Source organism: Gluconobacter potus, from assembly GCF_015244705.1.
Classification (GTDB): domain Bacteria; phylum Pseudomonadota; class Alphaproteobacteria; order Acetobacterales; family Acetobacteraceae; genus Gluconobacter; species Gluconobacter potus.
Window position 1 is genome coordinate 1 of sequence record NZ_JABCQF010000008.1, and the last position, 106064, is coordinate 106064.

A 106064-nucleotide genomic window follows, 5' to 3' on the forward strand; every position below is an offset into this window, starting at 1 on the left:
ATCCGTCAGATCCCCTCGTGCCATCCCCGCTTCACCTTATCGCCTTCGTAGAAGCAACCAGTGAATCAGATCTCAGGATGATCGTATAGACCTTTTGTCAACACGACCTAGACAAGTGGGTCGATGATAAGGTGGGGATTACGCGATATATTAACCCGCTTGATGCTCTGTGTGGCATAACCCGCTAGAGGCTCTCTCCCATTCTTTCATCATCTGCCGCCGCTTTTCGAACAGATCGCCCCGCCGATAAGCGGCTTCTACCTTGTCCCCAATGGCGTGGGCTAAAGCCATTTCGGCAACCTCACGCGGGTAGTGTGTTTCCTCTGCGGCCCAATCCCTGAATGTCGAGCGTAAGCCGTGGACCGTGACACCTTTTGTCCCTGCCGCATGATGCAAGGCTTTGGATAGCGCCACGTCCGAGAGTGGTTTGCCCGCCTTCTGACCGGGGAATACCAGATCACCATTTTCAGGGTCGCGTAGGGTTGTGACGGCTTCTAAGATCGCCAGTGCGCTATCGGTAAGGGGAACACGGTGTTCCCTTCCCGCCTTCATACGCTCGGCGGGAATGGTCCAGACCTTCGATTGCAGGTCGATTTCATTCCATGTTGCGGCCCTCACTTCGCCGGAGCGTGTTGCCGTGAGACAGACAAAACGGACTGCCTTGGCTGCGAGTCCATCGGATGCCGCAAGAGAAGCCATTACCTTGCCGATATCCTTGCGCTCAACCGCCGCATGATGCTCGACCTTCGCCACTTTGCTCGGCGGTGGGAGAATAGCATCCAGATGCCCGCGCCATCGGGCGGCGTTTTCGCCCTCGCACCAGCCATGAGCCTTGGCGTACCCTAAGATACGTTCAACGCGGGACCGAAGCCGTGAGGCTGTTTCTGTCTTGCTATCCCATATTGGACGTAGGGCGTTCAGCACGTCCTCTGTGGATACCCTGCTCACCGGCCTGTCACCGAAAACTGGGAACACATGCTGCTCGAGAGAACGCCGCCATATCGGTTCGGCCTTCTTGTCTTTCCAACCTGATGCTTGTTCCGTGATGAAGCGCCGGGCGACCTGTTCGAACGTCAGGGTTAACGCCTGTTCCAGCTTACGGGCCTTGTCGATTTCCTGTTTGCGGTCGAGTGGGTCTATCTTCTCTGCAAGCAACAAGCGGGCCTCACTGGCGCGTTGCCTCGCTGTCGCAAGAGGAACGTCATAGGCAGAACCTAGGCCCATCTCTCTACGCTTGCCGGTTACGGGGCTTGTGAACCGGAATGTCCAGCCGCGTGATGTGGGGGTTGCAATCAGCCACAGGCCCCCACCATCGCAAAGGTTGCCAGACTTCCATGTCTCGACCCTGCGAGCCGTCAGTTGATTAGGGGCTAGTCTGCTCATAGTGCTCTTATACCCGCCTTTAAACCCCTCTTAAAACATGGGCTCAAGCGGGTCAATCTGACACATTCAGGGATAGGTCCTATAATAATTCCATATTATACAGTTACTTACGGGTTTTGAGGATACAGTCTGAACCTGTGGTTAGGCGGACATCCCCTCCGCCAGCGCGATTCCAAAGAAAATATGAAATTCAGGTTCTCGGGCAGTTGTCCGTTCACCCATTGAATGGGTCTGTCTTATCAGGCTTTCTTCATGGTCGGAGACCGTGTAGAGGCTTGGATCTATGTCAGAAAATCTTGTTCCAGTTTATCTGGCGGGCGATCTGGTGTTCCGTCCGGAAGCCCTCACCCTTTTCGCACAACTTAAATCGATCTGTGCAGAGTATGGCCTGGATGGCGTTGCGCCCTTTGACGGTCAGGCCGAGGCGCGCCTCCTGCCGCCTGGTCGCGAAACCATTCTTGCGTTTGTTCGTGCAGATCGTGATCTGATGGATCGCTGTGCTGCCGGTCTGTTTTGTATCGACCCGTTCCGCCGTTCCCCGGAGATGGATCCGGGAACGGCTGTAGAAATCGGCTATATGATGGGCCTGGGCAAGCCGATGGAAGCCTACACCGTGGACGGGCGTCTTTATTCCGAAAAGGTCGAGGCGTACTGGCGCGATGTCCTGAAACAGGATCTGCGCACGCGGGAGGAAAGTGATGCGCCTTCCTCAGGCAGCATGGAAGATCCTGACGGCATGCTGGTTCATTCCGAAGGTCTGCTTCAGAATGGAATGGTGGAAGGCTTTATTGGCATGGCCGGTGGCCAGGTTTCCATCCACCGGCATTTCTTTCAGGCATTCCGGAAGGCGGCTGAGCGCCTTTCCTTGCGGTTGCACACAAGGGTTTAGGCGGCTTTATCAGTTTTTCGTATAAATGCCCTGACGGCAGCGTGGCGCCAGACCACAGACATTGCAGACGACGGTCATGGAAGGATCGTCGTTGAATGAACAGCTTGATGGACGTTCCAGAGCGTACCCCAGTGACGGAGGTTTTGTCTGGAATGCCGTTACGACCCGCGTCATCCAGTTCTGAAGCTGCTGGGGCAGTTCCTCGTGATGGTGAGCCCACCACAGGATGTCATCGGTTGTACGCCCAATCTGCTGTGCAAGCTGGTCAGGAGACCATTGGGTCACTTGCAGAAAATCAGTCAACGTCACACTAGGCACGTTACAGCCTTCCGAAAGTGTAAAACAGGAACAGATGCGTAAAAGACTTCTGTTTTTTCGTCAATAAATCATTAAACTCTTTTTTTTTCGATAAAACCTGTGGTGTTTTTGATTTGTTAACGACACGCATTCTTTGATTGCGGTATTTGTCTAATGGTAACGTTTATCCCAAAAATGATCGAGCGAAGTCTATACTTCTGCTTCGGACCGAATCAGTGGCGGGCTATTCTTTGTGTGCGACGAAAGAAGCGGCGGCTTTCTGTTTCAGGAAACGTCGCAAACCGATTTGTCCGACTTTTTCGAGAAGTGGCGTCGTGATGTGCAGCAGCCACGGCATGATCAGACAGGCATGGGCAAAAATGCCGTCTATCCTGGGTAGGAAGATTTCACGTCCTGCCCCTTTGCTGGTCCGGATAATCATTCTGGCCACATATTGGGCCGACAGGGGTTGATTGACGAAATTCAGGACAGATCCTCCGTCTTGTGTTTCCTGCTCAAGCATCCGGGTATCAACAGCCGCAAGAAAGATTGAGGAAACCCTCAGTGTCCTGGGGCGGAATTCAAGAGCCAGCGAACGGGCAAAGCCTCTGAGACCAAATTTCGTAGCACTATATACCGAGCTTCCCTGCAAGGGCATCACACCGGCAATGGAGTTGATGAACATGATATGTCCATTGGGAGATAATGCGGGGAGCAGTTGACTGGTCATGAGGATTGGTGACGTCAGATTAATGGCCATCTGTTCTTCAAGACTATGCTGCGTGATATCCTTGGTTGCTTCAGGCTGTATTTTCCCTGCGCAATGAATTAGAAGCCCGATGGGCCGATTTCTGTCCCGGATTGCAGTGCCGACAGACTGAAGATTCGATGGTTCTGTCAAATCACAGAAAACAGCTTCAAATTGCCCTTTGCTGCTGGAAATCTGTTCTTCCGCCTTGCGGGGCTGGCGCGTTAGCAGAAGGACATCCCACCCCTGCTCCAGCAGGAGTCCTGCGATTTCACACCCAATTCCACCCGTTCCACCTGTCATGACGGCAAATGAAGGCACTGTTATCCTTTTTCTGGGGGAAAAGGGATTCATGTAGTGTGCGGGAAGGTCAGAGTTGAGGGCGTCAGGAAATGCATGATCAACTTTCTGAAAAAGGCGGTTGCATCTTCATAACGCGATAACTGTATGCGTCCTATGGTTTTCTGGTGTCGTGACAAGGGCACGCAAAGCGTGTGCAGGCATTCTTTTCATTTCATGGACGAATGGCGCTTGCAGGACCGTGATGGTGGGCGCGACAGGGATTGAATCTGTGACTGCTACCGCGTGAGGACGGTGCCGGAATTATATGGCAATAATGTGCCTTATCTCCCCATTCTTCTGACGGGCCCTGATCTGGCAGGCGAAGGTCGCGTCAGCCTATGCGTGTATGCCAGTGGATGGCCGCTCTCCGGGTAGTTCCGATCGAAGGTGCGCTTTTCTGTGGGTGATCCTGTTGACGTCCAGATGCGTTTGCGTTCCCGTCCCAACAGTTCAGCACGCTTGCAGACAGAGGTTCAGGCATTCCTGCTGGGGCGCCATCATTGCATTCCGTGTCGTCGTGATCGATTTCTGCGATCTGCTTTCGATATGGTCTGAACACTCTTCCCTGACTTTTATGCCTTCGGCCGCGAGTATTGCGCTTGCAACAAATCCCTGGCCAAAGGTGAAATCAGGCATAACGGGAAGGCAGCGTGCCAGTTCACTGAGACATTAGAGGCCATATTGGCGCTCTCATGGACTGCGGCGTGGATGATCCCGATGTCAGAAAATGTATCACTCAGGACCTAAGAGGTTTCCTCTTAACTCCGGTCTTCTACATTTTTAGATTGCGAACCATTTCTCGATAAAAACCAATAAAATCTCGAATTGTTAATATTATTTCTGTATAAAATTGTTTTATGTCTTTAATTCTCATTAATAACAGAGAAGAAATCAAATGTATATTATTGTAACTTCTATATGGCAGTTATGCAACAGCATTTTTTGATACTATTAACCATGCTTGTTTTCGGATGGACAAGGTTCCGCATGGAAAACTACTTCTGAGGAGCTTAAAAATATCGTCTGACAGTGAGCCCATTATGATTCCTTATCGACGCAGGGAACTGCTTTTGTGCGCTTCCATCCTCGCAACAGGGCTGGGAATCTCTGCGAAAGCAGAAGCCCAGACTGCGACCAGTACGCATCATCGTGCGTCCTCACACGGTGCGTCTGTTCTTAAAAAGAGCGCGACTAAAACTGCCAGCAAAACTGAAGCCGGACCGTCTGTAACGGCTGCTACAACAGCTCCTTCTACCGTGGCAGCGAGGGCACCTGCCCCCGCCTTTACAGCTCAGAACCGTCATAATCGCGCTCTTGACTCCATTGAAACCGGGCGTGCGGAAACGGTGGTTGTGACGGGATCTGCACTGAGCACCTCCAACAACCAGAACGCCAATCCGGTGCAGATCATAAGCAGCAAGCAGATCGAACAGACAGGAGCCACCACGCTTGGTGACTATCTGCAACGTCTGCCTTCGATCGGCTCGCAAGGAACGACGAACAGTCAGACCAACGGTACGGATGGTGTCAGTTGCACGGATATTCGTAATCTGGGTTACCAGCGTGTTCTGGTGCTGGTTGATGGCAAGCGTGCTGCCATTAACGGTGAGTCCAGCTGTTTCGACATGAACACCATCAATATCCATCAGGTGGCCAGTGTTGAAATCCTGAAGGATGGTGGCTCTGAACTGTATGGTGCCGATGCTGTTTCCGGCGTCATCAACATCAAGCTGAAGCATAACCTGAGCGACGGTAACATTACGGTCCGTGGTGGCATCACTGATGTGGGTGACGGCCAGACCGGCATGATCTCCGGCTACAAGGGCTGGAATTTTGATCATGGCAAGGGCAATGTTACGGTTTCCGGCTCTTACATGACACAGAGCGGCATCAAGCAGAAAAATCGCTCCTGGGCGACGCCTGTCCAGCAGAATGACTCCTCCGATGCTTCTGCCCTTACCTATGGCTCAGGTTATCCGACGGCAGGCCGTTTCATCGGTGCGACCAGCGGCAACGACATGATCGCGAACAGCAACGGGACGCTAAGTCCATTTACGAGCGCGGATCGCTACAACTACGGCAACGACCAGTCCCTGACGAACTCCCTTCAGGACGCGACGCTGTCATTCGATGCGCATTATGACATCAACAGTCATTTTACGCCGTACCTGAACTTCAATTATAGTCACCGTAATTCGTCGACCACGATGGCGCCGGAGCCAGTATCGGGCAGTATCTATCCGTCCACATTGCCTACAACGCTTTATATTCCGGCAAACGACCCGTACAATACGTCTGGTGAAGACCAGTACATGTACAAGCGCATGGGCGAGTGGGGTGACCGCCGCACTGAAACTGCCTCTGATACCTATACTGGCATTGCCGGTGTCAAGGGTGAAATCACCCACGGCTGGAACTACGACCTGTCCTACACCTATGGCTGGAACCAGGTTTCAAACCAGGTCGAGGGCGTAGGAAATTACACCAAGCTTCTGGAAACATACGGCCTGCGTCAGGTTACGCCAGGTGATTCCAGCAGTGCGCTTGTCTACGATCCGTCTGTCTGCAATGCATCCGCGGGATGTGTGCTGTCCAACCCGTATGAGAAGCTTTCTTCGGCAGCTGCGGCCTATTCCAACTACACCACGCATGAGAACTACTACTACCAGATGCGTGACCTGAACCTGCGTATTAACAACAACCATGTTGTTCACATGCCGTGGGCGAATGGTGGCGATCTCGGTATCGCGCTGGGTATGGAACACCGTGGCGAACAACTCGCCTATCATCCGGATCCGCTGGTCGAAGCCGGTGAGACGCTGACCAACTCCGCCTCCTACACGGGTGGCGGGTTCAACGTCACGGAAGGGTATCTCGAAGGCAAGGCTACGCTGCTGCATAATGCGTTCCTCGCGAAGGATCTGACGATTGACGGTCAGGGCCGGTATTCGTCCTACAACACGTTCGGCGGCACAAAGAACTGGAAGGTCTCCATCAACTGGGCGCCGATTCAGGACATCCGCTTCCGTGCAACACTTGGCACATCCTACCGTCAGCCGAATGTGTATGAACTGTATGGTGGCCAGTCTCTCGGCTATGCATCAGCGACGGATCCCTGTGACTCCGTGCAGGCGGCCACCTATGGCGCCAAGGCTGCGACCGTAGCCGCAAACTGTGCCAAGCAGGGCATCAACACGTCCACATTCAGTTCCACCTATTCCGGCCAGACCCCGACCATTTATGGTGGTAGCAGCACCCTCAAACCTGAGACGGGTCGGACCTATACCTTTGGTACGGTGATTACCCCGCGCTGGATTCCGGGTCTCTCGGCATCTGTCGAATACTGGCACTACACGCTCAAGAACATGATCTCATACCTGCCTACGCAGTACATCATGGATGAGTGCTACACGGGAGCTGATACATCGTATTGCAGTGATATCACGCGCAATTCGAGCACGGGTCAGCTCAACTCCGTTTCGGCGTTGTACCAGAATATCGGCGGCCTGAAGACAAGCGGTATCGACTTCGACCTCGATTACCGTATCCGCATCACATCTCATGACGTGCTGACGCTGTCCAACAACTTCCAGCAGCTCGTCAGCTATCTTCAGCAGTATGAGCCCGGTGGTTCATGGTACAACTATGCCGGACGCATGCTTTATCAATCCGGTTACGGTATGCCGCGTGTCCGTGACTATGCCACGGTTGGCTGGCAGCATGGCGCTATCGGCTTCACCTACATGATGAACTATATCGGTGGCATGCGCTGGAACGACGGCACCGAGGATCTGACACGTGCCAACGGCTACGGTCGTACCAGCACCCCGGGGATCTTCTCCCACGATGTGACGGTAACGTATCGTTGGAACCGCTGGAACTTCCAGGGTGGCGTGAACAATCTCCTCGACAAGAAGCCACCTTTCGTTGCCAGCGCAACGGATAACAGCGCTTCTGCGCTGTATGGTAGTCTTTATATGGGGCGTTACGTCTTCCTGCAGGCTGGCGTGAATTTCTGAGATCATTTTCTGGCCAGAACAAAAAAGGGCAGCTCGTAAGAGCTGCCCTTTTTTAGGCTCCGTTGCCAAAAATTTTTCAGCTTGGCGATTCTTTGGCTGCGACCTGTTTGATGAGTGGAGATGGCCGTCATCGGTCTGGCATGGTAGATTTTACCAATTACTGACACTATCGTCGTTGAGGCTGACGTTCAGGAGCGCAGATGAGATGAAGCAGGATGCTGGCGATATTATTGGTTTCCATCACGTCGCTATAATCGCATCTGATTATCAGCGCTCCCGAGCGTTTTATGTTGATGTGCTGGGCTTCAAGGTCATCGCTGAAAATTTTCGGGCCGAGCGTAATTCATGGAAGTGCGATCTTCAGGTCGGTGACGCCCAGATTGAGCTCTTTTCTTTTCCGCAGGCTCCCCCTCGGGTTTCGCGACCAGAAGCCTGCGGACTGCGCCATCTCGCATTCCGTGTTCAGGACATTGTCAGGGTCGTGCAACGTTTAGAGCGGCATGGGATTGTTTCGGAGCCAATTCGCACAGACCCCTATACGGGCCGCCTGTTCACATTTTTCGCTGATCCGGATGATCTTCCGCTCGAACTCTACGAAATATGAGCGATCCCTGATTGCGGCGGCCACGGTAAGGCAGCCCTTGGGTTGATCTGGCCCGTGTCGACGCCATGCTTTGAAGCGTGTGAATTAATTATCCAGACTGAAATTTACCGTTGTCTGGTGATGATGCTCCACCACGGGAACGCCTTTTACGGTCGCTGGGGCATATCGCTGTCGCCGACAGTGATCGAGTGCACTTGCGTTGAATTCAGGGTTTGTACTGGAAACCACCTGACAGTTCACCGTATGCCCGGTTTTATCAATATCAAACATCATCTTGACCTGGCCTGTGGCATTTTCCCTGACCAGTTTTTCCGGATACACAGGTCCGTTTTTCATAACCTGCGGAGGATTGGATTTCGTTTCTTGGCCGCAGGCTACGCCTGGCGCTGCCAATACAGCTATCAACAATAGAAAATGCTTCAAATTCGCCTCCTGCGCATCGTTCTTTATTCAGGATGATACATTTCCATCGTTTGTGATAGCTATGGTTACAATTTCTGGCTTGAGTAGACGTCATCCTGTCTCAGTGGCGCGTCCATGGCGGAAGAAACCTGCCCAGAGGCCGAATGCGATATTGGTGGACCTTTCCTCGCCGAGAAGGCGGATTCAGCGGGCGCTTTTCGTCATTCCGGGGATCATTCGCGTCGTATGGTTCTGGATCGCGACGCTCTGAAGGCGGAATGGGCTTCGTGCTGCGCTCATCAACTGGAATGGACATGATCTGCCCTCCTGCAAAACGATTCAAGCGTTCTGCAAGCTCGGGGTTCATCTGAGACAAAAAGAAACCCGGCTTGCACCGGGCTCCTTTCAGTTCATCCGATTGGGAGGTTCCGGCATGGGTGGAGGATCTTCACCCGGTGGCGGATATGGATTGGGCTTTGGCGGGTCAGGTGGCATTGGTGGCGTGGGATTAGGCAACTCACTGGCACTTTGAGGGCAGAGCATCATCATCTCCATTGCAGGGGTGACAATGCTTCAAAGCTGTTTTGGAACGGCGGTTTGCTCGCAGCAAAAAGAAAGCCGGCCGGCTGCCCTGTTTTGGACGCTCAAGTCCCTTTCGCGGGATCATAGTCCTTTTCAACCTCCTCATCTTCTTCCGGAGGCTCGTCTATGATCGGGCTCTTGTCGGGATAGGGATCGAAAGGCTCTCTTTCGCTCGGAGAACCGGGAGCTTTTGTCGGATTGATGGGCGTGTTGCCGGATTGAGCGAACATGGTCGCCTCCTGTTGTCCAGCGATTCAAATCCCTACCCAGTGGCTGGTTCGATATACACAAAAAGAAACCCAATCAGCGTCGGGCTGTCAGTCAGCCGAACTGGTACGAAGATGTTCCTCTTCAAGGATCAGTCTTTCGATTCTTCTGCGCACATGAATCGCTTCTGCATCCGTCACGAAGTTGGGCTCATCGCAGGCTCGTGTCTGATCGAGGCAGGGTTCAATGACATTGAGAACACGTACGTCCTCGGCAATCACCTCCCTGTTCCGGCTGGCATACTGTTCCGAAATGTCTTCGGAACTCATGGCAAAATCACGTAGGATGGCGAAATGATAATGCGTGGTTGTATCCGTTTCCGGAGTAATTCCATGAAGGAACGCCAGTTGACCCGTACTGTTCTGCACATGCCCCTCTTCGTCACAGGAAACGATTTCAGATCCGGCTGCCACGACCAGTGAAACTCCAAACAGTTCTGCCCGGCTCCTGATCCCCATGGTGCTTCCAAGCTTGGGAAAGAAGGCGGTCATGGCATCTGGCGTGGGAAAAGCTTTCAGGGGATGGTGAAAACAGAGGCGCGTTGGTTCTTCGATCATCGAACAGGCCTTTGCCGGACCATCCTCACAGCTCCGAATGCCCAGGCTTGCAGGGTGCGTGAAGCTGATATGCGACTGGTCGAACAGGTTCTCCAGCACGATCTGGGACCGCGCCTCAACATGGCAGGTGCCTGTTCCGAACAGGAGTTTCTCTGTGCCATGCGAAAAAAGGGAAGCCGTGTCCGGCAGGCGGTTCATGTCTGCGGGTGTTTCCAGATCCGCCCAGATCCAGACGAACGGTTTCTGTTCGACGACAGGGAAAGACTTCAGATCCATGGCTTTGGGAATATGCTTCTGAAAGGGGAGACTGACGCACTGGCCTGATGTCTCAAAAACCGCCCCATGATAGGGGCAGATCAGGTGTTCCCCGTCCTGATGCTCTGCGCATAGTGGCATCTGACGGTGTGGGCACAGGGCTTTCAATGCCTGCACGTCCCCGCCTGAAGTCCGCAGCAACAGAATATCCTGCCCAAGCAACCGTCGTCTCAGAGGGCTACTGGTGATCTCCGAACTCCAGCCGGCAATGTACCACTGCTGGCACGGATAGGGCTGTGTAACGGCGGAAAATGGATAGACCGGCATCATGAGTGGAAACGTCTCCCGAGAATTCTTCCCGGATACCGGAGCGATATGAATAGAGAGTAAAATCAGGACGTTTTTCCGGTCCTGATTTAAAATTTGAATGGAAGCACTCTACGATCATTCCCCAGTCACTGACACCTTGAGCAGTAGTAAAGTGTCGCAGGAAAGCTGGACATCCTGTTCCCCAGGTTCCACTCTTTTCACGCAAAGGAGAGCGCAACATGCGACACGATCATAACGATGATGAAAACGTCATCGACTCGGAAATCCAGGAACTGATGTCCGAGCTGCAGAATGATGCAGAACGTCTGAGCACGGCGACCGAAAAATCAGGTGCACCAGATGAGATCAAGCACATGGTTGCGGCGCTGGCCGACAAGATTGATGGGCTGGCTTCACTGGTTCGATAAGGAATGCAGGCTTCCTTCACAGCGCTTCGATTGCTTCCCCCTCGGTATCGTGTCGGTATTTATTGTGCCAATGACTGATGCGAACGAATGAAATCGATGAACGCGCGCAGCGGCGGTGGCAGTTGGCGGCGGCCGGAATAATAAAGCATGGGTCCCGAAAAAGGTGTGGCCCAGTCGTCCAGCACAACCTCAAGCGCGCCGCTGCGGATGTGAGGAGCCAGCCAGTCTTCAAACAGACAGACGATACCCAGACCTGACAGAGCAGTTTCAACCAGCAGATCGCAGGCCGATCCGGGTTGGACCAGTAAGGGCCCTGGAGGATCGAGGCGAATAACCTCGCCGTTCTTTTCGAACTCCCACATGGCTGGCGCTCCACCGGCGAAACGAAGACGCAGACAGGCGTCTTCCAGCAACTCGCTTGGGTGTTGAGGACGTCCCTTCGCAGACAGATAAGATGGTGCGGCCGCAGTAAGAACGCGCTGAGTGGCAGGCCCGATGGGGATCGCGATCATGTCCTGTTCCAGACGTTCTTCATAACGGATGCCTGCGTCCGCGCCAGAAGCAAGAATATCGACAAAACTGTCCTCTACCGTCACGTCCACGCGGATTTGTGGATGAGCGATCAGGAAAGGCGACAGAATACCCGGCAGCACAGTCCGGGCGACATTGGCCGGCACGTTGAGGCGCATGGTGCCCGCAGGCTGGTCGGTTTGTGCGTGGACCGTATCGAGTGCGGCGCTGATCTCGGCCAGAGCTGGTGAAAGCCGTTCGAACAGTCGGGCGCCCGTTTCAGTAAGTGAAATGCTGCGTGTGCTGCGATGAAGCAGGCGTGTACCAAGGCGGGTTTCCAGCCGCCGCAGAGCTTCGCTCAGGCCGGATGCCGAAAGACCCGAAACACGCGCCGCCTCCCGGAAACCGCCTGCCCGCGCAATCGCAACGAAGGCTGAAAGATCATCAAGCTCGAAAGACATTGTGCGATTTTCCGTACGGGCCGTTCAGGATTGAGCAGCTTATCGATCATTCGAGCGCCGTCCATGTTTGGTGTGCCCCCTTATCCAGGAGATACCAATGAGCAGTCAGGCCAATGCAGGAACCTTTATACTCGGCGACCGCGTCGTGAACCGCATGGGGTACGGGGCGATGCAGCTTGCCGGCCCTGGTGTCTTCGGGCCACCGCGGGACCATGAAGCCGCTATTGCTGTACTGCGAGCGGCGGTCGAAGCCGGCGTCAATCATATCGATACCAGCGATTTTTACGGCCCGCATGTCACGAACCAGATCATCCGGGAGACCCTGCACCCTTATGGCGATGACCTCATGATCGTAACCAAGGTCGGCGCGGTGCGTGGCGAGGATGCATCATGGCAGCCAGCCCAGAGCGCGGAAGACCTGACCAGAGCCGTGCATGACAATCTGCGCAATCTGGGGCTGGACCGGCTTGAGGTGGTCAATCTGCGACTGATGGGGGACATTTTTGCACCCAAAGAAGGCTCGCTGGCGGAGCCGTTTTCGGCACTCGCTGCGCTGCGTGAACAGGGGCTCATCCGTCATATCGGTCTCAGCAATGCAACGGCTGCCCAGGTCGCTGAAGCGCAGACGATCGCACCAGTGGTCTGCGTGCAGAACCATTACAACCTCGTCCACAGGAAGGATGATGCGCTGATCGACGCGCTGGCTTCACAGGGCGTGGCCTATGTGCCGTTCTTTCCCCTGGGTGGGTTCAGCCCCATCCAGTCCGATGTCCTGTCCCGAGTTGCAGCAGATATCGGGGCTACACCGTTACAGGTCGCTCTGGTATGGCTGTTGGCCCGCTCCCCTAATCTGCTCCTCATCCCGGGAACTTCGAATCTTCTTCACCTGTCGGAAAACCTGGCAGCAGCAGAGCTGGAATTGCCGGACGATGCTCGTGCGCGACTTGACGCCATCGCTTAACGCGGGAAGCCGCCCTCTTCGGATGGCCGGGTTACTGTCTGCGGTATAAAACGCAACCAGAGCCATCCGCTCAGAGCAGACAAGGCTGAACCGGTGAAGATTCCCATCTTCGCCGGGGTCATAAGATCTGATCCGGAAAATGCCAGATTTGCTACAAACAGGCTGATCGTGAAGCCAATGCCGCACAGCAGCGAAAGACCGAACAGCATTCCGGTTGAGGTGCCGGCTGGAAGCATGGCGACCTTCAGCCGGATCGAGAGCAGTGTTGCGCCAAATACCCCGACAGGCTTGCCAATCATCAGTCCCAGTATGATCCCGAGCGGAACAGCTTCCAGCATCATGTCCGGTTTGATGCCGGCCACTGAAATGCCCACGTTCATGAAACCAAAAAGCGGCAGGACGATCCAGGTGACGAAGGGCGTGACCGCAGATGAAACCCGATCGAGAGGGGCAGCCCCTCTCGCGTCCCCTGCGGGCAGACACAGACCGGTAATGACCCCAGCAAGTGTCGGGTGGAGCCCGGAATCCAGAAGCGTAGTCCAGAGCAGAACGCCGCCCGACCCATAAGCCCAGAGTGTTCTGATCCCTGCCCTGTTCGCTCCAATCAATGCGGCCGTGACAAGTACAGCCGCGAGTAGTGCAGGCCAGTACAGGGCGCTGCCATAAAACAGGGCGATCACTACAATCCCCAGCACGTCATCGAAAATGGCAAGTGCCATCAGCCATGCTCGTCCTCCGGGCGAGACACGCCGTCCCAGAGCAAGGATGATTGGCAAGGTGAAGGCCGCATCCGTTGCCACAGGAATAGCCCAGCCAGAAGTTGCTTCCGGGTGTCCCCATGTCACCAGCAGATATGTCAGTGCCGGCACCACCATCCCGCCCACTGCTCCAATCAGTGGCAGAGCGACACGTCGGAGCGACGAGAGATGTCCAGAGACGATTTCCTTTTTGATTTCGAGAATGACCACCAGAAAGAACAGGGTCATCAGCCCGTCAGAAACCCATGCGGCGATATTGTCGGGACCCCGCTTTCCAAGAAAGGGAAATTTCAGCGGGAGTGTCGTCAGGGTTCTATAGCCCGCCGCCCATGGCGAATTGGCCAGAACAAACCCGGCAAGAGACGCAAGCAGGAGAAAGGATGCTCCACCGGCGGAAGATTTCAGGAAGCGTCTGACATGGGCAGTGGCCGGAACAAAAGGTGCGGTCATTCGCTGTTGTCGAACGGGATAGCCTTCCACACAAGCTTTCCAAAGAACGAGGTGAAGCGGCTAAGATTGCCGCATATCCCTATCCGCCAGCACTGGCTCGATACGCCTAACCCAACTCAGGAGATGGCATGGCCCTGCCACGGATGGGAACATTACGACTGGGGTATGAATGGGGTAGGCTATGCCCAAGCAAACGGGCCAAGCAGTCGTTTATGTAGGGGAAAATGGCTAAAAACAGCCAGTCAGGATGGTGGGCGCGACAGGGATTGAACCTGTGACCCCTGCCGTGTGAAGGCAGTGCTCTACCGCTGAGCTACGCGCCCATCCGTGGGACGGGCTTCTAGCAAGGTGTTGTTTTCCTGACAAGATCTTTTTCATGGGGAACCGCATTATCCGCTGCGGTTCCCGTGTTTCAGCGGTTCAGAAGCCGAACATGTGGTCCAGCGAGAATGCGCCTTTTCCGTTTTCCAGGCCATGATAGCCGAAGAGGCGGCAGGTCAGGTCCCGGATCAGGACGTAGCCGCCTTCCCCGGCACGATCGAGGTGCGAGCCTTCAAACAGCTCGTGCGGGCGCACCATGAATGACCCGTTGGGCGCAATCCTGACGGTCGTTTGGGCAATCAGGGCACCATTTGCATCATGGAGTAGAAGGACGGTTTCCGAGATATCGGTTCCTTCGACAGAAGCCGGATGGATCAGGTAGCAGAAGCTACGTAGCGTGTCCTGATCCGTCTTTTGTCCCAGCTTCAGGAAAAGCCGTGTCGTCAGGCCCGGCGGTGGGCCTGAGTACGATTGCGGCTCGGAGCGCCAGGTCATGAGCGTGTTGAAAATATGGGCACCAAAACTGGTTTCAGCGGCGTGATCGCTCTCGCGGTTCCGATAGCGCATCAGGGCGTGCAGCCAGCCATCGGCTTCGCCGCCATCGCGGAAATCATAGACCAGATCGGCATGACCTGGTCGATCTATCAGGGTGTGCAGTGCAAGGGCCGTGTCGTGGTTGCGGGGAAGGTTACCCAGGAAATGCGATCCGACCTTCCCGCCTGTCTCATCAAACAGATCGAGCCTTACGGGAAGGGACTGGAGCGCTTCGGACATGGGGTTGGGCTGCAGGAACGTCTCGAACTGCTTCGGATCCAGGATCGGAAACGGCAGCAGGAATCCACGGCCCAGCGACGGCGCAAACTGACGGATGGCAGGCTCTGGGCGCAGATCGTCCCGCTCCACGTTCAGATGGGCGATGCGGGTGCGGCCGCGCTGCGTGATTTCATAGCGTGGACGTACGAGATGCCGGCCCGAACGCAGTTCAAGCTGTGCGGGCCAGTGTAATCCGGGAAAAAGCGCGCCAACATCCACGGCCACCGTCTCGAACGGCCCGACAGCACGGTGGAGCGCATGCGATGTGTCTTCTCCCATCCGGTTAAAGATAATGCCTCCAGCCGGAATGGTGGTCGCGTGGCTGTTCTGTACCCAGACGATCAGCGTTTCGTCGGGCTCAGGGGCCGGAAGGGTTGCGTAACGCACGGAAGGCCAGGCATTGGCATCATGCGTGACGGAGAGGCTCGGGTCGCCGTTTTTACCCCAGCTGTCGAGAGCATATTTGACGACGTCATGTCCGCGTGCACCCAGAACATGGATGAAAAGCTGTCCCGTAAATTCCGGCAGATCAAAGCGGCGACGGATATCGGCGCTGTCGATCGTGATTCCTGCCCCGGCTTCAGTCACCGGCTGTTCCCACTGGGCCAGGACCTTGCCCGCTCCGTCATAGAGCCGCATCCAGTAACGCAGGTTCTCCGCCGCATAGCTGGACCAGTAATTGGCCGTCACGATCCGGCAGGAAAACTGCTCTGTCTCGCGGAAGAAGGCGAAGTTGGTCGCAAAGTTCAGTTTGTCCAGATAGGGACGACCGGCAACCAGCATCTCGTCTGGAAGGCGCGCCGGGGCAAGCGTGTAAAGATCCCGACCGTTCTGAAGCCCCTTCAGCCGGGTCCGCATCTTGGCGTCTTCAAAAGACAGGGCAAGGATGGCATCCGCTTCGGTCGCGGGCAGGTCCACGAGCGCACGAAGCGTTCCGCCAAAACCGTCCGGCTGTCCCACCCGTTCCGTATCATGAACATAGACGCAGGCTGGTTTCAGCCCCGGATAGAGCGCGGCAAGCGTGCGGGCAGCGTCATCCGGATCGTAGACAGCCAGTGTCCGCCCTGCGAATTCGGCTTCCATCCGGACGAGTGCTTCCGCGGCCAGCGGATGCGCCAGCGCCTTGTACAGAACATTGCCACCCTGCGGACCAAAGGTGCGGATATCGAGCATACAGGGGCCCTTTCAGAGCTTCAGACGTCGGCGCATTTCTCTCGCCACGAGGGGGGTATCGTCAAGCGGCATGACATCCCACGGAACCTGTGTCGGATCGAACCACTTAACCCGCCCGGCGTCTTCAAGCGTTTTTACAAAGCGTGAAATCCGGCTGGAGCGGCCTGGAAGCGGAAAAACCAGGACCGGGGCAGAGGTCGCCACGGCTTCGGAAATCATCGAGACACTGTCCGTCGTGACGGCAATCATGTCCGCACAGGCCAGCATACCCATATAAGGGTTGTCGTCCCCGCTACCTGTCAGAACGGCAATACCATGAGGCTCTAGCCGTTCGAGAAAAATGGCCACGGCAGCGGGATCGGTCCGGCGGGAGGGGGTAAGGACGGCCTGCATGGCATTGCGCTTCGTGAAAGTGATGATCCCGTCCGCCATCCGCTCCGCTTCAACCGGTCCCAGCGAGAAACGACCATTGGCGCCCCCAACCAGAATGGACAGAAGCGGCCGTGCGTCCTGTTTCAGGCGCTCTTCCCATTCGGTCCGTGCCACAGCGAGCTTCTGTGGTGTGACGGGATGCAGTGCATTGCGCGAAATCAGGACATTCGGTCCGCTGATGCCATCATGCGTGTTGGCAATCACGAGGTCGAACTTGCTGACCGGCATGCGCGGGTTCTGGATCTGCACGACCGGCAGTCCCTCGCGCCGGGCAACGGCCCTGCCGATGACGCCCCCTGTTCCGCCGATACAGATGATGAGGCCTGTGTCTTCGGGAATCCTGATGGGATCGACCCGGCGCATCGGAGAGGGCCAGTAACGCGCCGGAAAACGCGACCAGAAAGGCTGGATACACACAGGCCGGAAATCCCACTCCAGACCAGCCTTTTCAGCCAGTCCCGCCCCCTGTGCCCGCATGCCGGCGAAGTCCTCTGCGATGATGATAGCCTTCATGAGGGAACTCCGCAAAAAAGAAGGTATTTCCCGAACTGCGAGAAATTTGGCAAGAAGCGCACATGACAACGTCCCAGCCGCGCCCTGCCTCGCCGACCGCAACGTCCGCCACTCCTGCTCCCGGGTTTGAGGAGCTTGGGCTGATTGCGCCCCTGCTGGCAACTCTTGCCCAGGCCGGACACAAACGTCCGAGCCTGATCCAGGCACAGGCCATCCCCCCTCTGCTGGAGGGCAAGGACGTTCTGGTCGGCTCCCAGACAGGCAGCGGCAAGACCGCCGCTTTCGTGCTGCCCATGCTCCAGAAGCTCGAAGAAGCTGGCCCGGCCCCCGGCCCCCGTGCGCTTATTCTGGAACCTACGCGCGAGCTTGCTGCCCAGACTGCGGCCGTCTGCCGTCAGCTCGGGCGCAGGCTGTCTCTGAAAACGCGCGTTATCTGCGGCGGGACGTCCCGGGAGCAGCAGGTCCAGTCCGTCAGCGATGGCGTGGATATCATCGTTGCGACCCATGGCCGTCTTCTGGATCTGGTCATGCAGGCCGATCTTGTTCTGGAACATCTGACCTATCTGGTTCTGGATGAGGCGGATCGTCTGCTGGATGAGGATTTCTCCGCCAGCATGACGGCGCTGACTCCCTATTTTCCGGACCAGCCGCCCCAGACTGTTTTCTGCTCGGCTACACTGCCCGAACCGGTCATGGATCTGGCCAAGCGTGTGACGCGCAATCCCGTCCGCGTGGAAATCGCGGCGGAATCCTTCACGCCCAAGAATATCCGTCAGCGGGCGATTTTCGTGGAGAAGGACGACAAGCCCGAGACCGTTGCCCGTCTCCTGAAGCATTTCGAAGGCCGCAGCATCGTTTTCGCGCGGACGAAAAACACGGTGGACGCGCTCGCCAAAACCCTGCGCCGGCATAACCTTCGGGTTGAAACCCTGCATGGCGACCGGACGCAGGGTGCCCGCAACAAGGCACTGGATCTGTTCCGTCAGGGGCGTGTTCCCGTGCTGGTCACGACCGATATCGCCTCGCGTGGTCTCGACATCCCGGATGTGGATCTCGTCATCAACATGGACATGCCCGAAACGCCGGAAGCTTATGTCCATCGTATTGGCCGGACCGCCCGTGCCGGTCGCAAGGGCGTGGCGTTCTCGCTGATCAATATCGACGAGCGCACGTTCCTGCGCGATGTCGAAAAGCATATCGGCTACCGCGTCCGGATCGCGACGGAAGACTCGCTGGACCGCTAGGACATCTCACGGCTGGCGAGAATATCTCTCGCCAGATTTTCCCATTCCTGCCCGCTATCAACCTGCGGGCGAACGGGTGGAGGCGCGTCAAGGATATTCTCCAGCGCTCTCGCAATCGCCACCGGTTCCGGCGCGCACAGAACGGCCTGCGCATCGTCCGAAAACTGCTCCACCAGCCCCCCGACCCGCGTTGCGACGACATAGCGCCCGCTGGCAATCGCCATAGCCCCGACGCCACTCTGGGAGGCCTCACGATAGGGCAGCACCACAATGTCGGCCCATGCGATGAGGCGGGGAAGTTCGTCTTCTGCGACCCAGCGGTTCTCGACCCTGACCTGCGCCAGTGTCGCAAGTCGCCCCAATTCCGGGCTTTCAGGTCCCTGTCCCACAACCCGACATTCGAACTCACGCCTGACATGCGGCAAAGCTTCCGCCAGCAGATCCAGCCCCTTGTAGGGCAACAGACGGCCAAACATCAGGATGCGCGGGGCTCCCTCATGGGCGAATGGTGGCGCGGCTGCCTCCCCAATGAACGGTGGGTGAGCCAAGGCGACGACGGGACAGCCTACGGCATCCGGCCCGGTGGCCAGTCTATCGGCGACATGACGGCTGAATGTGACGATCTGATCGGCCTGACGGATCAGCCGGCGTTGCAGGATCGCCTGAAAAGGATAGCCATCGCCCGGATGAGGCTGCGCATCGTGGACAATGACCACGATCCGTACGCCAGCCCGACGCAGCACATGCGTCATCAGTAGATCCAGAGGTCCCGGCATCGCACAGATCGCTATGTCCGGACAGAAGTCTCTCACAATCCGTCCCAGTTGGTGCAGGAGTCCCGGTACCGTCAGCAGGCGTCCGACCAGGCCCTGGATGGAGCTGTAGGTCGCAACTTTCACGACCGCGTCCGGAGCATTCCGGCTCTGAAGGATTTCCGCCCGGTCTGACAGGCAGAGCAGAACATCCGTATCGGGCAGTCGTCTCAGCCCATCCGCCAGATCCACGGCAATCCGCGGCCCGGCTCCCCGCCGCCCCCATTGCCACACAAGAATGCGTTCGGCAGGTTTCGTCACGGCTGGACCCCAACCGCCAGAGCCGCTTCCCGTAGTGTCGCACCATTCAGGCGCGTGGCGATCCTCTGTCTGGCATTCGCACCAAGGCGGGACCGCAAGTCCGGATCTGCGGCTGCAGTCCGCAGGGCCGCCACGGCAGCGTCCCTGTCGGGCAGTGCCCATTTTGTATCCGGCATGTCCCAGATCCCGCGTGGATCCCGCGCCGGAACCAGCGTGTACGGGACCGGCAGACCGCACGTCCCGTCCAGAAACTCCGTCGTCGCCGACCAGTCCGTTGCAATCACGCACCGCCCCAGCGCCATGGCCTCCGCCACGACAAGGCCGAACCCTTCACTACGATGGAGGGACAGCACGATATCCGCACAGACCGTCAGGGCAAGCCGGTCCGCGCCGCTGAGCTGCCCGGTCTCGATCCGGATATTGGGCGCTCCGCCGGTGGCCGCCCGGATCTCCGCCAGGTCGTCAGGATAATGTTCGGTATGGCCGATCTTCATGAGTAGGAGCCGGTCTGAACGCTCCCCGAAGGCAGCGCGAAACGCCTGGATCGTCTCAATCGGGCTTTTGCGCACCATGCTGGAAGACAGGCTGAACGAAACCAGAACAATCACGCAGTCTTCCGGTAACCTGAAAGATGCCCGGTCACGGTCTGAGGGTTTCTGTTCCGCAAGGCCCACCGGATGCTCGACGACCCGCACAGGACGCCCCAGCGTACGAAAAGCCTGAGCGGTAAAATGCGACGGAGCCCAGATTTCATGGACATGACGGCGGGCATGACGCCATGTCTGCGGCACAACCGGCAGTTCCCAGGCCCAGTATCCGATGACCCGCCGTCCGGTTCTCAGCCAGCGTGGCATGAAAAGCTGTACATAAGGCAGCATCGGCGCATTGACGTGAATTATCAGTGGCGCTCCCGGCCCCGTCGCGTCCCCTTCAAGAACGCGTCTGTCAACGTCCCATGTTGCGCAGGGAATGTTCATGTCCCGCAGTGCCCGGACCATCAGGCGTGCTCCCTCGCCCAGTCCCGAACTGCGGCTGAATTCTCCCGCCACGATCATCCCGTGTGCCGGAACAATTCTGTGCGGCCTGAGCGCAGGGGCTGCGAGCGCCGTGACCCACGCGAAAAACCGCCTTCGGGATCCGGCAGGAAGCCGCTGCCACAATTTGTGAAAAAAGGAGAGAGACTGTTTCATCGTCCGTTCATGTGCCGTCTGTACCTGGGTCGTGACCATGGACACGAGCCGTAATCCGCGAAAAACCAAGCGGAGTACGGAAAAGGGACGCGCCAGACCAACCTCGGCGAAATGTGACTCTCCTCAGGGCCGGCCGAAGAAAAAGGCAACATTCCCTCTCTGGCGAGCCGTCCCCAACGTGCTTACACTACAACCCATGACCGATCCATGTCCTACGCTCCCCAGTGCAGGTATGGCTCCGCCGGGCGACCGGACGGGGAGCAGTTGGTCCTGCCCTGTATCGTCGGGTTTCCGGGGACCATGAGTTGCAAGGCGGGACAGCGGCACCATCCGCTCCGGATCCGTCAGCCCCGCCTGTCGGAAACGCTGCCGGGGCTCGGCCGTCCGCCCCTGGTCTTCAACGTGGCCCTTCCGCCCCCCGATCTTTCATCGTGGCTCGCACCTCCTTCGGGCATGCCGGGCGTCTGGGTTTTCGATTCGGGACGTTCCGGGCCGGAGATGGTCATCACGGCCATGGTGCATGGAAACGAATATGCCGGGGGATGGGCGCTTGAAAATCTCCGCAGGCGTGGTCCTGTCCTGTCCTCGGGACGCCTGACGCTGATCCTGGCCAATCTGGAGGCGTTCGATCGCTTCGATGCTGCCAATCCGGTCATGTCCCGTCATGTGGACGAGGATCTCAACCGTCTGTGGCATAACACACGCCTGAACAGTCGCGAGCATTCCAGCGAACTTGAGCGCGCCCGTAAGCTTCAGCCCTATATCGCCCGGGCGGACCTGCTTCTGGATCTGCATTCCACACTCTGGCCATCCGAACCCCTGTTCATTGCCCCACCCCGTCAGCGATCTGCCGAATTCGCCTGTGCTCTGGCCGGGGGCAAGGAATTGCCGCAGACGGTCCTGACGGATCTCGGGCATCATGGCGGATCACGGCTGATCGAGCATGCGCATTTCATGTCGGCGGGCGGTACCGGACGTAGTTGTCTTCTGGAAGCGGGTCCTCACTGGGAGCCTGCCACCGTCACGGTCATGGAAAGCGCCATCGCACGCCTGCTGGTGGAGGCCGAGACCATCCATCTTCGTGGACAGGCGACAGAGGAGTCGTGCCCGCCGGAAATGGCGGTGGTGACGGACAATATCATCGCCCGGAATGCGGATTTCAGTTTCATCAGGCCATGGGAGGGCGGGGTTACAATCCCCAAGGCGGGAACGCCCCTCGCTCATGACGGACATGATCTGATCTACACACCCTATGACGAGTGTCTGCTGATCATGCCCAATCTTCGCCCCCGCAGGGGGCAGCTTGCGGTTCGTCTGGCCAGACGAACCGCAGTATTGTTCAGGTCTTAGGCAGAAGCGCGGTCATAGATCGGGAAGCGGCGGCACAGGGCTTTCACTTCCTCATGCACGCGGGCCGTCACGGCCTCGGCATTGTCTTCCTCAAGAGCCGCCGTCAGCACTTCGTCGATCATACGACCGACTTCGCGGAACTCGGCTTCCCCGAAACCGCGTGCCGTCGCCGCCGGGCTGCCCAGACGGATGCCGGAGGTTACGAACGGCTTTTCCGGATCGAACGGAATGGCGTTCTTGTTCGCCGTGATGCCGGCGCGCTCGAGGATGGCTTCGGCCAGCTTGCCCGTTACCTTCTTCGGACGCAGATCCACGAGGATCAGATGGCTGTCCGTGCCACCCGTGACGATGTCGAAGCCACGGTTCTGAAGCTCGTCCGCCAGCGCGCGGGCATTGGCCAGAACGCGCTTCTGATAGGCCTTGAACTCATCCGACAGGGCTTCGCCAAAAGCGACGGCCTTGCCTGCAATGACGTGCATGAGCGGACCGCCCTGCAGCCCCGGGAACACGGCGGAGTTCACTTTCTTCGCTAGATCCGGATTGTTCGTCAGGATGATGCCACCACGCGGGCCACGCAGCGTCTTGTGCGTCGTGGACGTCGTGATGTCGGCCACCGGAACCGGGTTCGGATACAGACCTGCGGCGACCAGACCGGCGAAATGCGCCATGTCGACCATCAGATACGCACCGACTTCATCGGCGATCTTGCGGAAGCGGGCAAAGTCGATGACGCGCGGGTAAGCCGAGCTGCCAGCCACGATGATCTTCGGCTTGTGCTCGCGGGCCAGTGCTTCCATCTGGTCATAGTCGATCAGACCATCTTCGGCACGCACACCGTACTGCACGGAGTTGAACCACTTGCCCGAATAGTTCGGAGCCGCGCCATGCGTCAGATGTCCACCAGCGGCGAGACTCAGGCCCAGAATCGTATCGCCCGGAGCGGCGAGTGCCATGAAAGCCGCCTGGTTGGCGTTGGCGCCGGAGTGCGGTTGCACATTGGCGAACTCTGCGCCGAACATCTTCTTTAGACGCTCAATGGCGAGGTTCTCGACGCGGTCCACATCCACGCAACCGCCATAATAGCGCTTGCCCGGAAGGCCTTCCGCATACTTGTTCGTCAGCACTGAACCCTGTGCTTCCATGACGGCAAAGGAGGCCATGTTCTCCGAAGCGATGAGCTCGATGCCATCCTGCTGGCGCGTCAGCTCCTCGTTCAGGATGGTGGCAACTTCGGCATCAACCTCCTTGAGGGGGGCATGAAAGAAACGATTCAGCGTGGACTGGCTGGCGTGTTCCGACATCGTGGTCCATTCTCCAGGGTGAGTTCGGCATGTGACTAGCCCAGATTGCCTGCCTCGGCAAAAACAATCCGCCTATCAAACGAGGATCCTTCATGACCACTCCGCTCTGGCGGACCAAACCCGTATCTTCCGCAACTGACAGCCAGACTGGCCTCAAGCGTGTCCTCGGCCCGTGGCAGCTTGTTGCCCTGGGCGTCGGCGTGACGATCGGTGCTGGCCTTTTTTCCCTCACGGGCGTCGCCGCCGGCCAGAATGCCGGCCCGGCCGTGACCCTCTCTTTCGTCATCGCAGCGGTGGCCTGCGGCTTTGCGGGCCTGTGTTACGGCGAACTCGCCAGCATGATCCCTTCGGGCGGCTCAGCCTATTCCTACGCCTATGCTTCGATGGGCGAACTGATCGCCTGGATCATCGGCTGGGATCTCGTGCTGGAATATACCGTGGGCGCTGCCGCCGTCGCGTCCAGTTGGTCAGGCTATCTTGCGTCGTTGCTGGGGGGCTGGGGCATCCATATTGATCCGCGCCTGCTGGCAACGCCAATGACGCCCGTCACGATGCCGGATGGAAGCATGGCTTCGGCTTGGTTCAATCTTCCGGCCGTCTGTGCGCTCTGGGGTGTCACGGCCCTACTGATGCGCGGGGTGAGTGAATCCACGACCATCAACACGATCGTCGTCTGCATCAAACTTGCCGTCATCGTCGCCGTGATCGCGGCCTGCGCGCCCCATATCAGCTTCGCGCACTATCATCCGTTCATCCCGCAGAACACCGGCACATTCGGACAGTTCGGCATGTCCGGCGTCATGCGCGCCGCGGGCATGGCGTTCTTCGCCTATCTGGGCTTCGACATCGTCTCCACTACGGCACAGGACAGCCGCAACCCGGCGCGCGACATCCCCATTGGTATTCTGGGAAGCCTGCTCGTCTGCTCCGTGGTCTATGCCGTGTTCTCGATGGTCCTGACCGGCGTGGTCGATTACCGCGCCATGGCCAATGATCCGAGCCCCGTTGCCACGGCCATCGATGTCGCCGGCATGCCCTGGCTGGCCAGCCTTGTGAAACTCGGCATCACAGCCGGATACATCTCGGTCCTGTTCGGGCTGCTGATGGGGCAGGCGCGCGTCTTCCTCATCATGTCCCATGATGGTCTGCTGCCGCCCGTTTTCTCGAAGCTCAATGCCCGCACCCATACGCCCTGGACGTCACATCTGATGTTTGCGGCGCTGACCAGCGTGCTTGCTGCGGTGCTTCCGATCGGACAGCTTGGCAACATGACGTCCATCGGCACATTGCTGGCCTTTATCATTGTCTGCATCGGCGTTCCGGTCCTGCGCCACAGATATCCGGAAGCTCCGCGACAGTTCCGCGTTCCGGGTGGCCTGCTCGTTCCCGTGCTCGGCATTCTGTCCTGCGGTGCGGTGATGGTATCGCTCGACAGGTTGACCTGGATCAGACTTGTTGTCTGGCTCGCCATTGGACTTGCCGTCTATTTTGCGTACGGCATCCGCAACAGTCGACTTTGCAGAAGCGAAAGTTAGGAGCATGATCGGGGGCATGAGCAATGCAGCATACCCCCTCTCCCGCCCGCGGCGTAATCGCCACGATGATTTCACCCGCCGTCTGGTGCAGGAACATCGCCTGCATGTCGACAACCTGATCTGGCCGATTTTCGTCTGCGAAGGCGAAAACCAGCGCCAGAAGGTCGACTCCATGCCGGGCGCCGAGCGCGTCAGCGTGGACAATGTCGTCGAACACGTCCGGCAGGCCGTGGACCTCGGCGTCCCGGCCATCGCCATTTTCCCCGTGACACCCATGAGCGTCCGCGATGCTACTGGTACCGAGGCCCTCAATCCGGACAACCTGATGTGCCGTGCCTCGCGCACCATCAAGGAAGCCTTCCCCGATCTGGGTATCATCGGCGACGTGGCGCTCGATCCGTACACCGATCATGGCCATGACGGCGTGATCGAGAACGGCCGTATCCTCAACGACGCCTCTGTGGAGATCCTGCGTCAGCAGGCCCTCAATCAGGCCCGCGCCGGCAATGACATCATCGCTCCGTCCGACATGATGGACGGTCGCGTCAAGGCCATCCGCGAAACGCTCGACGGCAACGGCTACGACACGACGCGCATCATGGCTTATACGGCCAAGTATGCCTCCGCCTTCTACGGTCCGTTCCGTGATGCCTTGGGTTCCGGCAGCCTGCTGCACGGGGACAAGAAGACATATCAGATGGATCCGGCCAATTCCGACGAAGCCATGCGCGAAGTCGAGCAGGATCTGCGTGAAGGTGCGGACATGATCATGGTCAAGCCTGGCATGCCGTATCTCGACATCATCCGTCGCGTCCGTGAACGCTTCGAGGTCCCGACTTTCGCCTATCAGGTGTCAGGCGAGTACGCGATGCTGATGGGGGCCATCCAGAACGGCTGGCTCGACCGTGACCGCACGATCATGGAAAGCCTGATCGCCTTCAAACGCGCTGGCTGTAACGGCATCCTCACCTATTTCGCTCTGGATGCAGCACGTCTTCTGCGGAACGAACGCTGAAAAGTAGGCAGACACGCGGCGTTCAGTCCTATTACACGGGGCTGAACGCCGAAAACATTGCAGCCCGCCTCCTTGAGGAGCGCGGGCTGACAATTCTCGCACAGAGACTGCGAACGCCTTATGGCGAACTCGATCTTCTGGCGGCAGATTCGGAATGGCTGATTGCCGTTGAGGTCAAGCAGAGACGCAGCCTGCGGGAAAGTGCGTCATGTCTGACAGTCAGACAGTCTCAAAGGCTGATGGAAGCCTTCAACTATATTCTGCTGACAAAACCTGAGTGGAACAGGCCCAGCACCCGGTTCGATCTGATCGTCGTGGACCCTTCAGGTCAGGCGCGGCGCATTCAGGATGCACTGCGCCTGACCTGAAGGATCAGGTCCGACGGACGCGTGCGTGGCGGTGTGCCGAGGCAACTGCGACACGTGCGTGAGCGACTGCATGCGGACGATAGGCCACGTTACGGACAACCGCGTGTGAACTGTTCCAGGCAACGGCCGTATTATGCGACGTCGTGCGACGTGCAAGAGCATGATGGAAAACGACGTGGTGATAGACCGGCGTGGCGGTCAGTGCATCGAAGGTCAGCTTGCTGGCTTCGTAATCGGTGATTGCCGGACGGGCATAGGCCTTGCCTGCCCCCATGCAGATACCGACGCCCATGATACCCAGAGCAATTCTGCCGACCCAGTTCCGCGCCATTGACGTTTATCCCATCCCGTTCTGATGGAACCAGCCTATGCGCTGAACTCGGGGTTCGACAACCCCTCTTGGGAAAGTTTCCGAAAAAATCAAGGTCCTGCCACTTTTCGCCGCTTCATGGCTGAAATGTGGCAGGAGCAATGCTTAAAAAACGCTGAATTCGGCGCTTTCCGTTATGACCGTGCCCGAATCAGACGTTGGCGGTCGTGATGCCTTTTTCGGTCAGCAGAGTCTCGAGCTCACCGCTCTGGTACATGTCGGTCACGATATCGCAGCCACCGACGAACTCGCCCTTGATGTAGAGCTGCGGCACGGTCGGCCACTGGGAGAAATCCTTGATGCCCTGACGCAGTTCGGCGCTTTCAAGGATGTTGCAGGTCTCGAACGGAACGCCGAGATGCGTGAGGATCTGCACCACACGGGCGGAGAAGCCGCACTGCGGGAAGAGCTTGTCACCCTTCATGAACAGCATGACCGGATTGGCGTCGATCAGGTTCTGGATATGCTGGAACACGGTTTCGGACATTGGATTTTCCTTGTTTCGGCAGGGCGGACGATGGGTCCGCGCCTGCTGTCTCAGTGCTCGTCTGGAAAAAAGGACGTCAGCCCCGGCTCTTAAGGGGTGAGCGTCTTGAGGGCCATCGCATGCAGTTCAGTGCCCATGCGGGTTCCGAAAGCATCATAGACCAGTTTGTGCTGTCGCACACGAGAAAGGCCACGGAAGGCCTCACTCGTGACCGTGCAGGCGTAGTGATCCCCGTCCCCGGCGAGATCTTCGATCTCGATCCGGGCATCGGGAATGGCGGCAAGGATCGTGCGTTCGATTTCAGAAGCTGCCATAGGCATGAAAATCAGGCCCCTTCACCCATGAACCGCGGGAAGAATGCGGCATTGATCTCCCGGAGACGCTCGGCACTGACGCGGACAGTGCCCGGAAGCTCCAGATTGGAGCCACCCGAACGTCCCAGGCGCATTGCCGGAACGTTGGCCTTCTCCGCCGCCGCGACAAGGGCTGCACCGTCGGAAGTTGCAATGACGTAGCAGCTTTGGTCCTCACCGAACCAGAATGCATGCGCCGCAACATCCGTCGGCGCGGCTTCAAGCGTGCAGCCAACGCCGCTCGCCATGACCATTTCCGCCACCGTCACCAGCAGACCACCATCGGCAATGTCATGACAGGCCGCAACCGTGCCCGCAGCAATCTGGCTGCGCACAAAATCACCATTGCGACGTTCGACCGCAAGATCGACAACGGGCGGTGCGCCATCTTCACGCTGGCAGATTTCGCGCAGCCACAGCGACTGCCCGAGTTCGCCACGAATGGCACCAACCAGCACCAGATCATGGGCATCCGGCATGGAAAGCCCGATGGACTTGGACGCGTCCGCCAGTACGCCAAGCGCACCGATCGCCGGTGTCGGCAGGATGGCCTGTGCTTCACCGGACGGGGAACGCGTCTCGTTATACAGCGAGACGTTGCCGCTCACGACCGGGAAGTCGAGCGCACGGCAGGCATCGCCCATGCCTTTGATGGCATCGGCAAACTGCGCCATGATTTCCGGACGTTCCGGATTGCCGAAGTTCAGGTTGTCCGTCACGGCCAGCGGAGTTGCGCCCGTTGCCGTGATGTTGCGCCATGCCTCGGCAACAGCCTGCGCACCGCCTGTCTTCGGATCAGCCTGACAGTAGCGCGGTGTGCAGTCCGTCGTCAGGGCAAGACCCAGACGCGTGCCTTCAACGCGCACAACAGCCGCATCGGCCGCACCTGGACGACGCGCCGTGTTGCCACCAACCGAGCCATCATACTGGTTCCAGACCCAGGCGCGGGACGCCAGATCCGGGCAACCGATCAGCGTCAGAAGCGCCTTCTCGATCCCTTCCGGGTCAGCCGGTGTCTCGATCCGTGCCGGTGCCGTCAGAGGCACGGTCGGACGGTTGTAGACCGGAGCCTCATCTGCCAGCGGGGCCAGCGGAATGTCAGCCTCGACTTCGCCCTTGTGGCGGATCGTAATGCGGCCCGTATCGGTCAGTTCACCGATGACGGCGAAGTCCAGCTCCCACTTTGCGAAGATCGCACGGGCAACTTCGGTCCGCTCGGGCTTGAGGACCATGAGCATGCGCTCCTGGCTCTCGGACAGCATCATTTCGTAAGCCGACATGTTCGGCTCGCGCTGCGGTACGGCATCGAGATTGAGCTCGATGCCCACGCCGCCCTTGCCTGCCATTTCAACGGCGGAAGACGTCAGACCCGCAGCACCCATATCCTGAATGGCCACGATCGCATCCGTCGCCATCAGTTCGAGGCAGGCCTCGATCAGCAGCTTCTCGATGAACGGATCGCCAACCTGAACCGTCGGACGCTTGGACGCGGCTTCCTCATCGAACTCCGCTGAGGACATGGTCGCGCCATGAATGCCGTCACGCCCCGTCTTGGAGCCGACATACACAACCGGATTGCCCACGCCCGCCGCAGCCGACAGGAAGATCTTGTCCTGCTTGGCCACACCCACCGTCATGGCATTGACGAGCGGATTGCCGTCATACGCCTTGTGGAAGTTGACCTCGCCACCCACGGTCGGAACACCGACGCAGTTGCCATAACCGCCAACGCCACGGACAACACCATCGACGATGCGACGCGTTCCCGCATGTTTCGGATCGCCGAAACGCAGAGCATTGAGGTTTGCAACCGGGCGTGCGCCCATCGTGAACACGTCACGCAGGATGCCGCCAACGCCCGTTGCCGCACCCTGATAGGGCTCGATGAAGGACGGGTGGTTGTGGCTCTCCATCTTGAAGACGGCGGCCAGACCCTCACCGATATCCACGACGCCTGCGTTCTCGCCCGGCCCATGAATGACCCACGGCGCCTTGGTTGGCAGCGTCTTGAGATGGATGCGGGACGATTTGTAGGAGCAGTGCTCGGACCACATGACGGAGAAAATTCCGAGCTCCGTGAAGCTCGGCGTCCGGCCCATGATCGTGACAAGCTTGTCGTATTCCTCGCCGGTCAGTCCGAAAGACTGGGCAAGCTGGGCATCAATCGTCACACTCATCCGACAAGAGCCTCCACAAGGCCTTTGAAAAGCGGCACGCCGTCGGTTGCGCCGATTTCGGGGTCAGTCAGGTTCTCCGGGTGCGGCATCAGGCCACAGACACGGCCATTCTCGCTCAGGATACCGGCGATGGAGCGCGTGCTCCCGTTGGGGTTGGTTGCGCGTTCATCGTCCGAAACCGCACCATCCGCACCGCAATAGCGGAACGCCACGCGGCCTTCGCCTTCAAGACGCTTCAGCGTTTCGGGCGAGGCCGTGTAGTTGCCGTCACCATGCGCGAGCGGCGCACGGAACACGTCGCCGCGCGTCCAGCCCTGCGTATAGGGCGAAGACGCGTTCTCGACCTTGAGGTGGCAGTCCTGCGACAGGAAGCGCAGACCCGCATTACGCAGCAGCGCACCCGGCAGCAGATGGGATTCCGTCAGAATCTGGAAGCCGTTGCAGACGCCCAGCACATGACCGCCCTTGCCTGCGAACGCCTTGACGTCGCGCATGATCGGCGAATGGGCGGCCATGGCACCACTGCGCAGATAGTCCCCAAAGCTGAAACCGCCCGGCAGCACCACGAGGTCCAGATCCCCCAGCGAGGTCTCCCCGTGCCAGATCAGACGCGGCGCCTGCCCTGTGACCAGCTTCAGGGCATGGACCATGTCGCGCTCCCGGTTCGTGCCGGGAAATACGACGATACCTGCCTTCATTTCTGGTCCTCCGCCGGAGCGGATGCATGGCACGGATAGGTGTCATGCAGGGCACGATAGACGGCCTTGCCTGCCGGCTCCGTCAGCGCATCGTTATGCGCATGCAGCCAGGCCACGACCAGACCACGCACCTGCGGTGCGGTCTGCTGGGCCGGAACGCAGAATGCCACCGGGGCGGACTCATCATGCGCAAAGCTGTCGTACTTCTTGGCCCAGGCCTCGCCGTCCATTAGGCCGGACAGATAGGCGTCGCACATGCCGATGGACGACTTGCTGGAGCACATCTGGCCCAGAGCCTTGCCCGAAACCTTGGACACGCGCTGTGCGTGGGCCGGGGCTGCAACGAGAGCCGGCGCGGCCACGAGGCCGGCCAGCAGGAGCATCGTGGAAAGACGGGTCATCCTGCCACCTCAACGCTGAAATCTTCGATGACTTCATTGGCCAGCAGGGCGCGGGCCATGGCTTCGCCCTCCGCCAGAGCATCGGCAGCATTGTCGGCCGGAACTTCAAGCTCGACGACGCGGTTGATGCGGACTTCGCCCAGGCCCTTGAAGCCGAGGGTTTCGAGAGCATGGCCCACGGCCTTGCCCTGCGGATCGAGAACGCCGTCTTTCAGGGAAACAAAAACACGGATTTTCACTGAACTGCCTCCGGACCCTTGAGGTCACCATTCCCAGACTCGGGCAGGATCCCGAGACGCTTTGCCACTTCCTGATATGCTTCCTCGACGCGACCCATGTCACGGCGGAAGCGATCCTTGTCCATTTTCTCGTTCGTCTTGGAATCCCACAGACGACAGTTATCCGGCGAAATCTCGTCCGCCAGAAGAATGCGCATCTCCTCGCCTTCCCAGATCCGCCCGAATTCCAGCTTGAAATCGACGAGCGTGATGCCGACGGCCGTGAACATCCCCATCAGGAAATCGTTCGTCCGGAGCGCCAGCTGGTTCATGTCGTCCATGTCCTGCGGCGCGGCCCAGTTGAAGGCGGCGATGTGCTCTTCGGAGACCATCGGATCGCCGAGTGCATCGTTCTTGTAATAGTACTCGATGATCGTGCGCGGCAGGCGCGTCCCCTCGGGGATGCCGAGCCGCTTGGACAGGGAGCCCGCCGCCACGTTCCGCACCACGACTTCAAGCGGAATGATCTCCACTTCGCGGATGAGCTGCTCGCGCATGTTCAGCCGGCGGATGAAGTGGGTCGGGATGTTGATCTCGTGCAGCTTGAGCATCAGGTATTCGCTGATGCGGTTGTTCAGTACGCCCTTCCCGGTGATGATGCCGCTCTTTGCGCCGTTTCCGGCAGTGGCATCATCCTTGAAGTACTGAACGAGTGTGCCGGGTTCTGGGCCTTCAAAAAGAACCTTGGCTTTGCCCTCATAGAGCTGGCGGCGGCGAGCCATGAGCAATCCTTAGCGTTGCGCCGTCCTGACAGGAAATGCGGACGGCTGGAGCAGCGACGAATTGTGGTTCCATAGCATTGCGGAACCGGAACTGCGAGTGTGCGGGGCGCAGGAAATCATAGGACGCCTACGCCCCACAGACCTCTCAGTCAAAGATACGGGCGAAAATACGATCCACGGCGCGCAGATGCTGTGCCGGATCGAACGCCTGATCGAGAATGTCCTTGCTGACACGACCGGATACTTCCGGATCGGCCTCAAGGTTTTCGCGGAAAGTCCTGAAGCCCGGCTTGCCCAGCTTCGTCCATGTTTCCATGGCGTTACGTTGCACGATGCGATAGGCGTCCTCGCGTGAAATGCCCGCACGGGCCAGCGTCAGCAGCACTTCGCCGGAATGGACGACGCCACCCAGGCTCTCCATGTTCGCGATCATCTGCTCGGGGTAGACGACCAGCTTTTCCATCATCCCGGCCAGACGGATCAGCGCGAAATCCAGACCGATCGTCGCATCAGGGCAGATGTTGCGCTCGACGGCGGAGTGGCTGATGTCCCGCTCATGCCACAGCGCGACGTTTTCCAGCGCCGGGATGACATGCGAGCGGATCAGGCGCGCCAGACCCGTCAGGTTCTCCGACAGGACAGGGTTGCGCTTGTGCGGCATTGCCGAACTGCCCTTCTGTCCCTTGTGGAAGAATTCTTCCGCTTCCCGGACTTCCGAACGCTGCAGATGACGGACCTCGACAGCCAGACGCTCAATACCGCTGGCGATCACGCCGAGCGTGCAGAAGAATGCGGCATGACGGTCACGCGGAATGACCTGCGTGGACACGCTCTCGACAGCCAGACCCAGCTTGTCGGCCACATATTCCTCGATTTCCGGATCGATATGGGCATAGGTGCCGACAGCGCCGGAGATGGCGCAGACCGCGATTTCCTTGCGCGCTTGGATCAGACGGGCGCGGTTCCGGGCAAATTCAGCGTAGTGTCCGGCGATCTTCAGGCCAAAGCTGGTCGGCTCGGCATGGATCGCGTGGCTGCGGCCGATCGTGACCGTATTGCGGTGCTCGTAAGCACGGGCCTTCAGCGCGGCGAGAACGCGGTCCAGATCTTCCAGCAGCAGATCGGCGGCCTGCGTCATCTGGACGGACAGGCAGGTGTCCAGCACGTCCGAAGACGTCATGCCCAGATGGACGAAACGGCTGTCCGGACCGACTTTTTCCGCAAGCCATGTCAGGAACGCGATGACGTCATGGCGCGTTTCGGCTTCGATCTCGTCGATGCGGGCCAGATCCGCGTCGGAGAACGCAGCCATGGCAACGTCACCCTTCTCGCGGATGGTCTTTGCTGATTCGGCGGGAATGTCACCCCGTTTCGCCATGGCTTCGCAGGCAAGGGCTTCGATCTCGAACCAGATACGAAAACGGTTGGCGGGAGACCAGATGGCAGTCATCTGCGGACGGCTGTAACGGGGTACCATGGGAACTCCGGATGCGAGGTGGGGCTTTACGGAGGCTCCTTAGACCAAATACGAAGATATTGCACGGACCCCTTTTCGGAAGAATGACACCTTGGCCCCTGACTCTCTGCTTCACGCCCTCATCGCCCTCGGCCAGATCACCCTGATCGACATCGCCCTCGCCGGTGACAATGCCGTCGTGATCGGAATGGCCGTTCGCAACCTTGAAGGCCGGCAGCGCCGTCTGGCCATCCTGTTCGGAACGGGTTTTGCGGCCATCCTGCGTGTCGGTCTGGCCCTGCTGGCGACAACGCTCCTTGCCGTGGTTGGCCTGACGCTTGCGGGTGGCTTTCTGCTTCTGTGGGTCTGCTGGAAGATGTATCGTGAGCTTCGTGGTGGCGAACATCACGAGGACGTCGAAGCTGCCCCACCGCGCCTCGGCCCGGCCGTCCTGAGGATCGTGGTGGCCGATCTGTCCATGAGCCTCGATAACGTTCTGGCGGTGGCTGGCGCTGCTGTCGGGCATCCGTGGATTCTTGTATCGGGGCTTGTGCTCTCGGTCCTGCTAATGGGGCTTGCCGCATCGGTCGTCGCCAATCTTCTGGCCCGTTACCGCTGGATCGCATGGATCGGTCTGCTGGTGGTGCTGGGTGTCGCAATCGAACTCGTCATCCGGGGTGGCGGAGAGGTCTGGACGCATGTTCTTCCGAAATAGCCGAACACTCCTCATGGGGCTTATGACGCTATTCGCCGCGTCATCGGCCCTCGCCGCGCCAGCATCTCCTCCCGTTCGGGAGCGGCTGGCGGAATGGCTCATTCTCGTCGGACCGGGCGGAACCGCTTTTCCGGCACAGCGCTACGCTGATTTCCTGGCACAGACGCCCCAGTGGCCGCAGCGGGTCCGGATCCTCTGGCGTTATCAGAACGCCCTGTCCCAGACCACCGATCCGCAGATCCTGAACGCCCTTTGCCCGCGCTATCCCCTCACGCTTCCGGCGGCGTTCGAGGCATGCGCCCCTCATCTTCCTGACGCGGCCTCAACGGCACGTCGCCTCTGGCTGTCAGGCAATGCCCTGACTGTCAGCGAAGAACAGATGCTGCTCCAGCGTTTCGGCCAGAGTTTCACGCCTGCCGATCAGTGGGCCCGTTACGAGGCTTTGGAACTGCGGGGCCAGTTCTCCGTCGCGTCCCGCCAGATCGAGCGTCTTGCTCCGGAACAACAAGCGCTGGCTCGTGCCCGGCTGGCCGAGCGTCTAGCCTCGCCTGATGCCGATTCCCTGTTCGCATCGCTTTCTGCTGACCTGCAATCCGATCCTGCCCTGATCCGCTATCGCCTCAGAGCGCTGCGCCGTGGGGACAGGCTGGACGAGGCGCTCTCGCTATGGAACGCGCAGGGGGCCGCGCTCCAGCAGGCCAGTCCCTCGCATGACTGGTCATCCGAGCGCATTAGTCTCGCCCGCGCCCTGCTGCTGGCTGGCCGTCCGAAAGAGGCCGCGGATCTCGCAGACGACACCACCATGGCGCCTGACACGACGGACCGCCAGGAAGCTGAGCTGCTGAGCGGTATCATCGCGCTGAGGGAGCTTCAGGCCCCTGCCCGCGCGGAAAAATTCTTCAGGCCCCTTCAGAATGCTACCTCGCTCCAGATGCAGGCCCGTGGCTATTACTGGACAGGCCGCGCCCTGCAGATCGCAGACCGGCAGCAGGATGCCGAAGCGGCCTTCCGCAAGGCCGCGTCGTATCCTACGACCTTTCCAGGTCAGCTCGCGCTCGCGGCCCTGACCCAGGACGAAAGTATTCTGGTCTCCGGAAAATCGTCAGAGGCTTTTGATAGCGCTCTACTTCAGGCGCTCCAGACCCTTCCCATCCCGACTGCCGGAACTCTCAGCCGTACGGATCTGCTCGAAGCCGCAACGGACCTTGTGCAGGCCGGCGATCCCGATCACGCACGGGAATTCCTCATGATGCTGGGCGTGGTCAATCCTTCGCCCGAGGGGCAGAAAGCCGTCGCGGACGCTGCGTCCCGGCTGGGCCTGGCCGCACCGGAAGTCTTCGCGTCCTATGCCCTGGCGCGTAAGGGGGTTGCTCTTTACCCGCAGGGCTTCCCCGATCCCTATCCGTCAGCCTCGACTGTCCCCGACGGGCTGCTGCCCGCCATTATCCGGCAGGAGAGCGGCTTCGACCCCGACGCCATCAGTGGCGCTCATGCAGTCGGCCTGTTGCAGCTTCTTCCCGCCGCGGCAAAGGATGTGGTGCGCAAGGCGGATCTGGGCTCCGTTAATGTCTCACCCGCAGCCCTGACCGATCCCCAGACGAATCTCCGGATCGGCAACGCCTATGTCTCACAGCTTCTGGAGCGTTTCGGGAATGTGATTCCCTATGCGCTGGCGGCCTATAATGCCGGCCCGCACCGGGTTGATCTCTGGCTGAAGGCAGATCCCCCTTCCGAACCTCTCTCCGAAGATGGCGTTCTGGATTGGATCGAACGCCTGCCCTATCGCGAGACACGCCTCTATATCGAAAACATTGAGGCCAGCATGATGATCTATCGTGTCAGGAACCTCCATGCCGGATAACGCACTCCGCACACTTTCCGAGCACGTGCTTGAGCATCTTCGCAGGACCGGTTGGAGGCTGGTCACGGTGGAAAGCTGTACGGGCGGTCTGATTGCTGCCGCGCTCAGTGATATTCCCGGATCGTCAGACGTGCTGGAGGGCGGCTTCGTTACGTATTCCAACGCCCTGAAAATGAGTGCTGTCAGTGTTCCCGAGGCCATTCTGGCTCAATACGGCGCCGTTAGCACCCAGACCGCCGAAGCCATGGCCAGAGGCGGTCTTCTGAATACCAGGGATGCGGACCTTGCCATCTCTGTGACGGGGATCGCCGGACCAAGTGGTGGCAGCACACTCAAGCCGGTCGGAACCGTCTGCTTTGGGCTGGTTGCCCGAACCGGATCAACCACAAGCGTGCAGTGCCATTTCACGGGAGATCGTGCTGCCATCCGCGCCCAGTCCGTACACCATGCCCTGCAGATGGTTCTGAACGCCTGACACAAAAAAGCGGCTCCCGAATGAACGGAAGCCGCCTTTGCCTGAAACCGGAGGTCCGTTCAGAAACTCAGTTGCCCTGTGTCGGGGCCGGCAGCGTGGAGGCTGCTGCCGGAGCCTGAAGGCTCGGAGCCGTTGGAATGGCCGTCGGTGCAACCGGCGTCTGGGCCTGCTGAAGAGAGCGGGCGTTCAGGGCATCCGTGGCGGACTCGCTGTCGGCCTTCTGCGTTTGTGCAGTCTTATCGTGGTGCTTGCCGTGATGATGATGCTCGGCCATTGCAGGCGAAGCTGCGGCGACCAGAGCGGTCAGGGCAAATGCGCCAAAGGAAATCTTTTTCATTTCGTAATCCTTTTCATGTCACCATGACGGTGCTTGGGACCTGTAACGGCCCACGCACCGAATGGTTCTGGAAATACTACGAAATTTTATGTCCTTTGGGAAAGGCCCGGTGCCGGCGGGACCGCTTTCGTCGCCTGAGTGCCGTAAATGTCCCGTGCCCGCTTGATGAAGGCGGAGACCATCAGACGCACGCCCTCATTGAACACGACGCCCATCGCATTCTGCAGAAGGCGCGAACGGAACTCGAAATCGACGAAGAAATCGACCAGACAGCCACGCGGATCCGGCGTGAACGTCCAGACATTGTTCAGGTAACGGAAAGGCCCCTTCTCGTAGCGCACCCGGATACGCGAAGGCCGCTCCAGCGTCACACGGCTGGTGAAGGTCTCGCGGAACGGGCCGAACCCGATCGTCAGATCTGCCACAAGCTCCTGTTCCGTCTGGGTCCGGATGCTTGCCTTCACACACCAGGGAAGGAACTGCGAATATTTCTCCACATCTGCCACAAGATCGAAAAGCTGGTCCGGCGTGTAGGCGATCAACCGTTGCTCGGCATGTGTCGGCATCAGAGACTTTCTTTCAGACGGCTGTTCCGCGCAGCCTGAAGCTTCGCGAAATCACTGTCCGCATGGTAGGAGGACCGGGTCAGCGGACTGGCACTGACCTGAAGAAATCCTTTTGAACGGGCAGCAGCAGCATAGCCGTCAAACTCGTCGGGGGTAACAAACTTTTCCACCGCCGCATGTTTCGCGGACGGCTGGAGATACTGTCCAAGCGTCAGGAAATCGACGTCCGCAATCCGGAAATCATCCATAACCTGGGCTACTTCCATCCGCTCCTCGCCAAGCCCAAGCATCAGGCCGGACTTGGTAAAAATGGAAGGATCGAGTTTCTTTACTCCGTCCAGGAGACGGACGGACTGATAGTAACGCGCTCCCGGTCTGATGGTGGGGTAAAGCCGGGGTACGGTCTCGATATTGTGATTGAAAACGTCCGGCCGAGCCGCCACTACGACCTCCAGCGCGCCATCCTTGCGCAGGAAATCAGGCGTCAGAATCTCGATCGTGGTCTGTGGAGAGGTCTCGCGGATCGCATGAATGACCCGCGCGAAGTGCATCGCCCCTCCGTCTTCCAGATCGTCACGGTCCACCGAAGTGATGACGACATGCTTGAGCCCAAGCTTCGCCACCGCTTCCCCGACCCGCCGTGGCTCGTCCTCATCAAGATGCTTCGGCAGTCCGGTCGTAACATTGCAGAATGCGCAGGCCCGGGTGCAGATCTCGCCCATGATCATCATCGTGGCGTGACGCTGCGACCAGCATTCCCCGATATTGGGGCATGCCGCTTCCTCGCAGACCGTCACCAGCCCGGCATCCCGCATGAGCGCGCGGGTCTCGTGATACACGGGATGGTTCGGCGCCTTGACCCGGATCCAGGACGGCTTGCGCTGGATCGGGTTGTCAGGCCGATGCGCCTTTTCCGGATGACGGAGGGCAGGCGCCGAACGGTGATCGATGGTGATGCGCTGGGACATGGTGCTCAGATATGCAGCGGGCCGTCGAAGGCCGCCAGAGTTGCCTCATGCATGGTCTCAGAAATGGTCGGATGCGGGAAGACCGTCTCGACCAGCTCCGCTTCCGTCAGTTCGCCTGTGCGGGTGATGACGTAGCCCTGGATCATTTCCGTGACTTCCGCGCCGATCATGTGGGCGCCAAGAAGCTCGCCGCTTGTGGCATCGAACACGGTCTTGACCATGCCGTCCGTCTCACCCATCGCGACGGCCTTGCCGTTGGCAATGAACGGGAAGCGCCCGACCTTGACCTTGTGGCCGGCAGCGATGGCCTTCTCTTCGCTAAGCCCGACAGAGGCGATCTGCGGACGTGAATAGGTGCAGCCCGGAATATTCAGCGGATGAAGCGGCTGCGGCGAACGGCCTGCGATCTTCTCGACGCAGAGGATGCCTTCATGGCTCGCCTTGTGGGCCAGCCACGGAGCCCCCGCGACATCACCGATCGCATAGATACCCGGCTCACCGGTGCGGCAGAAGCCGTCCGTGACGATATGGGTTCGCTCGACCTGCACCTTGGTGCCCTCAAGCCCCAGATCCTCGACATTGCCGACAATGCCGACCGCACAGATAACGCGATCCACCGTCAGATCGACCTTGCCCGTCGGGCTCTCGATCGTCGTGGAGACTTCGTTCTCACTCTTGTTCAGAGGGCCGACTTTCGCGCTGGTGATGATCTTCATTCCCTGCTTTTCGAAAGCCTTGCGGGCAGCGGCGCTGATTTCCGGATCTTCGGCAATCAGGATCCGGTCCGCCACCTCGGCAATCGTGACCTCACTGCCCATGTTCCGGTAAAACGATGCGAACTCGATGCCGATGGCGCCGGAGCCGATGACGAGGAGCCGCTTCGGCAGTTCCTGCGGCGTCATGGCCTCGCGCGCTCCCCAGATCAGGGTGCCGTCCGTTTCCAGACCAGGAAGCTGACGACCACGCGCACCCGTTGCAAGGATGACATGCGGCGCCTTGATGGTGGCAACCGTAGCCCCGTCCTTGGTGATGGCAACCTGATGCGCCTCGCCCGAACGGCCGGCCAGCTTTGCACGACCATCAAAGGTCGTGACCTTGGCCTTCTTCAGCAGATGGGCAATGCCGCCACCCATTCGCCGCGCAATGCTGCGTGAACGACCCACGATCTTGGACAGGTCGAACGAGATGTTGTCGGCAGAAAGACCGAACGTCCCCAGTTCATGTAGCAGATGGTGGATTTCCGAAGACCGCAGAAGCGCCTTGGTCGGAATGCAGCCCCAGTTGAGGCATACGCCGCCGAAATGCGTGCTTTCCACGAGCGCCACGCTCATGCCGAGCTGGCTGGCCCGCAGCGCCGCCACATAGCCGCCGGGGCCGCCACCAACAACAATCAGATCGAACGTATCGGACATGGTTCAGACCACCAGAGTGTAAGGGTTCTGCACGATATCGCGCAGTGCATTAAGCCATTCGGCACCAAGCGCGCCATCGACGGCACGGTGATCGACCGAAAGCGTCGCCGTCATCACGGTTGCAACAGCAATTTCTGATCCACGCACCACGGCCCGCTTCTCACCCGAGGCAATCGCCAGGATACCGGCCTGCGGCGGATTGATGATCGCCGCGAACTCGCGCACGCCGAACATGCCCATGTTGGAAATGGAGAACGTCCCGCCCTGGAATTCCTCGGGCTTGAGCTTTCCGGCACGGGCGCGCTTGGCCAGATCCTTGGCCTCGACGCTGATCTGCCGCAGGGACTTGCGATCGGCGTTGCGGATGATCGGCGTGATCAGGCCGTCCGGCACCGACACGGCCATCGAGATGTCCACATTCTCGAAATGCAGCGTCTCGGCATCCGTGAACTGCACGTTCACACCCGGTACCTTCTTCAGCGCCAGTGCAACGGCCTTGATCATCATGTCGTTGACGGAAATCTTGAAGCTGTTTTCCTGAGCGGTGGCATTCAGCTTCGACCGCAGTTCCAGCAGTGCATCCAGCTCGATATCAACCGAGACATAGAAATGCGGAACCTGCGTCTTGGATTCCGTCAGACGCCGCGCAATGACCTTGCGCATCGTGGAGTTCGGAACGCGACGGACAGTCTCTTCCGGAGCAGCAACGGGTGTCGCTGACGGAGCTGCTTTCGGCGCAGTCTTCGGAGCTGTCACACCCTTTTCCACATCGCGCTTGAGAATACGGCCGTTCGGGCCACTTCCCGTCAGCGCATCGAGGGAAATGCCTCGCTCACGTGCCATGCGGCGGGCTAGCGGAGAGACGAAAATCCGTTCGCCCTTCTCTTCTGGCGCAGCTTTTGCAGGCGCAGTTCCCGTCGATACGGCCGGAACAGCCTCTGCTTTCGGGGCCGCTGGCGCCTGCGTGGAAGAGCCATCCGGCACAGCCTCACCCTCTTCCACAAGAACTGCGATCGGTGTGTTGACGGGAATGCCCTCGACGCCTTCCTGGATCAGGATGCGGCCAAGAATGCCCTCGTCCACGGCTTCCACTTCCATGGTCGCCTTGTCGGTCTCGATCTCGGCAATCACGTCGCCAGCGGAGACGGTATCGCCCTCGGCTTTGAGCCAGCGGGCCAGTTTGCCCTCGGTCATGGTCGGCGACAGCGCCGGCATCAGAATATCGGTAGCCATCGTTGTCAGTCCCGCAGCTGCTTGCGAACGGCATCCACAACCCATTCGGGTTTCGGAAGCGCCAGTTTTTCGAGATTGGCCGCATAGGGCATCGGCAGGTCGAGCCCGCAGACACGTGCCGGCGGAGCATCGAGCCAGTCAAAGGCCTGCTCGACGGCCACGGTGCAGATTTCCGCACCGATGCCCGCTACCGGCCAGCCTTCCTCAACGGAGACGATCCGGTTCGTCTTCTTCACACTGCGCACAATCGTCTCAGTGTCCAGCGGACGGATCGAACGCAGGTTGATGACTTCGGCCGAGATGCCTTCATCCGCCAGAATCGCCGCGGCTTCCAGCGCCACGCCAACCATGATGGAGAACGCCACCAGCGTCACATCCGTCCCTTCCCGCTCGATCTTCGCGCGACCGATCGGCAGAATGAAATCTTCATCCACCGGGCACGGGAATTTCTGGCCGTACAGGATCTCGTTTTCCAGCACGATAACCGGGTTCGGATCACGGATGGCAGCGCGCAGCAGCCCCTTCGCATCAGCTGCCGACCAGGGAGCCACGACCTTCAGGCCCGGAATATGCGCGTACCAGCTCGCGAAACACTGCGAATGCTGGGCACCTACGCGGGCTGCTGCACCGTTCGGACCGCGGAACACGATGGGGCAGCCCATCTGACCACCGGACATATACAGCGTCTTGGCGGCTGAATTAATAATATGATCAATGGCCTGAAGCGAGAAGTTCATGGTCATGAACTCGACGATCGGCTTCAGACCCGTCAGGGCCGCACCAACCGCCATACCCGTAAAGCCATGCTCGGTGATCGGCGTGTCGATGACGCGCTTTTCGCCAAACTCTTCCAGCAGACCCTGGCTGATTTTGTAGGCGCCCTGATACTGCGCCACTTCCTCACCAATCAGGAACACGTCCTCGTCACGACGAAGCTCGGCCGCCATGGCATCACGCAGCGCCTGACGGACGGTGATCTCGCTGGTTTCGCCCCAGTCGCGATCATCCTCGGCCTGTGCCACTTCCGGCGCTTCGGTGATGGCCGGGTCGGACGGCGTCTCAATGGCAACAGGTGCACCGACTGCCGGATCAGAAGACCGCACGACATCATCGGCCGCAGAGGCGTCCTCGCCTTCCGCCAGAAGCACCGCGATCGGCGTGTTGACCGCGATGTTCTGCGTGCCCTCTTCCACCAGCGTTTTACCGATCACACCTTCGTCCACGGCTTCGACTTCCATCGTCGCCTTGTCGGTCTCGATCTCGGCAATCACGTCACCGGCCGCAACGGTATCACCGGCCTTCTTGACCCAGCGGGCCAGCGTACCTTCGGTCATGGTCGGCGAGAGAGCCGGCATCAGAATCAGAGATGCCATGGATCAGGCCTCCACCAGAATATCGGTCCAGAGTTCGGACACGTCCGGCTCCGGGCTTGTCTGCGCAAATTCGGTCGCGTCCGCCACGATGGCTTTCACGTCCGTCTCGATGTCCTTGAAGACACTCTCCTCAATGCCGCTGCGCAGCATTTCGGCCTTCAGCGTTTCGATCGGATCGCGCGTGCGACGCATCTCCTCGACTTCCGCGCGCTGGCGATATTTCGCCGGATCGGACATGGAGTGCCCGCGATAGCGATAGGTTTCCATCTCCAGCAGGAACGGCCCCTTGCCCGAGCGGCAGTATTCCATGGCTTCCTGCGCGGCTTCATGCACGGCAAAAATGTCCATGCCGTCCACCTTACGGCTGGCAATGCCCCAGGGTTCGCCATTACGCGACAGATCCTTGGAGGCGGAAGCGCGCTCGATGGACGTGCCCATGCCGTAGCGGTTGTTTTCGATCACATAGATGCAAGGCAGCTTGTGCAGGGCAGCGAGATTGAAGCTCTCATAGACCTGCCCCTGTGCCGATGCGCCCTCGCCGAAATACACGATCGAGACCTCGTCCGTGCCGCGATACTTGTTCGCAAAGGCTAGCCCCGTGCCGAGGGCTACCTGTGCGCCGACGATGCCATGGCCGCCATAGAACTCCTTTTCACGGGAGAACATGTGCATGGAACCGCCCTTGCCGTGCGAATATCCACCGGAGCGGCCCGTCAGTTCCGCCATAACACCACGCGGCGTCATGCCCGCGACGAGCATCTGCCCATGGTCGCGATAGGACGTAATGGACTTGTCGCCCTGCTTCATGTTGAGGCCGATCCCGACCACAACGGCTTCCTGGCCGATATACAGATGGCAGAAGCCGCCGATCAGACCCATGCCGTAAAGCTGCCCGGCCTTTTCCTCAAAGCGCCGGACAAGAAGCATGTCCCTGTAAGCGCGCTTCATGGTCTCCGGCGAAAGGGCCGGACCGTTGCTCCGGCCTGAAGCGGACGGTGTCTCGTCCATGACGGTCTCCTGATGGAAATGCACAAAATCCTGCATGCTCTTAGCGGCAGAACCCGCCAAAAGCCAGACCACGCCCCCGCTTTCGCGGAAGTCCCGGCCTGCTGGATGTGCCGTGGAAAAACGGATCAGACCGCCCCGAAGGGCGGCCTGGGATCATACGAAACCGAGCAGACGGCGTGCGGCCACGCCGGGGTCGGGCTCACGCAGCAGGCTCTCGCCCACCAGAACCGCGCTCGCTCCGACCGCCCCGACCTTCATCATGTCGTCCTGCGTCCGGATGCCGCTTTCGGAGACGACCAGACGATCCGGCGGCACCAGCGGCGCAAGCTCGATCGTCGTCTGGATGTCGGTCTTCAGTGTCCGCAGGTTACGGTTGTTGATCCCGATCAGGAACGTATCCAAGGCTAGGGCCCGGTTCAGTTCGGCCTCGTCATGGACTTCCAGCAGGACATCCATGTCCAGCCCGCGTGCAATCGCGATCAGTTCGGCAGCCTGGGTTTCCGTCAGGATCGCCATGATCAGCAGGATGCAGTCCGCCCCGATCAGGCGGCTCTCATGCACCTGCCAGGGGTCCAGAATGAAGTCCTTGCGCAGGATGGGCAGGCTGCATGCTTCGCGTACGGCCCGGATATCGTCCGTGCTGCCATGAAAGCACGAGCCTTCCGTCAGAACCGAAAGACAGGTGGCGCCGGCAGCCTGGTATTCCTGCGCGATCTCGACCGGATTGTAGTCCGGACGCAGGATACCAGCGGACGGAGACGCCTTCTTGATCTCGGCAATCAGCCCGACCTGACGATCGGCCGTGAGATGCTGGAGCGCCTGACCAAAGCCCCGTGTCGGGACTGTGACTTCCCGGGCGCGTGCCGTGATCTCCTTGAGGGACATGATCTGGGAGCGCTGCTCGATGTCCACGCGGGTGCGGGCGCAGATCCGGGCCAGAACGTCGCTGCGGTCGGCAGCGGTTTCCGCTTCAGGGTCCTTGATGGGCGGGGTCGTCGTTTCCGGAATTTCCGGGTCCGGGAACTGTTCCGTTCCCTCAGGCGAATATGTCATCGCCGGTCGATGGTACATGAATGTCATGATCGTCCTGCGTCTTTGGGGGCAATGGAATGAGCTGACATGCGCGCAGCCTCGAGCGCGGCACGGGCAAGACCCCGGTCAATGGAGTCTGCCGCCATTCCTACATTGCGACGGAAAGCTGGAACGTCAATCGCTCCGGCCTTCACGATATCGCCGCGCCCTGCCACATGCAGGGCTGCAGCGGCGTTGAGAAGAACCGTATCCCGGTAGGCGCCACCCGCGCCATCCAGCAGGGCAAGCAATGCAGCCGCATTGGTCTGCGCATCCCCGCCCCGGATGGCTGAAATCGGTGCGGCAGCCAGTCCGGCCATGTCCGGTTCGATCCCGAATGAAAAAAGGGCATCGTCCTGCCAGGCCGAAACCTGGGAGGGGCCAGCAAGCGTAAGCTCGTCACTGCCCCCTTCTTCGGTTGAGCCATGGACGACCCAGACTGAAAAACTGCCCAGTGCGCCAAGCGCCCGCGCCACGGGTTCGCACCAGTTCCTGTCAAACACGCCGATCAGCTGATGGCGGACCTGAGCGGGGTTGCACAGCGGCCCGAGCAGATTGAACAGCGTACGGAAACCCAGTGCCTTGCGGACAGGAGCCGCATGCCGCATCGCAGGATGATGCTGGGGGGCTGCCAGAAAGACCAGTCCGTTTTCCCGCAGCCGATGGCCCTGAAGCTCCAGATCATCGGTCGGCGGAATGCCCAGGACTTCGAGAACATCCGTTGCACCCGTGGCGGATGAGAGTGCGCGGTTGCCATGCTTGGCCACGGGAACGCCAAGTCCCGCCAGCACGAAGGCTACGGCTGTGGAGACATTCAGTGTCTTCAGGCCGTCGCCGCCTGTTCCGCACACATCAATCGCCCCGGCTGGCACATCTGGCAGAACCGTCATGTGATGACGGACCGCCTGAACGGCTCCGGTCAGTTCGGCAAAGGTTTCGCCACGGAGTTTCAGCGCGGTCAGGAAAGCGGCAAGCTGAACGGGATCGACCTCGCCGGCCATGATGGCGTGAAAAGCCGTTTCCGCCTCATGACTGTCGAGTTGCCGTCTCTGGGCAGCCTTGTGCAGAAGGGACGTGAAATCCGCGCTCACAGTCATGCGGCCTGTGAGGTGAGGACCGGAATACCGGCAATTTTCAGGAAATTGGCCAGCAGTTCGCGTCCTGCAACGGATGCGATGCTTTCGGGATGGAACTGGACGCCATGCACGGGATAGTCACGGTGACGCACGCCCATGATGACGCCGTCTTCCGTCCGGGCATTGACCACAAGCGTTTCGGGAATGCTGTTCGGTGCAAGCGTCAGGCTGTGATAGCGCACTACATCCACCGGCTCGGGCAGTCCGGCAAAGACGCCCGTTTCGTCATGATGCACCGCGCTGATCTTGCCATGCATCGGCACAGGTGCGCGCACGACTTCTGCCCCGAAGACCTGTCCGATCGCCTGATGGCCAAGGCACACACCGAATACCGGCACCTTCCCCGCGGCAGCACGGATCAGATCACAGCAGATCCCGGCCTCGGCCGGGGCACCAGGGCCTGGCGAGATCACGATTGCGGACGGATTGAGCGCCAGGGCCTCCTCGACGCTCAGCGCGTCATTGCGCCGCACGTCACACTCAACCCCAAGCGCACCCAGATGGTGGACGATGTTGAATGTGAAGCTGTCGTAATTGTCGATGAGAAGGATCATGGCAACAGAATGACCCCCGTGTCTGTTTTCGTCAAATACATCGCGCTTCGAGGCTCCGTCAGGCTTTCGCGGCAGTTGCTACGGCGATTTCCGCCGCCCGGAACAGCGCACGGGCCTTTGCCTGCGTCTCGCGGAACTCGGCGTTCGGATCGCTGTCCGCCACGACACCGCAGCCGGCCTGCACATACATGTTTCCACCCTTGAGAACGGCCATGCGCAGCCCGATGCAGGTGTCCATTTCCCCGTCCGCCCCGAAATACCCGACGCAGCCCGAATAGGGACCGCGCCGCGTCGGTTCCAGTTCGTCAATGATTTCCATGGCGCGGATCTTGGGGGCGCCCGTCAGGGTCCCGGCCGGGAAAGCTGCGACAAGTGCATCCATCGCCGTTTTGCCGTCCTTGATGCGGCCGGTCACGGTCGAGGAAATATGCATGACATGGCTGTAGCGCTCGACGACGAATTTCTCCGGAACTTCGACGGTCCCGAGCTGTGAGACGCGCCCGACATCGTTTCGGCCCAGATCAATCAACATCAGATGCTCGGCCAGTTCCTTGCGGTCAGCCAGAAGCTCCTTTTCCAGCGCGAGATCCTCTTCGCGGTCCGCTCCGCGCGGGCGTGTGCCCGCCAGCGGACGCACCGTGACTTCGCCGTTGCGCAGCCGTACGAGGATTTCCGGCGAAGATCCGACCAGAGCGTAGTCCTCAAGCTCCATCACGAACAGGAACGGCGCCGGATTGACGCGGCGCAGGCTGCGATAGAGCGAGAGCGGCGACAGCGGGAATGGGGTCGTGAAGCGCTGGCTCGGCACGATCTGGAATGCATCGCCCGCAGCGATATAGTCCTGCGCCTTGCGGATGTGATCCTCGAACTGCTGCTGCGTCATGTTCGATGTCGGTGGTGCCAGTTCCGTGCCGGCCGGCAGCGTCTCGCGCGCATCCCCCAGCGGCGCGGCCAGAGCGGCCCGTGCCTGATCGAGAAGCGCATGCGCCTCCGCATCCGTCGTCTTGCCCCGCACCGGCACGGCCAGCGTAAGCTCGTCCCGCACGGAATCGAAGACCGCGAACAGGCGCGGACGGATCATGATCCCTTCCGGCAGTTCCAGATCGTTGACCGGGGCATTCGGCAGGCGCTCCATCTGGCGCACCATGTCGTAACCCAGCACGCCGAACACGCCGCCGATCATCGGCGGCATTCCGGCCGGAAGCTCCATCTGGCTCTCATCCACGATGGTCTTCAGTGTCTCGAGCGGTACGCCGTCAACGGGCTTGCCGTCCAGCGTCACCTTCCCGTCCCGGCATTTCCAGACCAGATCCGGCAGAAGCGCGATTACGGAATAACGCCCGCGGGCCGCACCGCCTTCGACGCTTTCGAACAGCAGCCGGTACGGATCGTCCGACAGTTTCGAAAGACGCAGAAAGGCCGAGACAGGCGTCAGAAGATCGGCGGCCTCAATGCTGTAGACAATGCCCATTACTGCGCCTCGTTTCCTGCTGCCGGCGCGGCCGCAGTCACGACCTGATTATAGAGCGCCATGTTGATGTGCGACGGCGGAACCGCCTTTTCCATGGCGGCGTTCAGGGCCACCGGGATGTCGGAACGCATGGACTGCAGGTATTCGTCCGAAAGCTGGTTGCCCAGGCTTTTCATGTCCTCTGCCGAGGCCGGCTTGTCCGCCGTCACGTTGACCAGCCAGAACGCATCCGGTGATTCGAACATGCCGCTCGTTCCCGGCTTGAGACCGAAGACACCGCGCAGGACATTCTGCGGCAGGCTCTGGTCCGGATGAACCCGCGACACGGCAACGTCCTGACGCAGGGCCGAGGCGTCGGCCTGCCCCTCAACAGCCTTGCGCAGCGTTCCCGCCTTGGCGGCATTGAACAGCGCGGTCGCCCTCAGATCCGCAGCATGGCGCTTCTGATCCGCCGTCCAGGCCTGCACGACCTGATCGCGCACGGTGTCGAACGGCTTGAGCGTACCCGGGTGCACTTCATCGACGAGCAGGGAGAACGCCGTGCCGTTCGGACCATTGATGACGGTCGGCTGGGCATTCTTGGACTGGGTGAAGATCTGGTGGATGATCGCCTGGCGCAGCGCCGCGTCGCCCGGGATGGGGGCAGGCAGACCGTCCTGTGTCAGGCCGTTTGAATCCAGCGTGCCGGATGCGGGAACGGCCCCGAGATCGCTCGGGATCTGCTCCAGTGTCGAAGATCCGGCAACCGCATCCTGAAACTGCTTCTGGCGGGCCTGAAGCGCCTCCCCGGCTTCCTGGGTCTGGACCTGCGTCTTCAGACCGTCCTTAGCCTGCTCGAAGGTCGTCTTGTGCGGCGCGGTGATGGCCGTGATGTTGAAGACGACCCAGCCCATGCCGGTCTTTTCCGGTCCGGAGATGCGGTCGGACGGTGCTGCGAATGCTGCCTTGGCGAGTTCGGGGTTCGGAATGTCGCTCTGACGTACGGACGGCAGGGACACCGCAGCAGCTTCGGGGAATTTCTTCTGGATATCGTCCCAGGACGTTCCGCTCTTCCAGGCCGTTGCAGCCGCATCGGCCTTTGCCTGATCCGTGAAGGTCAGGACCTGAATCGTCCGCGTCTCGGGCATGTCGAAGGTGCGAGCCTGAAAATCATAGAGACGGTGCAGGACGTCGTCGGGAACCTCGATCGTCTTTGCCACGCTGTCCGGCGTCATGACGACCATTTTCGCATGACGGTATTCTGTCGTGCGGAACATCTGGGGGTGGTTGTCATAAAAACGGTGAAGCTGGTCATCCGTCGGCGCGGCGGCAACGACACCGCTTGCAAACGGGATCTGAACCAGATCGAACACGCGCTGGCTCGCATCAAAAGACAGCATCCGGTCCGTCAGGGAAGACGGCGCGACAACGGACTGCCCCATGCCCTGCAGAAGTCCGCGTGAAGCGATGTCCTCGCGGATGGCCTGGAGCAGCTTGCCCTCGGACAGTCCGATCCGTGTCAGACGGTCATTGAAGATGCTCCGGTCGAACTGTCCGGCGGCATTGTGAAACGCCGGAATGGCAAAGACTTCCTGCCGCACCAGATCATCCGGGACCATCATGCCTGCACGGGCGGCGGCAAGCTGGGTTTCGTTCTGGATCACAAGGTTTTGAAGCGTCTGCCGTGCGATCTGCTCGACCTCGCCCTTGGGGAGCTTGGACGGGTCGGCAAGCCCGATCCGTCTGGCGACTTCGGGAAGCTGCGCCGAGAGCGCGCGGCTGAAATCATCCGGCGTGATGCTGCGATCGCCGACGCGCACGACTTCGTTGGAGCTTGCCGTGCCCATGTTGGAATACACATCTCCCACGCCCCAGCCGATGAAGGCCAGAAAGATCAGCAGCGCGGCGGCACGGCCGGCCCAGGAGTCAACAAAGAGGTGGCGGAGCGTGGTAATCATAGGGTCAGGGCAGATCCGGATGACGGGATGGTGCGGACACAAAAGGCCCGCTAGACTTGCCGCACCATAATGTCGTGAGAACGGCTTGACCAGAAGCAGACCGGAACGAGTGCGACCTTGCGGCATTCAGCCGGTCGCAAACACTGAGCACACACCGGTAACGCCGCCATTCTTCAGGGCGTCATCATCAAGGAGGAAGAGTGCCCCCATCACCCAGGCTTGTCGTTGGAAACTGGAAGATGCACGGATTGCGGGAGCAGTCCGGCCGTCTGGCCCGTGCCGTCGCCGAGGGCGCGCAGTCCCTCCCCGATGACGTGCGGCTCGTCCTGTGCCCACCCTTCACCCAGCTCGCCAGCGTGCATGGCATTATCAATGCCGAAGGGCCAGCCACGCCGCTGCGTCTTGGCGCGCAGGACTGTCATACGACGTCTTCGGGGCCCCACACCGGGGACATCTCGGCTGAAATGCTGGCCGACCTTGGCGTCCGCTACGTCATCCTCGGTCATTCCGAACGGCGTCAGGCCCATGGCGAAACCGATGTCCTGATTCGCCAGAAGGTCGAAGCTGCCGAAGCTGCGGGCCTAATTCCCATCGTCTGTATCGGCGAGACGATGCAGGAGCGTCTCGAAGGCCGGACGACCACCGTTCTGGCCACGCAGGTCGAGGGATCGTTGACCGACGGCTTTACCGGTATCCTGGCTTACGAGCCCGTCTGGGCCATCGGAAGCGGCACGATTCCGCCCATCGACGAGCTCGAGAGAACCCTCTCTCTCCTGCACGGACTGTTGCAGTCCCGTCTCAAGACGGATGACATTCGCGTGCCGATCCTGTATGGCGGCTCCGTCACACCGGCTCAGGCGCCGACCATTTTTTCCATCGGGTCGCTTGGCGGGGTGCTGGTTGGCAGTGCCAGTCTGGAAGCAGAGAGCTTCCTGCGCATCGCTGAAGCGGCATCTTTCCGCCTGACGTCCCAACCATTGTCCGGACCCTATCGTTCATGACCACTCTTCTGCTTGCTCTCAACCTGCTGGTCACACTGGCGCTGATCGGGGTGATCCTGATCCAGCGCAGCGAAGGCGGCGGCCTCGGAATTGGCAGCGGCCAGGGCATGGGCTCCTTCATGAGCGGCCGCGGGACGGCAACGCTGCTGACGCGTGCCACGTCCGTTCTCGCCGGCATCTTCATGCTGCTGTGTCTGGTGCTGGCCGTCATGAACCGTGGCGCCTCTTCCGGCGTCGGCTCGCATGACATTCTGGCCGAACCGCCTGCCGCGACCCAGACGACCATGACCCCAACCCCGGCTGCACCCGCCTCTCCGGCTCCCGCACCCGCTCACTGACCGGGCCTGAAAATCCCCGTTCAAACTTTTTAACGGGGATCTTTCTCACAGACGCGTCTCTCCGCTTCCCCTGCCCCATGTCGGCAGTGTATGAAGACCGCCCATGACGCGTTTCGTATTCATCACCGGCGGTGTGGTATCTTCTCTCGGCAAGGGCATCGCTTCAGCGGCCCTCGCTGCTCTCCTCCAGGCGCGCGGATACAAGGTCCGCATGCGCAAACTGGACCCCTATCTCAACGTGGATCCGGGCACCATGAGCCCGTACCAGCACGGTGAGGTGTTCATTACCGATGACGGGGCTGAAACCGACCTCGATCTCGGGCACTATGAACGCTTCACGGGCGTCCATGCGTCACGTGCTGACAACACCACGACGGGACGGATCTATTCGGATGTGATCGCCCGCGAACGCCGCGGCGACTATCTGGGCGGGACCGTTCAGGTCATCCCGCATATCACGGATGCCATCAAGGACGTCGTGGTCACCGGTACCGACGACTATGATTTCGTCCTCGTGGAAATCGGCGGTACGGTCGGCGACATCGAGAGTCTGCCCTTCCTCGAAGCTATCCGTCAGCTCCGCAATGATCTCGGCCATGCCCAGACCATGTGCGTGCACCTGACCCTCCTGCCCTATATCCCGGCAGCCGGCGAACTCAAGACGAAGCCGACGCAGCATTCCGTCAAGGAACTGCAGAATGTCGGTATCCAGCCGCAGATGCTGCTGTGCCGCTCGGACCGTCCCATTCCGGACAACGAGCGTCGCAAGATTGCCAATTTCTGCAATGTCCGTCCGGAAGCCGTTATCGCGGCGCTGGATGTGGACACGATCTATGCCTGCCCCATTTCCTATCACAATGAGGGAATGGATCAGGAAGTCCTGCGCTATTTTGACCTGCCCTATGACAGCAAGCCGGACCTTTCGCGCTGGGAAAAGATCGTCCACGCGATTCGCGAGCCCGAAGGCGAAGTCCGCGTGGCTATCGTTGGCAAGTACACGGCCCTGCTCGACAGCTACAAGTCGCTGGCCGAAGCCCTGCTGCATGGTGGCATCGCCAACCATGTGAAGGTGAAGCTCGACTGGATCGAATCGGAAGAGTTCGAGAAGAACGGCAACATTGCCGAGCGTCTGAAGGATGCGGACGCCATCCTCGTCCCGGGTGGCTTCGGTGAGCGTGGTGCGGAAGGCAAGATCCAGGCTGTCCGCTATGCCCGTGAGCACAATATCCCGTTCCTGGGCATCTGCTTCGGTATGCAGATGGCCGTGATCGAATGTGCCCGTTCACTGGCGGGTCTGCCCAAGGCCTCGTCCACCGAGTTCGGCCCGACGGATGAGCCTCTGGTCGGCCTGATGACCGAATGGGCTCGGGGCAGCGAAATGCTCCGCCGTCGCGAAGGTGGCGATCTGGGTGGTACGATGCGTCTGGGTGCCTACCCGGCCAAGCTGGTTCCTGGCTCCCGCGTGGCGGAAATCTATGGTCGTACGGAAATCCGCGAGCGTCATCGTCACCGCTGGGAGGTCAATGCGCACTACAAGGACCGTCTCGAAAAGACGGGCCTGCGCTTCTCTGGCCTGTCGCCTGATGGCGTGTTGCCGGAAGTGATTGAATATCCGGATCACGCCTGGTTCGTGGCCGTGCAGTACCATCCGGAACTGCTCTCCAAGCCTTTCGACCCGCATCCGCTGTTTGCGGGCTTCATCGCCGCGGCCGTTAAGGAGGCTCACAACAAGTGAGCTTCCTGATCGGAGACCTCACGGTCGGCCAGGATCAGCCCTTCACGCTGATCGCTGGTCCCTGCCAGATCGAATCCCGCGAGCACGCAACGGAAATGGCCGACGCCATTTCCAGCCTGTGCCGTGAGCTGGGAATCGGCCTGATCTACAAAAGCAGCTTCGACAAAGCCAACCGCAGTTCGGTCAACGCCGCCCGGGGCGTGGGTATGGATGCCGGTCTGGATATTCTCGCCAGCATCCGGGAGCGATTCGGCGTTCCCGTCCTGACGGATGTCCATACTGCTGAGCAGTGCGCGCCTGCTGCCCAGGCGGTGGATGTTCTTCAGATCCCGGCCTTTCTGTGCCGCCAGACGGATCTGCTGCTGGCGGCGGGCAAAACCGGTCGCGCCATCAACATCAAGAAGGGCCAGTTCCTCGCACCGTGGGACATGGCGAATGTTGCGGCGAAGATCGCATCCACGGGCAATGAACGCATCATGCTCTGCGACCGCGGTACGAGCTTCGGTTACAACACGCTTGTGAGCGACATGCGTGGACTGCCGATCATGGCGCAGACGGGTTATCCTGTCGTGTTCGACGCCACCCACTCGGTCCAGCAGCCGGGCGGCCTTGGGGCATCAACCGGCGGCCAGCGCGAGTTCGTTGAGCCTCTGGCTCGCGCTGCCCTGTCCATCGGCGTAGCTGCTGTTTTCATTGAAACACATCAGGATCCGGATCACGCACCGAGCGATGGGCCAACCATGGTGCCGCTTAGTGAAATGCGCGGCCTGCTGACGCGTCTGAAAGCCTTCGACGCGCTCGCGAAGTCCTTTCTGGCCTAGGTGCCGGATGGTGCCAGAGCCGCCAGAAACAGGCTCAGCACCGCAATAGCCGTCAGCCCTGTGCGAAGCGGCAGATAGCCTGGGGGAAGAGCGCCTTTCCTCCAGGCTTCCCGTTCCACGAGGAACGTCCCGACAAAGCCGATGATTTCCAGCCCGAAACCGGCGCGGACATGCCCCAGTACACCCACGCATAGCGACAGCCATGCCCACAGCGCAGGGCAGACGCCCAGCACGAGACGCTGACGGTCCCGCTCCGATGTCCCGCCAACCGTGATGATGTCCGGCCGCTCCATGGCCAGTCCCCAGTGCACGGCCCCCAGAAATGACAGGATGCAGGCCCCGTACGCTAGCAGAATGATCTTCAGATGTGGCAGCGGCGCGAACAGTCCGGCCAGAAAGATCCACCCGCCAAGCGTCATGAAGGGGATCAGTCCGGCAATGCCAAGCACGAAAACGGGAAAAGGAAGGCGCATGTCGTCGTTGACCTCACGGCGTGATTTTGAGACTTGAAATACCTGTTCCATTCCGAACGGTCACGAGCCAACCCGGTTCACGCATCTCCAGGAGAGCTTCCATTGAGCGCCATCGTTGATATCACCTCCCGCGAAATCCTGGACAGCCGCGGCAATCCCACCGTCGAGGTCGAGGTCGAACTGTCCTCCGGTGCCCGCGGCCGCGCTGCTGTCCCGTCTGGCGCCTCCACAGGCGCGCATGAAGCCGTGGAGCTGCGCGATGGTGACAAGTCCCGCTACGGCGGCAAGGGCGTCCTGAAGGCCTGCAGCCACGTTGAAAACGACATCCTCGAAGTGCTCCAGGGCGCCGAATCGGAAGATCAGATCGCCATCGACAACGCGATGATCGATCTGGACGGGACCCCTAACAAATCCCGTCTGGGTGCAAATGCCATCCTGGGCGTTTCCCTTGCAGTCGCCAAGGCCACGGCCGAGGAACTGGAACTGCCGCTGTACCGCTATGTCGGTGGCGCCTATGCCCATCTCCTGCCCGTGCCGATGATGAACATCGTCAATGGCGGCGAGCATGCCGACAATCCGATCGACATCCAGGAATTCATGATTCAGCCGGTTGGTGCTCCGACGGTCGCGGATGCCATCCGTATGGGCTCGGAAATCTTTGCACGCCTGAAGAAAGGTCTGTCCGAAGCCGGGTACAACACCAATGTCGGCGATGAGGGCGGCTTCGCACCGAACCTGAAGTCTGCTGACGAAGCTCTTGGATTTATTGCAAAATCCGTTGAGGCTGCGGGCTACAAGCTTGGTGAGGATGTGACCTTCGCGCTCGATTGCGCAGCCACGGAGTTCTATGCGGATGGTCGCTATAACCTGAAGGGTGAAGGCAAGGAATTCGATGCTTCGGGCATGATTTCCTACCTTGAGGATCTGGCCAACCGCTACCCGATCGTCTCCATCGAGGACGGTCTGGCTGAGGATGACTGGGAAGGCTGGGCAGAGCTTACGACCCGTCTGGGCAAGAAGCTTCAGCTTGTTGGCGACGACCTGTTCGTGACCAACCCCGAGCGTCTGCGTCGTGGCATCAAGGCCGGCACGGGTAACGCCCTGCTCGTGAAGGTTAACCAGATCGGCACGCTGACCGAGACGCTCGAAGCTGTCGAAACCGCTCACAAGGCGGGTTATGCCTGCGTCATGAGCCATCGTTCCGGTGAGACGGAAGATTCCGTCATTGCCGATCTCGCAGTCGCCACGAACTGCGGTCAGATCAAGACGGGCTCCCTTTCCCGTTCCGATCGTACGGCGAAGTACAACCAGCTCATCCGTATCGAGCAGCAGCTCGGCAGCGCCGCGCGCTATGCTGGCCGCAGCATTCTCAAGAACTCCTGAGAGTGCACAACGGCCTCATGTCCTTCGGGAATGGGGCCGTTTTTTCAGGTCCGGACATGAAAGATCCCCGCATCATTCATTGTCTGGTCACGATTGACTGATATAAACTGAAGTAGTCCCTCAGAACGGAGTTTTCACGACGTGACACTGATCCGGCTCATCAAGCGTGGTGTCCGCGCCGTTGCTCCCCCCGCTTTCTTTCTGTCCCTGACGGCCTATTTCGGATGGAACGCCCTTCATGGCGCTCATGGTATTCATGCCTATCAGGAACAGATGCAGCTTCAGAAGGATGCCCTTCAGGCCAGGCAGGATGCCGATGACGAACAGAATGTCTGGCGTCGGCGTGTCGTTGCACTCAAGGAAAAGGCGCTGGACGCCGATATGCTGGACGAGCGTGCCCGTGCCACGATGAACCTGACCCGCAGCGGTGATCTGGTTGTCCCCTACGGTCCTCACGACAAGCTGTTCTGAGCAGCGGTCAGGAAATCCGGTTCTGCAGACACAAAAAAAAGCGGCCCGAAGGCCGCTTTTTTCATGAAGACTGTCGAAACAGTCTTACTTGATCTTGGCTTCGCGGAACACGACGTGCTTGCGTGCAACCGGATCGTACTTGCGCACTTCCATCTTTCCCGTAGCGGAACGGGCATTCTTCTTCGTGACGTAGAAGTAGCCGGTTTCGGCGGACGAAACGAGCCGGATCTGAATAACGTTGCTCTTTCCCATGATACCCTCGGGCTTTCGCCATACTGATGCCGCTCGAAGGTGTCGATGCAGCATGTTGATCTTTAGATTGGGCGCACCATGCTGATTTGTGGCCCGCAGGTCAAGGCCTTTGCGCATGATTTCGGGGTTTTCCTGCGCTTTCAGGGACTTTCGGCTGCCAGAAATCTCATCAGACCCCCGTGTAAGATCTTCTCTTTCGCTTGTGAGGCAACAGAGGGGAACCTATAAGGAACAAATGCGGGATGCCTCTCATTCTGCACCTTCTTTTTCGACCTGCCTCCGCCGAGGCGCATGGGAGCGCCTGTATGCTGACCCGCAAGCAGCACCAGCTTTTGCTATATATCGACGACCACCTTCGCCGGACGGGATACTCCCCCTCTTTCGATGAAATGAAGGATGCGCTCGAACTGCGCTCGAAATCAGGGATTCACCGCCTGATTTCGGCTCTTGAAGAACGCGGCTTTCTGCGTCGTCACCATCATCGTGCCCGTGCGCTCGAAGTGCTGCGTCTGCCACACATGGGAACCGAGGCACCGGCCGCTACGGGCACGGGTACCGCGTTCGTCCCGGCTGTTCTCAACCAGGGACAGACGGGTCTTGAGGGTGCGTTCTCAGAAGCCAGCGTCGCCAATGACCGCCAGACTGTCAGCATCCCGCTCTATGGACGTATTGCAGCCGGTCTTCCGATCGAGGCCATGCAGGATGACAGCGACCGGATTGACGTGCCGGTCTCGCTTCTGGGCACCGGCGAGCATTATGCCCTGACGGTTGCGGGTGATTCGATGATCGAGGCGGGCATTCTGGATGGCGATATTGCCATCATCCGTCGACGCGAAACTGCGGAAAACGGACAGATCATCGTGGCCCTGATCGACGAGCAGGAAGTGACGCTCAAGAAGCTGCGTCGTCGTGGATCGATGATTGCGCTGGAAGCGGCCAACAGGGACTACGAAACCCGCATCTTCCCGGCGGAGCGCGTCCACATCCAGGGCCGTCTGGTCGCGCTTTTCCGGCAGTATTGAAAATCGGGGTGACTGCTGACGGCTTCAGGGTCCGTCAAAAACCCTGTTATTGCGGCGCAGCGGGTGTGCCGCGTACGACTTTCACGCTGCCATCCGGCGCAATCAGCGTGCTCGTGCCGTCACCATTCGGAATGACGATGGTCTTGCTTGGATTTTTGTTCAGGAAACGGGTAGCGCTATCGGGGACCGAGGATGGCAGTGTCGGAATGACATGGCTGCGGTCCCGGCTCACGCCCTGATGGGTGTCGGCGCTTTCGCCGACCGACATGCTTTGCCCCTGCATGAGCTGCTGGCCGGAAGCGCCCAGAGCGCCCTTGCTACCAATGCCGCCCATGAAATTCTCGTCGAGAGCTGCGCCACCAAAATAGGTTGCCGGGTCTCCGAGGGCATGACTGAACGTGCTGTCGGGGTTTTCGACGTCCTTGAGGGTCGGAAGAGGCTGTGGGGCACCAGGCCAGATATTGCCGCCTTCAGGAAAAATCGGAGTTTCAGCGTATTTTTCGCCACGGGCACGGTGAATATTCTCACTGTCGCCGTGTGGACCATTGGGGTTATCGAGCGCCGTCCACACCATGGTGTCACGGATATATTTGCCCATGCCTGAACAGCCGCTCAGAGCGAGAGGTAGTGCCAGCAGAGCGGCCTTCCGCATTTCTTACTCCCACAAGGTCAATAAATGACCTTTAGCGGTCCTTGTAACGGAGCGCCAGATGAAGACAGTCAAAGACATCCACAATTCTACCAGAGCCTGACGTCAGAAGCTGATCTTGGATGACTTGCGGGATTGTCCCGCCATGATGCGGGCGAGCCCGGCAGTCAGATAACCCCAGCCGCTGATGACGGTCGGAATGACCGAGAACCAGAGAAGAATTCCGCCGATCAGAGTGGCAGGCAGGAAGGAGAGACCCAGCATTCCTGCTGCCCCGTCTCCACCGATCAGAAACCCGATCGCCACCATCTGGATTCCGGTTTTCCATTTCGCCAGACGGGTGGAGGGCAGCGTTTCCCGCTGCGAGGCCATGTATTCCCGCAGGCCACTGACCAGGATTTCCCGGACCATGATGATAATCCCGGCATAAAGCGAGAAAACCGGAAGGTGCGTCAGCCCGGCCAGAGCCAGCAGAAGCGAGCCCACCAGCAGCTTGTCCGCAATCGGATCCATCATCCGGCCCAGCTCCGAAAGCTGGTGCCAGCGGCGTGCGAGTGCCCCGTCCAGATAGTCCGTGATGCACGCGGCAGTGTAGACCGCGCACGCAATCACGTTTGCAGTCGGCGAATGCACGGAGAGCAGCACGACCAGTACAGGAATGGACGCAATACGCAGCAGTGTCAGGATGTTTGGCAGATCTGTCAGCATCGCAGTCAGTCTAGAACAGTTTCCGTCTCTCCGGTATGCGCCAATATGCCCGTAAAAGATGTATTTTTCGTGTAAATTCCGACGTGTGGCTTAATGGCTGCGATTATCGGCCGATGTCTTCTGGACCCATTCCGGATGAAAATGCCCGTAGATGGCGGTTGCCGTACTCGAGCTGATCCCCGGCGCGTTTTCAAGTTCCTCAAGGCTCGCCTGCCTGACGGATTTTGCCGAGCCAAAATGATTGAGCAGGGCCTTTTTCCGCGCCGCACCGATTCCCGGGACATGATCCAGCTCCGAACTGCGAAGTCCCTTGGAGCGTCCTGCCCGATGCGTCGTGATGGCGAATCTGTGCGCCTCGTCTCGCAGCCGTTGCAGGTAATACAGGACCGGATCCCGCGGTGGGAGCTGGAACGGCGGCTTCGTTTCCGTGAAGAACCACTCCCGCCCTGCATCACGATCCGGTCCCTTGGCGATGGCGACGATCGGGATACCTGTCACGCCCAGATCAGCCAGAACGGCCCGTACCGCGTTGAACTGTCCGAGGCCGCCATCAATCAGCAGCAGATCCGGCCAGTCTTCCGGGCGCTCTCCATTTTCAGGGCGATGTCCAAACCGCCGCTCCATGACTTCCCGCATCATGCCGAAATCATCGCCTGGCGTGACAGGTCCCTTGATGGCGTATTTGCGATAGGCGCGCTTGTTGAACCCTTCGGGGCCGCCCACGACCATCACGCCATAAGGCGCCTGCCCCATGATGTGCGAGTTGTCATAGGTCTCGATCCGCTGGGGGATCTCCGGCAGGCCAAACACTTCCGCCACACCTTCGAGCAGTTTGCGCTGCCCGGTATTCTCCGCCAGCTTCCGCTCCAGCGCCTCACGCGCATTCAGCGCGGCATGCTCGACAACGTCTTTCTTCTCACCCCGTTGAGGTCTCAGGATCTCGACCTTCTGTCCCCGGCGGATGCTGAGTGCTTCCTCGACGAGTTTCAGTTCCGGCAGTTCGCAGTTCACGAGAATGGAAGGCGGCGGCGGCTTGTTGTCATAGAACTGGATCATGAACGCCGACAGCACGTCTGCGGCGGTCTCTTCTTCCGCGTGGGCCGGGTAGAACGCCCGGTTGCCATTATTCCGGCTGCCGCGAATGAAGAAGACCTGGATGCAACTCTGACCGGCTTCCTGCCAGATGGTCATGATATCCGCATCGTTGATCGAGGTCGGGTTGATCGTGCTCGAACCCTGAATACTGGCAAAACCCCGGATCCTGTCCCGGATCGACGCGGCCCGCTCGTAGTTCATTTCCTGCGACGCCTGCTCCATCTCGGCCGCCAGACGCTGCTGCAGTTCCGTGCTGTGCCCGGAGAGGAACTGCCGCGCCTCGCTGACCAGTTCGGCGTAATCAGGCTTGGAGATCCGGTCCACACAGGGGGCCGAGCAGCGCTTGATCTGGTATAGCAGGCAGGGGCGCGTCCTGCTGTTGAGGACTGCATCCGAGCAGGACCGCAGCAGAAAGCTGCGTTGCACCAGATTCAGCGTCTGATTGACCGCCCAGGCATTCGCGAACGGTCCCCAGTAGGTCGCACCCTTGACCGGTTTGCCGCGCTGCTTGGTGATCTGGGGAAACTCATGGCTCTCGGTCAGCATCAGCCACGGATAGCTCTTGTCGTCGCGCAGCAGGATGTTGAAGCGGGGCTTCATCCGCTTGATGTAGTTGGCTTCCAGAAGCAGTGCGTCCGCTTCCGTCCGCGTAATGACGATTTCCATCGACACCGTCATCGACACCATACGCCGCAGCCGCTCCGGCAACTGGTTGATGCGGGTATAGGACGACACACGCTTCTTCAGGCTCAACGCCTTGCCGACATAAAGGACCTCCCCCTTCGCGCTCAGCATGCGATACACGCCGGGGCTGTAGGGGATGGTCTTCAGCGCCTCGCGGATGGCCTCTACGCCCTGCTTTTTTTCCGCAGGAACAAGGGGTTCACCCTGATCGGCAGGACGGTCGGAACTGTGCGGAGGAAGGTCGGTCATTCAGCTTCTTCAGTCATCCACTGAACCTGTGGAAAAGTCTGTGGGCTGCTCCGTGACAGAATCATGAAAGCCCCGGTTTGCCAGACCTGTCATCAGATTGCCCAATTTTTAATCATGTTTTGCAAGTCATTGAAAACACTTGCATCTTGCTTTCCGATCTTTCCCGTCAGCTTCGATCTGCGGGACGGAAAGGACTGGGAAGCTCTCGAAGAACACCTCTCCCGATCATGGTGGACGAACTGGCTCCCTTTTCGCCGCCCATGATCATGTTCTGTTCTATCGGGCGGTCCCGAAAGCGTGTGAAGACCCCGCTCTCAGACCTTCTCTGCAGCCCGCTCGGCCGTCTCCAGAAGGCGCAGCATGTTACCACCCCAGATGGCAGAAATATCAGCGTCGCTGAATCCTGCCGCCTGGAGCGCGCGGGTCACGTTCGCGGTCTCGGTTGCATCCTTCCAGCCCGGAATACCGCCACCGCCATCGAAATCGGACGAGATGCCCACATGCTCTACCCCGATCCGATCCGCGATGTACGAGACATGCCGCACCAGATCCTCGACCGTACCGCCACCGCCTTTCTTCAGGAACGATCCCATGGCTGTAACCTGGATCAGGCCGCCCGTCTCTTTCAGGCGGTCAAGCTGCTCGTCATCCAGATTGCGCGGATGATCGCACAGGGCGCGGGCACAGGAATGGCTGGCGAAAACCGGCGTGCTCGAGACTTCGGTGGCCTGCATCATGGTCGACTTCGCCGCATGCGACACATCGACCAGAACACCCGAGCGGTTCATCTGCGCGATCGTCTCACGTCCCAGATCCGACAGTCCGCCATGAAGCGTCTCGTTATCGGCAAGATCCTTGCGCGGAATGGCCGCATCCGCGAGCGCATTATGCCCGTTATGGGTCAGGGTCATGTAGCGCACGCCATACCGGCGGGCGAGTTCCGCAATACGTTCCGGACGGCCTCCCAGACCATGCCCGTTCTCGATCGCCGGAATGACGGCGAGGTCGCCTGCCTTGTAGGCGGCCCGCACATCCGCAGCTGTGTGGCACACACGTGCGCCCTGATCGCCCTGCCGTCCTTCAAGTCCGGCAATCACGTCCAGCATGCCCTGAACCCGCTCCCAGCCTTCAGCATGTCCTGCTTCGTCACGGGGCCCCTGTGGAATATACGCGGCCAGGCACACGGCCCGCAGGCCGCCCTTGCGAGTCTTGGGGATATTCACCTGCCGGGGCGTTTCTTCCGCCCAGGCATCCTGCCGGTCCGGCCAGGGAATATCGATATGGGAATCAAGCGTCAGGAGCGTGTCGTGCAGATTAGTCATGGTCCGTTCTAGATCGGACGGGAACGCCTTGTGTGCAAGAGGGTGCTTGTCAAAACGCCCGATCCGGTCGATCCAGTTTGCATGCGTCTCATCACCTGGAACATCAATTCCCTTCGACTCAGACTGCCTCTGCTGAAGCAGATCGTCGAACAGGAAAACCCGGACATCGTCTGTCTACAGGAAACGAAAGTCCCGGATACCCTCTTCCCCGCTCAGGCCCTGGCTGAAATTGGGCTGCCCCATCAGGTCTATAAAGGCATGAAGGGCTATAACGGTGTGGCGATCCTGTCGCGACACGAACTACAGAGCGTAGACGGTACACCAGACTGGTGTACCCGCTCCGACTGCCGGCATGTCGCTGCCAGCATTGCAACACCGGCCGGCCCGATCCTGCTGCACGATTTCTACGTGCCAGCTGGCGGGGACATCCCGGATCCTGAAGAAAATGAGAAATTCGCCCACAAGCTGGCCTTTGTGGACGAGGCAACCAACTGGTTTACCAGCACACCGCCCGCCCGCAGCATTCTGGTCGGCGATCTCAACATTGCGCCGTTGGAACACGATGTCTGGAGCCACAAACAGCTCCTGAAGATCGTCAGTCATACGCCACCCGAAATCGAACGTCTCAAGGCGTGGATGGCAACGGGATTTCAGGATGTCATGCGGACGATCACGCCGGAGCCCGAAAAGCTCTACACATGGTGGTCATACCGCAACAGGGACTGGAAGAAGTCCAACCGTGGACGGCGGCTGGATCATGTCTGGATGACGCCCGATCTGATGCCGGGCCTGCGTAATGTCCGGGTTCTTCAGGACGTGCGGGACTGGGCCAGCCCCTCCGATCACGTCCCGGTCGTGCTGGATTTCGATCCGGCCTAACCACCCGTCACCCGCCCTGTCAGCCTTCAGGCTGACAGGCTGTCGGACCCGATGACACCGCGTCCTTCCGGATCAAGACGATAACCGCCCCCTTCCGTAATCAGCAGCGACGTGCGAGCCGGATCGGGTTCTATCTTCTGGCGTAGACGGTAAATATGCGTCTCAAGCGTGTGGGTGGTGACGGCGGCATTGTAGCCCCACACCTCGTTCAGGAGAACCTGACGGGCCACCGGACGCTGACCTGCGCGGTAAAGATATTTCAGGATCGCCGCTTCCTTTTCCGTCAGGCGGATCCGACGGTTGCGGGCGGTTTCGACCAGCAGCTTGGCGGACGGACGGAACGCATACGGACCGATCTCGAAGACGGCGTCCTCACTGTTCTCGAAAATCCGCAGCTGGGCGCGCAGACGGGCGAGAAGCTCACCGATCCGGAAAGGCTTGGCAACGTAATCGTTGGCACCCGCATCCAGACCGCGCACAACGTCGTGCTCGTCATCGGAGCCGGTCAGGATGATGATCGGCATGCGAACGCCTTCACGTCGCAGTTCGGCGCAGAAATCGCGCCCGTCACCATCGGGGAGAGTGATATCCAGCAGCATGGCGTCATAACGGGCGCCAGGCTTGGCGAGAAGTTCGCGCGCCGCGGCAACGGACGTCGCCTCAACGGCTTCCAGTTCGCCACCGTGCTGAAGCTGCTCCGCCAGAAGACGACGCAGCGTATCATCATCGTCAACAACCAGAATGGGGCGTGGACCTGCCATAATAACCTGTCTCGTTCTATCGCGACGGAAGAAAAGTCACATCCGCAGAGATCGGCGTTCGTAACTCGCGCATCCGGACTTACCATTCCCGCTACGGGGGAAGAAAGCAGCATGCTCTCGGGGCAGACTATGGCAAGTACAGCCGCAAAAGGAAACAGCATTATGGCTAAAGCTATTTTGAAAACCGCTGGAGACCGCGCTTTTCTTCACTTCCAGGGCAAAATCATTCCGGCTTTGACCGGTCGGCGCGGTCTGTCTCTTGACAAGGTCGAGGGCGATCTGTGCACTCCCGTGGGGGAACTGCCGATCCGGCGTGTCCTCTACCGCGCAGACCGGACGACGCGCCCGGTCTGCGGTGCAGAATTGCCTGTCGAACCCATCGCTCCCAATGACGGCTGGTGCGACGATCCGGCCCATCCCGATTACAACCGCGCCGTCTCCCTTCCCCACCCGGCCTCCTGCGAGACTCTCTGGCGGGAGGACCATGTTTACGATCTCTGTATTGTGATGGGCTGGAACGATGCACCAGCCGAGTCGGGACGGGGCTCGGCCATTTTCCTGCACCTTCCGCCCGCCAGCGGTTACACGGAAGGCTGCATCGCCGTAGAGGAAAAAGATCTCCGCGCGCTCCTGCGGGACGGCCTCTCCCACATCACCGTGGAAAAACCGTCCTGAGCTGCTCCTATTCTGCTGCGGGCGGGACCATCGAGACCATGTAATCCCCCGGCTGGGGCACGGCTTTGTCATTGTCTTCGGCCGAACGGATCAGGATGTTTCCGTCACGCCGCACGACAAGAATGTCGAGCCTGTTCTCATCCGTCCCGAAAGTCGGCGCGCTTTCTTCCGTGGCTTCCACTGCCACGAAGCGCCACCCCTGTTCGAACAGCGTATCGAACAGGGTGTAATTCCAGGCGGGTTCACCCAGAACCTTGCCCCGCGCATCGCGTGAGAGGCCGTGATAGAAATCCAGCCGCGCCACGCCAGGGCTGATCTGATAGACGCGCTGCCGCCCCATGGTCGGGGCCAGATGTCCACACACCATCCCGTTATAGATGCCGTCACCCGTCGTCGCGATCAGATAGTCCGCAGGGCGTTCCTCAAAGGATTCCTGTCCGTGCTGGGACAGGAGTTCCGCCCGCAGGACGGGAATATCCTGCCGTGTCGCCGGCATAAGCGCACTGGAGCGGTTGTCCACCAGAAGCACGGGCACGCCGGCTCTGCGCAGGCAGGATGCAAAATTGATGGACCACGGGCTTGCCCCTAGAATCGCAATCGCCGGATCGTTGGACAGCGTAAGTTTCAGCATCCGGGCGATCGGCCCGAGCGAAAATCCATGCAGGATCATCGTGACCGCAATCACGGCGAACACCGCCGGCATGATGAGATCGGCGGACTGATAGCCCGCTTCCTTGAGGCTGATCCCCGCCTCACCGGCCACAGCCGCCGCCACGATACCGCGTGGCGCGATCCAGCCGACAAACAGCTTTTCCTTCCAGGGCATGCTCGTCCCCAGCGTGGACAGGAAAATGCCCAGTGGCCTCACGACGAACAGGACCACGACCGTCAGCGCAAAAATCGGAATGGAAAGTCGGGCCAGAACATCGCGGTGCAGATCGGCCGTCAGCATGATGAACAGTACGGACACGACCAGAACCACGAGTGATTCCTTCATGCGTCGCAGTTCCGTGACACCAGGGATCTGAAGATTCGCCAGAGCCATGCCGAAGATCGTGACCGCCATCAGCCCCGCGCCGCCCATCTCCAGATTGCACAGCGAAAAGATCACCAGCGCCATTGAGATTAGCATCGGGGTCTTGAGGATTTCCGGCATCAGATCGCGCGTGAAGAGATAGCGGATCAGATAGGCCGGCAGGATGCCCGCTGACAGCGAAACCGCAATCGCCCCCAGCAGATCCGGCAGCGTATGCGTGAAGAACACATCTGCATGAACGTCCACATGCAGCATCATGAGTTGAAGGACGACGGCTGCCAGAATCGCGCCCAGAGGATCGTTGACGATGGCTTCCCAGCGCAGGAACGCCGCCACGCGCGGCTGAAGCTTGGCACTGCGCAGCAGCGGCAGAACCACCGTCGGCCCCGTCACAACGACGATCGCCCCGAACAGCATGGATGTGCCCCATTCCAGGTGCGCCACATAATGTGCCGCCAGGGAACCCAGAACCCAGTTGATCGGCAATGCAAGCATCGTCAGGCGTGCAACGCCTTCCCCCGCCTCGCGCAACTGGCGGAAATCCAGCGCCATGCCGCCTTCGAACACCACGAGCGCCACGAGCAGCGACACGAGAGGCCGGAACATCCACCCCATCGTCTCCGATGGATGAAGAATACCAAGCCCGGGCCCGAAGATCAGACCAAGCGAAAACAGAAGGACAATAGCCGGAAGCCGGAATCGCCAGGCGACCCACTGGGCCAGCATCCCCGCTCCGAAAGTCGAGGCAATGCCGATAAGAATGTCATATTGCATGGATGTTCGGGACGGGCTCCGCGTTATGGATACGAAGCGGTATCATATCCCGGATCAGCCAATGCACCTAAAATATGGAATAATGTTCCGTTATGACGCTCCCGCCATCCCAGCCCGACACGGACCTCCTGATCCGTCCCGCCCAGTCGCTGGACCGTGAAGGAATCTGGCGTCTTCTGTCTCCCGTCCTGCGCAAGGCTGAAACCTACGCGCTGCCCCGTCACTGGGGACGGCGGCAGGCACTGGCGTACTGGATGGATGTGGAGCATCGCGTCTATGTCGCGCAGACCCGTGACCATGAGATCGTCGGGACATTCTATCTTCAGGCCAATCAGAAAGGCGGTGGCGCGCATATCGCCAATGCCGGTTTCGTTGCCCGGTCCGGCTTTGGCGCGGGCCGCCTCATGGCCGAACATGCTCTGGCGGAAGCCACGAAACTCGGCTTCCGCGCCATGCAGTTCAATTTCGTCGTCAGCACAAACCTGCGGGCCATAGCCCTGTGGAAATCATTGGGCTTCCGGGTGATCGGCACGCTCCCCGGAGCATTCGACCACCCGTCCCAAGGCTATGTGGACGCTCTGGTTATGTGGAAGGACCTTCTGCCACAGGCGTCGTAACAGCGGCTTCAGTCGTTTCGGTCGTCTCTTCAGGCTTCACATCCGTCACGACCCGTTCCAGCACACAGGCAAAGAACCCATCGGTTCCGTCCCGCAGTGGCGTCAGAGAAAACTGTGCCTTGTTTCGCAGCTCGGCAGGCAGAAGTTCAGACATTTGCTCCTTTGGCAGGCGCACGAAATCCGTGCGACGCTTGAGGAAGGCATCGATCTGCTGCCCGTTCTCGCACGCCAGAAGCGAACAGGTCGCATAGATCATGCGCCCACCCGGCTTCACCAAAGATGCTGCACGATCAAGGATCTGCGCCTGTTTGATGACAAGTTCCTGAATGTCTTCCGGGGTCAGGCGCAGCCGTGCATCCGGGTTCCGGCGCCAGGTTCCTGTTCCCGAGCACGGCGCATCGACCAGCACCCGGTCGAAGCTGCCTGCCCGACGCTTGGCCCATTTGTCCCCCGACACCAGAAGATGCCGCTCGACGTTATGAACGCCTGCCCGACGCAGCCGCTTCACTGCTCCGTCCAGACGTTTCTCATGCACGTCACAGGCCACGATATGCCCGCGGTTCTCCATGGTCATCGCCAGTGCCAGCGTCTTGCCGCCCGCACCCGCGCAGTAATCCAGAACCCGGTGCTCGCCGCGCGCATCTGCGGCCGCAACCACAAGCTGACTGCCCTCGTCCTGGATTTCGACCAGCCCATCCTTAAACGCCTGCGTCGCCGTGACCGGCTGGCGCCCGTCAAGCCGCAGCCCCCAGGGCGAGAGCTTCGTCGGTTCTGCCTGAAGCGATTCGCGGCGAAGCTCGCGGATGGCCGCCTCACGGCTTCCCTTCAGCAGATTGACGCGCAGATCGAGCGTCGGCGTTCCGAGCATGGCTTCCATCTCGTCCGGAAGCCGGTTGCCGAACGTCTCGCGCAGGGCACTGTCCAGCCAGTCCGGATATTCAAGCCGTACGGCGATAGGCTGCTTCTGGGTGGAAAGTTCTTTTCCTTCCAGACCTTTAAGCGCCATATCTTCACGTGACGTCAGAGGCTTCTGCGCATAACGCTCGCCACTGAACAGCTTGCGGACGTTCTCCATCGTTTCTCCACCAAGGAGAAGCGATGCCGAGCACAGCAGGCGTGGGGAAATGTCGCCGGAAATATCCTTAAGATGCCATTGCAGCCGTCTCCAGCCCCGCAGGACATCCCAGACGATTGTGGAAATGGCTCGCCGGTCACCGCCACCGATATAACGGCGCTCGCGGAAAAAGGCGTTGGCTGTGGCGTCGGCTGGACGGCGGGGCGCGTTCTGGATCGCACAGAGCAGATCGATGGCGCCTGAAAGACGGGCTGCGGGGGTCATAGCGCCCCCGTAGCCCGTTTGGCCTCTCAATGCGAGAGGCTTTGATGCGGGGACGTTCAGTCCCGGCGGTAGTTCGGAGCTTCCCGGGTGATCGTCACGTCATGAACGTGGCTTTCGCGCAGGCCTGCATTCGTGATGCGACGGAACATGGTCCGGACCTGAAGATCAGCCACCGTGGCCGATCCCGTGTAGCCCATGCCCGCTTTCAGGCCGCCGACGAGCTGATGAATGACCGGAGCCATGCCGCCCTTGTAAGGAACCTGGCCCTCGATACCTTCCGGGACCAGCTTGAGCGTGTCGCGGACTTCCGCCTGGAAATAACGGTCCGCAGAACCGCGCGCCATGGCCCCGAGCGAGCCCATGCCGCGATAGGCCTTGTAGGAGCGGCCCTGATACAGGAACGTCTCGCCCGGGCTCTCATCCGTGCCGGCCAGCAGCGAGCCGACCATTACAACGTCAGCACCCGCGCCAATTGCCTTAACGATATCGCCCGATGTCCGGACGCCACCATCCGCAATGGCCGGAATGTCCAGCTCATGACAGGCTGCGGCCGTTTCCATGACGGCGGAGAACTGCGGCACGCCCACACCCGCCACGACGCGCGTTGTGCAGATGGAGCCCGGCCCGATGCCGATCTTCACGCAGTCGGCGCCGGCCGCAATCAGGGCACGCGCAGCCTGCGGCGTTGCGACGTTGCCTGCGATGACCTGCAGGTCCCCGTGACGGCTCTTGAGCGTTTCAACCGCGGTCAGAACACCGCGGGAGTGTCCGTGGGCCGTATCCACGACAATGACGTCCACCCCGGCCTCTGTAAGGGCGGCAGCGCGACGGAAGCCGTCTTCTCCGACGCCTACGGCCGCAGCGCAGCGCAGACGGCCCTGGGAGTCCTTGATGGCCAGCGGATGCGCGATGGCCTTGTCCATGTCCTTGACGGTGATCAGCCCGATGCAGCGTTTTGCCTCGTCCACCACCAGGAGCTTTTCGATCCGGTGGCGATGCAGGAGCGTGCGCGCCTCATCCGGCGCTGCGCCGTTAAGGACCGTCACGAGGTTTTCATGGGTCATCAGGTCGCGAACACGCGTGTTCGGATCGGTCGTGAAGCGCATGTCACGGTTGGTCAGGATGCCGACGAGAACGCCGCTGCCATCTTCAATGACAGGAAGGCCGGAGACGCCATGCCGCGCCATGATGGCCTGAACCTCAGCCAGCGTCTGGTCCGGGCCAACTGTGACAGGATTGACGACCATGCCTGATTCGAAGCGCTTGACGCGACGGACCTGCTCGGCCTGCTCCTCGATGGACAGGTTCTTGTGAATGACGCCCATGCCGCCCTGCTGCGCCATCGCGATGGCCATGCCGTCTTCGGTCACGGTGTCCATGGCGGACGACATCAGCGGGATGTTCAGTTCGATGGAGCGCGTCAGGCGGGTCCGTGTGGAGGTCTGTGCCGGCAGGACCGACGATTCAGCCGGCTCGACGAGAACGTCGTCAAAAGCCAGAGCATCGCGGATGCGCTCATTAAGATTGGTTGTGCCGGAAGATGATGTCATGCCCGCTTGCCCCCGTTACGTCATGCGTCGTGACGACGCGATGTGTGTGAACCGGAGACCAAGAGGCCGTCCGGCCGTTGGCGGGTCCTCATAGAGCACTTTACCCCCTGAGGGGAAGTCTCTTTTTTGCGGTATTTTCTGAGGATTTCTTGGCTGGGAGACCTGGATTCGAACCAGGGCTGACCGGGTCAGAGCCGGTAGTTCTACCGCTAAACTATCTCCCAAGCGGTGAGGGGGTGTTTATCAATCGCTCCGGGACGGCGCAAGGGGGCGATAGACATTTTTTTCAGAAAAACTGATATTTTTCTTGCGACTAGGGTCCCGCGCACCCCATGCTGCTTTTCCAAGGTCCCAGATCACGGGCAAGCGGGAGCCGAAACACATGATGAGGTATGGAACGGATCACAACCTGTCAGGCCCCGCGCCTGTGCATGCGTCTGCCAGACGCACGGGTCCGTTCTTTGGTGCCATCGACCTCGGTACCAACAACTGCCGCCTCATGATTGCAGCAGGCACCCCCAACGGTTTTCGTGTGGTGGACAGCTTCAACCGCTCAGTCCGTCTGGGTGAAGGGCTGCGCGCCAGTGGCCGTCTTGCCGAAGAGTCCATGAAGCGTGCGCTCGATGCCCTCCGCATTTGTGCGGAACGCATGAAGCAGTGGCCGCTCGTTCATGTCCGCGCCGTCGCGACCGAAGCGTGCCGTCAGGCTGCCAACGGTCGCGAGTTCCTGGCGCGCGTACAGCATGAGACAGGTCTGACCATCGATATCATCACGGCCCGTGAAGAAGCGGAGCTGGCGCTTGAAAGCTGCTCTCCCCTCTTCCGGCAGCCGGAGCACAAGCCCGTCCAGGCGGATCGTGGGGTCCTTTTCGATATCGGGGGTGGCTCTACCGAGGTCGCCTGGGTCCGGATCGATCCGGAGCGTCAGACCCAGACCCTGATCGGCACGACAAGCGTCCCCGTTGGCGTGATTACCCTTCAGGAAATGTTCGGTGAAGGACATGGCTCCTCTTATGAGACGATGGTCAGTCACGTTCAGGACTATCTGAAGGACTTCGAGACCGTGCATCGTATCCGGCGTGAGGTAACGCTCGGCAAAACACGGCTGATCGGTACCTCCGGAACCGTGACGACGCTCGCCGGGGTGGCGCTCTCCCTGCCCCGCTACAACCGCGCGGCGATTGATGGGCTGACATTGCCTGGCCCAAGCATGGTGGATGCCATCGGCAGCCTGCGCCGTCTGGATCGTGACGAACTGGCGGAGCATCCCTGCGTGGGGGCGGAGCGCATGAAATTCGTTCTGCCGGGCTGTGCAATCTTCGAAGCGATCCACCGCCTGTGGCCGGTTGAGGACGTAACGATTGCGGACCGGGGGTTGCGCGACGGGATGTTGCTGCGTATGGCCCGCGATCACGGTCAGCGTTCCGGCAAGGGGCGCAGCACGACCAGTCGCCATGCCACGCCCCGGTCACGGGGCCCATTCGGGACATACGCCACGATATGAAGCCGCCAAGATCCCGCTCCGGTTCCAGCAAGGACACGGGACCGAAGCGTATTCCGGGCAAGGCCCTGAAAAGCGCCTCCAACCCCGGTGAAAACGACGCAACACTTGATTCCGCAACTGCCCGCACGGCCCGCAACAAGACCGTATCGCTCCGTACGGCCCGTGGGCGCACCACGGCCCAGCAGCGCTGGCTGAATCGTCAGTTGAACGATCCCTATGTCGCAGCCGCCCGCAAGCAGGGCTGGCGTTCGCGTGCTGCCTTCAAGCTGATTGAAATCGACGACCGATTTAAACTGATCGGGGAAGGTACGCGGATCATCGATCTGGGCGCTGCTCCCGGTGGCTGGACCCAGGTCGCGGTCAAGCGTGGCGCGAAGCATGTTGTGGGGCTGGATCTGCTTCCGGTCGATCCTGTTGCCGGTGCGGAAATCATCGAAGGGGACTTCACGGACCCCGAGATGCCGGATCGCCTGAAGGATATGCTGGGTGGCCCTGCCGATCTCGTCATGTCCGATATGGCGCCGAACACGACGGGTCATGCCGCAACCGACCACATGCGGATCATGGGTCTCGCGGAAGGTGCGCTTGATTTTGCCTTTCAGGTCTTAGCTGAAGGAGGAAGCTTCATCGCCAAGGTGTTCCAGGGCGGCTCGGAAAAGGACATGCTGGCACTGATGAAAACGGCGTTTTCCAGCGTCAAGCACGTCAAACCCCCGGCATCGCGCAAGGAATCCAGCGAGCTTTATGTCATTGCAACGGGTTTTCGCCCGGAGCGTCTGCCTGAAAGCAGCAAGGGTGCCTGAGGGCAGCAGATACCACCATCCCGCATAGATTTTTTCGGAAGAATAACCCGTCTCGATGCTTGCCAGCCTGCTCGTTATTCTTCTGTATCTTTGCTTTCTGCCCGTTATCTCCCTTGTGCTGGCCCGGCAGCCTCACAAGGATCTCCCGCCTTGGGCAATCTGCCTCTCGCTGGTCGCGACCGAAACGTCGACCCTGACCATCGTCAGTGTCCCAGGCGTGGCTTACCTCAAGGGTTATGTTTTTGTCGGGCTGGCCATTGGATACCTGATTGGCCGCACGGCGGTCGCAATCTGGTTTCTGCCGCTGCATGAACGCGGCGCGACATCCATCTATCGCTATATCGGCCAGAGATTTGGCACAAAACTGCAGAAGCTCCTCTCCGGCACCTTTCTGATCACCCGCCTCGTCGCCGAGGGGGTTCGCCTCTATGCCGGAATGCTTCCCGTCTCGATGCTGTTTGCCAGCATGGGCTATCCTGTCTCGGACCTGCTTCTTCTATTTCTGATCGTTCTGCTGACGCTGGCCTATACGATCGCGGGTGGCCTGAAAGCCGTTGTCTGGTCTGACAGTCTTCAGCTTGGACTGTATCTGGGCGGAAGTATTGCCTGTCTTGTCGTGATCTGGTGCCGCGCGGGGGCAGTTCCCTTTCACTGGGCCCCTGTCTTCAGTCACGGTCTGCCCGCTTTTACAGATCCGTTTTCCATTGCCGGCGCTGTCATCGGCGGGGCCATCCTGGCTCTGGCTTCGCACGGGACCGATCAGTTGATGCTGCAACGTTGTCTAGCGGCGAAGACGCTCAATGGTGCGCGCGGGGCGATGATCGGCAGTGTTTTCGTTGTGGGAGGGCTTTTTGCCCTGCTTTCCTGCATCGGTGTGGCGCTACGTGATCTGATGCCGGCTCAGGGTGCCCGGCCCGACGTACTGTTCCCGCATTTCATCCTGACCCTGCCGCCCGTGTTAAGCGGTCTCATGATCGCAGGCATACTCGCCGCGACCATGGGATCCCTGTCCAGCGCCATGAATGCCATGGCGGCCGCAACCCGGGCAGACTTTATGCCGCACGGCCCGTTCTCCCTAAGGAGTCTGACGGCGCTCTGGGCTTTTCTTCTCGTTCTGACCGCGCTGCTGTTTTCGCGCCCGAGCGGTTCGGCTGTCGTTTTCGGCCTCTCCATCGCGTCTTACAGCTATGGCGCCACGCTCGGAGTGTTTCTGCTGGCCATGATCGGCCATTCCCGGGATGAACGGGCTGCGATTGCCGGTTTCATATCCGCGGTGATCGTGCTGGCCCTCGTCTCGCTCGTCAGGATCGAGGGGCATCCCATTGCCTTCCCGTGGCTCGTTCCGATCGGTGTCGCGGCCACGTTTGCCGGTGCCGGGACCTTCTCAGGCCTGAGGCGGATTGGCCTGCAGGAATGAAGCCATGGAACGCTGTGCAATGGCCGCTTCCCGGCCCAGACGGATCAGGCCGCCGATCTGCAGTGGATGTCGCAGCAGGGAACCCAGCAGGCCCGGTACATACACGGCCCCGTCTTTGACGCTGGTCTTGACCGCAGGCGGAAGGTCCCGCGTCGCATCGTCACACACCACCCGCAGAACGGCAAAAGGTACGCCTGCATCGGCAACAACGCCGCTTTCCATGTCCACCGCCAGGCATTTCGTCTGCGAAAAATACCAGGCTTTTTCCAGACCCAGTTCCACCAGCACATCGCTGTGCAGGATGCCCCCGCGTCGCGCATAGGCCGAGCCGAACATTTCGCTTAGATGCGGATCGCAGGAAATATCCCTGTCCTGGTAGCGGACATGGTCCGCCACGATGACTGTTCCAGGTGCGACGTCTGTTGAGAGGCTTCCCGCACATCCGAAAGACAGGAGTTCCGTTGCGCCTGCCTTGAGCAGACGTTCCACCCCCCTGCGCGCACCTTCCGGCGTGGCATTGCTCAATGCCACGGGAGCATTCGGCAGGAAGCGCCGGATCAGACGGGCTTCCTGTTTCAGACCTGCGAGAATACCAAGCATCAGAACCCGTACTCCACCTTGCCGCTGTTGCTCACACCGAGATTGCGATAACGGGCCAAGGCAGTCAGCGGGAAGAACTGCTTGTAGCCATGATAGCGCAGGTAGAAGACCTTCGGGAAGCCAACGGCATTATAGGCTTCTTCCTGCCATTCGCCCTTCTCGTTCTGCTGGGACACGAGATAGGCCACACCGCGCTTGACGGCCTCACTCTCGCGGCGACCGACTGCCATGAGAGCGAGGACGGCCCAGGCAGTCTGGGACGGCAGGCTCTTCTTGTACGTACCGGCGGTGCCGCCCTCGTAAGTGGCGCAGTCCTCGCCCCAGCCGCCATCCGGACGCTGGACGCTCTCAAGCCAGTTTACGGCTCGCAGGACCATCGGATCATCATGCGGCACGCCTGCGATGTTCAGGGCGCATAGAACCGACCATGTTCCGTAGATGTAATTCGTGCCCCAGCGACCGAACCAGCAGCCTTCGGGCTCCTGTTCCGAGCGCAGATATTCGATCGCCTTGAGGATGACCGGCCGGTCGTCCGGGTCTCCAAGCTGCGCCAGGAAAGAGATGCAGCGCGCCGAAACATCCGCGGTCGGCGGATCCAGAAGGGCGCCGTGATCCGAGAAGGGAATGTGGTTGAGCAGTTCGTGGTCGTTGTCGATATCGAACGCACCCCAGCCGCCATTGGTGCTCTGCATGCCGATGATCCATTCCCGGGCGCGGGAGATGGCCTCGCGGCTGTTTTCGGGATCGACACGATGCAGCAGCATGGCCACGACGGCGGTGTCATCGACGTCCGGATAGTAATCGTTCTCGTACTGGAACGCCCAGCCACCGGGACGAAGGTCCGGCGCGTTGATGGCCCAGTCACCCTTGACGTTCAGGATCTGGTGTTCCCGAAGCCATTCGGCGCTCTTTTTCAGGGCTGCGAGTGTTTCTTCGGTTTTCGTACCGGCAGGTCCGGATGCGGCTTCGATCATCGCGAGGCCCGACAGACCCGTATCCCAGACCGGCGAGACGCAGGGCTGGCAGTAGATCTCGTCACCATGATCCACGAGCAGATCTTGGATTGCGTCCCATGCCGTTTTGGCGCGCGGATCGCTGTCCGGCACGCCCTGAGCGCGGTACATCATCACGACATTCGCCATGGCCGGATAGATGGCCCCGAGGCCACCCCGGCTCAGACGCGGCTCAATGAAATCGCTGGCGGCCTTGAGGGCCTTTTTATGAACGCTGCGCGGAATGAGCGGCAGGACCGGACGCAGCGCGGAGTCCAGATGCTTGAAAAACCGCCCCCAGACCGAGCGGTACGGCCCGCGGATCCAGTCTTTGACTTCGGAAGGTGGCTTGACGAACAGCTCCTGGACATGGATGCCGCGCGGATTGATGGCCTTGGGACGCAGCGCGTTGAGCACCAGAAGCGGCGCAATGACGGCCCGGGACCAGTAGGACATGTTCCAGACGGAGAAAAACGCCTTGCGTGGCAGGAGCATGAGCTCGACCGGCATCACGGGTGTTGCGTCCCACGGCACTTCCCCGAACAGGGCGAGCTGGATCCGCGTGAACACGTTCGTCCGCGCAGCGCCGCCGTGATCGAGAATGGCCTCGCGCGCAATGCGCATGTGAGGCGCATTGATGTCGTCCCCGATCGCCTTGAGCGCGAAATACGCCTTTACGGTTGCCGACAGATCAAAGCCGCCGTCATGATAAAGTGGCCATCCTCCGTGATCGCCCTGGATGCGACGCAGATAGACACCGATCTTGGCCTGTTTTTCCGGGTCGATCCGGTCGAGATAATGTTCGAGCAGTACATATTCCGCAGGGATCGTCGCGTCCGCTTCGAGCTCGTAAACCCAGTGTCCGTCTGATTTCTGCTTCCCACCCAGCGCGGCCTGCGCTCCCTCGATGGCATGATTGATCTCATCGGGTTCGACGGATTGGCGGGACAAGGTCTCGCTCACGCGGTCCTCCTTTTCCAGAATATCAGAATAGATCAGCATTGTTCGGTTCTCCCGACACAGGCGGTCCTGAAAGGCGGGAGCTGTGTTACAATCATGACTGTGAGAGCGCTCATCACGATCCCGTGTTTTCAACGGCGGAGCGGAAACCCAGCGCCGCCACGGCCTGAAGACCGGACTGGATAGAGCCTTCGATCGTGGACGGCAGACCGGTGTCGGTCCAGTCCCCCGCCAGAGCCAGATTCATGAGATCCGTTCGGGGGCCGGGGCGCAGCCGGTTCTGTTCGGGTGTCGCGGCGAATGTTGCCCGTTTTTCCCAGATCAGACGCGCGGGCGGCATGGCCACCGGAAGCGACTGCGACAGGACGGGATCAAGCGCGCGCCGGATCTCGGACCAGATCGTGGCCAGCAGTTCGCTGTTCTCGCGATTAGCATAGCGGTTGGCCGCACTGACGGTGACGGACAGGATATCGCCCTTGAGGAAGATCCATTCCGAAATGCCGCCAACCAGCCCCACAAACCCGGCCTGAGCCACCACGCCCCGGGCCTGAACCACGGCCGGGAGGCGGAAATGCGCGTTCGCGATGCTCTCGAAAGCGTCCGGCGCTTTCAGCCCCGGAAGCAGGGACTGCGCGACAGGCCCCGGGACGGCCATGATGACCTGATCTTCAGGGCCGAGCTCGATCCGCCCTTCAGCGGTTTCGAGCGCCGTTGCCCGGCCATTCTGCTGTTCGATGGCACTGACGCGGATACCCGTGCGGACATCGCCGTGAAACCGCTTCAGGTACGCCACAGCTGGGTCGATCAGTGTTTCGGACAGTCCCACCTCCGGGAACCAGGGGCAGCAGGCCATGCCGCCCTTGGCGAGGGATTTGCGGATCACGTTTCCAAGCAGTTTCGCACTGCCGGTATGGATATCCGTATTGAGAACGGAAATCGCAAAAGGCACGAGCAGCCTGCGGCTCAACTGCCCGGAACTCAGGCAGGCATCCACGGTCGTGTTCTCGCCGGCCCGCAGAAAGCGCCCCAGGGAGGCCAGTTCCGACAGCTTCATGCCCGGGACGCGTCGGCCCCCCGGCAGCGCCCAGAATGGAAGCTTTCCTTTCGACAGGCGCAGCGTCCAGGCCAGACTGTCCTCGAGATCGTAATACGGAAAGATCGGCAGGCCTGGGCCGGTCAGGGTATGGCGCGCGCCGATGATGTCCAGATAGCGGAACGTCAGATCGTTCGCTGACAGGATCAGGTGATTGCCATTATCGATCCGGGCATCGAGGGAGCGGTCATGAAAGGAGCGGGCGCGTCCGCCGCAGGCCGGTCCTGCTTCGTAGACCGTGACCCGGGCCTGTGCTGCCAGCTCGATTGCGGCGGAGAGGCCTGCCAGACCACCGCCGATGATGTGGACATGGCTCATGGGTCTTACTTCACATACGCTGCGAGAGTACGCAGCTTTCTCCAGGGTTTGCAGACTTTCGGAGCAATATCCGGCGTTTTCCAGCCGCGCTTTTCCAGCGCTGAGAGGATCGGCGCATAGGATGCCGCCATCATGCGGGCCGGACGCATCGCGGTGCTGTCACACAGCTGCATGGCATTGCGGGCTTCGCGGAAATGGTCCTTGGCGCGTTGTGCAAGAATACGGGCGACCTGATCCAGACCGTGAGCGTACAGCGCTTCCTGCGGGTCCTTGGGAACATCGAACCGCGTCAGAAGCTCGGCGGGAAGATACAGTCTGCCCCGCCCCGCATCTTCGGCAATGTCGCGCAGAATGTTGGTCAGCTGAAGCGCGCGCCCCAGATGATAGGCCACGCGCCGCGCATTGTCGGACGAGTCACCGAACACGCAGACCGAAAGCCGTCCGACTGCAGAGGCTACGCGGTCACAGTACAGGTCGAGCGTCGCCTCGTCGGGGGCAACGATCGGTGCGCCGCAATCCATGGCCATGCCGTCGATGACGTCATGGAAATCCTTGGCCTGAAGCTGGTAGCGATGGATGGCAACGATCAGGATGCGATCGAGTGCATCCGTCGCCACACCTTCATAGAGCTGGTCAATCCGCCGATGCCATTCCTGAAGAGCTGCCATCGGGTCCGCGACGCCGGCGTCGCCATCCGCAATATCGTCCACCTGACGGCAGAAAGCGTAGACCGCGAACATCGCCTGACGCCGGTCCGGCGGAAGAATGCTCATCCCGCGGGCAAAGGACGTTCCCGAAGCGGTGACGATCCTCTCGACATGGTCCAGATCGGCCTGCGCGCAGGGAAGACCGGAAGAAGCGCGCATCCTGCTGAAAACCATGTCTGTCCCCTGTCTCGTTTCAGAAGATCAGGGTTCTAGACCCAAATCCCCCCGAGACAAAGATGACCTGAACGGAAAGGCGTGCCATGCGTTAGGGTGATGCTAAAACGCAACACCTGAAGAGGAGTCTTTGCGCCATGCGTTTCCTTCCCCAGATGAACCCGGCCCTTCTTGCGGGGGCAGTGGCAACTGCGATCCTCTCGGCACCGCTTGCCATCGCGCAGACCACACCCCCCGCGACAGCCAGCGGCCACGCCGAGCATCTCCTCGCAGACGATCACTCCTGGAACGGCACTCCTTACGACCATTACCCGGCAACCCGCCCGATGCTCAGCATGATCCGGCTGACGATCCCAGCGCATTCCGCCCTGCCCTGGCATGTGCATCCTTACCCCAATGCGGGCTATGTGCTTGAAGGCACCCTCACGATCGAGGACCGTGAGAGTGGCAAGAAACGCACGTTCCATCAGGGCCAAGCCTTCGCGGAATCGGTCAATGACGTGCACCGGGGCGTGACCGGTGATGGACAGACGGTTCTGCTGTTGACCTATGCCGGCTCTCCCGGAAAGCCGACATCCATCCCCCTTCCCGGCCAGCAGAAAGAATACTGAAAATATCCTCCGGGCCTGCTTTGACAGGGAAAACGTTTCGGAACTAACATGTTCTGGCCTTAGTCTGGAGTATGGCCCACAATGACCAGTTCCCTCTCTCCCGCCGCCCGCAGCGACCTTCTGGCGCGGGGCTACTCCCGCCGCAGTTTCGGACGGATCGCCACGCTTCTGGCAGCGGGCGCGACCGTTCATGCCCTGACGAAGTCCGCGCATGCCGCCATTCTCCCGTCAGGCATCAACTTTGAAGGGATGACCCGTCTGGGTAGCAATGAATGCTGGACAGGCCCCTTCCCGGAAGCCGCGCAGGCCGGTGCTTCTTCCGTTTTCCAGAGCAACCGCTACGACCCGACCGGCCACATGCGCGATGATCTGGTCAAGGCTGCTTCTGACGTGGAAGGACTTCCCGAGAGCCATGTCATGACATGGTGCGGCTCGTCCGATCCTCTCGCCCGCGCGATTGTCACGTTCTGCTCGCCCGCCCGTGGGCTTGTCACGGCAGATCCGAGCTATGAAGCCGGCTGGGTGGCTGCTGACTGGCTGAAGATCCCCCTCGCCCGCGTGCCGCTGTCCGCCAAGGGCGGCTATCGCACCGACGTCCGCGCCATGCTGGCGGCCGACCCCAATGCCGGCGTCTACTACATCTGCTCTCCGAACAATCCGACCGGGACGCTCACGCCTCTGCGCGACATCGCATGGCTGGTCGAGCACAAGCCGAAGGGCTCTGTCGTTCTGGTCGATGAAGCCTATATCCACTTTTCAGAAGCGCCGAGCGCCGTGGAAATGGTCGCCAAGAACAAGGACGTGGTCGTTCTGCGGACCTTCTCCAAGATGTTCGCCATGGCGGGCATGCGTCTTGGCCTGACATTCGCCAGACCCGATCTGCATGAAGCCATGATGCGTTATGACGGCAAGAGCGCGACCGCGATGCTGCCGGTCCCGGCCATGGCCTGTGGCACGATGAGCCTGACCATGAAATCAGCCATCGCTGCCCGTCGTCAGGAAATGATTGCAGCCCGGAACATGACGTTCCAGCATCTGCGCAAGCGTGGCATCCATTTCATTCCGTCGGATGCGAACATGTTCGTCATTGACTGGAAGAAACCGGCAGAGCCGATCAAGGATGCGTTTCTGCAGCAGAAAGTCGTGATCGGACGCTCCTGGCCCGTCTGGCCGAATGCCTCCCGGATTACCGTCGGTTCCATGGATGAAATGAAGATCTTCTGTACGGCACTGGACCGGATCATCGCCTGATCCGATCCAGTCTCCCTGCCGTTCCGTCTCAGCTGGCGGCAGGGAAATAACGCAGCGCCCGGAACAGGGCCTTCGCCCCATCCGTCTTCGTCAGGGCCACACGCTCCAGCAGTGGGTCCTGACGACGCAGACGTGCTGCCAGAATGTGGCACAGTTCCACAATGACGGCCGCTTCCAGTCGCATCCGGCGATCCCGGATCAGGTGCGGCAGGATCCGGGCATTTCTGTTGAGCACGTCCACACCATCCAGCATCCGGTCGAACACGCGGCGCACTCCCGGCTTGCTGCGCACCAGACGCAGGTCATCCAGACAGACGCCCTCTTCTTCCAGCCACGGCAGCGGCACATAGCACCGGTCGAGGACCTTCAGATCGTCCGCAACGTCCTGAAGATGATTGACGACCTGAAGCGCGGAACACAGGGCATCGGAAGGCGCGAGCGTCTCCTCTGCCTCACCATGCAACAGGAGCAGGAAGCGGCCGACGGGGTTTGCTGAATATTTGCAGTAATGCAGCAGCTCGTCCCAGCTCTCGTAGCGGGTCTTTTCCGCATCCATGCAGAACGCTTCGAGAAGATCCGTCGCCGTTTCCAGCGGAACGCCCGTCTGAAGGAGCACTTCGCGCAGCTTGACGGCAGTCTGTGCGTCAGCGCGCGGAGGTGCGCTGATTTCGCCCCGGATGACCGCCGCCATACCCCTGAGCCGTGCAATTTTTTCGGCAGGCGTCAGCTCTGTCGTGTCCACCATGTCATCCGCGACACGCGCAAAATTATAATAGGTATGGACGTAAGGCCGGAGCCGTGGAGCGATCAGGAAGGAACCGACGGGAAAGTTCTCGTCGGATTTGCCTTTGGCAGAGGTGACGTCTTTCGTCCCCCAGATGCTGTCTGTCACGATGTTTCATCCGTGTAGGAACGATTTTTCCAGCGCACGCCGACCCCGCGGTGGTGATCGAGGGCCGAGCCGATGGTTGCCGCCATATAGAAGGCCGCAACCAGCGGAAGGGGAATGGCACGCCATAGTGGCAGGCCAAAGCGGCGGAGCGTCGGTACGAATGTCAGGCAGGACAGCAGATAGGTCAGAAGCCCGACCCGTCGTTCCCGCCCCTTGCCGAACAGGGCGAGTGCCACCGGCAGAAGCCAGATCGTCGCCATCCCGATGATCGTTGCAAGCAGCAGGACCGGCGAATAGCGCAACTGCACATAAGCCGTCCGGGCGATCATGTGCCACACGTCCTTCATGCCGCGATACGGCCGTACGGACCACGCCAGGGCACTGTGCCCCAGATAGAGCCGGCCACCCGAACGCTTTACATGTGCAGCCAGTGTGCAATCGTCGATCAGGGCGCCGCGCAGGGCACTGATCCCCCCGATCCGCTCCAGCGCCCGACGCCGCAGAAGGATGGTCCCGCCAGCCGCACCTGCGATCCGCGAATGTTCGCTCGCAATCCGCGAAAACGGATAGAGCATCGCAAAGAAATAGACGAACGCCGGAACCAGGAAACGCTCTGCAGTGCTCTCGCAGTTCAGCGCCACCATTTCCGAGACAAGATCCAGATCATCTTCCCGGGCCTTGGCGACCAGAGAGGAAAGATGGCCCGGGGCATGCATGATGTCCGCGTCTGTCAGCAGGATGTAGCCATAAGGGCCGATCCGCGTCAGGGCTTCCTGCTCTCCCTGATGGACCGCCCACAGCTTGCCACTCCATCCGGCAGGGCGCTTCTGGCCCGAAATGACGGTCAGGCGGTGATGCGGATCAGGCAGCGCGCGTGCAATGTCGCCGGTCCCGTCCGTGCTCTCGTCATCGACCAGGATGACGGACAGTTTCCCGTCATAATCCTGTTCCAGAAGGGATGTCAGGCACTCACGAATGGAGTCCGCCTCGTCCCGGGCGGGGACGACCACCGCCACGTCCGGTGCGCAGACCGGCGTGGGCTTCTGGGCGAGAATGGGGCCTTTCTGCCAGAATTTCCCATGGAACAGCGAAAGATAGATCCAGGCTCCCAGGCTGGTCAGTGCAGTTCCGAACAGCATTATTTCATCCGTCCGTGCTGACGGAACCAGGCGATGGCATCTGTTACGGCATCGCGGGCCGGGCGTGGGGCATATCCGAGTTCTTTCTTCGCCTTGTCGGACGAGAAGAACATCAGTTTCTTGGACATGGCCAGCGTCTCACGCGTGACGCGCGGCTCGATGCCGAACCCGCGGGCCAGCCATTCGGACACAAGCGCCACGGGATAGAGCCAGGACTGCTTGAGCTTGACGGCAGGAGGTTTCACCCCGGCAATCTGGCTGACCATGCGGAACAGGTCGCCCAGCATGATGTTCTCACCGCCGAGAATGTATTTCTCGCCGATCTTCCCCCGCTCCAGTGCAAGGGCATGACCTTCGGCGACGTCATCGACATGAACGATGTTCAGCCCGGTCTCGACATAGGCCGGCATGTTTCCGCTGGCACAGTCGAGGATCATCTGGCCCGTGGGCGTCGGCTTGATGTCCCGCGGCCCGACTGGCGTCGAGGGGTTCACGATGATCGCCGGCAGGTTCTTCTCGAGGACCAGACGAAGGACTTCCTGTTCCGCACGGTACTTCGAAAGCTTGTAGATCCCGATGACCTGGCTTTCGGAAACCGGCGTGGTTTCGTCTGCCGGCACACCGTCGCTTCGCAGCCCCAGGGCCGCAACCGACGAACAGTAAATGATTTTTTCCACGCCAGCCTCGAGGGCGGCCAGCATCAGGTTGCGGGTGCCTTCCACATTGGCCTTCATCATGGTTTCCGGATCAGGAACCCAGAGTCGGTAATCGGCAGCAACGTGGAACAGGATTTTGACGCCCTTCAGCGCCGGAGCGAGCGTGTCAGGATCGGAAAGGTCACCAACGGCAAGTTCCGCGTTCAGCTCAGCAATATTTGAACGGTCGGATGTCGGCCGGACGAGAAGCCTCAGGCGGTGGCCGCGTTCTTCTAGGACGCGGGCGACGGCAGAGCCGACAAACCCCGTAGCCCCCGTAACGAGTGTGACATCGTTCATGGTGGCAGAGTCTCCTTGGGTCATCAGCAGATGGTTGCAATTTATGACAGCATAATCCCCCCGGCTTTTCGGGGAAAGCGTCTGAAAGGGTGGAATATTCACCCTGTGTGCGATAGAGCGTGTCCAAACGGTATGTGACGAAGACGTTGAAAAAAACTCTCCCTGTTCTGCTTTCCCTTCTCGGGGTGGCCCTTTTCACCTTCATTGCGGCCAAGGCGGGTATTCATCCCGTCATGGAAGCACTTTCAAAAGTTGGTGTTGGTGGCTTCCTGCTTCTCGCGGCCTGCCAGCTTCTGATCGACATGGGGCTCGGCGTTGCGTGGCATGCGGCGGTGCCGCTGCTGAGCGTGCGGCGCCTCATGGGAGCGCGTCTGGTCCGTGACAGCGCAGGGGCATGCCTCCCCTTCTCGCAGCTCGGTGGCATGGTCATTGGTGTCCGCGCCACGCTGGCCGGTGTGGATCCCCGCACCGTCAAGGGAGAAGAACTGCACTGGCCCGAAGGTGTCGCCGCAAATCTGGTGGACATCACGACTGAGGTTCTGGGGCAGATCGCCTTCGTCCTGATCGCCCTTCTCTGCCTGATCGGCCATCACGGGGCCTCACGATTTGTCTGGCCGCTCATCGGTGGCATGGTTCTGCTGAGCCTTGGAATCGCCGGCTTCATCTGGACCCAGCAGCGTGGCGGAGTGATGGTCCGCAAGGCTGCGGCGTTCCTCGGGAAGCACATTGCCGCGGAATGGCGCGATTCCCTGATCGGCAATACGGAGACCTTCCAGTTACGACTCGAAAGTCTCTGGAGCCGGCCGGACAGGATTTCCCTCGGCGCATTCTGCCATCTGCTATGCTGGATGGGCAGTGCAGCCATGACGTGGCTGGCCCTCCAACTGCTCGGCGCCCATGTCGGATTTTTCTCCTCGGTCGCAATCGAAGGCGTGGTTTGTGGCATCATGTCGGCCGGTTTTCTTGTGCCGGGCGCTCTTGGTGTGCAGGAAGCCGCCTACGTCGCGCTGGGCATGATTTTCGGCATCGATGCCGAAATCTCGCTCAGCCTTTCCCTGCTGCGCCGCGGACGGGACATCCTGATCGGTATTCCGGTCCTGCTAGTCTGGCAGATTGTGGAAATGCGTCGGCTGCGTCATGCGCCTTCTGCGGAAGTAAGCAAAAGCACGCCGGCTCCTTCTCCGGCTTCCGCCCGCAAGACCGTCATTCCCCCCGCTGTGACTGCCCTTGCCGGTAACATCAAGAAAGAGGCCACGTCCCGGGACGGCAAGAAAACCGAGGACACCCCCTTCGCGACGGCTCCCAGAGTTCTATGACACCTCTTTTCAGGTCTCTCTCGGTCATCGGCCCGGGGCTGATCGGCTCGTCCGTTCTGCGCCGGGCCCGTGAAACAGGGGCAATTGCCGAAACCCTGATCGCCGCCGACTCAAACCCCGCCGTTCTCGAACGGGTCCGGGAGCTGGGCATTGCGGATATCATGACGTCCGATCCTGCCGTCGCGGCGCAGGCAGACTGCGTCATGATCTGCGTTCCTGTTGGTGCGGTGGAACAGGTCGCCCGTCAGGTGCTCCCGTTTATGAAACCTGGCAGCATTCTGACGGATGTGGCCTCCGTTCGTGGACAACTCGGCCCGACACTGGCGGCGATCCTGCCTGAAAACGTGGCGTATGTTCCCGGCCACCCGATGGCTGGAACTGAACATTCAGGGCCGGATGCAGGATTTTCGACCCTGTTCGAAGACCGCTGGGCCCTGCTCGTTCCGCCTGAAGGCGCGGATCCGAAGGCTGTGAACACGATCGAACAGCTCTGGACGTTGTGCGGAGCGCGCACGAAAATCCTGTCTGATGAAAAGCACGACAGGATCTGCGCCATGGTCAGCCACCTGCCGCATCTCCTCGCCTTTACGATCTGCGATACCGCAGACAACCTGGCCGATGAAATCCGCGCGGCCGTCCTGGATTATGCCGCGTCGGGCTTTCGTGATTTTACACGGATTGCGGCGTCGGACCCGGTCATGTGGCGGGATATCTTCCTGGCCAACAAGGAAGCGCTGCTGGGGACGCTCGACAAGTTCGTGGCTGACACGCAGGCAATGGCCGATGCAATCCGTATCGGTGACGAAGCGGCCATCACGAGCCGGATCGAGCGCGGGCGCGCCATCCGCCGGACCCTGATCGAAAACCGTCAGGCCTGAATCCTGCTGAGCTGAACTACTCAGACATAAGCGACTGCTGGGCGAACGCCCGGCAGTCGCTGGCATGTTCAGGCTGTAATGACGCGCAGGGTGTTCGTGCTGCCGGAATGACCCGAAGGCAGGCCGGCCAGGATCAGAACCCGATCCCCGGTTTTGCAGAAACCCATGTTGCGTGCGAGTTCGGCAACAGGACCGGCCAGAGGCTCGATGCCCTGAGTGCTCTGTTCGCTGTTGATCAGATGCGGAAAGACGCCCCATACAACGCACAGCCGGCGTGCAACCCACAGTTCGGGCGTTAGGGCAATAATCGGACAATGCGGCCGCTCACGGGACAGGCGCATGGCCCCTGCTCCACTCCGGGTCCGGCATGCGATGGCGCCGGCATGAAGCGTGCGGCTGACCTGCCAGGCGGCCTGAACGATCGCGCTCTGGACGGTTTCATCCGGTGCCGGGCGCAGACGGTCCATACGGAGACGCCACTCGGTGTCCTGCTCCACGCGCTCAGCAATCCGCACCATCATCGAGACAGCTTCGACAGGGTACTTGCCTGCCGCACTTTCCGCCGACAGCATGACGGCATCCGCGCCATCGTAAACGGCATTGGAGACGTCGGACACTTCGGCGCGCGTCGGCGTCGGGCTTTCGATCATGCTCTCAAGCATCTGTGTCGCGACGATGACCGGGCGGCACTGCTTGCGGGCTTCGGCAATGGCGCGCTTCTGTGCGACCGGAACTTCCTCGGGCGGCAGTTCCACGCCCAGGTCGCCACGCGCCACCATGATCGCGTCCGACAGGTGCACGATGGCTGCCAGATCATCCATCGCCTGCGGCTTTTCAAGCTTGGTCACGATGGCTGCACGACCTGCCGCGATCTCGCGGGCTTCCTGCACGTCCTCGGGGCGCTGCACGAACGAGAGCGCCACAAAATCCACACCCAGCGACAGTGCGAAGTCAAAGTCGCGGCGATCCTTCTCGGTCAGTGCCGGAATGGGCAGCGTCACGTCGGGAACATTGACGCCCTTGCGCTCCGAGAGCTTTCCGCCCACGACCACAACCGTCTCAAGGAACCCCTCGCCCGTCTTTACGACACGCAGCTTGAGCTTGCCGTCATCCAGCAGGAGATGGCTTCCCGGCTTGGCGGCGGAAATGATTTCCGGATGCGGCAGGCAGACGCGCGAAACCGTACCGGGTGTCCGGTCCAGATCCAGGCGGAACGGCTTGCCTTCCTCGAGGATTACCGGACCGTTCTCGAACAAGCCGACACGCAGTTTCGGTCCTTGAAGATCCGCCAGAATGGCCAGCGGATGCCCGACCTTCTCCTCGGCGGCCCGGATGGCGGCATGGCGCTCGCCGTGATCCTCATGTGCGCCGTGGGAGAAATTGAGCCGGAAGACATTCACGCCCGCCTGCGCCAGGGAAAGGATCATCTCGGGTGAGGATGAGGCCGGCCCAAGAGTCGCGACGATCCGCGTGCGGCGGTAATGGGAACTGGATGTCATATACGGCGTCCTCGATCGAAAAAATCAGTTTGGTTGAATCGTCTCACCCGGGAGCAGCCCCCAGAAAAGACGGCGGGGCAGCCAGCCCTCGTAGCCCTTCACACTCACGCGGCACCACTGGGAGTTCTGGGGGCACAGCTTGATGTTGCCCACCGTTCCCTGCTGCAGCACCGCGATGACGGTGCTATCTTCTTCCGGATGGCTCATGAGGAGCACATCATTTTTATGTGCCCGCGCCTCGTCCTGAGTGGCGACACGGGCGAGAATACGGGCATCGGCCTTGCCGATATGGTCGCCTTCCTGCGCGCTCGCCTCGCCGTTCTGGGCTTTCACGCCTTCGGGAGGCAGGCCCGGAATGACAAAGGTCCGGCTGCCATAGAGCGTTGCCTGATGCACCCAGCCCTTCTGGCCATCGGAATCCTCGACAAGGCGCCACACATCGAATTCACGCTCGATTTCCACGGGCAGTCCGCGGCGGTGATAGACCCAGTCGATCGGATACCGGTCTCCCGGCCCGCGACGCATATAGACCTTGTCGGCCCGGAGCGCGGCATAGCGCGGCAGCGGCAGTCCGGTGTTGCTGCCTTTGTCCGTATTTTCAGGCACTGGCGGAACGGGCGGAGTTGCAGGCTGATCCGCTGCTGCTGCACCCGCCGCCGTTGCGGCAGCGCCCGCAGCAACCGCCGGAGCGGCATGCTTCAGAGCTGCATGATGTGCCGCTTTGTGCTTCGCAGTCGGTGACGCGGTTTTTGCCGCATCGGCCTTGTGATGCTTTTTGGCCGACGCATGCTTGTCCGCAGCCTTCGCGGCCGTCTCCCCATGCTTCTTGTGATGATGGGCAGCCCAGGCATCGGAACTCACGAAGCCCGGAGCAGCAAGCAGGACCGTACCTGCCAGCAGCGCGCGAAGAAGAGCGGAATGGCCTTTGGCGGGACGCAGAGGGAAGACTGACATTCTCATGAGCGCATCCCTGCCAAGGGCCGAAGGTTTGGGCAAGTCATCAAAACGGGAAAGACGTCCGAAAATCGTGTCTTGGGTAGAAACTTACAGCGCAAGGATGGGATTGTCTCCCGCCAGTTCGAGAAAGCTGACAATTCCCCGCACCGTGATCCCGTCCAGCAGATCCTTTTCAGACAGACCGGCCATTCTGAGGCCGGCCTCACAGGCCATGACCGTCGCGCCGAGATCCAGCACCGCCTCCCGGAGCTCCCCGAACCCCGCGATCCCACGGGCCTCGAGCTCACTGTCCGCAATGACGCCTTCAAGCCCCTGCCAGTCCGGCGCCAGCGCCAGAACGCTGCGTCCGCCGGCAAAAATCGTCACATCGCGTCCGAGCGACAGGCAACCCGCTGCAACGACAAGTGCGTAATGGGCCCGCTGCCAGGAATCGTCGGCCAGCGTCAGGAACATGGGCTGTGTCATCAGGCTACCCGCTCATCATGATGGATCTGGCAAGTCGGATCACGCTTCAACACGAAACTCTCCATCGTTCCCGACAGCGCGTCCCAAAGGCTCACCCGTGTCTGGTCCGTTCCTTCCAGTCCGATGATTTCCCGCATGACTTCTACCGCCATCAGGCTCCCCATGACGCCCGTCGCTGCGCCAAGCACGCCGGACATGCCGCAGTTCGGCGCTTCTGTCTGGGCGGCTTCGGGAAACAGGCACCGATAGCAGGGGCCTCCCTTCTGCGGCCTGAATACGGCCAGCTGTCCCGAAAATCCCTGCACCGCCCCGGACACCAGTGAACGGCCATGGCGCACGCAGGCATCGGAGACGGCCAGGCGTGTGGCAACGTTGTCGGTTCCGTCACAGACCAGATCATATTGCGGCACAAGCGCATCCAGCGTGGTCTCCGTCGCGCGAACCGGATGCGGACTGACTGTAATCAGCGGGTTCAGCGCCCTCAAACGCCTCTCCGCGGCCTCGACCTTGAATTGCCCGACATCGCCGGTGCTATAGAGAACCTGCCGCTGCAGATTGCTAAGATCGACGCGGTCATCGTCCATGATCCCGATACGTCCGATTCCCGACGCAGCGAGCTGTTGAAGCAGGGGAGCCCCCAGCCCTCCCGCGCCGACCACCAGAACTGAGGCCGCCCGAAGCCGCGCCTGGCCGATCGCCCCGACCTGAGGCAGGAGAATGTGGCGGGAATACCGTTCCAGCTCGTGGTCGGAAAAATTCATGTCCATGAAATGATGATAATTGCTGACTTTCACTCTTGAAAGACGTTAGCGTCGGTGTCGTTCAACACTGTCCTGGTGTCTCGCAGGACCCGAGCAGAGAAGTCATCATGAAAAACGGTTTTCGCAGAGTCATGCCGCGCGCATGGCAGGGACTTGGTGTCAGTGCAGGCGCTGTTCTGGCCGCCTACGCGGTGTCGCCCTATCTCGCCCTGTGGGATATCGACCGGGCCATGAACGGCAACAATCCGTCGCGCCTGGCGCCTCATGTGGACTGGTCAGCGCTGACGCACTGCCTCAAGGAACAGTTTACGCCCGCGGCTCCTGCCGATGACGATCTGCCGGGATTCGGAAGTTCATTTGCAGGACAGGTCGTGTCCAATGCCATCGATACGCATCTGACGCCCGCGACCCTGATGACTACGGCGCATCAGGTGATGCCGCATGGCCCCGCCACGTCAGACTGGCTTGGAATGTGGCATTCCATGCATGCCCATTTCGTGAGCCCCGGAAAGTTCGAGGCCAGTCTGGATCAGCCGGGACAGACACCATTCGTCCTTCACATGAAGTTCGAGCACTGGGGCTGGAAGATCACGCGATTCGAAATGCCTGCCCCGGCTCACGCTGCCTGAGGCTTAACGCTGCCTGGGATTTCAGGCAGCCGGCAGGTCTTCTTCCAGAACCGTGATGTGGATGGCGTAGGAGACCTCGCCTTCGTCCTCATCACGGTGAACCGTTCCGATGACTTCTCCGGCAACGGCCAGTTCAACGCTCATGCCCTTGCGGCTGGGCTTGTTGACCGTGAGCTTCGGGGAGCCCAGCAGGCGCTGGAGCGTGGTCTGGAGGCGTGTCACCTCGGATGGGGTCATATCGGCCATTGGTGGCATTCCTGTGATGCAAGGGAACTGCCCTCTAACCCATCATCCGGAACAAAGGAACCCGCTTCCTCTATCCCCGTCAGGGATGCTGATGTAGAAACAGGACACTTCACATCTGATTGTGACCTGTTCGTCATGAATCGTTCCGGGTCTGCAGTCTGCTTCCCTTACGCGCAAAGGAGACATGATGCGCCCCGTTTTTACACGTATGTTCGTTGCCCTGACGGCTACCGCAGCCCTTTCGGGGTGTGGTTATTTCGATTCCCGCAGCGCTCACAAGGCACAGCTGGAAATGGTCGGGATGACCAGCTACGATCTTCAGGCCTGTGCCGGTATTCCGGGCAGCACAAAAAAGCTGAACGATACGACCGAGCTCTGGCAGTATGACGGGACCATGGCACTTCCGACCATGCCGGCCGATTCCGGCTTCATTCCCGTCCAGTCCGCCATCAGCATCTACCAGTCTGCGTTCGGTGGCGGTGGTACGGCATGTCGCATGCTTGTTCGCATGGATCATGACCGGGTTTCGGAAGTGCATTACACGGGCAATGACGACGAATATATCGGAACGGACGGCATCTGCTCCATTATTACCCGCGGTTGTGCCCGTCAGCGTGAATCCACGATGCGTCGCGTGAATGGTGGGCCCTTTGGTCCTGTCTCGGGCTTCCATCCGCCCCGCACGCCGCCCCAGAATGGTTCGGCGACATATTCCGACCAGTCAGGAAAATATGTTCCGAACTTCACAAAAGACGACACCCAGCCGGTTATTCAACCGGTCAAGTAAATCGCAAAGTAAGGCGGGATGGCAGCATCCCGCCTTTTTCTTTCAGGGGTTGATGAGGCTCTTCATTTTCCGGACTACCGGTCCCAGCCCGTCAAAAATAGCCTCTCCAATCAGAAAATGGCCAATATTCAGTTCGGCAAGCCCTGTCAGGCCCGCAATCGCGCCCACATTGTCGTAAGTCAGTCCGTGCCCGGCATGGAGTTCGAGCCCACAGGCTGCGACCGTCTCCGCCGCTGATCGCAGACGCTCCAGTTCATCACTGCCGCCCAGAGCATAAGCTCCGGTATGAAGCTCTACAACGGGCGCTTCCAGAGCTGCGGCGGTTTCGATCTGTCGCGCCTCGGGATCGATGAACAGTGAAACCCGGATGCCAGCATCCCGCAGTCGCGCGATTTTCGGCTTGAGTGCCTCACTCTGTCCCACGACATCCAGACCGCCCTCGGTCGTGACTTCCTGCCGTTTTTCAGGAACCAGACAGCAGGCATGGGGACGAAGGTTACAGGCAATCCGGACCATCTCGTCCGTCGCGGCCATCTCGAAGTTCAGAGGCGCGGAAAGTGCCCTGAGACGCGGCATGTCGGCATCGCGGATGTGACGCCTGTCTTCCCGCAGATGTGCCGTAATCCCGTCCGCACCCGAGGCGATGGCCAGTTCGGCCGCTGCCACCGGGTCCGGAAACGTGCCCCCTCTGGCATTGCGCAGCGTGGCGACGTGATCGATGTTCACTCCAAGACGGATCATGATCCTCTTCCTTCCCGATAAGCGCTCATTTCGCCAGCCAGCCGGATCGCCGCCAGAAGACTGGACACATCCGCCCGGCACGTCTCCGTCACAGGGCCTGCGATATCAAAAGCCGTCCCATGATCGGGCGACGTGCGGATGATCGGAAGCCCGAGCGTCACGTTCACGCCTTCTTCCATATCAAGCGTCTTCAGCGGAATGAGCGCCTGATCATGATACATGCAGATCGCCACATCGTAATACGGCCGGGCCTTGGCGCTGAACATCGTGTCCGGCGGCATCGGTCCCCGACAGTCGATCCCCTGTGCCCGGAGCCTATCGATCGCGGGCTGGACGATGGTGATTTCCTCATCGCCCATCATGCCATGCTCACCAGCATGAGGGTTCAGCCCCGCTATCGCAAGACGCGGCGCCATGATCCCGAAGTCACGTTTGAGCGCGGCATTGGCAATCTCCGCCACCTGCACGATGCGTTCGGTTGTCAGCGTATTCAGGGCGTTCCGAAGCGAGACATGAACCGTCACCGGCACGACTCTGAGCTGGGGCGAGGCCAGCATCATGATCTCTTCTCCCGGCATGTCACATAGAGCTGCCAGAAATTCCGTATGCCCCGGATAGGGAAAACCGGCCGCAGCCAGAACATGCTTGGCAATCGGGTTCGTCACGACCCCTCCTGCCCGTCCCGCAAGGGCATACTCAACAGCCTGACGGATACTGCTGATCGTCGCCGTGGCATTCCGGGAATCAGGCTGGCCCGGAATGACATCCACTTCGCACGGCACTGGCAGAACGGGCAGGCTGTCAGCAAAGGCAGCCGCCGCCTCTTCCGGCGTTGCGATGCAGGTCACGGGCACGGCGCGTTCAACCAGACGCGGATCACCCAGCCAGAAGAACGTCCCTTCCCCTGAATGCCGCAGCCTCCGCCAGGCTTCTGCCGCAAGCTGTGGGCCGATCCCCGCCGGATCCCCGAGCGTCAGTGCAAGCGGTGGCGGGTGTTTCATCGTCAGCCCGCGTCTGCCAGCGCCGCAAGGACGCGCACCCAGGAACGGATACCCTTGTGAAAGGAATCCAGCCCGTACTGCTCGTTCGGGGAATGGATCCGGTCGTCATTCTGGGCAAACCCGATCATCAGAGCATCCAGCCCCAGCGCATCGCGGACTTCGCCGGCTACAGGAATGGAGCCGCCCGAGCCGACAGTCGCGGCAGGCACGCCCCACTCATCACTCAGGGCCTTCAGGGCTGGTGCCAGAAAACGGCTGTCACGGGAAACTTCAAAGCCCGGAGAACCGCCATGGGCCGTGAATGTGACGTGGGCGTCGGAAGGCAGGGATGCGCGGATATGGGCGCGGAAAGCCTCGCGGATGCGGTCCGGGTCCTGACCGGGAACCAGCCGGAACGAGACCTTGGCCATGGCCTTGGCAGGAAGAACGGTCTTGAATCCCTCGCCTTCATAGCCGCCGGAGATGCCGTTGATTTCACAACTCGGGCGACACCATGTCTGTTCGATCGCACTATAGGCTTTCTCGCCTGCCGCAACCGACAGTCCTGCCTCTTCCAGCAGGGAGCGGTCATTGGGGAAAAGCCTGCTCCACTGCGCCCGGGTGGCAGGAGACGGATCCTGGATGCCGTCATAGAAACCCGGCAGCGTGACGCCACCCTCGGCGTTCCGAAGCGTCGCCAGGGCCTGGCAGAGAACGGCAATCGGATTGGCGGCAGCATTGCCGTACAGACCGGAATGCAGATCATGGCTAGCACACTGGATGACCACTTCCTCGGCCATCATGCCGCGCAGGGACGTCGTAATGCCCGGTGTCCTGCGATCCGCCATGCCTGTATCACACACAAGCGCCACATCCGCTTTGAGTTCGGCGGCATTTTCCTTGAGGAACGGGAACAGGTTCGCCCCGCCACATTCCTCTTCGCCTTCAAGCAGAACACTCACTTTGACCGGAAGTGCCCCCGTGACCTCTTTCCAGGCCCGGCAGGCTTCAAGGAAGGTCATCACCTGCCCCTTGTCGTCGCTCGCACCGCGGGCAACGATCACCTTGCGACCTGAAGCGTCCTCGATCAGTCGCGGATCGAAAGGAGGAGCATTCCAGAGCGCTTCCGGATCTGTAGGCTGCACATCGTAATGACCATAGAACAGGACATGCGGCTGGCCATCGCTATCGTCCAGTGCCTGATCATGACCCACGACCATCGGATGCCCGGGGGCTGCCCAGTGAACGTCGCGGATCTCTGCCTTCATCCCGAGCTGTTCAAGTTCCTTCCGCATCCAGTCCGCAGCTTTCCGGCAGTCGGCGGCATGGGCAGGCTGCGTAGAGATGCTCGGAATACGGAGAAGCTCGAAGAGGCGTGAGACCGAAGCATCCAGATGGGTGTCAACGGCCTGGAGAACGGTATCAAGTGTCTCGGAATTGGCAGTCATCTTGTGTTCCATGTTCGGGGTGTCAGTCACCCAAAATCAGACCGGAGAGCCGGTCTTTCAATCGCCGTCGGTCGTAAGTCGGCGCGGCTGGAGACGGATCGGCGCGGGAGCAAAACCGGGAGCGGTCTCGGACAGCCTGTGCGCACGCGGCGTTACGGTCGAAGCTGCAAGAGGTGTGGTGCCTGCCGCGATGGAAAGGATCTCGCGGAGACCATCATGAAAATTCGAACTGGATGCCTCCTCTGCCATCCGGGCCTGTACTCCATGGCTTATCGTATTCCACAGATCCATGTCCGTATACAGCCGGATCACGGCCTGGGCGAAGCGGTCCGGATCACAGAAGCCGCCAGACAGGCAATCCTTCCCGTCTTCCCATCCCAGTGTCTGGCAGACTGTTTCGGAGAGAACGGCAGGCAACCCCGCCGCAGCGGCATCCAGAACTTCCCGTGGAATTGCCGGCAGAACGCGTGTGGGCTCCACGAGAATACGGCGTGACCTGTAGAGAGCGGCAAGATCGGCGTCCTCCGGGAAGGCTTCCAGTCGCCGATATCGCGTGAAAGCGGAGAGATCGACCCCGGCGGCCTTGTGGCCCGCAAGAAGGACGGTTGCGTCCGGCGGCAGACCGCGATCCAGCTTTGAAAGGACGTCATGAATAAACCAGTGAAGACCGTCATGAATCACATCGCCACTGGCAAAAACAGGCAGAACAAGCAGGATGCCCGAGCGTTCTCCAAATCCGGGTGAAAGCGTCGTCGGAACAGGCGGTGCACCAAGAACACGCACATTGGTGAGGCCAAGAACTTCCAGATCGGCCTTCTCGGTTTCCGTTCCGGCAATTACCGCCTGCGTCATCCAGACCTGGTCAGTATCCTGGTCCAGATCATCAAAAAGCAGCTCCCGGTTATTGACTGCTCCGACAAGCCGGCGGTTATGGGTCTCCCTGGCATGGCTTGCGTGAATATCCGCGACCATTCCAAGTCTGGGCAGTGACTGGGGATGCTGTTGCAGGATCGGCGCGGCACGCTGGAGCGTTTTCATGCCGCCAATCCAGACGTAATCGAAGCATCCCGCCCGCTCCCGCAGGAAATCCGGAAGCTCGGACAGGTCACAATCGTCCATCAACTCGATGGCTGCCGGAAAATCCAGTGCCGTTGAGACACAGTCATGAAGGCTGCCGTCGAGCGGAAAAACGGTCACCTGATATCCCAGTTGGCTCAGCCCGATCATCATGTCACGGTGGCGCAGAAAGGGTGTTCCCAGAACGACATGAGGCAGCCGTTCACACAGGAACAGGATGGTGGGCGCTCCGGATGCGGAGCGGGCCCGCATGAGGCTTGTTCCCGGCAATGGCTGCCTGGAGAGCAGTCCTGCAAAGCGGCGTTTCAGCCAGGCCTCATTGCGGGATCGCAGTTCTGACGCGATTCCCGGTTCCGAAGCCGACCGATCGAGCACATCCGGATCATAAAGGATTTTGCCTCCCGCCTGTCGCAGGGACAGGCAGATCGCCAGCATTTCGGCTTCCGGGCCAATGCAGCCGGGACTGAGCCGGTTGTGATCATGGAGCGGAAGCCGGCGACAGAACAGAAGGCCGCCGGTAAAGGCGTCTACCCATCTCCGAAACGCGATTTCAGGTTCGTTCGCCCGTAATCCCTGCCCAAAGGGTGTAAAGGCCGCATTGCGCCAGACGATGCTGCCGGCTTCCCGGACCCGTCCATCAAGTCCCAGGGACTGCCCGCCTACGGCGTAGACTTCCGGGTCCGCGAAGGCTTCAAGAGCAATCTTCAGGGTGCCGGGAAAAGGCTGTACGCCTGCGGCCAGCAGCAGAATGACCTCTGCCCTTGCAAGCTCAAGCCCGAGCCCGATCTGCTCGGCATGCGTGGTTCGGTAAGGAGGGCGGACAATGTGAATTCCACGAACGAATCTTTCGATCTGGGCTGTCTCATCCGTGGAACCCGCATCGACCAGAATGATCTGAAGATTGCGCTCACTGTTCGCATGAAGGGCGGCAAGCGTTGCAAGGGTTTCCAGAAACTGGTTCGAAACAGGCAGGATGACCGTTACGTCCGGTATGGTGACCGGGCGGAAATCCAGTGGCCCGCGGATCAGTGAGGGAATGAGGGTCTGTGCCCGCTTGAGATCCAGAAGCTGGCATTGCTCTGCAGGAATGTCAGCAACAACGTCGTTTACAGGATTATTCTGGGACTGGACCCAGAGTGTGAAGATATCGGAAATATCCGGCCTGCGCAGTTGGCGCTGTGTTCCGCTCTGACCTAGGAAACCGGCGAGATCGACGCCAGCCTGTGGCTGTCGTTTCTCGGCAATGCCGAAACGGATGAAATGCTCATAGCCGTTCCGGAAGCCTCCATGGCCCACGATATTGCCAACATCGGGATACTGCGCAGCATAAAAGGCTTCGCTGAACCACGGATTGGGATCATAGGCTGTGGGATTGCCATTGGTCAGGTAATGATGAAGCGGACTCTGGTATCTGCCGTTCTCCAGTGCGTCCACCACATCCGGATAACGCTCAAGATACCATTGCGGGTCGAAATACCAAGAACTGCGCCGGCGACCGGCCATTGAAAACCTGATGAACTGGGCAAAATCGCCAATCGCAAAGTCATAGTGCTGCCGTTCAGCCATGCTGGCGGCACGAAAGACTTCGGGATCGAAAAACACATGCGACTTGCGATGTTCCTGATCGCCGATCGCAAGATAATGATCATAACCGTTGCAGAACCCCTGTGATGCCAGAACATGAGGGCTCAGGTCAGGATTGCAGCTGAAATAATTTTCTTCGGAAAAAAGCCAGTGCGGCGAGCGGCTCCGGAAGCCACTTTCGCAGTAATGAAGGAAACCGCTGTCAAAAATCCCCAGACTGATGCCTTCCCGGACATCCGGATTCTGGCGCAGATACCATTCTTCATCAAAAAAACGGTTGGGAGAGAACCCTGCCCTGGCGCCCCGGCTCTTCCAGTGCTGCTCCAGCCCTTCGTCACTCAGATCAAGCTCGCCAGCCTCTCCGCTCTCCTTGGCTTCCTCCCGCAGTCGCAGCCCATAGCGTGTGCGGTACCATTCAGCGTCAAACGCAGCCCACAGGGGCGGCCGGTCGCCCGCGAAGGCTGGAGATGCAAGGATATGATCTTTCATTAACGCTGGATCCTCTGGGAGCGCACACGGAATGGTAAAGCTGTCGCGTCAGGTTTAACGCTGCTGCGCGCGCCGGCTCTGCCAGAGTTCATGGAAGTCAATGGGCTGGATGTTGGGAGACGGGAATCCTGCTTCACGAACCGTATTCAGCATGACGCTGCGTGCGGGTGGAAACAGGAAGCGCGGTGCTTCAACCAGCAACAGGGGTTCGACCGCGTCCTGCGGGATACGCCCCGTCAGACCGAACAGTCCTGCATACGCCACACTGAGTTCATACAGTACCTTCGGATTGGGGGCGTCCTGTGTGGGCGCTCGCTCAAATCCCTGTGCACGGATAACCAGACTGACCTCGAATGTTGGCTGGTCTCCGAGCTGTCGGCCTGTCACATCAACCATCATGCCGATATGAGGCTGCGACGGCAGTTCCCTGTACACGTCCGGGGTATTCTGTACGTCAATCGACAACGTCCGGAGATATTGCGAACCGATGATGAGAGATGAGGAGGACGGCAGGGAATCAGAGACATCCAGGCTGGCAGGAGTGCCGGTTACGGTGTCGGCGTATGTTTGGCTCATTATGTCTGCATCCTCATGCGGTCATCATCATTTCCTACATTTCATACTGCACTGAAATGCAAGGAAATGTGGCGCCCTATACTCTGTCATGATGTTTGCGTTTTGACTAGCGGGACGAAATCCGGTGATCTTTCAGCCTGAAGCTCCAGACGCTCGCAATCGGTTCTGGTTCCGTGAAAGGCATGGAGTGTTTTTCCCATCAGCCCGACAGGCAGGACCTTTTCGTTTTCAGTCTGCCAAAACAGCCAGGAAGACAGCATTTTCCGGAGGTGGTCACCGTCATGGGATGATTTCAGACACCGCAATCCCTTTCGGTGATACGTTGAGGGTGATATCGCCATCTGGCGCAATGTCAGCACTGGCGCATGATACTGCCTGCACTGGGCATCATGACTGCTGACAGGGATCAATCTTCCTGCCCGCACGTCTTGTTGCGCTGCAGGTAGCACGATAGGACCATGTTCATGCTCAGACTGCTCATTCTCGTCATTCTTCTTGCGGTCCTGATCGTTTTTGCTCTGAGCAATACGGATCTGGAACCCATCTGGCTGGTTTCCTTCGGCTGGCATCTGTCCATTGGCACCCTTGTCCTGGGCGTCGGCGTGGTCGCTCTCCTGTTTGGTTTCCTGATCGGTCTGATCGGTGACATGCAGCAGCGTTCGCGCGCCCGCCGCGCCGAGCAGCATGTTCGCACCCTGGAAAGTCAGCTGGTTGAACTCCATCAGCGTCTTGACCGTCTTCAGAACCCAGCAGGTTCCCCCCTTCCCGGCACCACTCCCGTCCAGCCTGAACAGAAGGTCTGATCTCCACCATGTCCAGGCGCACACGACTGATCGCAGCCCTCGATACCGCATCCCGCTCTACAGCCCAGCACTGGGCCGACAGCCTGAAAAATGACGTCAATGCCATCAAGCTGGGTCTCGAGTTTACCTATGCCTGCGGACTGGATGCGGTAAAAACCGTATCGGCCGGGCACGAACTGTTTCTGGACCTGAAACTGCACGACATTCCTCACACCGTCGCATCGGGCCTGTCTGCCCTCGCCCCGCTCAGACCTGCCCTGACGACAATCCATGCCAGTGGCGGTTCCGAAATGATCGCCCGGTCCCGGGACGCTCTTGAGAGCGCTTTTCCCGCTGGCACAAAACGCCCGAAACTGCTTGCCGTTACGGTTCTGACGAGCATGAACGCTGAGGGTCTGCTGGATATCGGCGTCAACGCCACGCCCCAGGAACAGGTGCTCAGACTTGGAAAACTGGCCATCAGCGCTGGTGCGGACGGGCTGGTCTGTTCGGCGCATGAGATTGCGCCTCTACGCGATGCCCTGGGTGACGATCCCGTTCTGGTCGTGCCGGGCATCCGGCCTGCTGGCAGCGCTTCCGATGACCAGAAGCGCATCATGACGCCCCGACAGGCTGCCCAAGCCGGAGCAGACTGGATCGTCGTGGGGCGGCCCATCACGAAAGCCTCAGATCCGGTTCTGGCCGCCAGAGCCATCATGGAGGAACTGGCCAGCGCATGACCGGCATCAAGATCTGCGGAATTCGTGACACCCAGACGATGGCGCTTTGTGCGCGTCTGAAGGTTGACTGGGTCGGGTTCGTATTCTGCGACGCTTCGCCACGGTTTGTAACCGCTGATGACGCCCTGCGCCTGCATGAGAGCGCACCATCTGGCCAGGAAGGTGGGCCTCTGCGGGTCGGTCTGTTCGTGAAATCCGATGACGACTTCATCGCGCAGGTCCTGCGGACTGTCCCGCTGGATATTCTCCAGATCTATGACACCCCGGAACGGGCAACCGAAATCCAGTCCCGCTTCGGACGTCCCGTCTGGAAGGCGTGCGGCATTGCCAGACATTCGGACCTACCGACAGACCCAGACATGGCAGGATATGTCATCGAAGCCCCAAAACAGGAACAGGATCACCGTCCAGGTGGCCTCGGCCGGACTTTTGACTGGTCCTTGACCCGGAACTGGACAGCTCCCTCATTCTGGATGCTCGCAGGCGGCCTGACGCCCCGCAATGTCCAACGCGCAATCCAGGAAAGCCAGGCGCCGGCAGTTGACGTTTCTTCGGGGGTGGAATCCGCTCCTAGCTGTAAATCCGCTGAACTTATTGAAAAATTTGTCCAGAACAGCCGAAAGGCACTTGATCTCAAGCCGAAGCTCTCGTAAACACCGCCTCGCTCGACAGGAGAGATGGCCGAGCGGCTTAAGGCGCACGCTTGGAAAGCGTGTGTACGTTAATAGCGTACCGTGGGTTCGAATCCCACTCTCTCCGCCAGATACCCTTCTCAATCAGTCTCATGTTGTCTCAAAGACTTGGTATATCCAGCGTTTTGCGCCATCCTCTTGTCTCATTCGTTCTCGTTTTGTCTCATCCTGTCTCGTTCTGGACCGGGTAGATGGCGGGTATAATTTCGGAAGAGACCGGGTAGAGCCAAATGCTGATAGACTCGCAGGTCCGTGCGGCCAAGCCAAAAGACAAAGCCTTCAAACTCACGGATGGCGGGGGCCTGTATCTCCAAGTGACCCCCTCTGGCGGCAAGCACTGGCGCTATGAGATTGAGGGCAAGGAAAAGACCTACACCATCGGATCATACCCGGATGTTCGCCTTCCTGATGCCCGGTCTGAGCGTGACGAGGCACGTAAGGTTTTGCAGGCCGGCCGAGATTCGGCAAAAGAAAAGAAGCTGCTTAAGGCGATTGGAAAAATCGATCCTGCCCAGACCTTTATTGCGACTGCTCGTGACTGGTTCGCTCAGAGGAAAGATCTCTGGACCGAGCGACATGCTGCAGATGTGTGGCGCAGCCTGGAACGCGATGTGCTGCCTTCCGTTGGCCACATGCCGATCAACGACCTCACGCCTCCCATCGTCCTTGCTGTCCTGCGAGAGATTAAAACGCGCGGAGCGGTAGAGGCCGCTCATCGCACCTGCTAGCGCATATCAGACATTTTCGTCCACGCCTTTGCCTGCCGGTTACGGAACAGCAGACCCGGCTGTCATCGTCGCCCCTGCCCTGTGGTCCGAGGCCGTCACGCGCAGTGCTGGACGCAAAGACGCCGCTCCGCCGGCAATCGTGCCAACGACGCCCAGAACAGCGAGAACCACGACGGACGTCAGGGACACGCCCTAGGATACCCACGCCCCAGGGAGTCAGAACCGCCGCGTGCACGGGCAGCAAGGCTTTGGATGAAAAGGCAAACTCAGTGATGCGCATGTCTCTCCTTGTTGCCAAAGTCAGGCTTTCTGACTGGCTGCGATCGCGTCTCCTTCAATTCGGCTTCAGAAGCTCAAACGGCAGCAGAGGAGCCTTTTTCAGGAAACCTGATCCACGATCTTCTGGATCCAGATATCCGTAATGGGCGCATACGGAATGAGCATCCGGTAGTAAAATGCTCCGTACAGCAGATCGAGCATGAGTTCTCCCGTCTCCGTAGCCACTCCAAACTGCTCCAGCGCTTCAATCCCAGCTTTCCTTCTCGGGGCAATCCACCGATCCCAGAAAGCCTGTTCCAGAACGGAACTGGATTGCGCAGCGGCCACCATATGCCGCAGGAGCTTCCGTCGCGGCTCATCGAGCGCATGGCTGAGATCTTCAAGAGCAAAAACCAGCGTCTGCCGGACATCCCGCCCGGCCCGATAGGCAATCCGCGGGGTCAGTTCTGACAGGAACGCATCCATGACGACGGCTGCGGCACTGTTCCAGCGGCGGTAAAGCGTCGTTTTGGCAACGCCAGAATGGCTTGCAATCGCCTCCATCGTCACCCGCTCCGGCCCCAGATCATAAGCGAGCTTCAAGGCTGCTGCCTGTGCATCCTTGGTTGCTTCCTGACTGCGTTTACGGCCACTCCCTGCTGTAGAGGCTTTCAAATCATGAATGGGCTCAGGCGTGTTCAAGAGAGATCTCCAGCGTGCATCCCCGGAAAACTGCCACCACCTGATCTTTTTCGCAACGCTCCGTATCGTTTATTGACTACGATACGGATCGTATCGTAACGATTACTCCATCGCCTGATGACGGTCGGAACCAGACAGACGCCGGAGCAAACCTGTGATTGGACAATCCATCCAGAAATGGGACGCCCTCGACAAAGCCAGAGGGGCCTTTCTGTACCCTTCCGATCTGCACTGCGATCGCTGCGTGCATCTCAAGGTCTTGCGCGCAGGCCGGGCCCATGCCCGGATTTTATCAATCGATACAGTGGCCGCGCAAAACGCCCCCGGCGTCCTGCGGGTTCTGACCCACGCCGATATCCCGGGCCTCAACAGTTTTGGCCTGATTACAGCGGATCAACCTGTTCTCTGCCATGACCGGGTGCGCTTTTCCGGTGACGCCGTGGCCCTCGTCGTGGCCGAAAGCGAGCAGGAAGCCCGGGAAGCCTGCCGGCTCATCCATGTGGACTATGAAGACCTGCCCGCCATACTGGAAGCGCGCGAGGCCCTGGCTCCGGATGCGCCCCGGATCGGACAGAACGGCAATCTCTGCCATCAGGTCGATCTGGGCTTTGGTGACGTGGAGACGGCTCTGGCAGAGTCCGAGCACGTCGTGCGCCTGACTTACAGCACAGGACGGCAGGAACATGCGTTTCTGGAGCCGGAAGCAGGCATCGCCTATCGCGATGACCGGCAACGGATCGCCATCATCTGCGGCGGCCAGAATCCCTTCGCGGACCAGAAGCAGATTGCCGCCATCCTCGGCGTTCCGGTGGAGCAGATCTACGTCTCCCACCCGCCCATGGGGGGCGCTTTTGGTGGCAAGGAAGACCTGAACGTTCAGGCGCATCTGGCTCTGGCGGTGCAGGCCACGGGGCGGGCCGCCCGTTATGTCTATGAGCGCGAAGAAAGCATTGGCTATTCCGTCAAACGGCACCGCTTTGAGGTTGATGTCGAAGTCGGCTGTGACGCCACAGGAAAGCTGACCGGCTTCCGGGCCAGTCTTCTTGCCGATACCGGAGCCTACATGACGCTGGGACCGGCCGTCCTTGTCCTCGCTGCCGAACATGCCTCCGGCCCCTACCGTTTTCAGGCAAGCCGGATTCAGGGGCAGGTCGTCCATACCAATACCGGCAATGCCTCTGCCTTTCGCGGCTTCGGTAATCCGCAGGTCATTCTCGGCATCGAACAGGCGATGGATGCGCTGGCGGCAAAATGCGGCCTCGATCCCGTTGATTTCCGTGTGCGGAACCTTCTGCGTGGCGGGGACCGCGCCGCAGCCGGACATATCGTCCGCAATGATGTCACCCTTCCCCGCCTGATCGAAGCAGCCCGCAAGGGACCGTTGCTTTCCGCGCTGTCCGAAGAACGTCCGCAACCAGACCCGGACGGCAAGCTCCGCGCGACCGGTTTTGCCTTTGTCTGGCAGGGTTTCGGGCTGGGAGCCGGCGCCGAACCCGGATCAAGCGTGACCCTGCGCCGCGATAAAAACGGACATTTCTGGCTGGACTGTTCCAGTGCCGATCTTGGCGAGGGCAATCTATCCGCGTTCCAGCAGATCGCCGCGTCCGGATTAGGCTGTGACCCCCATGACATCCGCCTCGATATCGGCACAACAGACAATACGAATTCCTGGTCCACGAACGCGTCCCGCTCCGTCGTCGTGACAGGCAACGCCGTGGCACAGGCCGCAAAACAGCTCGCCGCGAGAATAGAAGCCGGCGAAAGCGGAGCGCTTGAAGAGAAGGCGCATTTCGCTCCTTTGTTCCCGGAAAAGCTGACGCTCGGTGCGCCTCATGTCGGCTATTCCTACGGCATACAGGCCGTTCGCATCGCACTGGATACCGCAACCGCCAATGTTACGGTGGAAGAAGTCGAGACATGGCTCGATGCCGGAACGGTCATCAATCCTGATGGCGTGACCGGACAGATCGAAGGCGGTCTGGCCCAGGGGCTTGGGTTCGCCCTGAGCGAAGACCTCGTGCAACGCGAGGGGCGCGTCCTGAACAACCGCTTCTCATCCTACATCCTTCCCACAATCCGTGATGTGCCAACGGATGTTCGCGTCCATCTGATCAATCACCCCGATGCATCCAATCCCCTGGGCGCACGCGGCATTGCGGAAGTCGGGCTGACACCCGCAGCGGCGGCCATTGCCAATGCGCTGGCACGGTGCCTCGGACACCGCTTCGAACAGTTTCCGATCAAACCGGAAGCCATTCTCCCGGTCATGGAAAAGGCCCTGTCATGATCACCTTCCAACTCAACGGCGCACCCGTGCAGATTGCCGATCAGGGCCAAACCCTTCTGCAGGTTCTCCGCGACGATTTGCATCTGAGCGGCGCCAAGCTCGGCTGCGGCGAAGGCGAATGCGGAGCCTGCACGGTTCTCGTAAATGGGCGGCCCATCTGTTCCTGCCTTGTCGCGACCGAAACGCTGGAAGGCGCAACTGTCACCACCATCGAAGCCCTGGCCCAGACGCCGGACGGAACGGAAATCTGTTCTGCTCTGGCACGTACGGGAGGCGTTCAGTGCGGGTTCTGCACGCCCGGGATCGTCATGGCCTGGGCCGGGCGGCATCCGGATGACACCCCGGACGATGCCCTTGAAGGAAATCTCTGCCGCTGTACGGGATATGTGAAGATCCGCTCCGCGCTGGAACAGACAGGTTGCCTTCCATCAAGCAAAGCCGCCATTTCCGACAAGGCAGATCTGTCCCTAAAGGACGCGCTGGCCTGTCTGGCTGAAAACCCCGACCTGATCCCGATTGCAGGCGGAACCGACCTCGTAGTGCGTGCGGGGCATGGCCTACAGTCCCTGCGCCTCTTTCCGCTTGCACGACTGAATACCCCCGAACTGCATCAGGTCTTCCGGGAAGGCGACACTCTCATCATCGGCGCCCTGATGCGCTGGCAGGACATCCTGCATGACCCTATCATCGCGCAGACCGTCCCGATCATCCGGGACGTCGCCTATGGTGTTGGAAGCCCCCAGATCAGAAATGCCGCAACCATTGGCGGCAACATCGCCACCGCCTCTCCGGCCGGAGACAGCCTTCCCGCTCTGGTCGCGCTTCAGGCCCGCATCAGGCTGATCCACCGGGATGGAACTCGGGAAATGCCCGTTGCAGCATTCATCGCCGGCCCCGGACACACGCAACGCAGGTCAGGAGAACTGATCGCTGGCTTTGTCATTCCCGCAAAATGTCTGGGACAACCACAGACATTCTCGAAAGTCGGCCCTCGCAAGGCGCAGGCAATTTCAAAGCTTTCCCTCGCAACGGTCAAAGTGCCTGACGATCCCGCCGGGATCAGCTTCGCCTTCGGAGCCGTCGGCCCCGTTCCCATGACATGCCCAAAAGCGCACCATGCCCTTGCCTCAGGAATACGGGACAAAGACCATCTCGGATCCGTGGCCGAACAGGCGATGTCCGAAATCACGCCGATCGACGACATGCGTTCCACAGCGTCTTACCGCAGACGCGTCGCTGGACACCTTCTCATACGCCATTGCCGGGAGCTCTTCGCCCATGACAGCTAATACATTGCCCCGCGCAGGCTGCGGCGCCGTCCTCCTCAAAGAAAACTGTCTGCTGCTCGTGTACCGGAAGCGCGATCCAGAACGCGACCACTGGGGCCTTCCGGGCGGAAAGGTCGAGCCGTTTGAAACCCTGCAACAGGCCGTCAGACGGGAAATTTTCGAGGAAACGGGCCTCCAGATTGAACGAATGATCCTGCTCTGCGTCGTGGACCAGATTGCCCCGGAGCGGAATGAACACTGGATCGCGCCCGTCTATATCGCTGAAGACTTCACCGGGAACGCTTCCATCAGGGAACCTGAAGCCCTTGGGGACGTGAAATGGTTTCCACTTGAGCAGCTCCCAGACCGATTGACGCATGCAACCCAGGTCGCACTTCAGGCCCTGCAGGACTGGGATGCGTCCTGAACGATACGAAAGTTGAACCGTGACCGAGAACACCGGAAAGACCGACCTCCCCGGCCTCTGGCAAAACGGGGTCTGGCTCAACAAACCCCGTCAAAGCGCCATTATGCCCGATATCCTTGAGATGACGACAGACAAGGGAACCGATTTCTGGCGCGAGACCTTCTATGGCTTCACACGTGACAGCGGGCATTTCTATGGCATGCCTGCACCAACCCGCTTCACCGCGCAGCTTCGTATCCGTGCCGAATATGAAAAGCTGTACGATCAGGCCGGCCTCATGATCCGCATTGACGAACAACACTGGGTCAAGGCCGGGATTGAACTCTCGGACGGGCGCGCCATGCTCAGCAGTGTCCTCACGGATAAATTTCTGGATACGCGCCACAGTCAGCGATGGCGTGCTGCGACTTCAGGTTTCCGGTGATGGGAGGGTTTTGCCGCTCATGCGTCTGGCATCGTTCTCGAAAGCAGGGTCCTGTCTCGTCGGTCCAATAGGCTGCTCTCCGGAGCGTGACAGCCTGAAAGTCCGCTTTTCCGACTGGACGCTCAGCGCGCCACTCGACAAGCCGCTGCACGACCTGACATGATGTCCTCGCAAACCGAAAAGCAGAAAATGCTGGTTGGCGAGTTCTATGTTGCCAGCGTTTCTGAATTGCAGCGGAACATGACGCAATGTGCGGAATGCCTAGGCCATGTTGACAAAAGACCCAATCCAGAGTCTTGCGGCGGCGATATTGAGGAAACTCTTGAAGGATAAGGCGGTCTTGTCGTAGCGGGTCGCGATGCGGCGCATTTGCTTGAGCCTGTTGAACATCCGCTCGATGTGGTTGCGATCCCTGTAACGCCGC

At 60.1% G+C, this 106064-nt stretch carries 103 protein-coding genes, 3 tRNA genes and 1 pseudogene; 41 read left to right on the top strand and 66 right to left on the bottom strand.

The window, feature by feature from the left end; genetic code table 11:
* Positions 1-150 precede the first annotated feature (150 nt).
* A complete protein-coding gene (locus HKD31_RS11460; protein ID WP_194265246.1) occupies positions 151-1383 on the bottom strand; it encodes a tyrosine-type recombinase/integrase in 1233 nt (410 codons plus the stop codon).
* Between the two features lie 283 nt (positions 1384-1666).
* Between HKD31_RS11460 and HKD31_RS11465 the strand changes: the two genes are divergently transcribed.
* Entirely contained in the window at positions 1667-2272 is a 606-nt protein-coding gene (locus HKD31_RS11465; RefSeq protein ID WP_194265245.1) for a nucleoside 2-deoxyribosyltransferase, read from the top strand.
* A gap of 9 nt (positions 2273-2281) precedes the next feature.
* Here the strand turns inward: HKD31_RS11465 and HKD31_RS11470 are convergent, their stop codons facing one another.
* The gene (locus tag HKD31_RS11470) at positions 2282-2557 is read right to left on the bottom strand and encodes a hypothetical protein (RefSeq protein ID WP_231100652.1); all 276 of its coding nucleotides are present in this window, start codon (positions 2555-2557) and stop codon (positions 2282-2284) included.
* Positions 2558-2813: 256 nt separating this feature from the next.
* Positions 2814-3638 carry an SDR family NAD(P)-dependent oxidoreductase gene (locus tag HKD31_RS11475; protein WP_338085574.1) on the bottom strand — a complete coding sequence of 275 codons (825 nt, stop codon included), beginning with the start codon at positions 3636-3638 and terminating at the stop codon, positions 2814-2816.
* 1061 nt (positions 3639-4699) lie between these two features.
* On the opposite strand from HKD31_RS11475, the gene HKD31_RS11480 reads away from it, so the two are divergent.
* Both HKD31_RS11480 and gloA2 read left to right on the top strand, forming a co-directional pair.
* Complete coding sequence (locus HKD31_RS11480; protein WP_194265243.1) at positions 4700-7678, top strand: TonB-dependent receptor plug domain-containing protein; 2979 nt, start codon at positions 4700-4702, stop codon at positions 7676-7678.
* 205 nt (positions 7679-7883) lie between these two features.
* The gene (gene gloA2 / locus HKD31_RS11485) at positions 7884-8282 is read left to right on the top strand and encodes an SMU1112c/YaeR family gloxylase I-like metalloprotein (RefSeq protein WP_194265242.1); all 399 of its coding nucleotides are present in this window, start codon (positions 7884-7886) and stop codon (positions 8280-8282) included.
* An 84-nt stretch (positions 8283-8366) separates the two neighbouring features.
* On the opposite strand, the gene HKD31_RS11490 is transcribed toward gloA2, so the two are convergent.
* From HKD31_RS11490 to HKD31_RS11500, 3 genes are all read right to left on the bottom strand, one after another.
* The gene (locus tag HKD31_RS11490; RefSeq protein ID WP_194265241.1) at positions 8367-8705 is read right to left on the bottom strand and encodes an energy transducer TonB; all 339 of its coding nucleotides are present in this window, start codon (positions 8703-8705) and stop codon (positions 8367-8369) included.
* A 623-nt stretch (positions 8706-9328) separates the two neighbouring features.
* Entirely contained in the window at positions 9329-9496 is a 168-nt protein-coding gene (locus tag HKD31_RS11495; RefSeq protein ID WP_194265240.1) for a hypothetical protein, read from the bottom strand.
* Between the two features lie 87 nt (positions 9497-9583).
* Positions 9584-10675, bottom strand: coding sequence for an aromatic ring-hydroxylating dioxygenase subunit alpha (locus HKD31_RS11500; protein ID WP_194265239.1), 1092 nt, complete (start codon positions 10673-10675; stop codon positions 9584-9586).
* A gap of 218 nt (positions 10676-10893) precedes the next feature.
* Here HKD31_RS11500 and HKD31_RS11505 point away from each other — a divergent pair, with 218 nt between their 5' ends.
* On the top strand, positions 10894-11082 hold the full coding sequence (locus HKD31_RS11505) for a hypothetical protein (RefSeq protein ID WP_194265238.1): 189 nt from the start codon (positions 10894-10896) through the stop codon (positions 11080-11082).
* Between the two features lie 59 nt (positions 11083-11141).
* On the opposite strand, the gene HKD31_RS11510 is transcribed toward HKD31_RS11505, so the two are convergent.
* Positions 11142-12053, bottom strand: a complete 912-nt coding sequence (locus HKD31_RS11510; RefSeq protein WP_194265237.1) for a LysR substrate-binding domain-containing protein — start codon at positions 12051-12053, stop codon at positions 11142-11144.
* A gap of 97 nt (positions 12054-12150) precedes the next feature.
* Between HKD31_RS11510 and HKD31_RS11515 the strand changes: the two genes are divergently transcribed.
* Positions 12151-13014: an aldo/keto reductase family oxidoreductase gene (locus HKD31_RS11515; RefSeq protein ID WP_194265236.1), complete on the top strand. Its 864-nt coding sequence runs from the start codon at positions 12151-12153 to the stop codon at positions 13012-13014.
* Here HKD31_RS11515 and nhaA read toward each other — a convergent pair.
* From nhaA to HKD31_RS11535, 4 genes are all read right to left on the bottom strand, one after another.
* Entirely contained in the window at positions 13011-14222 is a 1212-nt protein-coding gene (gene nhaA / locus HKD31_RS11520) for a Na+/H+ antiporter NhaA (protein ID WP_194265235.1), read from the bottom strand. The two genes, HKD31_RS11515 and nhaA, sit on opposite strands and share 4 nt — an antisense overlap.
* A 248-nt stretch (positions 14223-14470) precedes the next feature.
* A tRNA-Val gene (locus HKD31_RS11525) sits at positions 14471-14545 on the bottom strand.
* 97 nt (positions 14546-14642) lie between these two features.
* Complete coding sequence (locus HKD31_RS11530; RefSeq protein ID WP_194265234.1) at positions 14643-16529, bottom strand: hypothetical protein; 1887 nt, start codon at positions 16527-16529, stop codon at positions 14643-14645.
* 12 nt (positions 16530-16541) lie between these two features.
* A complete protein-coding gene (locus HKD31_RS11535) occupies positions 16542-17474 on the bottom strand; it encodes a mitochondrial fission ELM1 family protein (protein ID WP_194265233.1) in 933 nt (310 codons plus the stop codon).
* 62 nt (positions 17475-17536) lie between these two features.
* Here HKD31_RS11535 and HKD31_RS11540 point away from each other — a divergent pair, with 62 nt between their 5' ends.
* Positions 17537-18718: a DEAD/DEAH box helicase gene (locus HKD31_RS11540; RefSeq protein ID WP_194265232.1), complete on the top strand. Its 1182-nt coding sequence runs from the start codon at positions 17537-17539 to the stop codon at positions 18716-18718.
* Here HKD31_RS11540 and HKD31_RS11545 read toward each other — a convergent pair.
* Together HKD31_RS11545 and HKD31_RS11550 are read right to left on the bottom strand one after the other, a co-directional pair.
* A complete protein-coding gene (locus HKD31_RS11545) occupies positions 18715-19791 on the bottom strand; it encodes a glycosyltransferase (protein WP_194265231.1) in 1077 nt (358 codons plus the stop codon). The genes HKD31_RS11540 and HKD31_RS11545 overlap by 4 nt on opposite strands.
* The gene (locus HKD31_RS11550) at positions 19788-20840 is read right to left on the bottom strand and encodes a glycosyltransferase family 4 protein (RefSeq protein WP_194265230.1); all 1053 of its coding nucleotides are present in this window, start codon (positions 20838-20840) and stop codon (positions 19788-19790) included. Before HKD31_RS11550 ends, HKD31_RS11545 begins: the two co-directional genes overlap by 4 nt.
* A 348-nt stretch (positions 20841-21188) precedes the next feature.
* Here HKD31_RS11550 and HKD31_RS11555 point away from each other — a divergent pair, with 348 nt between their 5' ends.
* On the top strand, positions 21189-22331 hold the full coding sequence (locus HKD31_RS11555) for a M14 family metallopeptidase (RefSeq protein ID WP_228120597.1): 1143 nt from the start codon (positions 21189-21191) through the stop codon (positions 22329-22331).
* On the opposite strand, the gene glyA is transcribed toward HKD31_RS11555, so the two are convergent.
* On the bottom strand, positions 22328-23632 hold the full coding sequence (gene glyA, locus HKD31_RS11560) for a serine hydroxymethyltransferase (RefSeq protein ID WP_194265229.1): 1305 nt from the start codon (positions 23630-23632) through the stop codon (positions 22328-22330). The genes HKD31_RS11555 and glyA overlap by 4 nt on opposite strands.
* 92 nt (positions 23633-23724) lie before the next feature.
* On the opposite strand from glyA, the gene HKD31_RS11565 reads away from it, so the two are divergent.
* From HKD31_RS11565 to HKD31_RS11575, 3 genes are read left to right on the top strand one after another with little or no spacing between them, the layout of a single operon-like run.
* The gene (locus HKD31_RS11565; protein WP_194265228.1) at positions 23725-25167 is read left to right on the top strand and encodes an APC family permease; all 1443 of its coding nucleotides are present in this window, start codon (positions 23725-23727) and stop codon (positions 25165-25167) included.
* Between the two features lie 4 nt (positions 25168-25171).
* Complete coding sequence (gene hemB / locus HKD31_RS11570) at positions 25172-26182, top strand: porphobilinogen synthase (RefSeq protein WP_370543925.1); 1011 nt, start codon at positions 25172-25174, stop codon at positions 26180-26182.
* Positions 26183-26238: 56 nt separating this feature from the next.
* A complete protein-coding gene (locus HKD31_RS11575) occupies positions 26239-26550 on the top strand; it encodes a YraN family protein (RefSeq protein WP_194265249.1) in 312 nt (103 codons plus the stop codon).
* 4 nt (positions 26551-26554) lie between these two features.
* On the opposite strand, the gene HKD31_RS11580 is transcribed toward HKD31_RS11575, so the two are convergent.
* The 9 genes from HKD31_RS11580 to purB all read right to left on the bottom strand — a co-directional run bounded on the left by HKD31_RS11580 (position 26555) and on the right by purB (position 33513).
* Positions 26555-26881 (bottom strand): hypothetical protein, encoded by a 327-nt coding sequence (locus HKD31_RS11580; RefSeq protein WP_062497942.1) that lies wholly within the window; start codon positions 26879-26881, stop codon positions 26555-26557.
* 190 nt (positions 26882-27071) lie between these two features.
* Positions 27072-27407: a Grx4 family monothiol glutaredoxin gene (gene grxD, locus HKD31_RS11585; protein WP_194265226.1), complete on the bottom strand. Its 336-nt coding sequence runs from the start codon at positions 27405-27407 to the stop codon at positions 27072-27074.
* 89 nt (positions 27408-27496) lie between these two features.
* Positions 27497-27727, bottom strand: a complete 231-nt coding sequence (locus HKD31_RS11590; protein WP_011253808.1) for a BolA/IbaG family iron-sulfur metabolism protein — start codon at positions 27725-27727, stop codon at positions 27497-27499.
* Between the two features lie 5 nt (positions 27728-27732).
* Positions 27733-29937, bottom strand: a complete 2205-nt coding sequence (gene purL / locus HKD31_RS11595; RefSeq protein WP_194265225.1) for a phosphoribosylformylglycinamidine synthase subunit PurL — start codon at positions 29935-29937, stop codon at positions 27733-27735.
* Positions 29934-30635, bottom strand: coding sequence for a phosphoribosylformylglycinamidine synthase subunit PurQ (purQ, locus tag HKD31_RS11600; protein WP_194265224.1), 702 nt, complete (start codon positions 30633-30635; stop codon positions 29934-29936). The genes purL and purQ overlap by 4 nt, the downstream gene beginning before the upstream one ends.
* A complete protein-coding gene (locus HKD31_RS11605; protein WP_194265223.1) occupies positions 30632-31036 on the bottom strand; it encodes a Rap1a/Tai family immunity protein in 405 nt (134 codons plus the stop codon). Before HKD31_RS11605 ends, purQ begins: the two co-directional genes overlap by 4 nt.
* Positions 31033-31275 (bottom strand): phosphoribosylformylglycinamidine synthase subunit PurS, encoded by a 243-nt coding sequence (purS, locus tag HKD31_RS11610; protein ID WP_194265222.1) that lies wholly within the window; start codon positions 31273-31275, stop codon positions 31033-31035. The genes HKD31_RS11605 and purS overlap by 4 nt, the downstream gene beginning before the upstream one ends.
* Complete coding sequence (gene purC / locus HKD31_RS11615) at positions 31272-32036, bottom strand: phosphoribosylaminoimidazolesuccinocarboxamide synthase (protein ID WP_011253803.1); 765 nt, start codon at positions 32034-32036, stop codon at positions 31272-31274. Before purC ends, purS begins: the two co-directional genes overlap by 4 nt.
* 145 nt (positions 32037-32181) lie before the next feature.
* Positions 32182-33513, bottom strand: coding sequence for an adenylosuccinate lyase (gene purB, locus HKD31_RS11620; protein ID WP_194265221.1), 1332 nt, complete (start codon positions 33511-33513; stop codon positions 32182-32184).
* A gap of 91 nt (positions 33514-33604) precedes the next feature.
* Between purB and HKD31_RS11625 the strand changes: the two genes are divergently transcribed.
* From HKD31_RS11625 to HKD31_RS11635, 3 genes are read left to right on the top strand one after another with little or no spacing between them, the layout of a single operon-like run.
* Entirely contained in the window at positions 33605-34207 is a 603-nt protein-coding gene (locus HKD31_RS11625) for a YjbE family putative metal transport protein (protein WP_194265220.1), read from the top strand.
* A complete protein-coding gene (locus HKD31_RS11630) occupies positions 34191-36068 on the top strand; it encodes a lytic transglycosylase domain-containing protein (RefSeq protein WP_194265219.1) in 1878 nt (625 codons plus the stop codon). Before HKD31_RS11625 ends, HKD31_RS11630 begins: the two co-directional genes overlap by 17 nt.
* Positions 36058-36543 (top strand): CinA family protein, encoded by a 486-nt coding sequence (locus HKD31_RS11635; protein ID WP_194265218.1) that lies wholly within the window; start codon positions 36058-36060, stop codon positions 36541-36543. The genes HKD31_RS11630 and HKD31_RS11635 overlap by 11 nt, the downstream gene beginning before the upstream one ends.
* A 67-nt stretch (positions 36544-36610) precedes the next feature.
* Here the strand turns inward: HKD31_RS11635 and HKD31_RS11640 are convergent, their stop codons facing one another.
* From HKD31_RS11640 to HKD31_RS11695, 12 genes are all read right to left on the bottom strand, one after another.
* The gene (locus tag HKD31_RS11640; RefSeq protein ID WP_194265217.1) at positions 36611-36880 is read right to left on the bottom strand and encodes a hypothetical protein; all 270 of its coding nucleotides are present in this window, start codon (positions 36878-36880) and stop codon (positions 36611-36613) included.
* An 86-nt stretch (positions 36881-36966) separates the two neighbouring features.
* Positions 36967-37446 (bottom strand): type II toxin-antitoxin system RatA family toxin, encoded by a 480-nt coding sequence (locus HKD31_RS11645; protein ID WP_194265216.1) that lies wholly within the window; start codon positions 37444-37446, stop codon positions 36967-36969.
* On the bottom strand, positions 37446-38414 hold the full coding sequence (gene lipA, locus HKD31_RS11650) for a lipoyl synthase (protein WP_041112447.1): 969 nt from the start codon (positions 38412-38414) through the stop codon (positions 37446-37448). Before lipA ends, HKD31_RS11645 begins: the two co-directional genes overlap by 1 nt.
* Before the next feature lie 5 nt (positions 38415-38419).
* Complete coding sequence (gene lpdA / locus HKD31_RS11655; protein ID WP_194265215.1) at positions 38420-39826, bottom strand: dihydrolipoyl dehydrogenase; 1407 nt, start codon at positions 39824-39826, stop codon at positions 38420-38422.
* A gap of 3 nt (positions 39827-39829) precedes the next feature.
* On the bottom strand, positions 39830-41059 hold the full coding sequence (locus tag HKD31_RS11660) for a pyruvate dehydrogenase complex dihydrolipoamide acetyltransferase (protein ID WP_194265214.1): 1230 nt from the start codon (positions 41057-41059) through the stop codon (positions 39830-39832).
* Positions 41060-41064: 5 nt separating this feature from the next.
* The gene (locus HKD31_RS11665) at positions 41065-42432 is read right to left on the bottom strand and encodes a pyruvate dehydrogenase complex E1 component subunit beta (RefSeq protein ID WP_194265213.1); all 1368 of its coding nucleotides are present in this window, start codon (positions 42430-42432) and stop codon (positions 41065-41067) included.
* A gap of 3 nt (positions 42433-42435) precedes the next feature.
* Positions 42436-43440 carry a pyruvate dehydrogenase (acetyl-transferring) E1 component subunit alpha gene (gene pdhA / locus HKD31_RS11670; RefSeq protein WP_011253792.1) on the bottom strand — a complete coding sequence of 335 codons (1005 nt, stop codon included), beginning with the start codon at positions 43438-43440 and terminating at the stop codon, positions 42436-42438.
* 153 nt (positions 43441-43593) lie between these two features.
* The gene (gene trpC / locus HKD31_RS11675) at positions 43594-44520 is read right to left on the bottom strand and encodes an indole-3-glycerol phosphate synthase TrpC (protein WP_194265212.1); all 927 of its coding nucleotides are present in this window, start codon (positions 44518-44520) and stop codon (positions 43594-43596) included.
* On the bottom strand, positions 44517-45608 hold the full coding sequence (gene trpD / locus HKD31_RS11680; RefSeq protein ID WP_194265211.1) for an anthranilate phosphoribosyltransferase: 1092 nt from the start codon (positions 45606-45608) through the stop codon (positions 44517-44519). The genes trpC and trpD overlap by 4 nt, the downstream gene beginning before the upstream one ends.
* Entirely contained in the window at positions 45605-46201 is a 597-nt protein-coding gene (locus tag HKD31_RS11685) for an anthranilate synthase component II (protein WP_194265210.1), read from the bottom strand. The genes trpD and HKD31_RS11685 overlap by 4 nt, the downstream gene beginning before the upstream one ends.
* 58 nt (positions 46202-46259) lie before the next feature.
* Positions 46260-47672 (bottom strand): anthranilate synthase component I, encoded by a 1413-nt coding sequence (gene trpE, locus HKD31_RS11690; protein ID WP_062497926.1) that lies wholly within the window; start codon positions 47670-47672, stop codon positions 46260-46262.
* Positions 47672-49609 carry a peptidylprolyl isomerase gene (locus HKD31_RS11695; RefSeq protein WP_194265209.1) on the bottom strand — a complete coding sequence of 646 codons (1938 nt, stop codon included), beginning with the start codon at positions 49607-49609 and terminating at the stop codon, positions 47672-47674. The genes trpE and HKD31_RS11695 overlap by 1 nt, the downstream gene beginning before the upstream one ends.
* 200 nt (positions 49610-49809) lie before the next feature.
* Here HKD31_RS11695 and tpiA point away from each other — a divergent pair, with 200 nt between their 5' ends.
* The 4 genes from tpiA (at position 49810) to kdsA (ending at position 53504) form a co-directional block, all read left to right on the top strand.
* Positions 49810-50610, top strand: coding sequence for a triose-phosphate isomerase (tpiA, locus tag HKD31_RS11700; protein ID WP_081107392.1), 801 nt, complete (start codon positions 49810-49812; stop codon positions 50608-50610).
* Positions 50607-50948, top strand: coding sequence for a preprotein translocase subunit SecG (gene secG, locus HKD31_RS11705; protein WP_194265208.1), 342 nt, complete (start codon positions 50607-50609; stop codon positions 50946-50948). The genes tpiA and secG overlap by 4 nt, the downstream gene beginning before the upstream one ends.
* Before the next feature lie 103 nt (positions 50949-51051).
* Positions 51052-52683: a CTP synthase gene (locus HKD31_RS11710; protein WP_194265207.1), complete on the top strand. Its 1632-nt coding sequence runs from the start codon at positions 51052-51054 to the stop codon at positions 52681-52683.
* Positions 52680-53504 carry a 3-deoxy-8-phosphooctulonate synthase gene (gene kdsA, locus HKD31_RS11715; RefSeq protein ID WP_194265206.1) on the top strand — a complete coding sequence of 275 codons (825 nt, stop codon included), beginning with the start codon at positions 52680-52682 and terminating at the stop codon, positions 53502-53504. The genes HKD31_RS11710 and kdsA overlap by 4 nt, the downstream gene beginning before the upstream one ends.
* On the opposite strand, the gene HKD31_RS11720 is transcribed toward kdsA, so the two are convergent.
* Positions 53501-53977 carry a DUF3429 domain-containing protein gene (locus HKD31_RS11720; protein ID WP_228120599.1) on the bottom strand — a complete coding sequence of 159 codons (477 nt, stop codon included), beginning with the start codon at positions 53975-53977 and terminating at the stop codon, positions 53501-53503. The genes kdsA and HKD31_RS11720 overlap by 4 nt on opposite strands.
* 102 nt (positions 53978-54079) lie before the next feature.
* Between HKD31_RS11720 and eno the strand changes: the two genes are divergently transcribed.
* Positions 54080-55360: a phosphopyruvate hydratase gene (gene eno, locus HKD31_RS11725; RefSeq protein ID WP_011253782.1), complete on the top strand. Its 1281-nt coding sequence runs from the start codon at positions 54080-54082 to the stop codon at positions 55358-55360.
* 141 nt (positions 55361-55501) lie between these two features.
* Entirely contained in the window at positions 55502-55831 is a 330-nt protein-coding gene (locus HKD31_RS11730; protein WP_041112437.1) for an FtsB family cell division protein, read from the top strand.
* Positions 55832-55915: 84 nt separating this feature from the next.
* On the opposite strand, the gene rpmG is transcribed toward HKD31_RS11730, so the two are convergent.
* Positions 55916-56083, bottom strand: coding sequence for a 50S ribosomal protein L33 (gene rpmG, locus HKD31_RS11735; RefSeq protein WP_011253780.1), 168 nt, complete (start codon positions 56081-56083; stop codon positions 55916-55918).
* A gap of 305 nt (positions 56084-56388) precedes the next feature.
* Between rpmG and lexA the strand changes: the two genes are divergently transcribed.
* Positions 56389-57105, top strand: coding sequence for a transcriptional repressor LexA (gene lexA / locus HKD31_RS11740; protein ID WP_024716897.1), 717 nt, complete (start codon positions 56389-56391; stop codon positions 57103-57105).
* A 46-nt stretch (positions 57106-57151) separates the two neighbouring features.
* On the opposite strand, the gene HKD31_RS11745 is transcribed toward lexA, so the two are convergent.
* From HKD31_RS11745 to HKD31_RS11760, 4 genes are all read right to left on the bottom strand, one after another.
* Positions 57152-57757, bottom strand: coding sequence for a hypothetical protein (locus HKD31_RS11745; protein ID WP_041112436.1), 606 nt, complete (start codon positions 57755-57757; stop codon positions 57152-57154).
* A 102-nt stretch (positions 57758-57859) separates the two neighbouring features.
* Positions 57860-58462, bottom strand: a complete 603-nt coding sequence (gene pgsA, locus HKD31_RS11750) for a CDP-diacylglycerol--glycerol-3-phosphate 3-phosphatidyltransferase (RefSeq protein WP_062458956.1) — start codon at positions 58460-58462, stop codon at positions 57860-57862.
* 90 nt (positions 58463-58552) lie between these two features.
* Entirely contained in the window at positions 58553-60490 is a 1938-nt protein-coding gene (gene uvrC / locus HKD31_RS11755; RefSeq protein ID WP_194265204.1) for an excinuclease ABC subunit UvrC, read from the bottom strand.
* Between the two features lie 314 nt (positions 60491-60804).
* Positions 60805-61812 (bottom strand): dipeptidase, encoded by a 1008-nt coding sequence (locus HKD31_RS11760; RefSeq protein ID WP_194265203.1) that lies wholly within the window; start codon positions 61810-61812, stop codon positions 60805-60807.
* An 81-nt stretch (positions 61813-61893) separates the two neighbouring features.
* On the opposite strand from HKD31_RS11760, the gene HKD31_RS11765 reads away from it, so the two are divergent.
* Complete coding sequence (locus tag HKD31_RS11765; protein ID WP_194265202.1) at positions 61894-62691, top strand: exodeoxyribonuclease III; 798 nt, start codon at positions 61894-61896, stop codon at positions 62689-62691.
* A 26-nt stretch (positions 62692-62717) separates the two neighbouring features.
* Here the strand turns inward: HKD31_RS11765 and HKD31_RS11770 are convergent, their stop codons facing one another.
* Positions 62718-63452 (bottom strand): response regulator transcription factor, encoded by a 735-nt coding sequence (locus tag HKD31_RS11770; protein ID WP_041112431.1) that lies wholly within the window; start codon positions 63450-63452, stop codon positions 62718-62720.
* 162 nt (positions 63453-63614) lie between these two features.
* On the opposite strand from HKD31_RS11770, the gene HKD31_RS11775 reads away from it, so the two are divergent.
* A complete protein-coding gene (locus tag HKD31_RS11775; protein WP_194265201.1) occupies positions 63615-64127 on the top strand; it encodes a L,D-transpeptidase family protein in 513 nt (170 codons plus the stop codon).
* A 7-nt stretch (positions 64128-64134) separates the two neighbouring features.
* Here the strand turns inward: HKD31_RS11775 and HKD31_RS11780 are convergent, their stop codons facing one another.
* A complete protein-coding gene (locus HKD31_RS11780) occupies positions 64135-65937 on the bottom strand; it encodes a cation:proton antiporter (protein WP_041112429.1) in 1803 nt (600 codons plus the stop codon).
* Positions 65938-66029: 92 nt separating this feature from the next.
* Here HKD31_RS11780 and HKD31_RS11785 point away from each other — a divergent pair, with 92 nt between their 5' ends.
* Positions 66030-66554 (top strand): GNAT family N-acetyltransferase, encoded by a 525-nt coding sequence (locus tag HKD31_RS11785; RefSeq protein ID WP_194265200.1) that lies wholly within the window; start codon positions 66030-66032, stop codon positions 66552-66554.
* Here the strand turns inward: HKD31_RS11785 and HKD31_RS11790 are convergent.
* The 3 genes from HKD31_RS11790 to HKD31_RS11800 form a co-directional block, all read right to left on the bottom strand.
* Positions 66520-67893 carry an RsmB/NOP family class I SAM-dependent RNA methyltransferase gene (locus tag HKD31_RS11790; RefSeq protein ID WP_194265199.1) on the bottom strand — a complete coding sequence of 458 codons (1374 nt, stop codon included), beginning with the start codon at positions 67891-67893 and terminating at the stop codon, positions 66520-66522. The two genes, HKD31_RS11785 and HKD31_RS11790, sit on opposite strands and share 35 nt — an antisense overlap.
* Before the next feature lie 56 nt (positions 67894-67949).
* On the bottom strand, positions 67950-69443 hold the full coding sequence (guaB, locus tag HKD31_RS11795; protein ID WP_194265198.1) for an IMP dehydrogenase: 1494 nt from the start codon (positions 69441-69443) through the stop codon (positions 67950-67952).
* Positions 69444-69593: 150 nt separating this feature from the next.
* Positions 69594-69667 (bottom strand) — tRNA-Gln (locus HKD31_RS11800).
* A gap of 158 nt (positions 69668-69825) precedes the next feature.
* Here HKD31_RS11800 and HKD31_RS11805 point away from each other — a divergent pair.
* Genes HKD31_RS11805 through HKD31_RS11815 form a run of 3 tightly spaced genes read left to right on the top strand, consistent with a single transcriptional unit; the run spans position 69826 to position 73167 of the window.
* The gene (locus HKD31_RS11805) at positions 69826-70947 is read left to right on the top strand and encodes a Ppx/GppA phosphatase family protein (protein ID WP_172493525.1); all 1122 of its coding nucleotides are present in this window, start codon (positions 69826-69828) and stop codon (positions 70945-70947) included.
* A complete protein-coding gene (locus HKD31_RS11810) occupies positions 70944-71750 on the top strand; it encodes an RlmE family RNA methyltransferase (RefSeq protein ID WP_194265197.1) in 807 nt (268 codons plus the stop codon). Before HKD31_RS11805 ends, HKD31_RS11810 begins: the two co-directional genes overlap by 4 nt.
* A 55-nt stretch (positions 71751-71805) precedes the next feature.
* A complete protein-coding gene (locus HKD31_RS11815) occupies positions 71806-73167 on the top strand; it encodes a sodium:solute symporter family transporter (protein ID WP_194265196.1) in 1362 nt (453 codons plus the stop codon).
* On the opposite strand, the gene HKD31_RS11820 is transcribed toward HKD31_RS11815, so the two are convergent.
* From HKD31_RS11820 to hpnD, 4 genes are all read right to left on the bottom strand, one after another.
* Positions 73135-73767, bottom strand: a complete 633-nt coding sequence (locus HKD31_RS11820) for a phosphorylase family protein (RefSeq protein WP_194265195.1) — start codon at positions 73765-73767, stop codon at positions 73135-73137. The genes HKD31_RS11815 and HKD31_RS11820 overlap by 33 nt on opposite strands.
* On the bottom strand, positions 73767-75761 hold the full coding sequence (gene shc / locus HKD31_RS11825; protein WP_194265194.1) for a squalene--hopene cyclase: 1995 nt from the start codon (positions 75759-75761) through the stop codon (positions 73767-73769). Before shc ends, HKD31_RS11820 begins: the two co-directional genes overlap by 1 nt.
* Positions 75762-75834: 73 nt before the next feature.
* Entirely contained in the window at positions 75835-77130 is a 1296-nt protein-coding gene (gene hpnE / locus HKD31_RS11830; protein ID WP_194265193.1) for a hydroxysqualene dehydroxylase HpnE, read from the bottom strand.
* Between the two features lie 5 nt (positions 77131-77135).
* Positions 77136-78011, bottom strand: a complete 876-nt coding sequence (hpnD, locus tag HKD31_RS11835) for a presqualene diphosphate synthase HpnD (RefSeq protein WP_194265192.1) — start codon at positions 78009-78011, stop codon at positions 77136-77138.
* A gap of 137 nt (positions 78012-78148) precedes the next feature.
* Here hpnD and HKD31_RS11840 point away from each other — a divergent pair, with 137 nt between their 5' ends.
* Both HKD31_RS11840 and HKD31_RS11845 read left to right on the top strand, forming a co-directional pair.
* Entirely contained in the window at positions 78149-78622 is a 474-nt protein-coding gene (locus HKD31_RS11840; RefSeq protein WP_228120600.1) for a cupin domain-containing protein, read from the top strand.
* 81 nt (positions 78623-78703) lie between these two features.
* Positions 78704-79873 (top strand): pyridoxal phosphate-dependent aminotransferase, encoded by a 1170-nt coding sequence (locus HKD31_RS11845; RefSeq protein WP_194265191.1) that lies wholly within the window; start codon positions 78704-78706, stop codon positions 79871-79873.
* A gap of 28 nt (positions 79874-79901) precedes the next feature.
* Here the strand turns inward: HKD31_RS11845 and hpnC are convergent, their stop codons facing one another.
* From hpnC to hpnA, 3 genes are read right to left on the bottom strand one after another with little or no spacing between them, the layout of a single operon-like run.
* On the bottom strand, positions 79902-80765 hold the full coding sequence (gene hpnC / locus HKD31_RS11850) for a squalene synthase HpnC (protein ID WP_194265190.1): 864 nt from the start codon (positions 80763-80765) through the stop codon (positions 79902-79904).
* Entirely contained in the window at positions 80762-81904 is a 1143-nt protein-coding gene (locus HKD31_RS11855; protein WP_062458921.1) for a glycosyltransferase, read from the bottom strand. The genes hpnC and HKD31_RS11855 overlap by 4 nt, the downstream gene beginning before the upstream one ends.
* Positions 81904-82899, bottom strand: a complete 996-nt coding sequence (gene hpnA, locus HKD31_RS11860) for a hopanoid-associated sugar epimerase (RefSeq protein WP_194265189.1) — start codon at positions 82897-82899, stop codon at positions 81904-81906. The genes HKD31_RS11855 and hpnA overlap by 1 nt, the downstream gene beginning before the upstream one ends.
* Positions 82900-83033: 134 nt before the next feature.
* On the opposite strand from hpnA, the gene HKD31_RS11865 reads away from it, so the two are divergent.
* A complete protein-coding gene (locus tag HKD31_RS11865; protein ID WP_194265247.1) occupies positions 83034-84215 on the top strand; it encodes a lysylphosphatidylglycerol synthase domain-containing protein in 1182 nt (393 codons plus the stop codon).
* The gene (locus HKD31_RS11870; protein ID WP_194265188.1) at positions 84212-85093 is read left to right on the top strand and encodes a prephenate dehydrogenase/arogenate dehydrogenase family protein; all 882 of its coding nucleotides are present in this window, start codon (positions 84212-84214) and stop codon (positions 85091-85093) included. The genes HKD31_RS11865 and HKD31_RS11870 overlap by 4 nt, the downstream gene beginning before the upstream one ends.
* Before the next feature lie 68 nt (positions 85094-85161).
* On the opposite strand, the gene pyk is transcribed toward HKD31_RS11870, so the two are convergent.
* From pyk to HKD31_RS11890, 4 genes are all read right to left on the bottom strand, one after another.
* On the bottom strand, positions 85162-86592 hold the full coding sequence (gene pyk, locus HKD31_RS11875) for a pyruvate kinase (RefSeq protein ID WP_194265187.1): 1431 nt from the start codon (positions 86590-86592) through the stop codon (positions 85162-85164).
* 24 nt (positions 86593-86616) lie between these two features.
* Positions 86617-87552, bottom strand: coding sequence for an SH3 domain-containing protein (locus tag HKD31_RS11880; protein WP_194265186.1), 936 nt, complete (start codon positions 87550-87552; stop codon positions 86617-86619).
* 84 nt (positions 87553-87636) lie between these two features.
* Positions 87637-88014 carry a DsrE family protein gene (locus HKD31_RS11885; RefSeq protein WP_194265185.1) on the bottom strand — a complete coding sequence of 126 codons (378 nt, stop codon included), beginning with the start codon at positions 88012-88014 and terminating at the stop codon, positions 87637-87639.
* Entirely contained in the window at positions 88014-88781 is a 768-nt protein-coding gene (locus HKD31_RS11890) for a HesA/MoeB/ThiF family protein (RefSeq protein ID WP_194265184.1), read from the bottom strand. Before HKD31_RS11890 ends, HKD31_RS11885 begins: the two co-directional genes overlap by 1 nt.
* Before the next feature lie 101 nt (positions 88782-88882).
* On the opposite strand from HKD31_RS11890, the gene HKD31_RS11895 reads away from it, so the two are divergent.
* Complete coding sequence (locus tag HKD31_RS11895; RefSeq protein ID WP_062448183.1) at positions 88883-89404, top strand: DUF2939 domain-containing protein; 522 nt, start codon at positions 88883-88885, stop codon at positions 89402-89404.
* A gap of 21 nt (positions 89405-89425) precedes the next feature.
* Here HKD31_RS11895 and HKD31_RS11900 read toward each other — a convergent pair whose 3' ends face one another.
* The gene (locus HKD31_RS11900; RefSeq protein WP_011253749.1) at positions 89426-89650 is read right to left on the bottom strand and encodes a DUF3126 family protein; all 225 of its coding nucleotides are present in this window, start codon (positions 89648-89650) and stop codon (positions 89426-89428) included.
* 187 nt (positions 89651-89837) lie between these two features.
* On the opposite strand from HKD31_RS11900, the gene HKD31_RS11905 reads away from it, so the two are divergent.
* Positions 89838-90437 (top strand): hypothetical protein, encoded by a 600-nt coding sequence (locus HKD31_RS11905; RefSeq protein ID WP_062498183.1) that lies wholly within the window; start codon positions 89838-89840, stop codon positions 90435-90437.
* 42 nt (positions 90438-90479) lie between these two features.
* On the opposite strand, the gene HKD31_RS11910 is transcribed toward HKD31_RS11905, so the two are convergent.
* Genes HKD31_RS11910 through HKD31_RS11930 form a run of 5 tightly spaced genes read right to left on the bottom strand, consistent with a single transcriptional unit; the run spans position 90480 to position 97332 of the window.
* Positions 90480-91178 carry a pyridoxine 5'-phosphate synthase gene (locus HKD31_RS11910; RefSeq protein WP_194265183.1) on the bottom strand — a complete coding sequence of 233 codons (699 nt, stop codon included), beginning with the start codon at positions 91176-91178 and terminating at the stop codon, positions 90480-90482.
* Positions 91175-92179: a 4-hydroxythreonine-4-phosphate dehydrogenase PdxA gene (pdxA, locus tag HKD31_RS11915; RefSeq protein ID WP_194265182.1), complete on the bottom strand. Its 1005-nt coding sequence runs from the start codon at positions 92177-92179 to the stop codon at positions 91175-91177. The genes HKD31_RS11910 and pdxA overlap by 4 nt, the downstream gene beginning before the upstream one ends.
* Positions 92180-92181: 2 nt before the next feature.
* Entirely contained in the window at positions 92182-93606 is a 1425-nt protein-coding gene (locus HKD31_RS11920) for a M20/M25/M40 family metallo-hydrolase (RefSeq protein ID WP_228120602.1), read from the bottom strand.
* Between the two features lie 57 nt (positions 93607-93663).
* Entirely contained in the window at positions 93664-96756 is a 3093-nt protein-coding gene (locus HKD31_RS11925) for a glycosyltransferase (protein ID WP_194265180.1), read from the bottom strand.
* 54 nt (positions 96757-96810) lie between these two features.
* On the bottom strand, positions 96811-97332 hold the full coding sequence (locus HKD31_RS11930; protein ID WP_062497896.1) for a protein-export chaperone SecB: 522 nt from the start codon (positions 97330-97332) through the stop codon (positions 96811-96813).
* A 464-nt stretch (positions 97333-97796) separates the two neighbouring features.
* Here HKD31_RS11930 and HKD31_RS11935 point away from each other — a divergent pair, with 464 nt between their 5' ends.
* The 5 genes from HKD31_RS11935 to HKD31_RS11955 all read left to right on the top strand — a co-directional run bounded on the left by HKD31_RS11935 (position 97797) and on the right by HKD31_RS11955 (position 100274).
* Positions 97797-98135, top strand: coding sequence for a LapA family protein (locus tag HKD31_RS11935; protein ID WP_024716887.1), 339 nt, complete (start codon positions 97797-97799; stop codon positions 98133-98135).
* Between the two features lie 8 nt (positions 98136-98143).
* On the top strand, positions 98144-98854 hold the full coding sequence (gene pyrF, locus HKD31_RS11940; protein WP_194265179.1) for an orotidine-5'-phosphate decarboxylase: 711 nt from the start codon (positions 98144-98146) through the stop codon (positions 98852-98854).
* Positions 98851-99507: a phosphoribosylanthranilate isomerase gene (locus HKD31_RS11945; protein WP_194265178.1), complete on the top strand. Its 657-nt coding sequence runs from the start codon at positions 98851-98853 to the stop codon at positions 99505-99507. The genes pyrF and HKD31_RS11945 overlap by 4 nt, the downstream gene beginning before the upstream one ends.
* Before the next feature lie 18 nt (positions 99508-99525).
* Positions 99526-99616, top strand: a tRNA-Ser gene (locus HKD31_RS11950).
* 160 nt (positions 99617-99776) lie between these two features.
* Positions 99777-100274 carry a tyrosine-type recombinase/integrase gene (locus HKD31_RS11955; protein WP_194265177.1) on the top strand — a complete coding sequence of 166 codons (498 nt, stop codon included), beginning with the start codon at positions 99777-99779 and terminating at the stop codon, positions 100272-100274.
* 39 nt (positions 100275-100313) lie between these two features.
* Here the strand turns inward: HKD31_RS11955 and HKD31_RS11960 are convergent, their stop codons facing one another.
* Together HKD31_RS11960 and HKD31_RS11965 are read right to left on the bottom strand one after the other, a co-directional pair.
* Positions 100314-100463, bottom strand: coding sequence for a hypothetical protein (locus HKD31_RS11960; RefSeq protein ID WP_370543926.1), 150 nt, complete (start codon positions 100461-100463; stop codon positions 100314-100316).
* Between the two features lie 189 nt (positions 100464-100652).
* The gene (locus HKD31_RS11965; protein ID WP_228120603.1) at positions 100653-101234 is read right to left on the bottom strand and encodes a TetR/AcrR family transcriptional regulator; all 582 of its coding nucleotides are present in this window, start codon (positions 101232-101234) and stop codon (positions 100653-100655) included.
* Between the two features lie 154 nt (positions 101235-101388).
* Here HKD31_RS11965 and HKD31_RS11970 point away from each other — a divergent pair, with 154 nt between their 5' ends.
* The 4 genes and pseudogenes from HKD31_RS11970 (at position 101389) to HKD31_RS16280 (ending at position 105803) form a co-directional block, all read left to right on the top strand.
* Positions 101389-103521: a molybdopterin cofactor-binding domain-containing protein gene (locus HKD31_RS11970; RefSeq protein WP_194265176.1), complete on the top strand. Its 2133-nt coding sequence runs from the start codon at positions 101389-101391 to the stop codon at positions 103519-103521.
* Positions 103518-104810, top strand: a complete 1293-nt coding sequence (locus tag HKD31_RS11975; RefSeq protein WP_194265175.1) for an FAD binding domain-containing protein — start codon at positions 103518-103520, stop codon at positions 104808-104810. Before HKD31_RS11970 ends, HKD31_RS11975 begins: the two co-directional genes overlap by 4 nt.
* Entirely contained in the window at positions 104800-105216 is a 417-nt protein-coding gene (locus tag HKD31_RS11980; protein ID WP_194265174.1) for an NUDIX hydrolase, read from the top strand. The genes HKD31_RS11975 and HKD31_RS11980 overlap by 11 nt, the downstream gene beginning before the upstream one ends.
* Positions 105217-105337: 121 nt before the next feature.
* Positions 105338-105803 (top strand): annotated as a pseudogene (locus tag HKD31_RS16280) (DUF1349 domain-containing protein).
* A gap of 98 nt (positions 105804-105901) precedes the next feature.
* Here the strand turns inward: HKD31_RS16280 and HKD31_RS11990 are convergent.
* A partial coding sequence (locus HKD31_RS11990) for a transposase (RefSeq protein ID WP_194265173.1) occupies positions 105902-106064 on the bottom strand: 163 nt, incomplete at its 5' end.

Excerpts from the sequence above, each read along its gene's own strand:
- HKD31_RS11635 (WP_194265218.1), top strand. The coding sequence starts at position 36,058 with ATGCCGGATAACGCACTCCGCACACTTTCCGAGCACGTGCTTGAGCAT.
- HKD31_RS11685 (WP_194265210.1), bottom strand. The coding sequence starts at position 46,201 with ATGATCCTTCTCATCGACAATTACGACAGCTTCACATTCAACATCGTC.
- HKD31_RS11885 (WP_194265185.1), bottom strand. The coding sequence starts at position 88,014 with ATGACACAGCCCATGTTCCTGACGCTGGCCGACGATTCCTGGCAGCGG.
- HKD31_RS11660 (WP_194265214.1), bottom strand. The coding sequence starts at position 41,059 with ATGGCTACCGATATTCTGATGCCGGCGCTGTCGCCGACCATGACCGAG.
- lexA (WP_024716897.1), top strand. The coding sequence starts at position 56,389 with ATGCTGACCCGCAAGCAGCACCAGCTTTTGCTATATATCGACGACCAC.
- HKD31_RS11630 (WP_194265219.1), top strand. The coding sequence starts at position 34,191 with ATGTTCTTCCGAAATAGCCGAACACTCCTCATGGGGCTTATGACGCTA.
- hemB (WP_370543925.1), top strand. The coding sequence starts at position 25,172 with ATGATCGGGGGCATGAGCAATGCAGCATACCCCCTCTCCCGCCCGCGG.
- pdxA (WP_194265182.1), bottom strand. The coding sequence starts at position 92,179 with ATGAAACACCCGCCACCGCTTGCACTGACGCTCGGGGATCCGGCGGGG.
- HKD31_RS11465 (WP_194265245.1), top strand. The coding sequence starts at position 1,667 with ATGTCAGAAAATCTTGTTCCAGTTTATCTGGCGGGCGATCTGGTGTTC.
- HKD31_RS11815 (WP_194265196.1), top strand. The coding sequence starts at position 71,806 with ATGCTTGCCAGCCTGCTCGTTATTCTTCTGTATCTTTGCTTTCTGCCC.
- HKD31_RS11880 (WP_194265186.1), bottom strand. The coding sequence starts at position 87,552 with ATGAGAATGTCAGTCTTCCCTCTGCGTCCCGCCAAAGGCCATTCCGCT.
- HKD31_RS11910 (WP_194265183.1), bottom strand. The coding sequence starts at position 91,178 with ATGATCCGTCTTGGAGTGAACATCGATCACGTCGCCACGCTGCGCAAT.
- HKD31_RS11640 (WP_194265217.1), bottom strand. The coding sequence starts at position 36,880 with ATGAAAAAGATTTCCTTTGGCGCATTTGCCCTGACCGCTCTGGTCGCC.
- HKD31_RS11745 (WP_041112436.1), bottom strand. The coding sequence starts at position 57,757 with ATGCGGAAGGCCGCTCTGCTGGCACTACCTCTCGCTCTGAGCGGCTGT.
- HKD31_RS11905 (WP_062498183.1), top strand. The coding sequence starts at position 89,838 with ATGCGCCCCGTTTTTACACGTATGTTCGTTGCCCTGACGGCTACCGCA.
- secG (WP_194265208.1), top strand. The coding sequence starts at position 50,607 with ATGACCACTCTTCTGCTTGCTCTCAACCTGCTGGTCACACTGGCGCTG.
- HKD31_RS11945 (WP_194265178.1), top strand. The coding sequence starts at position 98,851 with ATGACCGGCATCAAGATCTGCGGAATTCGTGACACCCAGACGATGGCG.
- HKD31_RS11780 (WP_041112429.1), bottom strand. The coding sequence starts at position 65,937 with ATGCAATATGACATTCTTATCGGCATTGCCTCGACTTTCGGAGCGGGG.
- pyk (WP_194265187.1), bottom strand. The coding sequence starts at position 86,592 with ATGACATCCAGTTCCCATTACCGCCGCACGCGGATCGTCGCGACTCTT.
- grxD (WP_194265226.1), bottom strand. The coding sequence starts at position 27,407 with ATGTCCGAAACCGTGTTCCAGCATATCCAGAACCTGATCGACGCCAAT.
- HKD31_RS11975 (WP_194265175.1), top strand. The coding sequence starts at position 103,518 with ATGATCACCTTCCAACTCAACGGCGCACCCGTGCAGATTGCCGATCAG.
- HKD31_RS11710 (WP_194265207.1), top strand. The coding sequence starts at position 51,052 with ATGACGCGTTTCGTATTCATCACCGGCGGTGTGGTATCTTCTCTCGGC.
- HKD31_RS11890 (WP_194265184.1), bottom strand. The coding sequence starts at position 88,781 with ATGGACATGAATTTTTCCGACCACGAGCTGGAACGGTATTCCCGCCAC.
- rpmG (WP_011253780.1), bottom strand. The coding sequence starts at position 56,083 with ATGGGAAAGAGCAACGTTATTCAGATCCGGCTCGTTTCGTCCGCCGAA.
- HKD31_RS11930 (WP_062497896.1), bottom strand. The coding sequence starts at position 97,332 with ATGAGCCAAACATACGCCGACACCGTAACCGGCACTCCTGCCAGCCTG.
- HKD31_RS11510 (WP_194265237.1), bottom strand. The coding sequence starts at position 12,053 with ATGTCTTTCGAGCTTGATGATCTTTCAGCCTTCGTTGCGATTGCGCGG.
- HKD31_RS11855 (WP_062458921.1), bottom strand. The coding sequence starts at position 81,904 with ATGCTGTTCGGAACTGCACTGACCAGCCTGGGAGCCTGGATCTATCTT.
- HKD31_RS11895 (WP_062448183.1), top strand. The coding sequence starts at position 88,883 with ATGAAAAACGGTTTTCGCAGAGTCATGCCGCGCGCATGGCAGGGACTT.
- HKD31_RS11925 (WP_194265180.1), bottom strand. The coding sequence starts at position 96,756 with ATGAAAGATCATATCCTTGCATCTCCAGCCTTCGCGGGCGACCGGCCG.
- guaB (WP_194265198.1), bottom strand. The coding sequence starts at position 69,443 with ATGACATCATCTTCCGGCACAACCAATCTTAATGAGCGCATCCGCGAT.
- HKD31_RS11720 (WP_228120599.1), bottom strand. The coding sequence starts at position 53,977 with ATGCGCCTTCCTTTTCCCGTTTTCGTGCTTGGCATTGCCGGACTGATC.
- HKD31_RS11785 (WP_194265200.1), top strand. The coding sequence starts at position 66,030 with ATGACGCTCCCGCCATCCCAGCCCGACACGGACCTCCTGATCCGTCCC.
- HKD31_RS11535 (WP_194265233.1), bottom strand. The coding sequence starts at position 17,474 with ATGAAGGCTATCATCATCGCAGAGGACTTCGCCGGCATGCGGGCACAG.
- HKD31_RS11935 (WP_024716887.1), top strand. The coding sequence starts at position 97,797 with ATGCTCAGACTGCTCATTCTCGTCATTCTTCTTGCGGTCCTGATCGTT.
- purC (WP_011253803.1), bottom strand. The coding sequence starts at position 32,036 with ATGGCTCGCCGCCGCCAGCTCTATGAGGGCAAAGCCAAGGTTCTTTTT.
- HKD31_RS11590 (WP_011253808.1), bottom strand. The coding sequence starts at position 27,727 with ATGCCTATGGCAGCTTCTGAAATCGAACGCACGATCCTTGCCGCCATT.
- shc (WP_194265194.1), bottom strand. The coding sequence starts at position 75,761 with ATGCTGATCTATTCTGATATTCTGGAAAAGGAGGACCGCGTGAGCGAG.
- trpE (WP_062497926.1), bottom strand. The coding sequence starts at position 47,672 with ATGGGCATTGTCTACAGCATTGAGGCCGCCGATCTTCTGACGCCTGTC.
- HKD31_RS11565 (WP_194265228.1), top strand. The coding sequence starts at position 23,725 with ATGACCACTCCGCTCTGGCGGACCAAACCCGTATCTTCCGCAACTGAC.
- pgsA (WP_062458956.1), bottom strand. The coding sequence starts at position 58,462 with ATGCTGACAGATCTGCCAAACATCCTGACACTGCTGCGTATTGCGTCC.
- HKD31_RS11515 (WP_194265236.1), top strand. The coding sequence starts at position 12,151 with ATGAGCAGTCAGGCCAATGCAGGAACCTTTATACTCGGCGACCGCGTC.
- lpdA (WP_194265215.1), bottom strand. The coding sequence starts at position 39,826 with ATGTCCGATACGTTCGATCTGATTGTTGTTGGTGGCGGCCCCGGCGGC.
- gloA2 (WP_194265242.1), top strand. The coding sequence starts at position 7,884 with ATGAAGCAGGATGCTGGCGATATTATTGGTTTCCATCACGTCGCTATA.
- HKD31_RS11695 (WP_194265209.1), bottom strand. The coding sequence starts at position 49,609 with ATGATTACCACGCTCCGCCACCTCTTTGTTGACTCCTGGGCCGGCCGT.
- HKD31_RS11480 (WP_194265243.1), top strand. The coding sequence starts at position 4,700 with ATGATTCCTTATCGACGCAGGGAACTGCTTTTGTGCGCTTCCATCCTC.
- HKD31_RS11810 (WP_194265197.1), top strand. The coding sequence starts at position 70,944 with ATGAAGCCGCCAAGATCCCGCTCCGGTTCCAGCAAGGACACGGGACCG.
- HKD31_RS11790 (WP_194265199.1), bottom strand. The coding sequence starts at position 67,893 with ATGACCCCCGCAGCCCGTCTTTCAGGCGCCATCGATCTGCTCTGTGCG.
- purQ (WP_194265224.1), bottom strand. The coding sequence starts at position 30,635 with ATGAAGGCAGGTATCGTCGTATTTCCCGGCACGAACCGGGAGCGCGAC.
- hpnE (WP_194265193.1), bottom strand. The coding sequence starts at position 77,130 with ATGAGCCATGTCCACATCATCGGCGGTGGTCTGGCAGGCCTCTCCGCC.
- HKD31_RS11460 (WP_194265246.1), bottom strand. The coding sequence starts at position 1,383 with ATGAGCAGACTAGCCCCTAATCAACTGACGGCTCGCAGGGTCGAGACA.
- purB (WP_194265221.1), bottom strand. The coding sequence starts at position 33,513 with ATGGTACCCCGTTACAGCCGTCCGCAGATGACTGCCATCTGGTCTCCC.
- HKD31_RS11840 (WP_228120600.1), top strand. The coding sequence starts at position 78,149 with ATGCGTTTCCTTCCCCAGATGAACCCGGCCCTTCTTGCGGGGGCAGTG.
- HKD31_RS11980 (WP_194265174.1), top strand. The coding sequence starts at position 104,800 with ATGACAGCTAATACATTGCCCCGCGCAGGCTGCGGCGCCGTCCTCCTC.
- pyrF (WP_194265179.1), top strand. The coding sequence starts at position 98,144 with ATGTCCAGGCGCACACGACTGATCGCAGCCCTCGATACCGCATCCCGC.
- HKD31_RS11775 (WP_194265201.1), top strand. The coding sequence starts at position 63,615 with ATGGCTAAAGCTATTTTGAAAACCGCTGGAGACCGCGCTTTTCTTCAC.
- HKD31_RS11805 (WP_172493525.1), top strand. The coding sequence starts at position 69,826 with ATGATGAGGTATGGAACGGATCACAACCTGTCAGGCCCCGCGCCTGTG.
- hpnD (WP_194265192.1), bottom strand. The coding sequence starts at position 78,011 with ATGGTTTTCAGCAGGATGCGCGCTTCTTCCGGTCTTCCCTGCGCGCAG.
- HKD31_RS11555 (WP_228120597.1), top strand. The coding sequence starts at position 21,189 with ATGTCCTACGCTCCCCAGTGCAGGTATGGCTCCGCCGGGCGACCGGAC.
- trpC (WP_194265212.1), bottom strand. The coding sequence starts at position 44,520 with ATGACATTCATGTACCATCGACCGGCGATGACATATTCGCCTGAGGGA.
- HKD31_RS11820 (WP_194265195.1), bottom strand. The coding sequence starts at position 73,767 with ATGCTTGGTATTCTCGCAGGTCTGAAACAGGAAGCCCGTCTGATCCGG.
- HKD31_RS11765 (WP_194265202.1), top strand. The coding sequence starts at position 61,894 with ATGCGTCTCATCACCTGGAACATCAATTCCCTTCGACTCAGACTGCCT.
- uvrC (WP_194265204.1), bottom strand. The coding sequence starts at position 60,490 with ATGACCGACCTTCCTCCGCACAGTTCCGACCGTCCTGCCGATCAGGGT.
- HKD31_RS11530 (WP_194265234.1), bottom strand. The coding sequence starts at position 16,529 with ATGCTCGATATCCGCACCTTTGGTCCGCAGGGTGGCAATGTTCTGTAC.
- HKD31_RS11870 (WP_194265188.1), top strand. The coding sequence starts at position 84,212 with ATGACACCTCTTTTCAGGTCTCTCTCGGTCATCGGCCCGGGGCTGATC.
- HKD31_RS11920 (WP_228120602.1), bottom strand. The coding sequence starts at position 93,606 with ATGACTGCCAATTCCGAGACACTTGATACCGTTCTCCAGGCCGTTGAC.
- lipA (WP_041112447.1), bottom strand. The coding sequence starts at position 38,414 with ATGTCCCAGCGCATCACCATCGATCACCGTTCGGCGCCTGCCCTCCGT.
- HKD31_RS11955 (WP_194265177.1), top strand. The coding sequence starts at position 99,777 with ATGCTGATAGACTCGCAGGTCCGTGCGGCCAAGCCAAAAGACAAAGCC.
- pdhA (WP_011253792.1), bottom strand. The coding sequence starts at position 43,440 with ATGGACGAGACACCGTCCGCTTCAGGCCGGAGCAACGGTCCGGCCCTT.
- glyA (WP_194265229.1), bottom strand. The coding sequence starts at position 23,632 with ATGTCGGAACACGCCAGCCAGTCCACGCTGAATCGTTTCTTTCATGCC.
- nhaA (WP_194265235.1), bottom strand. The coding sequence starts at position 14,222 with ATGACCGCACCTTTTGTTCCGGCCACTGCCCATGTCAGACGCTTCCTG.
- HKD31_RS11505 (WP_194265238.1), top strand. The coding sequence starts at position 10,894 with ATGCGACACGATCATAACGATGATGAAAACGTCATCGACTCGGAAATC.
- HKD31_RS11495 (WP_194265240.1), bottom strand. The coding sequence starts at position 9,496 with ATGTTCGCTCAATCCGGCAACACGCCCATCAATCCGACAAAAGCTCCC.
- HKD31_RS11770 (WP_041112431.1), bottom strand. The coding sequence starts at position 63,452 with ATGGCAGGTCCACGCCCCATTCTGGTTGTTGACGATGATGATACGCTG.
- HKD31_RS11760 (WP_194265203.1), bottom strand. The coding sequence starts at position 61,812 with ATGACTAATCTGCACGACACGCTCCTGACGCTTGATTCCCATATCGAT.
- HKD31_RS11645 (WP_194265216.1), bottom strand. The coding sequence starts at position 37,446 with ATGCCGACACATGCCGAGCAACGGTTGATCGCCTACACGCCGGACCAG.
- HKD31_RS11580 (WP_062497942.1), bottom strand. The coding sequence starts at position 26,881 with ATGGCGCGGAACTGGGTCGGCAGAATTGCTCTGGGTATCATGGGCGTC.
- hpnA (WP_194265189.1), bottom strand. The coding sequence starts at position 82,899 with ATGAACGATGTCACACTCGTTACGGGGGCTACGGGGTTTGTCGGCTCT.
- purL (WP_194265225.1), bottom strand. The coding sequence starts at position 29,937 with ATGAGTGTGACGATTGATGCCCAGCTTGCCCAGTCTTTCGGACTGACC.
- HKD31_RS11605 (WP_194265223.1), bottom strand. The coding sequence starts at position 31,036 with ATGACCCGTCTTTCCACGATGCTCCTGCTGGCCGGCCTCGTGGCCGCG.
- HKD31_RS11540 (WP_194265232.1), top strand. The coding sequence starts at position 17,537 with ATGACAACGTCCCAGCCGCGCCCTGCCTCGCCGACCGCAACGTCCGCC.
- HKD31_RS11845 (WP_194265191.1), top strand. The coding sequence starts at position 78,704 with ATGACCAGTTCCCTCTCTCCCGCCGCCCGCAGCGACCTTCTGGCGCGG.
- trpD (WP_194265211.1), bottom strand. The coding sequence starts at position 45,608 with ATGACTGTGAGCGCGGATTTCACGTCCCTTCTGCACAAGGCTGCCCAG.
- HKD31_RS11665 (WP_194265213.1), bottom strand. The coding sequence starts at position 42,432 with ATGGCATCTCTGATTCTGATGCCGGCTCTCTCGCCGACCATGACCGAA.
- HKD31_RS11500 (WP_194265239.1), bottom strand. The coding sequence starts at position 10,675 with ATGATGCCGGTCTATCCATTTTCCGCCGTTACACAGCCCTATCCGTGC.
- HKD31_RS11900 (WP_011253749.1), bottom strand. The coding sequence starts at position 89,650 with ATGGCCGATATGACCCCATCCGAGGTGACACGCCTCCAGACCACGCTC.